94 protein-coding genes, 1 tRNA gene and 1 pseudogene (1 of these 96 running past the window's edge) are annotated in these 115,343 nt (G+C 72.2%); 40 read left to right on the top strand and 56 right to left on the bottom strand.

From position 1 onward, the window contains the following. Positions 1-19 precede the first annotated feature (19 nt). The 6 genes from gap to uvrC all read right to left on the bottom strand — a co-directional run bounded on the left by gap (position 20) and on the right by uvrC (position 9,960). Complete coding sequence (gene gap / locus AB0E77_RS04895) at positions 20-1,030, bottom strand: type I glyceraldehyde-3-phosphate dehydrogenase (protein WP_361565562.1); 1,011 nt, start codon at positions 1,028-1,030, stop codon at positions 20-22. Between the two features lie 226 nt (positions 1,031-1,256). Next, positions 1,257-4,211: a M14 family zinc carboxypeptidase gene (locus tag AB0E77_RS04890; protein ID WP_361565559.1), complete on the bottom strand. Its 2,955-nt coding sequence runs from the start codon at positions 4,209-4,211 to the stop codon at positions 1,257-1,259. A gap of 607 nt (positions 4,212-4,818) precedes the next feature. Beyond that, complete coding sequence (gene whiA, locus AB0E77_RS04885; protein ID WP_077798688.1) at positions 4,819-5,808, bottom strand: DNA-binding protein WhiA; 990 nt, start codon at positions 5,806-5,808, stop codon at positions 4,819-4,821. After that, positions 5,799-6,890 carry a uridine diphosphate-N-acetylglucosamine-binding protein YvcK gene (gene yvcK / locus AB0E77_RS04880; RefSeq protein ID WP_361565556.1) on the bottom strand — a complete coding sequence of 364 codons (1,092 nt, stop codon included), beginning with the start codon at positions 6,888-6,890 and terminating at the stop codon, positions 5,799-5,801. The genes whiA and yvcK overlap by 10 nt, the downstream gene beginning before the upstream one ends. Next, positions 6,887-7,906, bottom strand: a complete 1,020-nt coding sequence (rapZ, locus tag AB0E77_RS04875; RefSeq protein WP_361565553.1) for an RNase adapter RapZ — start codon at positions 7,904-7,906, stop codon at positions 6,887-6,889. The genes yvcK and rapZ overlap by 4 nt, the downstream gene beginning before the upstream one ends. Then, positions 7,903-9,960: an excinuclease ABC subunit UvrC gene (uvrC, locus tag AB0E77_RS04870; protein ID WP_361565551.1), complete on the bottom strand. Its 2,058-nt coding sequence runs from the start codon at positions 9,958-9,960 to the stop codon at positions 7,903-7,905. Before uvrC ends, rapZ begins: the two co-directional genes overlap by 4 nt. A 375-nt stretch (positions 9,961-10,335) precedes the next feature. On the opposite strand from uvrC, the gene AB0E77_RS04865 reads away from it, so the two are divergent. Continuing rightward, positions 10,336-11,316: a hypothetical protein gene (locus tag AB0E77_RS04865; RefSeq protein WP_361565548.1), complete on the top strand. Its 981-nt coding sequence runs from the start codon at positions 10,336-10,338 to the stop codon at positions 11,314-11,316. Between the two features lie 24 nt (positions 11,317-11,340). Here the strand turns inward: AB0E77_RS04865 and AB0E77_RS04860 are convergent, their stop codons facing one another. Further along, positions 11,341-11,763 carry a Rieske (2Fe-2S) protein gene (locus AB0E77_RS04860; RefSeq protein ID WP_361565546.1) on the bottom strand — a complete coding sequence of 141 codons (423 nt, stop codon included), beginning with the start codon at positions 11,761-11,763 and terminating at the stop codon, positions 11,341-11,343. Between the two features lie 228 nt (positions 11,764-11,991). Here AB0E77_RS04860 and AB0E77_RS04855 point away from each other — a divergent pair, with 228 nt between their 5' ends. Both AB0E77_RS04855 and AB0E77_RS04850 read left to right on the top strand, forming a co-directional pair. Then, positions 11,992-13,053 (top strand): LacI family DNA-binding transcriptional regulator, encoded by a 1,062-nt coding sequence (locus AB0E77_RS04855; RefSeq protein ID WP_361565544.1) that lies wholly within the window; start codon positions 11,992-11,994, stop codon positions 13,051-13,053. Beyond that, on the top strand, positions 13,050-13,958 hold the full coding sequence (locus AB0E77_RS04850; protein ID WP_361565541.1) for a carbohydrate kinase: 909 nt from the start codon (positions 13,050-13,052) through the stop codon (positions 13,956-13,958). The genes AB0E77_RS04855 and AB0E77_RS04850 overlap by 4 nt, the downstream gene beginning before the upstream one ends. A gap of 221 nt (positions 13,959-14,179) precedes the next feature. Here the strand turns inward: AB0E77_RS04850 and uvrA are convergent, their stop codons facing one another. Continuing rightward, a complete protein-coding gene (gene uvrA, locus AB0E77_RS04845; RefSeq protein ID WP_361565538.1) occupies positions 14,180-17,215 on the bottom strand; it encodes an excinuclease ABC subunit UvrA in 3,036 nt (1,011 codons plus the stop codon). A gap of 223 nt (positions 17,216-17,438) precedes the next feature. Between uvrA and AB0E77_RS04840 the strand changes: the two genes are divergently transcribed. After that, on the top strand, positions 17,439-18,125 hold the full coding sequence (locus AB0E77_RS04840) for a maleylpyruvate isomerase family mycothiol-dependent enzyme (protein WP_361565535.1): 687 nt from the start codon (positions 17,439-17,441) through the stop codon (positions 18,123-18,125). Positions 18,126-18,201: 76 nt separating this feature from the next. Beyond that, positions 18,202-18,858 (top strand): MBL fold metallo-hydrolase, encoded by a 657-nt coding sequence (locus AB0E77_RS04835; protein ID WP_361565532.1) that lies wholly within the window; start codon positions 18,202-18,204, stop codon positions 18,856-18,858. 192 nt (positions 18,859-19,050) lie between these two features. Here the strand turns inward: AB0E77_RS04835 and aroQ are convergent, their stop codons facing one another. The 7 genes from aroQ to AB0E77_RS04800 form a co-directional block, all read right to left on the bottom strand. Continuing rightward, positions 19,051-19,524 carry a type II 3-dehydroquinate dehydratase gene (gene aroQ / locus AB0E77_RS04830; RefSeq protein WP_361565529.1) on the bottom strand — a complete coding sequence of 158 codons (474 nt, stop codon included), beginning with the start codon at positions 19,522-19,524 and terminating at the stop codon, positions 19,051-19,053. Between the two features lie 119 nt (positions 19,525-19,643). After that, on the bottom strand, positions 19,644-20,744 hold the full coding sequence (locus tag AB0E77_RS04825) for an ionic transporter y4hA (RefSeq protein WP_361565526.1): 1,101 nt from the start codon (positions 20,742-20,744) through the stop codon (positions 19,644-19,646). 153 nt (positions 20,745-20,897) lie between these two features. Further along, on the bottom strand, positions 20,898-21,887 hold the full coding sequence (locus AB0E77_RS04820; RefSeq protein ID WP_361565523.1) for a TerC family protein: 990 nt from the start codon (positions 21,885-21,887) through the stop codon (positions 20,898-20,900). Between the two features lie 284 nt (positions 21,888-22,171). Continuing rightward, entirely contained in the window at positions 22,172-24,139 is a 1,968-nt protein-coding gene (locus AB0E77_RS04815; RefSeq protein WP_361565520.1) for a TerD family protein, read from the bottom strand. Positions 24,140-24,230: 91 nt separating this feature from the next. Further along, on the bottom strand, positions 24,231-24,809 hold the full coding sequence (locus tag AB0E77_RS04810) for a TerD family protein (protein ID WP_225635961.1): 579 nt from the start codon (positions 24,807-24,809) through the stop codon (positions 24,231-24,233). A 142-nt stretch (positions 24,810-24,951) separates the two neighbouring features. Continuing rightward, positions 24,952-27,090 (bottom strand): excinuclease ABC subunit UvrB, encoded by a 2,139-nt coding sequence (gene uvrB, locus AB0E77_RS04805; protein ID WP_361565517.1) that lies wholly within the window; start codon positions 27,088-27,090, stop codon positions 24,952-24,954. A gap of 40 nt (positions 27,091-27,130) precedes the next feature. Then, entirely contained in the window at positions 27,131-28,009 is an 879-nt protein-coding gene (locus tag AB0E77_RS04800; protein ID WP_361565514.1) for an MHYT domain-containing protein, read from the bottom strand. A 278-nt stretch (positions 28,010-28,287) separates the two neighbouring features. Here AB0E77_RS04800 and AB0E77_RS04795 point away from each other — a divergent pair, with 278 nt between their 5' ends. The 4 genes from AB0E77_RS04795 (at position 28,288) to AB0E77_RS04780 (ending at position 31,804) form a co-directional block, all read left to right on the top strand. After that, positions 28,288-29,163, top strand: coding sequence for a glycerophosphodiester phosphodiesterase family protein (locus AB0E77_RS04795; protein WP_361565511.1), 876 nt, complete (start codon positions 28,288-28,290; stop codon positions 29,161-29,163). 123 nt (positions 29,164-29,286) lie between these two features. Then, complete coding sequence (locus AB0E77_RS04790) at positions 29,287-29,841, top strand: methylated-DNA--[protein]-cysteine S-methyltransferase (RefSeq protein WP_361565509.1); 555 nt, start codon at positions 29,287-29,289, stop codon at positions 29,839-29,841. Between the two features lie 137 nt (positions 29,842-29,978). Next, complete coding sequence (locus AB0E77_RS04785) at positions 29,979-30,884, top strand: pseudouridine-5'-phosphate glycosidase (protein WP_361565630.1); 906 nt, start codon at positions 29,979-29,981, stop codon at positions 30,882-30,884. After that, a complete protein-coding gene (locus AB0E77_RS04780; protein ID WP_361565507.1) occupies positions 30,881-31,804 on the top strand; it encodes a sugar kinase in 924 nt (307 codons plus the stop codon). Before AB0E77_RS04785 ends, AB0E77_RS04780 begins: the two co-directional genes overlap by 4 nt. A gap of 40 nt (positions 31,805-31,844) precedes the next feature. Here AB0E77_RS04780 and AB0E77_RS04775 read toward each other — a convergent pair whose 3' ends face one another. Beyond that, complete coding sequence (locus tag AB0E77_RS04775) at positions 31,845-32,639, bottom strand: methyltransferase domain-containing protein (protein WP_361565504.1); 795 nt, start codon at positions 32,637-32,639, stop codon at positions 31,845-31,847. Positions 32,640-32,895: 256 nt separating this feature from the next. Between AB0E77_RS04775 and AB0E77_RS04770 the strand changes: the two genes are divergently transcribed. After that, positions 32,896-34,023: a magnesium and cobalt transport protein CorA gene (locus AB0E77_RS04770; protein WP_361565502.1), complete on the top strand. Its 1,128-nt coding sequence runs from the start codon at positions 32,896-32,898 to the stop codon at positions 34,021-34,023. A 34-nt stretch (positions 34,024-34,057) separates the two neighbouring features. On the opposite strand, the gene AB0E77_RS04765 is transcribed toward AB0E77_RS04770, so the two are convergent. Continuing rightward, entirely contained in the window at positions 34,058-34,690 is a 633-nt protein-coding gene (locus AB0E77_RS04765) for a uridine kinase (protein ID WP_361565499.1), read from the bottom strand. Positions 34,691-34,865: 175 nt separating this feature from the next. Here AB0E77_RS04765 and AB0E77_RS04760 point away from each other — a divergent pair, with 175 nt between their 5' ends. Together AB0E77_RS04760 and AB0E77_RS04755 are read left to right on the top strand one after the other, a co-directional pair. Next, on the top strand, positions 34,866-35,345 hold the full coding sequence (locus AB0E77_RS04760; RefSeq protein WP_361565496.1) for an anthrone oxygenase family protein: 480 nt from the start codon (positions 34,866-34,868) through the stop codon (positions 35,343-35,345). 180 nt (positions 35,346-35,525) lie between these two features. Continuing rightward, positions 35,526-37,016 carry a glutamate synthase subunit beta gene (locus AB0E77_RS04755; RefSeq protein ID WP_361565493.1) on the top strand — a complete coding sequence of 497 codons (1,491 nt, stop codon included), beginning with the start codon at positions 35,526-35,528 and terminating at the stop codon, positions 37,014-37,016. Between the two features lie 114 nt (positions 37,017-37,130). Here the strand turns inward: AB0E77_RS04755 and AB0E77_RS04750 are convergent. The 3 genes and pseudogenes from AB0E77_RS04750 to AB0E77_RS04740 form a co-directional block, all read right to left on the bottom strand. Further along, positions 37,131-37,283 (bottom strand): annotated as a pseudogene (locus tag AB0E77_RS04750) (SAM-dependent methyltransferase); the annotation flags it as partial. A gap of 98 nt (positions 37,284-37,381) precedes the next feature. Further along, a complete protein-coding gene (locus AB0E77_RS04745) occupies positions 37,382-37,657 on the bottom strand; it encodes a DUF397 domain-containing protein (protein WP_161168324.1) in 276 nt (91 codons plus the stop codon). Next, positions 37,658-38,518 (bottom strand): helix-turn-helix transcriptional regulator, encoded by an 861-nt coding sequence (locus tag AB0E77_RS04740; protein WP_361565491.1) that lies wholly within the window; start codon positions 38,516-38,518, stop codon positions 37,658-37,660. A 293-nt stretch (positions 38,519-38,811) separates the two neighbouring features. On the opposite strand from AB0E77_RS04740, the gene AB0E77_RS04735 reads away from it, so the two are divergent. Further along, a complete protein-coding gene (locus AB0E77_RS04735; protein WP_361565488.1) occupies positions 38,812-39,453 on the top strand; it encodes an ATP-binding protein in 642 nt (213 codons plus the stop codon). Beyond that, complete coding sequence (locus AB0E77_RS04730) at positions 39,450-39,884, top strand: hypothetical protein (protein WP_361565627.1); 435 nt, start codon at positions 39,450-39,452, stop codon at positions 39,882-39,884. Before AB0E77_RS04735 ends, AB0E77_RS04730 begins: the two co-directional genes overlap by 4 nt. A gap of 19 nt (positions 39,885-39,903) precedes the next feature. Here AB0E77_RS04730 and AB0E77_RS04725 read toward each other — a convergent pair whose 3' ends face one another. The 6 genes from AB0E77_RS04725 to AB0E77_RS04700 all read right to left on the bottom strand — a co-directional run bounded on the left by AB0E77_RS04725 (position 39,904) and on the right by AB0E77_RS04700 (position 45,751). Then, entirely contained in the window at positions 39,904-40,089 is a 186-nt protein-coding gene (locus tag AB0E77_RS04725) for a hypothetical protein (RefSeq protein ID WP_361565485.1), read from the bottom strand. Positions 40,090-40,265: 176 nt separating this feature from the next. Further along, positions 40,266-40,955, bottom strand: coding sequence for a DUF899 domain-containing protein (locus AB0E77_RS04720; RefSeq protein WP_361565483.1), 690 nt, complete (start codon positions 40,953-40,955; stop codon positions 40,266-40,268). Positions 40,956-41,070: 115 nt separating this feature from the next. Further along, complete coding sequence (locus AB0E77_RS04715; RefSeq protein WP_361565481.1) at positions 41,071-42,954, bottom strand: FUSC family protein; 1,884 nt, start codon at positions 42,952-42,954, stop codon at positions 41,071-41,073. Between the two features lie 262 nt (positions 42,955-43,216). Next, entirely contained in the window at positions 43,217-43,993 is a 777-nt protein-coding gene (locus AB0E77_RS04710) for a nucleotidyltransferase domain-containing protein (RefSeq protein ID WP_361565478.1), read from the bottom strand. 28 nt (positions 43,994-44,021) lie between these two features. Next, on the bottom strand, positions 44,022-44,987 hold the full coding sequence (pip, locus tag AB0E77_RS04705) for a prolyl aminopeptidase (protein ID WP_361565625.1): 966 nt from the start codon (positions 44,985-44,987) through the stop codon (positions 44,022-44,024). Positions 44,988-45,028: 41 nt separating this feature from the next. Next, positions 45,029-45,751 (bottom strand): uracil-DNA glycosylase, encoded by a 723-nt coding sequence (locus AB0E77_RS04700; protein WP_361565475.1) that lies wholly within the window; start codon positions 45,749-45,751, stop codon positions 45,029-45,031. A 145-nt stretch (positions 45,752-45,896) separates the two neighbouring features. Here AB0E77_RS04700 and AB0E77_RS04695 point away from each other — a divergent pair, with 145 nt between their 5' ends. Further along, positions 45,897-46,427, top strand: a complete 531-nt coding sequence (locus AB0E77_RS04695) for an RNA-binding S4 domain-containing protein (RefSeq protein WP_361565472.1) — start codon at positions 45,897-45,899, stop codon at positions 46,425-46,427. Positions 46,428-46,468: 41 nt separating this feature from the next. Here the strand turns inward: AB0E77_RS04695 and AB0E77_RS04690 are convergent, their stop codons facing one another. Next, complete coding sequence (locus tag AB0E77_RS04690; protein ID WP_361565470.1) at positions 46,469-47,155, bottom strand: class I SAM-dependent methyltransferase; 687 nt, start codon at positions 47,153-47,155, stop codon at positions 46,469-46,471. A gap of 162 nt (positions 47,156-47,317) precedes the next feature. Between AB0E77_RS04690 and AB0E77_RS04685 the strand changes: the two genes are divergently transcribed. Continuing rightward, positions 47,318-47,638, top strand: coding sequence for a DUF6343 family protein (locus tag AB0E77_RS04685; RefSeq protein ID WP_361565467.1), 321 nt, complete (start codon positions 47,318-47,320; stop codon positions 47,636-47,638). A 6-nt stretch (positions 47,639-47,644) separates the two neighbouring features. Here AB0E77_RS04685 and AB0E77_RS04680 read toward each other — a convergent pair whose 3' ends face one another. The 4 genes from AB0E77_RS04680 to rpsA all read right to left on the bottom strand — a co-directional run bounded on the left by AB0E77_RS04680 (position 47,645) and on the right by rpsA (position 51,372). Then, positions 47,645-48,025, bottom strand: a complete 381-nt coding sequence (locus AB0E77_RS04680) for a tetratricopeptide repeat protein (protein WP_361565464.1) — start codon at positions 48,023-48,025, stop codon at positions 47,645-47,647. A 49-nt stretch (positions 48,026-48,074) separates the two neighbouring features. Next, entirely contained in the window at positions 48,075-48,683 is a 609-nt protein-coding gene (gene coaE / locus AB0E77_RS04675) for a dephospho-CoA kinase (protein WP_361565461.1), read from the bottom strand. Between the two features lie 70 nt (positions 48,684-48,753). Further along, positions 48,754-49,692, bottom strand: a complete 939-nt coding sequence (locus tag AB0E77_RS04670; RefSeq protein ID WP_361565459.1) for a PAC2 family protein — start codon at positions 49,690-49,692, stop codon at positions 48,754-48,756. 180 nt (positions 49,693-49,872) lie between these two features. Beyond that, positions 49,873-51,372 carry a 30S ribosomal protein S1 gene (gene rpsA / locus AB0E77_RS04665; protein WP_225634200.1) on the bottom strand — a complete coding sequence of 500 codons (1,500 nt, stop codon included), beginning with the start codon at positions 51,370-51,372 and terminating at the stop codon, positions 49,873-49,875. A 226-nt stretch (positions 51,373-51,598) separates the two neighbouring features. On the opposite strand from rpsA, the gene AB0E77_RS04660 reads away from it, so the two are divergent. Together AB0E77_RS04660 and hrpB are read left to right on the top strand one after the other, a co-directional pair. Beyond that, on the top strand, positions 51,599-52,570 hold the full coding sequence (locus tag AB0E77_RS04660) for a class I SAM-dependent methyltransferase (RefSeq protein WP_361565457.1): 972 nt from the start codon (positions 51,599-51,601) through the stop codon (positions 52,568-52,570). A gap of 61 nt (positions 52,571-52,631) precedes the next feature. Next, the gene (gene hrpB / locus AB0E77_RS04655) at positions 52,632-55,181 is read left to right on the top strand and encodes an ATP-dependent helicase HrpB (protein ID WP_361565455.1); all 2,550 of its coding nucleotides are present in this window, start codon (positions 52,632-52,634) and stop codon (positions 55,179-55,181) included. Positions 55,182-55,296: 115 nt separating this feature from the next. Here hrpB and AB0E77_RS04650 read toward each other — a convergent pair whose 3' ends face one another. Beyond that, the gene (locus AB0E77_RS04650) at positions 55,297-57,120 is read right to left on the bottom strand and encodes a lytic transglycosylase domain-containing protein (RefSeq protein WP_361565453.1); all 1,824 of its coding nucleotides are present in this window, start codon (positions 57,118-57,120) and stop codon (positions 55,297-55,299) included. A 248-nt stretch (positions 57,121-57,368) separates the two neighbouring features. Here AB0E77_RS04650 and AB0E77_RS04645 point away from each other — a divergent pair, with 248 nt between their 5' ends. Then, on the top strand, positions 57,369-58,223 hold the full coding sequence (locus AB0E77_RS04645) for a DUF4184 family protein (protein ID WP_361565450.1): 855 nt from the start codon (positions 57,369-57,371) through the stop codon (positions 58,221-58,223). On the opposite strand, the gene AB0E77_RS04640 is transcribed toward AB0E77_RS04645, so the two are convergent. Together AB0E77_RS04640 and polA are read right to left on the bottom strand one after the other, a co-directional pair. Then, positions 58,144-58,557, bottom strand: coding sequence for a hypothetical protein (locus AB0E77_RS04640; protein ID WP_361565448.1), 414 nt, complete (start codon positions 58,555-58,557; stop codon positions 58,144-58,146). The two genes, AB0E77_RS04645 and AB0E77_RS04640, sit on opposite strands and share 80 nt — an antisense overlap. 403 nt (positions 58,558-58,960) lie before the next feature. Next, the gene (gene polA / locus AB0E77_RS04635) at positions 58,961-61,687 is read right to left on the bottom strand and encodes a DNA polymerase I (RefSeq protein ID WP_361565445.1); all 2,727 of its coding nucleotides are present in this window, start codon (positions 61,685-61,687) and stop codon (positions 58,961-58,963) included. A 459-nt stretch (positions 61,688-62,146) separates the two neighbouring features. Here polA and AB0E77_RS04630 point away from each other — a divergent pair, with 459 nt between their 5' ends. From AB0E77_RS04630 to AB0E77_RS04595, 8 genes are all read left to right on the top strand, one after another. After that, positions 62,147-64,426, top strand: a complete 2,280-nt coding sequence (locus AB0E77_RS04630; protein ID WP_361565443.1) for an FdhF/YdeP family oxidoreductase — start codon at positions 62,147-62,149, stop codon at positions 64,424-64,426. 65 nt (positions 64,427-64,491) lie between these two features. Beyond that, positions 64,492-64,980, top strand: a complete 489-nt coding sequence (locus AB0E77_RS04625; protein ID WP_361565441.1) for a hotdog fold thioesterase — start codon at positions 64,492-64,494, stop codon at positions 64,978-64,980. Positions 64,981-65,216: 236 nt separating this feature from the next. Next, a complete protein-coding gene (locus AB0E77_RS04620; protein WP_361565438.1) occupies positions 65,217-65,846 on the top strand; it encodes a Tat pathway signal sequence domain protein in 630 nt (209 codons plus the stop codon). A 287-nt stretch (positions 65,847-66,133) separates the two neighbouring features. Beyond that, entirely contained in the window at positions 66,134-67,375 is a 1,242-nt protein-coding gene (locus tag AB0E77_RS04615) for a branched-chain amino acid ABC transporter substrate-binding protein (RefSeq protein ID WP_361565435.1), read from the top strand. Positions 67,376-67,494: 119 nt separating this feature from the next. Then, positions 67,495-68,427 carry a branched-chain amino acid ABC transporter permease gene (locus AB0E77_RS04610; protein WP_361565432.1) on the top strand — a complete coding sequence of 311 codons (933 nt, stop codon included), beginning with the start codon at positions 67,495-67,497 and terminating at the stop codon, positions 68,425-68,427. Positions 68,428-68,432: 5 nt separating this feature from the next. Beyond that, positions 68,433-70,259, top strand: a complete 1,827-nt coding sequence (locus tag AB0E77_RS04605; protein WP_361565429.1) for a branched-chain amino acid ABC transporter permease — start codon at positions 68,433-68,435, stop codon at positions 70,257-70,259. Positions 70,260-70,264: 5 nt separating this feature from the next. After that, positions 70,265-71,182 (top strand): ABC transporter ATP-binding protein, encoded by a 918-nt coding sequence (locus AB0E77_RS04600; protein WP_361565427.1) that lies wholly within the window; start codon positions 70,265-70,267, stop codon positions 71,180-71,182. Continuing rightward, positions 71,179-71,895 (top strand): ABC transporter ATP-binding protein, encoded by a 717-nt coding sequence (locus AB0E77_RS04595; RefSeq protein ID WP_361565424.1) that lies wholly within the window; start codon positions 71,179-71,181, stop codon positions 71,893-71,895. Before AB0E77_RS04600 ends, AB0E77_RS04595 begins: the two co-directional genes overlap by 4 nt. Before the next feature lie 166 nt (positions 71,896-72,061). Here AB0E77_RS04595 and AB0E77_RS04590 read toward each other — a convergent pair whose 3' ends face one another. The 5 genes from AB0E77_RS04590 to AB0E77_RS04570 all read right to left on the bottom strand — a co-directional run bounded on the left by AB0E77_RS04590 (position 72,062) and on the right by AB0E77_RS04570 (position 79,196). Beyond that, a complete protein-coding gene (locus AB0E77_RS04590; RefSeq protein ID WP_361565421.1) occupies positions 72,062-72,619 on the bottom strand; it encodes a hypothetical protein in 558 nt (185 codons plus the stop codon). After that, positions 72,616-77,322: a putative T7SS-secreted protein gene (locus AB0E77_RS04585; RefSeq protein ID WP_361565419.1), complete on the bottom strand. Its 4,707-nt coding sequence runs from the start codon at positions 77,320-77,322 to the stop codon at positions 72,616-72,618. The genes AB0E77_RS04590 and AB0E77_RS04585 overlap by 4 nt, the downstream gene beginning before the upstream one ends. A 2-nt stretch (positions 77,323-77,324) precedes the next feature. After that, positions 77,325-77,981 (bottom strand): hypothetical protein, encoded by a 657-nt coding sequence (locus AB0E77_RS04580; protein WP_361565417.1) that lies wholly within the window; start codon positions 77,979-77,981, stop codon positions 77,325-77,327. Continuing rightward, positions 77,978-78,385 (bottom strand): hypothetical protein, encoded by a 408-nt coding sequence (locus AB0E77_RS04575; protein WP_361565415.1) that lies wholly within the window; start codon positions 78,383-78,385, stop codon positions 77,978-77,980. The genes AB0E77_RS04580 and AB0E77_RS04575 overlap by 4 nt, the downstream gene beginning before the upstream one ends. Before the next feature lie 154 nt (positions 78,386-78,539). Then, positions 78,540-79,196, bottom strand: a complete 657-nt coding sequence (locus AB0E77_RS04570) for a response regulator (RefSeq protein WP_361565412.1) — start codon at positions 79,194-79,196, stop codon at positions 78,540-78,542. 102 nt (positions 79,197-79,298) lie between these two features. Here AB0E77_RS04570 and AB0E77_RS04565 point away from each other — a divergent pair. Together AB0E77_RS04565 and AB0E77_RS04560 are read left to right on the top strand one after the other, a co-directional pair. Beyond that, positions 79,299-79,372, top strand: a tRNA-Leu gene (locus tag AB0E77_RS04565). A gap of 105 nt (positions 79,373-79,477) precedes the next feature. After that, positions 79,478-80,233 carry a helix-turn-helix domain-containing protein gene (locus AB0E77_RS04560; RefSeq protein ID WP_361565409.1) on the top strand — a complete coding sequence of 252 codons (756 nt, stop codon included), beginning with the start codon at positions 79,478-79,480 and terminating at the stop codon, positions 80,231-80,233. A 6-nt stretch (positions 80,234-80,239) separates the two neighbouring features. On the opposite strand, the gene pyk is transcribed toward AB0E77_RS04560, so the two are convergent. Then, a complete protein-coding gene (pyk, locus tag AB0E77_RS04555; RefSeq protein WP_361565406.1) occupies positions 80,240-81,676 on the bottom strand; it encodes a pyruvate kinase in 1,437 nt (478 codons plus the stop codon). Between the two features lie 213 nt (positions 81,677-81,889). Here pyk and AB0E77_RS04550 point away from each other — a divergent pair, with 213 nt between their 5' ends. After that, positions 81,890-83,698, top strand: a complete 1,809-nt coding sequence (locus tag AB0E77_RS04550; protein WP_361565403.1) for a 5'-nucleotidase C-terminal domain-containing protein — start codon at positions 81,890-81,892, stop codon at positions 83,696-83,698. A 22-nt stretch (positions 83,699-83,720) separates the two neighbouring features. On the opposite strand, the gene AB0E77_RS04545 is transcribed toward AB0E77_RS04550, so the two are convergent. The 3 genes from AB0E77_RS04545 to AB0E77_RS04535 form a co-directional block, all read right to left on the bottom strand. After that, positions 83,721-85,118, bottom strand: coding sequence for a SidA/IucD/PvdA family monooxygenase (locus AB0E77_RS04545; RefSeq protein WP_361565400.1), 1,398 nt, complete (start codon positions 85,116-85,118; stop codon positions 83,721-83,723). A 180-nt stretch (positions 85,119-85,298) separates the two neighbouring features. Beyond that, a complete protein-coding gene (gene pepN / locus AB0E77_RS04540; protein ID WP_361565398.1) occupies positions 85,299-87,797 on the bottom strand; it encodes an aminopeptidase N in 2,499 nt (832 codons plus the stop codon). Between the two features lie 281 nt (positions 87,798-88,078). Then, entirely contained in the window at positions 88,079-88,417 is a 339-nt protein-coding gene (locus tag AB0E77_RS04535; protein ID WP_361565395.1) for a chorismate mutase, read from the bottom strand. Between the two features lie 120 nt (positions 88,418-88,537). Between AB0E77_RS04535 and AB0E77_RS04530 the strand changes: the two genes are divergently transcribed. The 4 genes from AB0E77_RS04530 to AB0E77_RS04515 all read left to right on the top strand — a co-directional run bounded on the left by AB0E77_RS04530 (position 88,538) and on the right by AB0E77_RS04515 (position 92,036). After that, complete coding sequence (locus AB0E77_RS04530; RefSeq protein ID WP_361565392.1) at positions 88,538-89,431, top strand: hypothetical protein; 894 nt, start codon at positions 88,538-88,540, stop codon at positions 89,429-89,431. A 37-nt stretch (positions 89,432-89,468) separates the two neighbouring features. After that, a complete protein-coding gene (locus tag AB0E77_RS04525; protein WP_361565389.1) occupies positions 89,469-90,107 on the top strand; it encodes an SIMPL domain-containing protein in 639 nt (212 codons plus the stop codon). Positions 90,108-90,207: 100 nt separating this feature from the next. Then, complete coding sequence (locus AB0E77_RS04520) at positions 90,208-91,137, top strand: rhomboid family intramembrane serine protease (protein WP_361565386.1); 930 nt, start codon at positions 90,208-90,210, stop codon at positions 91,135-91,137. Then, on the top strand, positions 91,134-92,036 hold the full coding sequence (locus AB0E77_RS04515) for a chitosanase (protein WP_361565383.1): 903 nt from the start codon (positions 91,134-91,136) through the stop codon (positions 92,034-92,036). The genes AB0E77_RS04520 and AB0E77_RS04515 overlap by 4 nt, the downstream gene beginning before the upstream one ends. 111 nt (positions 92,037-92,147) lie before the next feature. Here AB0E77_RS04515 and AB0E77_RS04510 read toward each other — a convergent pair whose 3' ends face one another. The 3 genes from AB0E77_RS04510 to AB0E77_RS04500 form a co-directional block, all read right to left on the bottom strand. Next, positions 92,148-93,611: a glutamate synthase subunit beta gene (locus tag AB0E77_RS04510; RefSeq protein WP_361565380.1), complete on the bottom strand. Its 1,464-nt coding sequence runs from the start codon at positions 93,609-93,611 to the stop codon at positions 92,148-92,150. Beyond that, on the bottom strand, positions 93,604-98,142 hold the full coding sequence (gltB, locus tag AB0E77_RS04505; RefSeq protein ID WP_361565378.1) for a glutamate synthase large subunit: 4,539 nt from the start codon (positions 98,140-98,142) through the stop codon (positions 93,604-93,606). Before gltB ends, AB0E77_RS04510 begins: the two co-directional genes overlap by 8 nt. A 431-nt stretch (positions 98,143-98,573) precedes the next feature. Next, positions 98,574-99,305 (bottom strand): VIT1/CCC1 transporter family protein, encoded by a 732-nt coding sequence (locus AB0E77_RS04500; RefSeq protein ID WP_361565375.1) that lies wholly within the window; start codon positions 99,303-99,305, stop codon positions 98,574-98,576. A 259-nt stretch (positions 99,306-99,564) separates the two neighbouring features. On the opposite strand from AB0E77_RS04500, the gene AB0E77_RS04495 reads away from it, so the two are divergent. The 6 genes from AB0E77_RS04495 to AB0E77_RS04470 all read left to right on the top strand — a co-directional run bounded on the left by AB0E77_RS04495 (position 99,565) and on the right by AB0E77_RS04470 (position 106,669). Further along, the gene (locus tag AB0E77_RS04495; RefSeq protein ID WP_361565373.1) at positions 99,565-100,749 is read left to right on the top strand and encodes an ADP-ribosylglycohydrolase family protein; all 1,185 of its coding nucleotides are present in this window, start codon (positions 99,565-99,567) and stop codon (positions 100,747-100,749) included. Positions 100,750-100,973: 224 nt separating this feature from the next. Further along, the gene (locus AB0E77_RS04490; protein ID WP_361565622.1) at positions 100,974-102,098 is read left to right on the top strand and encodes an ADP-ribosylglycohydrolase family protein; all 1,125 of its coding nucleotides are present in this window, start codon (positions 100,974-100,976) and stop codon (positions 102,096-102,098) included. Continuing rightward, positions 102,095-103,270, top strand: coding sequence for an ADP-ribosylglycohydrolase family protein (locus AB0E77_RS04485; RefSeq protein WP_361565370.1), 1,176 nt, complete (start codon positions 102,095-102,097; stop codon positions 103,268-103,270). Before AB0E77_RS04490 ends, AB0E77_RS04485 begins: the two co-directional genes overlap by 4 nt. Further along, positions 103,258-104,640 carry an ADP-ribosylglycohydrolase family protein gene (locus AB0E77_RS04480; protein ID WP_361565367.1) on the top strand — a complete coding sequence of 461 codons (1,383 nt, stop codon included), beginning with the start codon at positions 103,258-103,260 and terminating at the stop codon, positions 104,638-104,640. The genes AB0E77_RS04485 and AB0E77_RS04480 overlap by 13 nt, the downstream gene beginning before the upstream one ends. Next, the gene (locus AB0E77_RS04475; protein WP_361565364.1) at positions 104,622-105,848 is read left to right on the top strand and encodes a CoA transferase; all 1,227 of its coding nucleotides are present in this window, start codon (positions 104,622-104,624) and stop codon (positions 105,846-105,848) included. The genes AB0E77_RS04480 and AB0E77_RS04475 overlap by 19 nt, the downstream gene beginning before the upstream one ends. Then, a complete protein-coding gene (locus AB0E77_RS04470) occupies positions 105,845-106,669 on the top strand; it encodes a CoA ester lyase (RefSeq protein WP_361565362.1) in 825 nt (274 codons plus the stop codon). Before AB0E77_RS04475 ends, AB0E77_RS04470 begins: the two co-directional genes overlap by 4 nt. Before the next feature lie 58 nt (positions 106,670-106,727). Here the strand turns inward: AB0E77_RS04470 and lgt are convergent, their stop codons facing one another. From lgt to hisI, 10 genes are all read right to left on the bottom strand, one after another. Beyond that, the gene (gene lgt / locus AB0E77_RS04465; RefSeq protein ID WP_361565359.1) at positions 106,728-107,705 is read right to left on the bottom strand and encodes a prolipoprotein diacylglyceryl transferase; all 978 of its coding nucleotides are present in this window, start codon (positions 107,703-107,705) and stop codon (positions 106,728-106,730) included. An 85-nt stretch (positions 107,706-107,790) separates the two neighbouring features. Further along, on the bottom strand, positions 107,791-108,564 hold the full coding sequence (locus AB0E77_RS04460) for a thioredoxin domain-containing protein (protein WP_361565357.1): 774 nt from the start codon (positions 108,562-108,564) through the stop codon (positions 107,791-107,793). An 87-nt stretch (positions 108,565-108,651) separates the two neighbouring features. Next, positions 108,652-109,467 carry a tryptophan synthase subunit alpha gene (gene trpA / locus AB0E77_RS04455; RefSeq protein WP_361565355.1) on the bottom strand — a complete coding sequence of 272 codons (816 nt, stop codon included), beginning with the start codon at positions 109,465-109,467 and terminating at the stop codon, positions 108,652-108,654. Beyond that, complete coding sequence (trpB, locus tag AB0E77_RS04450; RefSeq protein WP_361565352.1) at positions 109,464-110,747, bottom strand: tryptophan synthase subunit beta; 1,284 nt, start codon at positions 110,745-110,747, stop codon at positions 109,464-109,466. Before trpB ends, trpA begins: the two co-directional genes overlap by 4 nt. Positions 110,748-111,045: 298 nt before the next feature. Then, on the bottom strand, positions 111,046-111,855 hold the full coding sequence (gene trpC / locus AB0E77_RS04445) for an indole-3-glycerol phosphate synthase TrpC (protein ID WP_361565349.1): 810 nt from the start codon (positions 111,853-111,855) through the stop codon (positions 111,046-111,048). Between the two features lie 117 nt (positions 111,856-111,972). After that, complete coding sequence (locus AB0E77_RS04440) at positions 111,973-112,353, bottom strand: DUF2752 domain-containing protein (RefSeq protein ID WP_361565619.1); 381 nt, start codon at positions 112,351-112,353, stop codon at positions 111,973-111,975. A gap of 178 nt (positions 112,354-112,531) precedes the next feature. Continuing rightward, positions 112,532-112,783 (bottom strand): HGxxPAAW family protein, encoded by a 252-nt coding sequence (locus AB0E77_RS04435; protein ID WP_361565347.1) that lies wholly within the window; start codon positions 112,781-112,783, stop codon positions 112,532-112,534. A gap of 188 nt (positions 112,784-112,971) precedes the next feature. After that, a complete protein-coding gene (locus AB0E77_RS04430) occupies positions 112,972-113,613 on the bottom strand; it encodes a TIGR02234 family membrane protein (RefSeq protein ID WP_361565344.1) in 642 nt (213 codons plus the stop codon). A 62-nt stretch (positions 113,614-113,675) separates the two neighbouring features. Next, positions 113,676-115,196 (bottom strand): anthranilate synthase component I, encoded by a 1,521-nt coding sequence (locus AB0E77_RS04425; RefSeq protein ID WP_361565616.1) that lies wholly within the window; start codon positions 115,194-115,196, stop codon positions 113,676-113,678. Between the two features lie 29 nt (positions 115,197-115,225). Then, on the bottom strand, positions 115,226-115,343 hold the end of the coding sequence (gene hisI / locus AB0E77_RS04420; RefSeq protein ID WP_361565341.1) for a phosphoribosyl-AMP cyclohydrolase. Its footprint extends 284 nt past the window's final position; 118 of the gene's 402 nt are visible here — the last part of the coding sequence; the start codon falls outside the window, past its right edge; its stop codon occupies positions 115,226-115,228.

Below are 115,343 nucleotides of genomic sequence, written 5' to 3'. Positions count from 1 at the left end.
CCTGCCGGGACTGAGTCGATCAGAGCTGGTTGCCGACGAAGACCGTGAGGTCGACGAGGCGGTTCGAGTAGCCCCACTCGTTGTCGTACCAGCCGAGGATCTTCACCGACTTGCCCTCCTGGACCATGGTCAGGGAGGAGTCGAAGGTGCAGGAGGCCGGGTCGCCGACGATGTCCGAGGAGACGATCGCGTCCTCGGTGTAGAACAGGATGCCCTTGAGGTCGCCGTCGTCGGCGGCCTTCTTGAACGCGGCGTTGACCTCGTCCTTGGTGACCTCGCGCTGGAGTTCCACGACCAGGTCGGTGGCCGAGCCGGTCGGGACCGGGACACGCATCGCGATGCCGTCGAGCTTGCCCTTGAGCTGCGGCAGGACCAGCGCGGTGGCCTTGGCGGCGCCCGTGGTGGTCGGGATGATGTTCTCCGCGGCGGCACGGGCGCGGCGCAGGTCCTTGTGCGGGAAGTCCAGGATGCGCTGGTCGTTCGTGTACGCGTGGACCGTCGTCATCAGGCCCTTGACGATGCCGAAGTTCTCGTCGAGGACCTTGGCCATCGGCGCCACACAGTTGGTGGTGCAGGAGGCGTTGGAGATGACGTGGTGCTTCGCCGGGTCGTACTTGTCCTGGTTGACGCCCATCACGATGGTGATGTCCTCGTCCTTGGCCGGAGCCGAGATGAGGACCTTCTTCGCGCCGCCGGCGATGTGCTTCTCCGCATCCGCCTTCTTCGTGAAGATGCCGGTCGACTCGATCACGATGTCGACGCCCAGCTCACCCCACGGGATGTCGGCCGGGTTGCGCTCGGAGAGGACCTTGATGGTCTTGCCACCGACGGTGATGGTGTCCTCGGTGTGCGCGACCTCCTGCTTGAGGCGCCCGAGGATGGTGTCGTACTTCAGCAGGTGGGCGGTGGTCGCGGTGTCACCCAGGTCGTTGACAGCCACGATCTCGATGTCTGCACCCTGCTCCAGCAGCGCGCGGAAGTAGTTACGACCGATGCGGCCAAAGCCGTTGATGCCTACGCGGATCGTCACGAACCGATCTCCTCGTTGGTACGCCGGCCCGATGTGCCGGCGAGCTGTATTTGGGATGTCCCCGACCACCTCCGACCCTACCTCTCCGAGGCGGCCGGGGTGACATCGAGACGCCCCATACCCGGCACGGCGGTCCGTACCCGCCAGTAGGGGTACGGACCGCCCGGACTTCGGGGACCGATCACCCGATTTCGCTACACGGTGTCAGTTCCCAGGAGCCGCGTCGTCACTCGTCCAGGGCACGCAGTGCCTGCCGGACGAGCGCGGCCCGGTCGGCCGGCGCGGTGAGGTGCTCCAGGCCGAAGCCCAGCAGCACGGTGTCGTCCGTGGTGACCGCCCCGTAGGTCTGGAACAGGGTGCCGGTGCGGGTCCAGTCCTTCAGGACGGCGGGGCTGCCGGCGGGCGGTCCGGAGACCCGCCAGGCGCCGAGCGAGGACTCGAAGCCCTCGGTGCCGGTCGCCGTGCCGCCGACGACCAGCGAGGCCTCGTCGGCGAGGACGCCGCGTCCGCCGCTGCCGGGGTCGGTGACGTAGGCGACCGACAGCTCGACGGACTTCCCGGCGTAGGCGCTCAGGTCGAACTCGACCTGCCGCCAGCCGCCGGAGGAGCCGGTGAGGCTGGTCCACTGCCCGGTCGTGCCGGTCGCGGTGCAGCCGTCGTCGGACAGGGTCAGGTAGTGCGCCAGCCAGGGGTGGTCGCTCAGGTAGAAGCCGGCCTCGCACTCGGTGGGCACGGCGGTGCCGGTGGCGCCGCCGGCCTCGGGGAGCGTGGTCCAGTCGTCGGCGCCGGTGACGTGGGCCTCGACCAGGGCGTGGTCGTAGCCGCGCTCGGTGTCCCACAGCAGCTGGGTGCGCAGCGTGGGACGGTCGGCGGCGGTGACACCGGTGAGGTCGACGGTGCGGGTGAGGCGCTTGTAGGCGTCGTCGGTGTGGACGGCGGCGGCCATCCAGGCTCCCGCGTAGGGCCCGTACGGGTTGACGGTCCCGGCGAACCTCCCGGCGCCCGCGCTCGCGAACTGGGGATAGGTGGCGGGATCCAGCTCGTCCGAGGTCACGCTGTAGGTGCCGGCGGTGTCCAGCGGGTTGCCCGGGGCGGCGCCGAGCGCGCCGGTGGTCCCGGCGAGCTTGCCCGAGCCGGTGAACCCGGTGGCGCCGGAGGTCGACGTGCGGGTGTAGGCGCCCAGGTAGTACTGACTGAAGTCGTCGGACGGGGTGCCGTCGCCGAGGTCGACGCTGCCGCCCGCGCGCTCGCCCGCCTCGATCAGCCGGCCGCCCTCGTTGAGGAAGGCGCGCAGCTGGAGCTGGGTGGCGTTGCCCGGGACCGCCGCGCCGGTGTAGTGGACGACGGTGTCGAAGTGGCCGAGGACGCCGAGCGCGTCGGGCGCGCCCTGGGTGGCGACGTCCCACACGGCGGCCCGCTTGCCGCTCGCCTTGAGCGCGTCCACGTACGTCTGCGCCTGCGTGGCCTTCGCGCCCTCCTCGGCGACGACGAGTACGTCCGCGCGGGGCCGCTCGGCGACCGTGTACGTGAAGTGCTCGCTGGAGACCTTCCTGCCCTGGCGCGTCTCGCCGGTGAACCAGACCTCGACCTTGTCGCCCGGGGCTCCGTCCTTGACCTCGGCCCGGTACTCGTCGAAGTACAGGTTGTCGTCACCGCCGTACGTCTCGCCGCCCTTCCAGGGCTTCAGCGCCATGTCGAGGACACGGCCGCCGTTGACGCGGTACTTCAGCTCCTTGTCGCGCACCGCCTTGCGGACGACGACCGAGACCTCCTGGTCGGCGCCGCGCGAGTACGACGTGGCGAAGGGGGCCGGGGTGAAGTCGGCGGCGTCCAGGCCGACCGAGGAGGACGGCCGGTCCGGGTGGGCGGCGGTCTCGGCGACGGAGAGCGCGAAGGGGATGTTCTTCGCGAACTCCTGCTGGATCAGCTTCTCGTCGTCGGGGAAGTTGAAGCCCGACCGGCAGTCCCGGGCGTTCCACTGGTCGTCGGGGTCTGCGTCGGAGGCCGTCTGGCAGGTCGACATCTCCGGGGTGAACATCGCCATGCCGTTGACGTTGGCCGCGTGGCCGTCCGCCTCGCCGTTGGTGGTGTAGAGCTCCGAGGAGACCTGCGGGTGGTAGCCGGGGATCGCGGAGTTGTCCGGCGTGCCGGCGAGCGCCTTGTAGAGGACGTCGTCGGGGGTGTTCGTGGCCACCTGCCAGCCGACCCCGTAGAGGAGGAGTTCGGCGGCGGAGTGGTAGTTGATGCCGTACGTGAAGCCGATCCGTTTCTGGAAGGCGTCCAGCGCCTTGGTCTCCGGCTCGGAGGCCGGGCTCGCGCCGCGGTAGGTCTCGCTGGTGGGGTTGGGGGACGAACCCTCGTCGTCGTAGCCCCACTTGTAGGCGAAGTTGCGGTTGAGGTCGACGCCGTCGCCGGTGCTGATGACGCCGTCGCCGTTGACGTCGCGCAGGTTCTTGCGCCACAGGCGGTTGGCGGGGTCCTGGAACGTGTAGTCGTAGCCGTCCGGGTTGGCCGACAGGACGAACCACAGTTCGGTGGAGTCGACGATCTTCCGGACCCGCCGGTCCTTCGTGTAGTTGTCCAGATAGTGGTGCATGAGCCGCCGGGTCATCTCCGGGGTGATCCACTCACGCGCGTGCTGGTTGGACATGTAGAGGACGGCGGGCCTGGAGCCGTCCTTCGACTTCTTGGCGTTCTTGGTGAGCTTGAGCGCCAGGATGTCCTGGCCCCGGACCGTCTTGCCGATGGAGACGACCTTGGTGAGGCCGGGGTTCTGCTGGGCGGTGCGGAGGATCTCCTCCCGGAGGCCGCCGCTGCCGCTGTACGGGCGGAAGACACCGTCGGCCGCGGCCTCGGCACGCTCAGCGCTCCGGGCGGAGAGGGTGTGCTCGGTGAGGTCGACGCCCTTCTTCTCCAGCGTCTCGGCCTGTCTGCCGGTGAGGTAGACCTCCACGGTGGCCGTCCCCTGGTCGGGAACCTGCTCGCCGAGTTCGTGGCCGTCCTGGCCGGCGGCCAGCAGCAGGGGTACCTGCTCCTGGGTGACCTCGGCGCGGAAGACCTTCACTTCGTCCGCGTCCGGGGTTCCCGGAGCCGCGGGTCGTGCCTGGGCGATGGGTGCGAAGCTCGCTCCGCCGATCAGGAGCGCGCCGACGGCGAGGATCGATCTCGCTCTTCGTCTCATGAACCCCCCTAGCGTGGGTCCGCCACAGCAGCGAACAGATGCCAGGCTCATGACACCTCATGATCGAGTCAAGAGCGCGGGAAGGACACGCGGCGGGCGGTGACGGTCACCCAAGTGGACGCCTGCATGGGGTGGTTGGGGCTTGGGATGACGGGGGGACAGGGGTGCACGCGTGAGGGCAGCGGCGCGTGCGTGCGGCGCCTGCCCGGGGGGCAGGTCGGGGGTGGGGGCCGGGAGCGGGGTGCGGGCCGGGGGGCGGGGTGCGGGCCGGGGGCGGGGTGCCGGCCGGGGGCGGGGTGCGGCCGGGAGCGGGGTGCGGGCCCTTCTCGACGAGGGCCGTGCCGTTGGGCACCTGCGCACCGTGCAGGTCCTGGTCGCCCTCGCCGCCGCCCACCCCGGCCCGGCCCCGGCCCCGGCCCCGGCCGTACGCCGGGCCGCCTTCCAGGTGCACACTGCGGGGCGGCTGAACCGGGCTTCCGGCGAGCTGCCGGCGGGCGCCGGCCCGGATGCGCCGGTGCCGATGCCGATGCCGATGCCGGTGCCGATGCCGGTGCCGATGCCGGTGCTGGTGCCGGTGCCGGTATGCCGGCCCGCGGGCCGGTCTCCGTCAGCCGACGAGGTTGTCGGCCAGCTCCTCGCCGAGGTTGGCCTCGGTGCCCGGGATTCCGAGGTCCGAGGCCCGCTTGTCGGCCATGGCCAGCAGGCGGCGGATACGGCCGGCGACCGCGTCCTTGGTCAGCGGCGGGTCGGCGAGGGCGCCCAGCTCCTCCAGGGAGGCCTGCTTGTGCTCCATGCGCAGCCGGCCGGCGGCGGCGAGGTGCTCGGGCACGTCGTCGGCGAGGATCTCCAGGGCCCGCTGGACCCGGGCACCGGCGGCGACGGCCGCGCGGGCCGAGCGGCGCAGGTTGGCGTCGTCGAAGTTGGCGAGGCGGTTGGCGGTGGCCCGCACCTCGCGGCGCATCCGCCGCTCCTCCCAGGCCAGCACCGACTCGTGGGCGCCGAGCCGGGTGAGCAGCGCGCCGATCGCGTCGCCGTCACGCACGACGACCCGGTCCACGCCGCGCACCTCGCGGGCCTTGGCGGCGATCGACAGTCGGCGGGCGGCGCCGACCAGGGCGAGCGCGGCCTCCGGGCCCGGGCAGGTCACCTCCAGGGAGGAGGAGCGGCCGGGCTCGGTGAGCGAGCCGTGCGCCAGGAAGGCCCCGCGCCAGGCGGCCTCGGCGTCGCAGGTGGCCCCCGAGACCACCTGCGGCGGCAGGCCGCGGATCGGCCGGCCCCGGCCGTCCACCAGGCCGGTCTGCCGGGCCAGCTGGTCACCGCCCGCGACCACCCGTACGACGTAGCGCGAGCCGCGGCGCAGCCCGCCCGGCGCCATCACGATCAGCTCGGAGCTGTGCCCGAAGATCTCGAGGATGTCCCGCTTGAGCCGGCGGGCCGCCATCGCGGTGTCCAGCTCCGCCTCGATCACGATGCGCCCGCTCACCAGGTGGAGGCCGCCGGCGAACCGCAGCACGGCGGAGACCTCCGCCTTCCTGCAGCAGGTCCGGGTGACGGGGAGCCGGGAGATCTCATCCTTCACCGCTGCCGTCATCGCCATGGGCCGATCCTTCCATGCATCCGAAAAATACGGTCGTACGCGGCGGCCAGCAGCTCCGGGTCGTGCCTCGGGGTCCCGTCGGTCCGGGCGACCGGAGCGAGTTCGACCGCGGCGCCGAACCGTTTCGCGGCGTCGGCGAGCGAGTCACGGTCGGGCACGGCGGCCTCGTCGGCCAGCACCACGTCCAGGGCGAGTTTAGGGGCGTGTCGTCCCAAAACCTCCAAATGACGCTGCGGGGAGAAGCCCTCGGTTTCTCCGGGCTGCGGAGCGAGGTTCAAGGAGAGCACCCGGCGCGCCTTCGTCGCGGCCAGCGCGTCCAGCAGGTCGGGCACGAGCAGGTGCGGAATGACCGAGGAGAACCAGGAGCCGGGACCGAGCACCACCCAGTCCGCGTCCAGGACGGCCTCGACCGCCTCGGGGACGGCGGGCGGATCGTTCGGCACCAGGTGCACGGACTGCACCTCGCCCGGGGTGAGGGCGACGGTGGCCTGGCCCCGTACGGTGTCGACCGCGTCCGGCCGCTCCGGGTCGTGGCCCCTGACCAGGGCCTGGAGCTCCAGCGGGACGGCGGACATAGGCAGCACGCGCCCGTGCGCGCCGAGCAGCTTGCCGACCAGGTCGAGGGCCTGGACATGGTCGCCGAGCTGCTCCCACAGGGCGACGATCAGCAGATTGCCGACCGCGTGTTCGTGCAGGTCACCCTGGGACTGGAAGCGGTGCTGGATGACGCGGGCCCAGGTCTGGCCCCAGTCGTCGTCGCCGCACAGCGCGGCCAGCGCCTTGCGCAGGTCACCGGGCGGCAGGACGCCCAGCTCGTCGCGGAGCCGCCCGCTGGAGCCGCCGTCGTCGGCCACGGTGACGACGGCGGTCAGGTCGCCGGTGATCCGGCGCAGTGCGGCGAGCGATGCGGACAGGCCCATGCCGCCGCCGAGGGCGACGACCTTGGGCTGGGCGCCCCGGCGGCGCGGCTTGCCGCCGCGCGCCTGCTCGGGCCGGGCGGCGCGGGCGTCGGCGGGTCTGCCGCCGCGTCCCTCGGGCACCACCCGGCGCAGCCTGCTCAGCCGCGGAGTACGTCCTGTCATTCCCGTCCCATGTCCCGGTGGACGACCACCGTCTCCACGCCCTCGGCGGCGAGCCGGGCGGCGAGCTTCTCCGACATGGCCACGGACCGGTGCTTGCCGCCGGTGCACCCGACGGCGACGGTCACATAGCGCTTGCCCTCACGACGGTAGCCCGCGGCGATCAGCTGGAGCAGCTCGGCATAGCGGTCGAGGAACTCCTTGGCCCCGGGCTGGTTGAGGACGTACGACGACACCTCCTCGTTCAGGCCGGTGAAGGGGCGCAGCTCCGGGACCCAGTGCGGGTTGGGCAGGAAGCGCATGTCCACGACCAGGTCGGCGTCGACCGGCAGGCCGTACTTGAAGCCGAAGGACATGACGGTGGCCCGCAGCTCGGGCTCCTCCTCGCCGGCGAACTGGGCGTCCATCTTGGCGCGCAGCTCGTGCACGTTGAGGCTGGAGGTGTCGATCACCAGGTCGGCGTCGCCGCGCAGCTCGCGCAGCAGCTCGCGCTCCGCGGCGATGCCGTCGACGATGCGGCCGTCGCCCTGGAGGGGGTGCGGGCGGCGCACCGACTCGAAGCGGCGCACCAGGGCCTCTTCGGAGGACTCCAGGAAGACGATCCGCCGGGTGACGCCGCGTGCGTCCAGGTCGGCGAGGGACTCACGCAGATTGTCGAAGAACCGCCGGCCGCGGACGTCTACGACGACCGCGATCCGCGCGACGTTGCCCTGCGATCGGGCGCCCAGCTCCACCATGGTGGGGATCAGCGCGGGCGGCAGGTTGTCGACGACGAACCAGCCCAGGTCCTCCAGGCACTTGGCGGCCGTCGAGCGGCCGGCGCCGGACATGCCGGAGATGATCACCAGCTCGGGGATGGCCGCCTCGTGCGCCCCGGCTGTTTCCTTGCCCGTACTCACCTGTGCTCCGTCGTCCTGGCGTCCGTCGGGCCGGGCCGTCTGCGGCCCCGCTTCCCCGCCGGCCGTCGTGGCCTGGGTCTGTTCTCGGCCCGTTGCGGGCTGTGTGCCGTGCTCGGTCATCTCTCCTGCCCCCGTCGTTCGTCCGGGGTGCCCGCGGACACGGGCTCCCCCGGGGCATCCTCCGTCGTCCCGGGTGCCCCGTCGTCCTCTTCCATGATCTCTCCGGTCGCCGTGTTCACGGCGGGTGCGGCCGGGGTCGCCCGGGCGAGGGCCACGGCGACCGTCTCGGCCGTCTTGCGGCCTATGCCGGGCACCTCGCAGATCTGGTCGATCGTCGCCGACCGGAGCTTCTTCACCGAACCGAAGTGCTTGATCAGCGCCTGCTTGCGGGTCTCCCCCAGGCCCGGCACGTCGTCCAGAGGGCTCGACCGGAAGCGCTTGGCACGCTTGGTGCGCTGGTAGGTGATCGCGAAGCGGTGGGCCTCGTCGCGGACCCGCTGGAGCAGATACAGGCCCTCGCTGGTGCGGGGCAGCACGACCGGGTCGTCCTCGCGGGGCAGCCAGACCTCCTCCAGGCGCTTGGCGAGGCCGCACACGGCGATGTCGTCGATGCCGAGCTCGTCCAGGGCCCGCTGGGCCGCCGCGACCTGCGGCTGCCCGCCGTCGACGACGACGAGCTGGGGCGGGTAGGCGAAGCGCTTGGGACGGCCGTCCTCGTCCTTGAGCTGCTCCCCGTCCAGGACGTCGTCGCCGTCCGCCCACTCGCCGGTCCGCTCCTTCTCGGCGAGATAGCGCCGGAAGCGGCGGGTGATCACCTCGTGCATGGAACGGACGTCGTCCTGTCCCTCGAAGCCCTTGATCTGGAACCGGCGGTATTCGCTCTTCCGGGCCAGTCCGTCCTCGAAGACCACCATGGAGGCCACCACGTCGTCTCCCTGGAGGTGGGAGATGTCGTAGCACTCGATCCGCAGGGGCGCGCTGTCCAGGCCGAGGGCGTCGGCGATCTCCTCCAGGGCGCGCGAGCGCGTGGTCAGGTCGGAGGCGCGCTTGGTCTTGTGCAGCACGAGCGCCTGCTGGGCGTTGCGCTGGACGGTCTCCATGAGCGCCTTCTTGTCGCCGCGCTGCGGAATGCGCAGCGACACGCCCGAGCCGCGGCGGTCGGTGAGCCACTGCTGCACCGGCTCGACGGGGTCGGGCAGGGCCGGGACCAGGACCTCCTTGGGGACGGCGTCGCCCCGCTCCTCCCCGTAGAGCTGCTGGAGGGCGTGCTCGACGAGGGCGCCTGTGGTGATGTCCTCCACCTTGTCGGTGACCCAGCCGCGCTGCCCGCGCACGCGTCCGCCGCGCACGTGGAAGATCTGGACGGCCGCCTCCAGCTCGTCCTCGGCGACGGCGATCAGGTCGGCGTCGGTCGCGTCGGCGAGCACGACCGCGCTCTTCTCCATGGCCTTCTTCAGGGCGCCGATGTCGTCGCGCAGGCGGGCCGCGCGCTCGTACTCCATGTCCTCGGCCGCCTCGGCCATCTGCCTCTCCAGGCGGCGCAGATAGGTGCCCGTGCGGCCGGCCATGAAGTCGCAGAACTCGTCGGCCAGGTCCCGGTGGTCCTCGGGGGTGATCCGGCCGACGCAGGGCGCGGAGCACTTGCCGATGTACCCGAGCAGGCAGGGGCGGCCGGTGCGGGCGGCGTTCTTGAAGACACCGGCCGAGCAGGTGCGCACGGGGAAGACGCGCAGCAGGAGGTCGACCGTGTCGCGGATGGCCCAGGCGTGCCCGTAGGGCCCGAAGTAGCGCACGCCCTTCTTCTTGTGGCCGCGCATCACCTGCACGCGCGGGAACTGCTCGTTCATCGTCACCGCGAGGTAGGGGTAGCTCTTGTCGTCGCGGTACTTGACGTTGAACCGGGGGTCGTACTCCTTGATCCAGGAGTACTCCAGCTGCAGGGCCTCGACCTCCGTGGACACCACCGTCCACTCCACGGACGCCGCGGTGGTGACCATGGTGCGGGTGCGGGGGTGCAGGTTCGCCAGGTCCTGGAAGTAGTTCGCCAGGCGCTGGCGCAGGCTCTTCGCCTTTCCGACGTAGATCACCCGGCGGTGCTCGTCGCGGAACCTGTACACCCCCGGGGAGTCCGGGATCTCTCCCGGCCTGGGGCGGTAGCTGGAGGGGTCGGCCATGACTCACACCCTACTGGCGGGGACCGACACTCCGGCGAGGCTGTGGACGACGGGCGCGAGGCCCTGTGGACAACCGGCGACGGAGCTCCGCGGCGGGCTGCCGGGTGCCCCTGCGGGGACCGTCCGGGGCCGGTCGGTCACGCGTGGTGCCCCTCGGAGAGGCGGCCGGTGTGTTCTCGGCCAGGAGTGTGGCGCGGTCCGGCTTCAGGTGTTGTCGGGACTAGGTCAACACGCTTCAATGCGGGGGAACTCGGGGCCCTGAAGGGCGGCGTACGGAGGTGACCTCTCCCCTGCGCCGCGACAGGGGGCGGGCCCCGCGGAGCCGCGCCGAACGGTCCGACCAGCCGTTGTGAACATTCACAGAAAGGCCCCTGCATGCCGCACGCCACTCAGCACGCGGACGCCGACATCGCGGACGTCGTCACCGCGGGCGCCGACACCGCGGAACTCGACTCGGCCCTGCGCGGCGGCCCCTTCCACGTCGCCCTGCGCGCCGCGATCGCCGCTCGCGGACTGCCGCTGCAGCGCGTCCAGCACCATCTGTCGCGGCACGGCGTGACGGTGGGCGTGACGAGCCTGAGCTACTGGCAGCAGGGCGCCCGGCGTCCGCAGCGCCCGGAGTCCCTGCGGGCCGTGCGGGCGCTGGAGGAGATACTCCAGCTGCCGGAGGAGTCGCTGATCCGCCTGCTCGCCGAGTCCGACGGGCAGGCGTCGGCGCACCGGCCCGCGGTGCGCTCCTACCGGGCCCGTGTGGAGGCGTCGGGCGTCCTGGACCGGCTGCTGGGCGAACTCGGCCGCCCCTCCGCGGACGACGGGCTGCACACCCTCGGCCACCACGAACGAGTCCGGGTCGGGGCCCGGCGCGAACTGGCGGGGCGCGAGTCGCACCGCATCGTCCGCGCCCACCGGGACGGCGTCGACCGCTTCGTCGCCGTGCACCACGGCGATCCGGGGTGCGCTCCGGCGCGGATGGCCGTCCACGCGCTCGAGAACTGCCGTACGGGGCGGGTCCGCGCCGACCAGGACACCGGGGTGCTGGTGACGGAGCTGCTCTTCGACACCCGTTTGCGGGCCGGGGACACCTATCTCTTCCGGTACGGCGTCGAGGACGGCACCGCGGGCGTCTCGCACGAGTACGTCCGCGCGTTCGGCACGGCCGGCGGGCAGTACGCCCTCGAGGTGGGCTTCGACCCTGCGGCCCCGCCGGCGCGCTGTCGGCGGTTCACCCAGCACTCGGCGGCGGCACCGCGCGGCGGCGTGCGGGAGCTGGCCATGAGCGGGCCGCACCACTCGGTGCACCTCGTGGAGGCGCGGGTGCGGCCGGGCATGCTGGGGATCGGCTGGGACTGGGAGTGAGCGGCTGCGCCGGCTCGTGGGCGGTCAGGCCCCGGGGCTCGCGACGATCCGCCCCTGCTGCACGTCGACCCGCAGTTCCATGAGCGCCACGGTCGCCGGGGCGTGCAGCACCTCGCCGGTGCGGGCGTCGAACTCGCTGCCGTGGCAGGGGCAGACGAGTTTGGTGCCCTCCAGTTCCTTGATGGGGCACCCCGCGTGCGTGCAGATCGTGCTGTAGGCCTTCAGCGAACCGTCCTCCGCCCGGCTCACCACCACGTTCTGGTCCCGGTAGAGCTTGGCGGCGCCCTTGGCGACGTCGCTGTCCGCCCCGAGCTCCACCGGCGCGGTCGGCTGTGCGGCCGCGCCGTCGTCCCCCGGTGAGCAGGCGGCCAGACCGAGCCCGGCGACGGGCGTGAGGGCCGCCGAGCGCAGGACGGTGCGACGGCTCGGGACGGGGCGGCCGGACATGGGGATCTCCACTGGTCGGGGGCGTGCAAGGCGCACGATATCGGGCACCGCCCGGCGTCCGCCCAGGTGGGTCTCCGTGAGCGGGGCGCTCCCCGCTCACGGAGCACTGACGGCTCACTCATCGACGTAAACGCTTGCGCAAGCGTTTACGTCTGCCCTCGGACGGGATACGCTCCCCCGCAGCACGACGGGAGTACGACGGATACGGGCGAAAGGGGGCGCGCTCCGGTGGCAACCATGGCCGATGTCGCGCGGCACGCCGGGGTCTCCGTGGCGACGGTCTCGCACGTGCTCAACGACACCCGTCCCGTGCTGGCGCACACCCGCCAGGCGGTGCTGGACGCCGTCGAGGAGCTCGGTTACACACCGAACACCCTCGCCCGGTCCCTGGTGACCTCCCGGACCCGTTCCCTCGGGCTCGCGGTGTCGGCGATCAGCAACCCCTACTTCACGGAGATCCTCCAGGGCGTCGAGGCCGAGGCCCTCGGACACGGCTACAGCCTGCTCATCGCCGACCCGCACGACGACCCCGGCCACGAGCTCGAGGTCGTGCGGCTGCTGCACGAGCGGCGCGTGGACGGCATGATCGTCGCGCCGTCCGCCGAACCGGGCGCCCTCGTCCGCTACCTGGCCCGCCACCGCGTCCCCGCCGTCTTCCTCGACCGGGTCGTCGACGCGCCGGAGGACGGTGGTCCCCGCTTCGACCAGGTGTGCGCGGAGAGCGCCGGTCCAACGGCCGGGCTCGTCGGCCATCTCGCCGGGCTCGGCCACCGGCGGATCGGCCTGGTCGCGGGCCGCCCGGGGTTCAGCACGACGCGCGAGCGGATCACCGGGTACCGGGAGGGCCTCACCGCCGCCGGACTGCCGTACGACGAGCGGCTGGTGGTGCACGGCGACTCGGGCGCGTCCGGCGGCGAACGGGCCACGGCGGCCCTGCTGTCCCTCGCGGCACCGCCCACCGCGCTGGTCACCGCCAACAACGCGATGACCATCGGCGCGCTGCGCGCCCTGCGGGACCGGGGTCTGTCCGTGCCCGGCGATCTCGCACTGTGCTGCTTCGACGACTTCCCCTGGGCGGACCTGTTCGCTCCACGCCTGACCGCCGTCGCGCAGCCCAGCAAGGACGTCGGCGCCCAGGCCGTCCGCCTGCTGCTGGAGCGGCTCGCCGCACCCGACCGGCCGGCGCGGACCGTACGGCTGCCCTGCGCCTTCGTCCACCGCACCTCCTGCGGCTGCCCCGAGCAGCCACGGCACGTCCTGGAACCGGACCACGAAAGGACCCTCCCGTGATCGTCGTCGCCGGTGAGGCACTGATCGACCTGGTACCGCAGGGCACGGGCGCCCTCGCCGCGCTGCGCCCGGCGCTCGGCGGCGGCCCGTACAACACCGCCGTCGCGCTGGGCCGCCTCGGCTCCCCCGCCGCCTTCTGCTCGCGGGTGTCGTACGACGCCTTCGGCGATGCGCTGCTGGACCGGCTGCGCGGGACCGGCGTGGACGTGTCGCCGGTGCAGCGCGGGGCCGAGCCTACGACGCTGGCCGTGGCCACGGTCGGCGCGGAGGGTTCGGCCGCGTACTCCTTCTACGTGGAGGGCACCGCCGACCGGCTGTTCACGGTGCCGTCCGCGCTGCCGCCGGGCACCCGGGCGGTGTCCTTCGGCACCTGTTCGCTGGTCCTGGAGCCGGGGGCGAGCGCATACGAGGAACTGCTGCACGAGACGGCGTCGCGGGGCGTGTTCACGGCCCTCGACCCGAACATCCGGGCCGGGCTGATCCCGGACGCGGACGCCTACCGGGCGCGGTTCAAGAGCTGGCTGCCGTCGGTGTCACTGCTGAAGCTCTCCGCGGAGGACGCCGAGTGGCTCGGCGGCACGCCCCGCGAGTGGCTGGCCGCCGGTCCGGCCGCGGTGGTGATCACCCGTGGCGGGGAGGGGCTGACGGCGTTCACCCGCGACGGGGGTGAGTACGCGGTGCCGGGCGAGCGGGTCGAGGTGGTGGACACCATCGGCGCGGGCGACACGGTGAACGCGGCGCTGCTGCACGGCCTCGCGATCCGGGACGCGCTCGACGAGAACGCGCTGGCCGCGCTGGGGCCGGACGGCTGGGCGGGCCTGCTGGGCTTCGCCGCCCGCGCGGCGGCGGTCACCTGTTCCCGCGCGGGCGCGGAACCTCCGTACGCCCATGAGCTGGGCCTCTGACGCACGCCCCCGCGGTGGGCCCTGACGGTCCGCCGGTCTCGGCCCGTCCGCCGGTCTCGGCCGGCCGGTCGCTCTCGGCCGGCCGGTCGGTCTCGGCCGGCCGGTCGGTCTCGGCCGGCCGGTCGGTCTCGGCCGGCCGGTCGGTCTCGGCCGGTCGGAAATGGCGCGTTCTGGTGCCGGGCGGGCGTCCCGCATGGTGCTTCGGGCGCCCGCCCGGCCGGTCACGCCTTGCTCGTCCGCGTCGTCTTCTTCGCGGCGGGCTTGGTGGCCTTGGCCGTCTTCGCGGCGGTCTTGGCCGGGGTCTTCGCCGTGGTGGCGGCGACCTTCTTGGTGGCCGTCTTCCTGGTGCCGGCCTTGGCCGCCACCGTCTTCGCCGCCCTGCGCGTGGCCTGCGCCGGGATCGCGTCGCTGACCCGGTCCGCGCCGAGGATGTCCCTGAGGAACTTGCCGGTGTGGCTGGCCGGCACCCCGGCGATCTGCTCCGGCGTGCCCTCGGCGACCACCAGGCCACCGCCGGCACCGCCCTCGGGGCCCATGTCGACGACCCAGTCGGCCGTCTTGATCACGTCGAGGTTGTGCTCGATGACGATGACCGTGTTGCCCTTGTCGACCAGGCCGGACAGGACGGTCAGCAGCTTGCTGATGTCCTCGAAGTGCAGACCGGTGGTCGGCTCGTCCAGCACGTAGACCGTGCGGCCGGTGGAGCGGCGCTGCAGCTCGCTGGCGAGCTTCACGCGCTGTGCCTCACCCCCGGACAGGGTGGTCGCGGACTGGCCGAGCCGGACGTAGCCGAGGCCGACGTCCTTGAGGGTCTTCATGTGCCGGGCGATCGCGGGAACCGCCTCGAAGAAGTCGGTCGCCTCCTCGATCGGCATGTTCAGGACGTCGGCGATGGACTTGCCCTTGTAGTGGACCTCCAGGGTCTCCCGGTTGTAACGGGCGCCGTGGCAGACCTCGCACGGGACGTAGACGTCCGGGAGGAAGTTCATCTCGATCTTGATCGTGCCGTCGCCCGCGCAGTTCTCGCAGCGGCCGCCCTTGACGTTGAAGGAGAACCGGCCGGGCATGTAGCCGCGGACCTTGGCCTCGGTCGTCTCGGCGAACAGCTTGCGGATGTGGTCGAAGACGCCGGTGTACGTCGCCGGGTTGGACCGCGGGGTGCGGCCGATGGGCGACTGGTCGACGTGGACGACCTTGTCGACGAGGTCGTCGCCGTCCACCCGCGTGTGCCGCCCGGGCACATTGCGGGCACCGTTCAGTTCCCGCGCGAGGTGGGTGTAGAGGATGTCGTTGACGAGCGTCGACTTGCCCGAACCGGAGACGCCGGTCACCGCGGTGAAGACGCCCAGCGGGAAGGACACGTCGATGTCCTGCAGGTTGTTCTCGCGGGCACCGTGCACGGTGAGCCGGCGGGACGGGTCGTGCGGGCGCCGCACGTCGGGCAGCGGGATGGCCTTCTTGCCCGACAGGTACAGACCGGTCTGCGACTCGGCGTTGTCGAGCAGCTCCTTCACGGAGCCGCTGTGCACCACCTTGCCGCCGTGCTCACCGGCGCCGGGGCCGATGTCGACGATCCAGTCGGCGACCTTGATGGTGTCCTCGTCGTGCTCGACGACGATGAGCGTGTTGCCCATGTCGCGGAGCCGGACGAGGGTCTCGATCAGCCGGTGGTTGTCACGCTGGTGCAGGCCGATGGACGGCTCGTCGAGGACGTACAGCACGCCGACGAGTCCGGAGCCGATCTGGGTGGCCAGGCGGATGCGCTGGGCCTCGCCGCCGGAGAGCGTGCCGGCCGCGCGGTTCAGCGAGAGGTAGTCCAGGCCGACGTCGACCAGGAAGCGCAGCCGCTCGTTGACCTCCTTGAGCACGCGCTCGGCGATCTTCTTGTCGCGGGCGCTGAGCTTCAGCTCGCCCAGGAAGTCGGCGCAGTCGCTGATGGACATCGCCGAGACCTCGGCGATCGACTTGCCCATGACGGTGACCGCGAGGACGAGCGGCTTCAGGCGGGTGCCCTCGCAGGTGGGGCAGGGCACCTCGCGCATGTAGCCCTCGAAGCGCTCGCGACTGGCGTCGCTCTCGGACTCGCTGTGCCGGCGCTTGACGAAGGGGACGGCACCCTCGAAGGCCGTGGTGTACCGGCGCTCGCGGCCGTACCGGTTGCGGTAGCGGACCTCGACCTGGGTCTTGTGGCCGTTCAGCAGGGCCTTGCGGGCGCGCAGCGGCAGGCCCGCGAAGGGGATGTCCGTGCGGAAGCCCAGCGCGTCCGCGAGGGCACCGATCAGGCGGCCGAAGTAGTCCTTGGTGTGCCCGTGAGACCAGGGGTGGATGGCGCCCTCGTCCAGGGATTTGTCCGGGTCGGGGACGATCAGTTCCGGGTCGACCTCCATGCGGGTGCCGATGCCCGAGCAGTCGGGGCAGGCGCCGAAGGGCGAGTTGAAGGAGAAGGAGCGAGGTTCCAGCTCCTCGAAGGACAGGTCGTCGTACGGGCAGTACAGGTGCTCCGAGTACATGCGCTCGCGCTCGGGGTCGTCCTCGGGGAGGTCGACGAAGTCGAGCACGACCATGCCGCCGGACAGGCCGAGCGCGGTCTCGACGGAGTCGGTGAGACGCCGCTTGGCGGAGTCCTTGACGGTGAGGCGGTCGACGACCACCTCGATGGTGTGCTTCTCCTGCTTCTTCAGCGTGGGCGGCTGGGAGAGCTGGACGGTCTCGCCGTCCACCCGCGCGCGGGAGTAGCCCTTGGTCTGGAGGTCGGCGAAGAGGTCGACGAACTCGCCCTTGCGCTCGCGCACCAGCGGCGACAGCACCTGGAAGCGGCTGCCCTCCGGCAGCTCCAGCACCTTGTCGACGATGGCCTGCGGCGACTGGCGCGAGATGGGCCGGCCGCACTCGGGACAGTGCGGCTTGCCGATGCGGGCGAAGAGCAGGCGCAGGTAGTCGTAGACCTCGGTGATGGTGCCGACCGTGGAGCGCGGGTTGCGCGAGGTCGACTTCTGGTCGATGGAGACCGCCGGGGAGAGGCCCTCGATGAAGTCGACGTCCGGCTTGTCCATCTGGCCGAGGAACTGCCGGGCGTACGAGGAGAGCGACTCCACGTAGCGCCGCTGGCCCTCGGCGAAGATCGTGTCGAAGGCCAGGGAGGACTTGCCCGACCCGGACAGGCCCGTGAAGACGATGAGCGAGTCGCGAGGCAGGTCGAGCGAGACGTTCTTCAGATTGTGCTCGCGCGCGCCACGGACGATGAGACGGTCGGCCACGCCGGTCCGCACCTTTCTTGAGAGAAGTGACAGGGGCGGGGCCCCCGTCTTTCTCAGACTAGGGGGAGCCACTGACAACGCCGGTCGGATTCACCGGTTGTCAACAAACCCCGACTTCCCAGCATGCCCGACGCCGCACCCGACCATATAGCACGTGCATTCGATTTACGCGGGTCGTCAGCCACCTTCACCCGAAGGTGTGGCGCGGTCTAGGGTCAGCGGCATGAATGATCACGCGCGTGACCTGGCGTCTGTACGTGACGCCACCGAGCGGCTGCTGACCGCTGTCGGCAAACTGGACAACGCGGGCGTGACGGACCAGTCACGGCTTCCCGGCTGGACCCGCGGCCATGTCCTCGCCCACCTCGCCCGCAACGCGGACGCCCTCGTCAACGTTCTCGAGGGCCGCCCCATGTACGTCTCCGCCGAGGCCCGGGACGCCGACATCGAGCACGACGCCGGGCGCCCCCTGGACGCGCAGCTCGCGGACCTGCGCGAGAGCGCGGCCCGCTTCCAGGAGGCGGGCGCCGCCCCCGCCGACTGGTCGCGTACGGTCACGCTGCGCAACGGGATCACCGACTCGGCGTCCCGGGTGCCCTTCCGGCGCTGGGCCGAGGTGGATCTGCACCACGTGGACCTCGGGATCGGCTACGAGCTGGAGGACCTTCCGGCCGAGTTCACCGAGCGGGAGATCGCCTTTCTGGCGGCCCGTTTCACCGGCCACCCGGACGTGCCGCCCACCCGTCTCTCGGACGGCACGCGCGCGTGGCGCACGGGCCGCGAGGCGGGAGGTCGGGAGGTCACCGTCACCGGGGCGCCCGCCGACCTGCTGGGCTGGCTCGCCGGGCGCCGCGAGGGTTCCGCGCTGACCGTGGACGGGGGCGCGCTTCCGGCGCTGCCGCCGCTGTAGCCCGGGGCGGCGGTCGCGGACCGGGTCCCCTCGGGGCGGACGGCCCGCGACCGCCTCCCGGCGCTAGGCTGCGGTCATGACCTACAGCGGAGAGGTGCGGGTCGGCGGCCCCGCCCAGGTGCACGAGCTCAAGGACCTGATGATCACCAAGGTCGCGGTCGGCCCGATGGACAACAACGCCTATCTGCTGCGCTGCCGGGCCACCGACGAGCAGCTGCTGATCGACGCCGCGAACGACGCGCACACCCTGCTCGGCACGATCGGTGACGACGGCATCGCCTCCGTCGTCACCACCCACCGGCACGGCGACCACTGGCAGGCGCTCGCCGAGGTCGTCGCGGCCACCGGTGCCCGTACCCACGCGGGCCGGTACGACGCCGAGGCCATCCCCGTGCCCACCGACGTCCTGGTCGACGACGGCGACACCATCCGGGTGGGGCAGGTGGAACTCACCGCGCGCCACGTCGTCGGGCACACCCCGGGCTCGATCGTCCTCGTCTACGACGACCCGCACGGGCATCCGCACGTGTTCACCGGGGACTGCCTCTTCCCCGGCGGTGTGGGCAACACCTTCAAGGACCCGGAGGCGTTCGCGAGCCTGATCCACGATGTCGAGACCAAGGTCTTCGGCGTCCTCCCGGACGAGACGTGGGTCTACCCGGGACACGGCGACGACACCTCGCTGGGCGCGGAGCGCCCGCACCTGCCGGAGTGGCACGCGCGCGGGTGGTGAGCCGGCGTACGCGTCTCATGTGTGCGCGTGCGCGCCCCGTGTGATCCGTTCACCAGCGGTGCCCCGCTGCGCGCACTGTCGGCGCGCGGGGCGGCGCGGTCGACTGGTGGCGGCCCCGCGCAGGACGACGGTTCCTGGGCGGTGCGGGCCGCCGGTCCTTCATCCCGCCCTCGGCCGGCGGCCCCGGCTCCCTCAGGTGCCGGCGCGTCCCGTTCCCGCCAGCGCCGCGACCCGCTCCACGCCGAACGCGTACCCCTGCACACCGCATCCGGCGATGACTCCGTCGGCGCGCTGCGAGACGTAGGAGTGGTGCCGGAAGGACTCACGCTGGTGGATGTTGGAGATGTGGACCTCCACCACCGGCAGTCCGTCGCAGGTGTTGAGCGCGTCCAGGATCGCGACGGAGGTGTGCGAGTAGGCGGCGGGGTTGATCACGATCCCGCAGTGGTTCAGCCGGGCCTCGTGGATCCAGTCGACCAGTTCGCCCTCGTGGTTGGACTGGCGGAAGTCCACCGTGCCGCCGTGTGCCGCGGCGGCCTTGACACACAGGGCCTCGACGTCGGCCAGGGTGTCGGAGCCGTAGATCTCCGGCTGACGCTGGCCGAGCAGGTTCAGGTTGGGCCCGTTGAGGATCATGATCGGTGCGTTGGCCAGGGTGCGGGGCACGGTTTCCCTCCGGTCCGTTCGAGGTGCGGCGGTCCGTGGCCGACCGCGCTCGCACCGGTCTATCACGGTGCCTCGGCGGCCCGGCGGGCCGTCTCGTCGCGCACGGAGGGGCACGTCCGCTAAGGATTGACGGCGAGTTCCAGGTACGCGGCGAACAGCACCAGGTGGACGCCTCCCTGCAGGGGTGTGGCTCGTCCCGGCACGACCGTCAGGGAGGCCACCACCACGGTCAGCGCGAGCAGCACCATGTGGGTGGGGCCGAGGCCGAGGACCAGCGGCCCGGAGAGCCAGACGGAGGCCAGGGCGACCGCCGGGATGGTCAGCCCGATGCTGGCCATCGCGGAGCCGAGCGCGAGGTTCAGGCTGGTCTGCACCCGGTCCCGGCGGGCGGTGCGCAGGGCGGCGATGGTCTCGGGGAGGAGGACCAGCAGGGCGATGATCACCCCGACCACGGCGTGATGGAGTCCCGCGGCCTGCACCCCGTCCTCGATGGTGGGCGACACCCCTTTCGCCAGCCCGACCACGCCGATCAGAGCCATGCCCAGCAGCCCGAGGCTCATCAGCGCGACGCGGGCCGACGGTGCGTTCGCGTGGTCCTCGACGGTGATCACCTCGCCCTGCCGGGTGATCGGCAGGAAGTAGTCGCGGTGGCGCACGGTCAGGGTCGTGATGAACAACCCGTAGAGGATCAGCGAGGACAGCGCCGCGAAGGTCAGCTGGACGGTGGAGAACTCCGGGCCCGGTGCGCTGGTCGTGAAGGTCGGCAGCACCAGGCTTAGCGTGGCCAGGGTCGCCACCGTGGCGAGGGCGGCGCCGGTGCCCTCCGGGTTGAACACCGCGGTGCCGTGGCGCAGGGAGGCGACGAGAAGGCTGAGCCCCACGACGCCGTTGCAGGTGATCATCACGGCCGCGAAGACGGTGTCCCTGGCGAGGGTCGCGCTCTTGTCGCCGCCGTCCGCCATGAGGGTCACGATGAGGGCGACCTCGATGACGGTGACCGCGATGGCGAGGACGAGGGAGCCGAAGGGCTCGCCGACCCGGTGGGCGACCACCTCGGCATGGTGCACGGCGGCCAGGACGGACAGCGCCAGGACGATGGTCAGCAACGCCACGACCACGCCGGGCAGGTCACGCCCCCAGGTGAGGGCCAGCAACAGGACCGCGACCACGGGCGTGACGTTCGTCCACTGTGCGAGGAGCACCCTGGGCCGAGTGATCATGCAGCGATCGTCGCAGAGGCGAACGGACCCCGCACGCCCTCTCACACGGACGGTCACCCGGCCACGACCACGACGCCGGGAGCGGCGATCGGCTCTGCGCCGCTCGCCGCTCCCGGGAGGGACCCGCGCGCCCGACGGGTGGCCGGACGCGGGTCAGGCCTCGATGTCCTGCTTCTCCGCGTCTCGCGCAGCCGCCGCTTCCGTCTGCTTCCGGGAGGCGCGGAGGCTGGTGATCGTGGTGATGACGAGGACTGCGCAGATCACGCCGAGCGAGACCGGGATGCTGATCTCGGGAACGTGGACCCCGGACTCGTGCAGGGCGTGCAGCACCAGCTTCACGCCGATGAAGCCCAGGATCACCGACAGGCCGTACGAGAGGTGGACCAGCTTCTTCAGCAGGCCGCCGATGAGGAAGTACAGCTGCCGCAGACCCATCAGGGCGAACGCGTTGGCCGTGAACACGATGTACGGGTCCTGGGTCAGGCCGAAGATCGCCGGGATGGAGTCGAGGGCGAAGAGGACGTCGGTGGTGCCGATCGCGAGCATCACGACCAGCATCGGGGTCATGATGCGCTTGCCGTTCTCCTCGATCCACAGCTTGGTGCCGTGGTACCGGTCGGCGACGCCGAAGCGGCGCTCGGCTGCCTTGAGCAGCTTGTTCTCCTCGAACTCCTCGTCCTGCTCCTCGGCCCGGGCCTCCTGGATGAGCTTCCAGGCGGTCCAGATCAGGAAGGCGCCGAAGAGGTAGAACACCCACGAGAAGCTGGCGAGGATCGCGGCACCGGCGGCGATGAAGACGGCCCTGAGGAGCAGGGCTATGAGGACACCGATGAGGAGCACGCGCTGCTGGTACTGCGAGGGCACCGCGAACTTCGCCATGATCAGGACGAAGACGAAGAGGTTGTCGACGCTCAGGGACTTCTCGGTGATGAAGCCCGCGAAGAACTCACCGGCGGGCTGGCCGCCGCCGAAGAGGAAGAGCCCGAGTCCGAAGAGACCCGCCAGCGCGATCCAGACACCCGTCCAGATCCCGGCTTCCTTGATCGACACGTCGTGGGGCTTGCGGCCGATGAAGAAATCGACCGCGATGAGGGCTCCGAGGCCCACGATGGTCAGGACCCACAGGGTCACGGAAACTTCCACTTACGCCTCCGGCAGTACGTCACACGGCAGATGTCAGCGTCGTCGCTGCCGGAGGTCTCTTCCACCCCGGGCGTCCGGTGCGCGATGCGCGTCCGGGGCCCACGGGCCGACGCCCCGGGATCTGGCCTGATCCGTATTGACGGGTACGCCGCAGTTGGCAGGGAGTACTCCCCTCCGTACGGAAAACAGTACCCAACCACCAAGGAAAGGTAAAGAAGAAAGTAAAGAATAAGGCAAAAACCCAGCTCAGCTGGGCTTTGCGAGTGCTTGGTGCAGGCTTCGGCTCAGCGGTTCCACGCGTGCCGGGCGGCCGCGACCCGGGTCAGCACCTGCTCGAGCACCTGACTGCCGGGCGGCACGAGCGGGGGCTCGTACGTCCAGGCGTGGCCGACCCAGGGATCGGCCAGGTGGTCGTCGGCCACCGGGGTCAGTCGCAGCAGCGAGCGCCACAGCGGGTCGAGCAGCGGTCCGTAGCCCGCGGACTCCTCGCGGTCGGCGACCAGCATCAGATGGACACCGACGGCCGGACCCTCGTCCGCGAGGTAGCGCAACTGGTTCACGGCCCGGTCGTCGAAGCCGTGCGGGAAGTCGTTGACGACGAGGAGTTGCTGGGACGTGTCGAGACCGGGGGGCAGCGCGTCGGCGGCACCGCCGCGCAGCGCCATCTGCACCAGGTCGACGCGCTGGGTGAGCCGGGCGAGCACGTCCGCCGTCCCCGCGGCGCCCAGGGCCGGCGGGGCGGCGAGCACTCCGGTCCGCACGAGCGGTGCCAGGGCCTGCGTCCCCGCTCCCGCCGGGTCGATGACGTGGACGGTGAACTCGCCCGCCGGGTAGACAGCAAGCAGCCGGGCCGCGTGCGCGACCGCGCTCTCCAGGGCCAGGCGGCTCGTCTCGTGGGAATCGGCGAAGGAACCGTCGAGCGAGCCGGAACGCCCGCTGTCGATCCACAGGCCGCGCTCCAGCGGCAGCCTGACGAGCATCGGTATGCGTATCCGGTCGGCCTCGGGCAGACGGAGGTCGCCCAGGCGTACCGCCATCGGGATCTCCATGGGCACGCGGTAGGCGTGCCAGACGGGGTTGTCCCAGCGTGCGTATGCCGCGGGCAGGGCGGGCTCGACGACGTCCGCCTCGGCGGCGAGCTGGGCGAGATCCCGGTCGAGGGCCTCCCTGGCCTGCGCCACGAGCTGGGCGTGCCGGGCGCGAGCGGCCTCTCGCGCGGCGTCACCCTGTCCGCCGATCCGGCTGCGCGGGTCGGACAGGGCCTGATCGATCTCCTTGTCCATGCGGGACTCGGCGAAGTCGACGGCGCTGCGGTACGCGGCCGTGGTGCGGGCGAGGTCCTCGAACATGCCCCACACCTGGTTGTACAGCCGCTCGTCCATCGACCAGCCGGTGGCGTCGCCCGCGACGGGCTGTGCGGGCTGCCCGGGTGCGGCGGGGGGCGGGGCCGGCGCGGGTGCGGGCGGCGCCGCGTGCTGCCGGCGCGGGTGGCTGTAGTCGATCGGGCCACCGGGTGACTGGGGGCCGCCCGTGCCCTGGGGGTCGTACGGGGACGCCGCGGGTACGGGGCCGGGGGTGCCCTGGGGCGCCGTCTGAGGTGTGACCGCTCCGTGGTCCGGACCGGGCGCCGGGGCGGAGTGCTGCCGGGCGCGGTCGCCGTCCGTCGGGTGCGGCGAGGGGGCGGGCACCGCACGGGCCAGGCCGCCGGCCACCGCCTCCTGGACCAGGCCGGCGAGCTGGTGGGCCCCCGACAGGCCCTGGTCGGTGAAGAGTTCGGCGAGACCACCGGCGTAGCCCTGACCGACGGCCCGCACCTTCCAGGCGTCCTGCCGGCGGTAGAGCTCCAGCGCGACGACGGCCGACTCGGCCTGCAGGCCGGTGATGGTGTAGCTGGCGACCTCGGTGCCGTCGAGGCCGGTGACGGCGACGAAGGGGGCGGCGACGGCACCGAAGCGGGAGGGGCCCGCCGCGTCGGCCGCTGCCAGGGCGAGCAGCACACTGACCCGGTGCACGGCGTCCGGAACGGCGTCCAGGTCGACCGCGAGCCGGTGGTCGGCGGCCGCCTGCCGGGAGACCTCGAGGCCGGGCAGTGCCGGCGCGCCCGGATGGGCCACCCACTCGGTCCCGTGGACCGTGCCGTTCTCGTCGCCGAGCGTCGCCGCGGCCACCACCGGCGTGCCGGCCGAGACCCGGATCTCCAGACGGGCCTGGGGAAGCGGGTGGTTCTGCCCCCGCACCAGCTCGGCCGTCATCGCCTTTCCCCCTGTGTCACTCGTGCACTACTGGTGATGTGTACCGGACCGCCCGCCCGTCCCCGACGGAACGGGCGGGCGGTGTACCGCGCTACAGGACCGGCAGGATCGCCGGCATCAGGTCCTGGAAGGTGCGGCCGTTGGCCGGGGAGCCGAGGGCGGTCATCGACCAGCCCTGTCCCACGCGGTGCACCTTGGCCATGATCTGGGCGGTGAAGGCGCCGCCGCCGGCCAGCGTGTAGCGGGCGAGCTCCTGGCCGTTGGTCTCGTCCACCAGGCGGCAGAACGCGTTCTGCACCTCCTGGAACGTCTGGCCCGTGAAGGAGTTCACGGTGAAGACGATCTGGTCGATGTGGACCGGGACGCGCTGCAGGTCGACGAGGATCGCCTCGTCGTCGCCGCCCTGGCCGACACCGCCGACGAGGTTGTCCCCGGTGTGGCGCACGGAGCCGTCGTCGCTCACCAGGTGTCGGAAGAAGACGACGTCGACCGGCTGCTTGTCCGCGAACAGGACGGCGGAGGCGTCGAGGTCGATCTCCCGGGTTCGCGAGCCGAACAGGCCGCGCCGGGGAGCCGCCTGCCAGCCGAGACCCATACGGACCGACGTCAGGCTGCCGCCGTCGTTCTTCTGCAGACTGATGGCCTGACCCTTGGTCATGTTGACGGTCACGCGCTGATTCCCCTCTACGAACTGTCCCCTGTTGCCGCGGCGCCCGCGGTTGACCAGAACCCTACGCAGAGCCACTGACAGTGCCGTACCCAGGTCCGCACTTTGTGTCGGTCTTGCAACACACCGCGTGCCCGACGGGCCGTCAGGCCAGTCCCGCCTCCTTCATCTGGCGCAGTTCCTTCTTCATCTCGGAGACCTCGTCACGCAGTCGGGCGGCGATCTCGAACTGGAGGTCCGCGGCGGCGGCCCGCATGCGGGCGGTGAGGTCCTCGATCTGTTCGGCGAGCTCGGCCGCGGGACGGTCGGTGGGCACCGTCTCCGCCTTCTTGCCCCTGGCCGCCTTGGCGCCGGCCGCCGCCTTGCCGCCGAGGGCGGGCACGGGTGCCTTGGCGCCCTTGCCGTCCTTCGACTGGCGGTAGCCCGAGCCGAGGAGCTGCTCGGTGTCGACGTCCTCGCGGGCGATCTGCGCGACGATGTCGTTGATCTTCTTGCGGAGGGGCTGCGGATCGATGCCGTTGGCCGTGTTGTAGGCGATCTGCTTCTCCCGGCGGCGGTTGGTCTCGTCGATGGCCTTCTCCATCGCCGGGGTGATCTTGTCGGCGTACATGTGGACCTGGCCGGAGACATTGCGCGCCGCGCGGCCGATGGTCTGGATCAGGGAGGTGCCGGAGCGCAGGAAGCCCTCCTTGTCGGCGTCGAGGATGGCCACCAGGGAGACCTCGGGCAGGTCGAGGCCCTCGCGCAGGAGGTTGATGCCGACCAGGACGTCGTACTCGCCGGCGCGCAGCTCGCGCAGCAGTTCCACTCGGCGCAGCGTGTCGACGTCGCTGTGCAGATAGCGGACCTGGATGCCGAGCTCCAGGAAGTAGTCGGTGAGGTCCTCGGCCATCTTCTTGGTGAGCGTGGTGACGAGGACGCGCTCGTCCTTCTCGGTCCGCTTGCGGATCTCGTGCACCAGGTCGTCGATCTGGCCCTCGGTGGGCTTGACGACCACCTCCGGGTCGACGAGACCGGTGGGGCGGATGATCTGCTCGACGGCGCCGTCCGAGCGGGAGAGCTCGTAGGTGCCGGGGGTCGCCGACAGGTACACGGTCTGGCCGATGCGCTCCTGGAACTCCTCCCACTTCAGCGGGCGGTTGTCGAGTGCGGAGGGCAGCCGGAAACCGTGGTCGACCAGGGTCCGCTTGCGGGAGGCGTCGCCCTCGTACATGGCGCCGATCTGCGGCACGGTGACGTGTGACTCGTCGATGACGAGCAGGAAGTCGTCCGGGAAGTAGTCCAGGAGGGTGTTGGGCGGGGAGCCGGGCGAGCGGCCGTCGAAGTGCATCGAGTAGTTCTCGACGCCCGAGCAGCTGCCGATCTGGCGGAGCATCTCGAGGTCGTACGTCGTGCGCATCCGCAGCCGCTGGGCCTCCAGGAGCTTGCCCTGCTTCTCCAGCTCGCCCAGGCGCTCGGCCAGCTCCTTCTCGATGTCGTTGACCGCGCGCTCCATGCGCTCGGGGCCCGCGACGTAGTGGGAGGCCGGGAAGACGTACAGCTGCTGGTCGTCGCTGATGATCTCGCCGGTGACCGGATGGAGCGTGGACAGGGCCTCGATCTCGTCGCCGAACATCTCGATGCGGACGGCGAGCTCCTCGTAGACCGGGAAGATCTCGATGGTGTCGCCGCGCACGCGGAAGGTGCCGCGGGCGAAGGCCATGTCGTTGCGCGTGTACTGGATGTCGACGAAGCGGCGCAGCAGCTCGTCGCGGTCGTGCTCGTCGCCGACGCGCAGCGGGACCATGCGGTCCACGTACTCCTGCGGGGTGCCGAGGCCGTAGATGCAGGAGACGGAGGCGACCACGACCACGTCGCGGCGGGTGAGCAGCGAGTTGGTCGCGGAGTGTCGCAGGCGCTCCACCTCCTCGTTGATCGAGGAGTCCTTCTCGATGTAGGTGTCCGACTGCGGGACGTAGGCCTCGGGCTGGTAGTAGTCGTAGTACGAGACGAAGTACTCGACGGCGTTGTTGGGCAGGAGCTCGCGGAACTCGTTCGCCAGCTGGGCGGCCAGGGTCTTGTTCGGCGCCATCACGAGGGTGGGGCGCTGGAGCTTCTCGATCATCCACGCGGTGGTGGCGGACTTTCCGGTGCCGGTCGCGCCGAGCAGCACGACGTCCTTCTCGCCTGCTTCGATGCGCCGGGCGAGGTCGGCGATGGCCGTGGGCTGGTCGCCGCTCGGCTGGTAGGGGCTGACGACCTCGAAGGGCGCCACCGTGCGTTCGATCTGGGAAACGGGCCGCATGGGTTCCACCGTACGACCCCCCACTGACAACCGGTCGGGATCAGTGGTTCTGCGGGGTCCGGGGGCGCCGTCGGGCGAGGGGGCGGCGCATGTGGTGCGGGGACTGGTGCACCGGGCGGCGCGCCCTCGGCACGCGCTCGCCGTGGGCGGGAACACCCGGCTTGTGCTCGACGGGCACTCCGGCCGGCCGCCCCAGGACCATGAGCGGGTCGAACAGCACCACGACGGCGGCGAGGAGGAGGAAGGCGAGGGGGCCGATCAGCATGGGGGCGAGCAGCTCGGCCGGCGCTCCGCCCGAGGCGGGGTCGGTGGTGCCGTGCACGTGGACGTCGAGCGCGGCCATGCCGGTGTAGTGCATACCCGTGACGGCGAGGCCCATCACCAGGCTCGCGCCCAGACTCCAGAGGAATCCCCGGACCTGCCCGGCCGCCCACAGGGCGGCGGTGGCGGCGGCCATCGCTATGACGACGGACGCGGCCACGGTGAACGTGTTGTACTCCAGCTGCCCGTCCAGCCGCATACCGGCCATTCCCAAATAGTGCATCGAGGCGATGCCCAGCCCGGTGATCGTGCCCCCGGTGAACAGGGCCGTTCCCCGCGCGCCCCGGTGGCCGACGATGAAGATCCCCACGCCCACCATGACGACGGCGACGGCCAGGCTCGCGAACGTCATCGCCCAGTCGTAGCGGATCGGCGTGTGCTCGATCGTGAACCCCATCATCGCGACGAAGTGCATGGTCCATATGCCGGAGCCGATCGCCGCCGAGCCGAGGGCGAGCCAGGCCGGCCGCCACGACCGGGTGACCTGCATCGACCTGGTGGTGCAGCGCAGGCCCAGGGCCCCGCCCAGGCAGGCCATGAGATAGGCCACCAGCGGTGTGACGAGTCCGTAACTGAATCCGTCGACCGTGCCTTGCATGTGCGGCTGCCCTTCCGCCCTTTTACGTCCCGGAATGCCCGGATGTGCGCCCTTCCCAGGACCGTACAAACGGTCAGGGCCGAGGCAGAGAGTATGACTCCCACCGGAATGGTCGAACGATTCTCCGGCAAAGAATCACGGCCTTGCCTCAGTTGTGCGGCCCCGGTGTGCGGAGTTGAGCAACTCCATTCAGCCCGTGGCCATTCTGCGCCCATCTCTCGTTGACTCCCTGCTGTCACAGTGGTGCTGTCCGTGAACACTCGACGCGAGGAGTACGCATGTACGTGCGCGCAGTTGCCGTCCTGACCACCGCGCTCGTGGGGGTCGTCCTCACGGCCACCGGTTCTCACGCAGACACCGCAGACACCGCGGACGGTGGCGGCGCACCGACGGTCGTCGCCCACCGGGGCGCCTCCGCCTACGCGCCGGAGAACACGCTGGCGGCCGTCGACAAGGCGGCCGAGCTGGGCATCCGCTGGGTGGAGAACGACGTCCAGCGCACGAAGGACGGCGAGCTCGTCGTCCTGCACGACGAGAGCCTGCAGCGCACCACCGACGTCGAGGAGGTCTTCCCGGACCGCGCGCCGTGGAAGGTGAAGGACTTCACCGCCGCCGAGATCGCCCGTCTGGACGCGGGGAGCTGGTTCGGCGCGCAGTACGCGGGCGCGCGCGTGCCGACGCTGGAGCAGTACGTGCACCGCGTGGAGCGCCACCACCAGAAGCTGCTGCTGGAGCTCAAGAGCCCGGCTCTCTACCCCGGGATCGAGCGGCAGACTCTCAAGGTCCTCGCCAACGAGGGCTGGCTGGACCGGCGGCACGTGGCCGGCCGGCTGATCGTGCAGAGCTTCGACGCGGACAGCATCCGGACGGTCCACGAGCTCAAGCCTGCCGTCAAGACCGGCTTCCTGGGCACCCCGGCCGTGGCGGACCTGCCCGAGTACGCGAAGTTCACCGACCAGATCAACCCGTCCTACGGCACGATCTCGCAGAGCTACGTCGGCGCCGTCCACGGCTTCACCGGACCGCACGGCCGGACCATGGAGGTCTACACCTGGACGGTGGACGACGCGGACAACGCCCGGCGGGTCGCCGGGTACGAGGTGGACGGCATCATCACCAACAAGCCCGACGTGGTCCGGGACGCCGTCTCCTAGAAGGCGCGGACCTCACCGGTAGGAATCGCGGACCCTCCGGCCGGTGATCCGGCGACGTCCGGGGCGCGGGCGCCCGGCGTCCGCGCCCGGGGCGTTGTCGGTGGCGGGTCGTACGGTGGGCGCATGGACAGCCATGGGCAGTACGAGCAGCAGGTCGTGTGGACCGTGGCCGGCACCGGCATCGGCCCGCTGCTGCTGGCCGCGACCGGCGACGGTCTGGTCAACGTCGTGTTCCACGCCACGGACGCCGTGCGCGACCGGGCGCTGGAGCGGCTCGAGTCCCGGCTGGGCGCCCGGCCCGTCGAGGCACCCGGCTTCCCGCTGCTGGCCGAGGCGGTACGGCAGCTGGAGGCCTACTTCGCGGGCGAGCGGCACGACTTCGACCTGCCACTGGACTGGTCGCTCATATCGGGCTTCAACCGCCAGGTGCTGCGGGAGCTGGCGTCGGGTGTGCCCTACGGCTCGGTCGTCGGCTACGGCGATCTCGCCGGGCGGGTGGGCCAGCCCGGTGCCGCCCAGGCCGTGGGCATGGCGATGGGGGCCAATCCGCTGCCGGTCGTCGTGCCCTGTCACCGGGTCGTGGAGAGCGACGGCGGCATCGGCGGGTTCGGCGGCGGCGTGGACACCAAGCGGCGGCTGCTCGCGCTGGAAGGCGTGCTGCCCGAGCCGCTGTTCTGACCCGGGTCCCGCTCCGTGGTTCCGGCCCGGCCCCGCTCCATGGTTCGGACCGGGCCCCGCTCCGTGGTTTGACCCGGTCTCCCGACCGCCAGAGATGAGGGAGAACCGGACCGGCGGACAGGGGAGGCAGGCGCGTGATGCTGGTGGTGTCGGAAGAGGTGCGGGCGGCACTCGACGCGGGCCGCCCCGTGGTGGCCCTGGAGTCCACGATCATCGCGCACGGGTTGCCGCGACCGCGCAATCTGCTGGTGGCACGTGAGCTGGAGGAGGCCGTGCGGCAGGAGGGCGGCGTACCGGCGACGATCGCCGTCCTGGACGGCCGGCCGCACATCGGCCTGGACAAGCAGCAGCTGGAGCGGGTCGCGAACGAGGACGGCATCCGCAAGCTGGGCCACCGTGATCTGCCGCTCGCACTGGCCGCCGGGACGAGCGGGGCGACCACCGTGTCGGCGACCGCTCTGCTGGCCGCCCGCGCAGGGGTGCGCGTCTTCGCGACCGGCGGGCTCGGCGGCGTGCACCGGCAGTGGACCGTGACCCAGGACGAGTCGGCCGACCTCGGTCTGCTGGCGCGCATCCGGATCACGGTCGTGTGCGCGGGCGTGAAGTCCATCCTCGACGTGCCCGCGACCCTGCAGCGGCTGGAGACGCTGGGCGTCGCGGTGGCCGGGTACGGAACGGACCGCTTCCCCGGCTTCTATCTGTCCGACTCGGGGCATCCGGTGGACTGGACGCTGCGCACCCCGGAGCAGGTGGCGGCGGTGATGCGGGCGCAGGACGCGCTCGGCGGCCCGGAGTCGGCGCTCGTCGTCGCCAACCCCGTCCCCCGGGAGGAGCAGCTCGATCCCGCACTGCACGCGCGGGTGCTCGCCGACGCGCTGCGCGCGTGCGAGGCGGAGGGGATCGCGGGCCAGGCGGTCACCCCGTTCCTGCTGGACTACCTGGTACGGCACACCGACGGCGCATCGCTGAGCGCCAACCTCGCGGCGGTGCGGGGCAACGTGCGGTTGGCGGCACGCGTCGCGGCAGCGTGGACCGGGGCGTGACCACCGCAGCGGACGGCGCGCTGCTGGTCGTCGGGGACGTCGTCACCGACGTCGTCGCCCGGCACCGGGGGCCGCTGGCCACCGGCACGGACACGGCCGCCTCGATCCGGCGGCTGCCGGGCGGGGCGGGGGCCAACGTGGCCTGCTGGGCCGCGCACGAGGGGTGCGGGGAGGTACGGCTGCTGGGGCGGGTCGGCGCGGACGCGGACGCCTGGCACGAGCGGGAGCTGCGGGCGCACGGGGTCCGGCCCCTGCTGGTCGTCGACCGGTCGGCGCCGACGGGGACGGTGATCTGCCTGGTCGACACGGGCGCCTCGGCCGAGCGGACGTTCCTGACGCACAGTGGGGCGTCGCTGCGCCTGGAGCCCGACGACTGGTCGGACACACTGCTCGACGGGGTCGCGCGGCTGCACCTGTCGGGTTACCTCCTCTTCTCGGAGCGGAGCCGCGCCCTGGTGGAGGTCGCGCTGGCCGCGGCCCGCGGGCTCGGTGTTCCGGTGAGCCTGGATCCCGCGTCGGCGGGCTTCCTGGCGGACCTGGGTGTCGACCGTTTCCTGGGTCTGGTGGAGGGGGTCGACGTCCTGCTGCCCAGCCGTGACGAGGCGTGTCTGCTCACCGGGCTGCCCGACGCCGCGGAGGCCGCGGCCAAGCTGAGCCGGTACGTTCCGCTGGTGATCGCCAAGCAGGGCGCCCAGGGGGCGCTGGTGGCCCGGTCCGGTGCCGTGTGCGCGCGTGTCCCGGCCGTCCCGGCGTCCGCGCGGGACAGTACGGGCGCCGGCGACGCCTTCACGGGCGCGTTCCTCGCCGCGCTGGTCGCGGGCGCGACGCCCGAGGAGGCGGCGACTGCGGGGTGCCGGGCGGGAGCCGTGGCGGTCGGTCGGGTGGGCGGGAGACCTCCGCGTGCCGGGGGCGACGGCTGACCGCGGGGCGGGCAGCGGGCGGTGTCGTGAGCGTCCCGGGCTACGCCTTGCGTCCCCACGCCGAGATCATCGGCGCCGTCGCCAGGTCCATGCTGCCGGAGGCCACGTTGGCGAGGTGCCGGTCGATGTCCTCGTCCGTGGCCACGCCGGCGGCGACCAGTTGATCTCGGATCTGGCGGACCGTCGCGGACTCGAGTGCGGAGCACGCGGGCGAGGTGACCGGGAAGTAGGCGTCGGCCTCCACGCGGCGCAGGCCGCTCTCCCGCAGCAGGCGCGGCAGCCTGCGGCCGTAGGACAGGTCGGCGCCGCGCCGGGAGAGCAGTTCGCGGAAACCCTGCCGCAGCCGGTTCGCCAGCTGCTGCTCGGGGCCGTGCTCGTCGGGGCAGAGCAGGGGCTGCAGCGCGGGGTCGGCGTCCTCGACGAGCAGACGGCCGCCCGGCCGCAGGGCCCGCACCATGGACCGCAACGCCCGTTCCCGGTCCGGGACATGGACGAGGACGAGGCGGGCGTGCACCAGGTCGAAGTCCTCCCCCGGGGGCTCGTCCGCGGCCACGTCGTGGACGCGGACCTCGACCGGCGGGCGGCCTGCCGGGGCGACGCGCGACGTGTCGATGTCGGTGGCGACCACCTTGCCGGTCGGCCCCACCTTCCGGGCCAGCCAGGACACCACGGACGTACCGCCGGCGCCGGCCTCCCAGCAACGCCAGCCGGGGCCGACGCCGAGCGCCTCGAGGTGCCGGAACGTCGTGGGGTCGAAGAGGGCGGCGAAGGCGTCGAAGCGTTCCCCCGCCTCGGACTGTCGGTTGTCGAGGAGGTATCCGTCGGTTCGCGTCATGCCTCGATCATCCCAGTTGCCCGGCTTGCCGGAAGCGGGCGACGCTCCGGCGCGACGGGCTCCCGGCGCCGCGGGACGCGTGCGCCAGGGACGTCCACAGGCGGGACGTTTCCACAGACGGGAGGTTTTCCACAGGCGGGGCCAGAGCGGAATCTCCCGTTTCCACAGGCTCGTACGCAGCTCACGGGAAGCTGGCAGACTGGCGCGCCACGGCGCACGGAGCGCGACGCGAGGGGACCCACGCGAGGAGATCGGGATGTCGATGGCGGGCAATCTGCGGAAGGTGACGACTCTCGGCACGGTCGGCGGCCTGCGCAGAGTGGCGAGGCTGGCCCGGCGGCGCCCGCGCGTCGATCTGAGCCACCCGGCCCGCTCCCCGCTGGGCTCCTCGGTGGTGAACTGCGTGACCTACCGGGGCGGTGTCCGCACTCCCGCGGACGACGAGCCGGTCGACGCCGTGCGGCGGATGCGTGAGCACGGCGACGGTTTCCTGTGGCTGGGTCTGCACGAGCCGACGGCACGGGAGTTCGCGGGGATCGCGGAGCTCTTCCATCTGCATCCGCTGGCGGTCGAGGACGCGATCGAGGCCCACCAGCGCCCGAAGGTGGAACGGTACGGCGACACGCTCTTCGCCGTGTTCAAGACGGTCTGCTACGTCGAGCACGAGGAACTCACGGCCACCAGCGAGGTGGTGAACACCGGGGAGATCATGGTGTTCGTCGGCGAGGACTTCGTGATCACCGTGCGCCACGGCCGGCACGGCTCGCTGGGCCCGCTGCGCGAGGGGCTCGAGACCGATCCCGGACAGCTGGCCAAGGGACCGTCGGCGGTGCTGCACGCGATCGCCGACCATGTGGTGGACGACTTCCTGACCGTCATCGAGGCGGTCCAGGCGGACATCGACCAGGTCGAGACCGACGTGTTCGCGGAGACCGGTGCGCGCGTCGACCCGGGCCGGATCTACCAGCTCAAGCGGGAACTCCTGGAGCTGAAGCGGGCCGTTGTGCCGCTCGGCCGCCCGCTGGAGGAGCTGGCCACCAGGCCGTCCCGGGTGGTCGACCCGGAGATACAGGCCTACTTCCGTGACGTGGCCGACCATCTGCTGCGGGCCACGGAGCAGATCGCCGCGTTCGACGAACTCCTCAACTCCATTCTGCAGGCGCATCTCGCGCAGGTGACGGTCGCGCAGAACGAGGACATGCGGAAGATCACGGCCTGGGCGGCGATCGTCGCCGTGCCCACGATGGTCTGCGGGGTGTACGGGATGAACTTCGAGCACATGCCGGAGCTGGGCTGGCGGTACGGCTACGGCCTGGTGCTGGGCGTCATATCCGTCGCGTGCCTGGTGCTGTACCGGGGGTTCCGGCGCAACGGCTGGCTCTGAAGAAGCCTCGGTGGGCCGGGCGGATTCCGTCCGGTCAGCCGTTCCACGCCGGGTGCCGTGGGTCGTCGGCGCGCACCAGGACGTCGGCGGTTCCGGCCGGGTCGGCCTCCTCGGCGTAGCGGTCGAAGGCGGGGAGGGTCCAGTGCTCGGCCTCGGGGGTCCGGCGGCGCAGGGCGCCCGAGCCGAGGACGAGGTGGACGCTGAGGTCGAAGGGGAACCAGTGGCGCAGCAGAAAGGGCCCGTGGAGCAGCAGTACGCCGCCCGCCGGGAGGTGGACGTAGGGGCTGCGGGTGGCCCGGTCGGTCACCGGGTCCCACAGGTCGGGGAGCACCCGTCCGTCACCGCCGGGGCCGAGGCGATCGAAGACCTCGCGCCACAGGGCTCCGGTGTCGTGCCAGCCGTTGTAGTACGCCTCGACGTCCTGCCGTCCGTATTCCAGGCGGAGGGAGGCGGGGCGCAGGAAGCCCTCCGTCCCGATGACGAGGGAGGGGCGGCCGCGCACGCGCAGCGCCTCGGCGATCCGTTCGGCGAGGTCGCCGGGGCGGGCGGCGGGCGCTCCGTCGAGGGCGACGCGCGGCCAGGGGCTGCCGTCGGCCGGCGCCACGTCGAGCAGGCGCTCGGCGAGCCGGTCGCCGAGCCGGTCCCAGGTGATCGCTTCCAGTCGCACGTGCCCATGATGCGCCGTCGGCCGTCCCGCACGCGTGGGGGCCCGTCCGGACGCCCGCGTGCGGTTCCGTGCCGCTCGGCCATGGTCACCGGGCCCGTACGGGAGTTGACTGGGGGTGATCGACGGCAGTGGGTGCCGCAGGGGCGCCGGTCCGAGGGGTGGGAGTGGACGCGACATGATCGATGGGCCGTACTTCGTGCTGGTGGTGCTGGGCGCGCTCGGGACCGGCCTGGCGGGCGGGGTCTTCTGCGCCTTCTCGACGTTCGTCATGCGGGGTCTCGCCGCGTTGCCGCCCGCGCAGGGCGTCGCGGCGATGAACGCGGTCAACACGGCCGCGGTGCGCCCGGCGTTCATGCTCGTGTTCCTCGGGACGACGGTGCTCTGCGCGGTGATCGCGGTGGTGACGTTCGTGCTGTGGCCGGACGAGGGAGCGGTGGAGCTGCTGCTGGGCAGCGCGTTGTATCTGGCCGGGTCGTTCGGGGTCACCGCGGCGGCGAACGTGCCGCGCAACGCGGCGCTGGCGCGGCTGGAGCCGGGCTCGGCGGAGGCGGCCGGCCGCTGGCCCGCGTACGTGCGCGAGTGGACCGCGTGGAACCACGTCCGCACGGGTGCCTCGGCCGCGGCGTCGGTGGCGTACGTGCTGGCCCTCGCCTGAGCGACGCGACCGCGCCGGACCTGCGGCGGCCACGCGCGACACCGGCCGGACGGGGGTGCGGGAACGCCGGCGAGTGGGCGCGGTCCGGTGCTCTGCGGGCGCCCGCGGCCGGACGTACCGTGGGGGAAGAGCGTTGCCCGGCGACGCCCGGCCTGCAGCCCCCAGGCAAGGAAGACGGCCATGGCCGACCCCAAGGGATTCCTGACCACGCCCCGCGAGGAGTGGCCCCGCAGGCCCGTGGGGGAACGGGTGCGGGACTGGGACGAGGTGTACGTTCCGGGCGCACTGCTCCCCCTCATCGGTCCGCAGGCCGACCGGTGCATGGACTGCGGTGTGCCCTTCTGCCACGAGGCCTGTCCGCTCGGCAACCTGATCCCGGACTGGAACGACCTGGTCTCGCGCGCGGACTGGCGGGCGGCGAGCGACCGGCTGCACGCCACGAACAACTTCCCCGAGTTCACCGGCCGGTTGTGCCCGGCACCGTGCGAGTCCGGGTGTGTGCTCGCCATCAACCAGCCGGCGGTCACCATCAAGAACGTCGAGTGCGCCATCGCCGACCGGGCCTGGGAGGAGGGCTTCACGCCACCGCGCCCGCCGGACCGGCTGTCGGGGCGTACGGTGGCGGTGATCGGGTCGGGCCCCGCCGGACTCGCGGCCGCCCAGCAGCTGACCCGGGCCGGGCACACGGTCGCCGTCTACGAGCGGGACGACCGGATCGGCGGGCTCATGCGGTACGGCATCCCCGCGTTCAAGATGGAGAAGCGCCATCTGGAGCGCCGTATCGACCAGATGCGGGCCGAGGGGACGAGGTTCCGTACGTCGACGGCGGTCGGGCGGGACGCAGACGCCGCGGAGCTGCGGGCCCGCTACGACGCGCTCGTGATCGCCACCGGGGCGACCGCCTGGCGCGAACTGCCCGTTCCGGGCCGGGAGCTGGCCGGGGTGCACCAGGCGATGGAGTACCTGCCGCTGGCCAACCGCGTGTGCGAGGGAGACCTGGCGGCCTCTCCGCTGTCCGCCGCGGGCAAGCACGTCGTCATCGTCGGCGGCGGCGACACCGGTGCGGACTGCCTGGGCACGGCGGTGCGGGAGGGGGCCGAGTCCGTGACCCAGCTGGACATCTACGCCCAGCCGGGCACGGCACGTGACGAGGAGGCCGAGCCCTGGCCGACGTATCCGAAGCTCTACCGGCTGTCGGCCGCGCACGAGGAGGCGCGGCAGTTGCGGTCGGCGCCGGCGGCCGAAGCGGACGCGCGGCTGTTCGCGGCGTCCACGCTCCGCCTCGACGGCGACGCGCGGGGGCACGTGCGCGCGCTGCGCCTGGTCGGGGTGGACGCGGGGCGCCGTCCGCTGCCCGGTACCGAGCGGACGCTCCCCGCCGACCTGGTACTGCTCGCCCTGGGTTTCCTCGGCCCCGACCGGACGGACGGACTGGTGGACGGGCTCGGGCTGGAGCTGGAGCCCCGGGGCACGATCGCCCGCGGCCGGGACTTCGCGACCAACGTCCCCGGGGTCTTCGCCGCCGGGGACGCTGCCCGCGGGCAGTCGCTCATCGTGTGGGCGATCGCCGAGGGGCGGGCGGTGGCGGCCGCCGTCGACCGCCACCTGTCGGGCGGCAGTACACGGCTTCCGGCGCCGATCGGCCCCTACGACCGTCCGATGACGGCCTGACCCGTGACCGGCCCCCGCTCCCTCCGCGGACGGGCCGGTCCGCGGTCACGGCTCGCCGGCCACCGCCCCGCAGCCCGGGATGACCCCGTCGTCCTGCCCGGGAAGCGGCTCGCCCAGCTCGGGGTCGGGGGCGAGCATCCGCCGGCCCGTCTCCTCGTCGGGCGGGTAGTTGTCCTTGCCGCCGAGATATCAGTCGTACATCCGCGCGGGGTGCGGTCTGCTCGTGTCGGTGCCGGTGTGGTGCTGCCCGGTCTTGGCGCGCTCCAAGGGGTGAAGTTCTCGCAGCGATCGGTGATCGACTCAGTGCCAAACAGCTCGGGAAGAAACATCAGCTTAGGAAGAACCATCAACAACGGTGCGTGGCGTCAGGACAGCAGGAAGTCCGCCTCTCCCGCCTTCGCTCCCTCGATGAAGGCCGTCATCTCGGCGGAGGTGTAGATCAGTGCCGGTCCGTCGGGGTCGGTGGACTGCCGCACGGCGATACGGCCGTCGGCGAGTTTCATCGCCTCCAGGCAGTTGCCGCCGTTGCCGCCGCTCCACGGTTTGTGCCAGCCCTCGCTGCCCAGTTCGCGGGCGGGCATGCCGTTGTAGATCCGCTCGGCGCGGCCGCGTGGCGATGGCTGGGACTTGATGCGGTTCATTCACAGCTCCTTGCGGAGATCCCGGAGGATCTCCTTCGTGCGATGTGCCGTGGCGGCCTGGGCCGCCATGCGGTCCATGACCTCGAGGTGGGTCGCCACCTCGGCGCGCGCGTCGAGGTAGACGGCGCCGGTCAGGTACTCGCTGTAGACCATGTCCGGGAGTTCCGGCACGGCGAATCGGAACAGCACGAAGGGCCCGTACGTGCCGGGGTGCGGCCCGTTCGCGAACGGTGCGATCTGCAGCGTCACGTTGGGCAGCTTCGTGGCGTCGAGCAGCCTGTCGATCTGGCCGCGCATCACCTCCGGGCCGCCGACCCGGCGGCGCAGCGCGGTCTCGTCCATGACGACCCACAGCCGGGGCGCGTCCTCACGGGTGAGCAGCTCCTGGCGTTGCATGCGCAGCGCGACATGGCGCTCGATGTCGTCCGGCCGGGTCTGGCCGATGGCGCCCGAGCGCAGGACCCCGCGCGCGTAGTCCTCGGTCTGCAGCAGCCCGGGGACGAAGTGGGGCTCGTAGGAACGGATCAGCGCGGCCGCGCCCTCCAGGCTGACGTACATGGAGAACCAGCCCGGGAGGATGTCGTGGAAGCGCTGCCACCACCCGGGCTTGTTGGCGTCCTCGGCCAGCTGGACGAAGAGCTCCGCCTCCTCGTCCCCGACTCCGTAGGCCTTCAGCAGCAGCTGGAGGTACGGGATCTTGAGGGCGACCTCGGCCATCTCCATGCGGCGGACCGTCGCCGGTGCCACGCGCAGGACACGGGCGGCTTCCTCCCGCTTGAGCCCCGCGCGCTCGCGCAGGTCGAGCAGGCGCCGGCCGAGGACGACCTGGCCGACCGTCGGCGCGGACCGCGGCTCGCTCACCGCCCACCTCCACGAAGAGTCCTGAACCGTCCCGTGATCCGGTGATCCCCGAATCCGGTGATCCCGCGGTCATCGACGAGCCGGCCGCGTTGCACGCGGACAGCCCGGCGGCGCCATTCGAAGACCTGTTCGAAAATCTGGCGGGATCCGAAGCCCGGCCGGACCTTCGGCGGTCTGAAGTGGCGCCGCTCGACGTGCTGTTGCGAAGCAGTGTGCCACGGCCGTCCAGACCGTCACACAGCACTCTGCAATTTTCAGAGTGACACTTGCCAAGTGTTCACGGCGGGGCGATAGTGGCAAGCGTGATTCCGTCCGCGCCCTTAGGAACAGATGCCGTCGCGGCCCCCCTGGGCCTCGGCGCCGCCATGGGAGCCGGCCCTGCTGGGGCCGCCGCTGCCGAGCGCCGCTTCCGTTTCGAGCTGGCCGCACACCCAGGCTCTCCGGCGCAGGCCAGACGCCTGACCCGAGCCCGGCTGAACGGCTGGTCGGTGTGCGAGGACACCTGCGACACCGCGGCCCTGGTGGTCTCCGAGCTGGTGACCAACGCGATCGTGCACACCGCCAGCCGGAACATCGTGTGCGAGCTGCACGACGGCGACGACCTCGTGCGCATAGCCGTCCGCGACGAGGGCTGCGCGCCCGGCCAGCCGCACCCGGCGGAGGGGCAGCGACCCGACGACGAGCACGGCCGCGGGCTTCTCCTCGTCGACGCCCTGTGCGACGCCTGGGGCGCCCACGAGCACGGCCCCGGGCTGCTGGTCTGGGCCGAGCTGCCGCGCAAGGCCGACGCGCCGCGCGACCCGTCCGAGCCCCGCAACGACCTGGGGTGGGGCGCCCGCCCGAAGCCCGGCCCCGCCGACGGCACCGGCGACGACGGCGAGGCGGAGGGACACCACCGGGAATCACGGCGCGGAACGGGGACCGCATGGCTATGAGGGCTCCGTCCGGCACCCGCCCGCTCGGCCTGGACACCCTGGTCCGTCTGCGGCGTGCGCTGCGCGAGCCCGGAACTCCCCGGCGGCTGCCCGTGCCGGAGGGCATGACGGCCCCGCTGGGCTGTGACGCGGTGGCGGTACCCGCACACTTCGGCCCCCTGGTCATGCCCCGCCTGCCCCGTGTGGGGTGCGTCTACGCCGACGAGGCGCACTGGTGGTGGATCGTCCCGTCCGACTCCGACTACGCACTGGAGTGGCCCGCCCCGGCGCGGTACGCCACCGGCGCGGTCGTCCCCGACGCCCCGGGCGTGCCCGGCCTGATACACCGGCCCGACGGCACGGTCCCCTACACCCCGCCGATCCCGCTCTACCTGGCGCTGTGCCGCCTGACCGGCACGACGCCGACATGGTCGCGCCCGGTGAGCGCGTAGCCGCCGGCGCGCTCCGTCGTCACGCCGCCGCGTCTCCGGCGGTCTCCGTGCTGCGGACGACGACCAGGAACATGTCCGTGGCGAGGTCCATGACGACCTCGGCGGGCAGGCCCTCCAGACGCCGCGCATGAGCGAACTCCTCCGCCGGCCAGGAGCCCCGCGGCCCGCCGGCGGGAAAGCGCTCGAGCACCGTTCGCCCGTTCACCCCGCACCTCCATGTAGCGCTGTACTCGTTGACTCAAACGCCAACCATGGAGTGAACGGCTCGAGAAATGGCGGTACTGAGACCAAGTTGACACTTGTTCACCGCAAAGTGTGAGCGCCGTCTCAGCTGTTCGGGTCCGACCGCTACACCGCGTGTCAGCCCTGGTACGCGTGGTGTCAGTCCTCGTACTCGTCGTGGTACCGGACTCCCGCACTGCCCGCGGGCGCCCCGAGAGCCGATGCGCGGCCCTCCGGCCGCTCCCACTCCTCCCGCCGGCCGAGCGCGGTCAGGTCGAGGAGGCTGGTGGTCGAGCCGAGCCCGTCGAGACCGCGCTCGTACGTCGAGTAGGTGTGGAAGACCCGGTCGCGGTCCCGCAGGAAGCAGCTGAGCCCAGGCCGCTCGCTGAGCTCCCCCTCGTGTTCGAGGGTCACCTCGAAGTCGGTGTTGAAGTCGCTGACGTACGACGAGTACCAGGGCAGCGTCCAGCCCATCCGCGCCTTGAACGGCAGGATCTTCGGGTACGGGGCCCGGGAGACGGCCGCGAACGACGTGCCGCGTGCGCGCAGGTGCGCGAGGTGCCCGATCTGGTCGAGGAACGCCGAGCAGCTGCGGCAGCCGGCGTCCCACTCGGGGGCGAACATGAAGTGGTAGACGATGAGCTGGTCGCGGCCCTCGAAGAGGTCGAGGAGGGTGGCCTTTCCGTCGCCGCCCTCGAAGACGTACTCCTTGTCGATCTCCACCATGGGCAGTCCGCGTCGCTCGGCGTTGAGTGCGTCCCGGGCGCGGGTGGCCGCTTTCTCCTGGACCAGCAAGGCCTCGCGCGCCGCGCGCCAGTCCTCGCGCGAGACGATCTCGGGAAGCGACATGGGCTCCAGCTCCTCCTGTACAACGGTCCGTCGGGGGTGCTGACCGGTGGGGGACGCGGAACTCATCGCGGCGCGGCAAGATTTTTTTCCGGATGTGCGCAGACGTGCGGGCCGGCTACCCGGCGAGCGGCAGCTCCGGCAGTCGCAGTCCCGCGCGTTCGCGCCGCTCCGTCAGCTCGTCCCGCAGCGCTGCGAGCCGCTCGGTGTGCCGGGGCGTGAGGCGGCCGCTGTCGTCGAGGTGCACGGCGCACGCGGTGGTGGTGTCGACGAGCCGTTCCAGCACGGCGGCGACCTCGTCGGCGCCCGCGGAGTGCCGGGCGAGCGCGGGCAGCTCGGCGGCGGCCAGCGCGACGGCGGTACGGGCCTCGGCGAGGGTGCGGTAGGCCTCGCGGCGCAGCCTCCACCGGGCGGCGCGGTCGTCGGACTCGCTCAGTACGTGGGCGAGATAGGCGTGCGCGGCGCCGCCCGCCGACTCGAGCCGCGCACGGACCGTGCCGCCACGCTGTCCCGGCATCGGCAGATGCCCGACGACCAGCACGATCGCGCACGCCAGGAGGGTCTCCCCGATGCGGCTGAGCGCGGCCTGTGGTTCGCCTCCGGTCATGACCAGTGCGAGGACGAGGACGGTGACGACGGCGGTCTGCGCGGCGAAGTGCCGTGCGGCGACGGGCACGAGGGCGCCGCTGACGGCGACGAGCGCGACGAGTCCTTCCGGCCGGGGCAGCACGGCGGCGAACCCGGCGAAGACGAGCGCCCCGAGCACGGTCCCGGCCGCCCGGCACAGCACCCGGGACGCGAGCGGTCCGAGGTCGGGCTTGACCAGGAAGACGGCGGTGGCGGGCAGCCAGTACCAGTGCTGGTGCGAGCCGTACCAGTGCCCGTGGCGCAGGACCTGGGCGACGGCGACGGCGGCTCCGAAGCACAGGCCGACGCGCAGCCCGTACTCCCGGCCGCCGGCGCCCAGGACGGTGCGGGCCACGGAGGCGAGGGGCCGGCTGCGGGTGTGCAGGTCCCGGCCGCTGCCCCGGTCGAAGGCCTCCGCGGCGTGCAGGAGGGCGTCGTCGAGGGCGCGCAGGGCGGGTTCGCTGCGTGCGGGGGCGGGCAGCGGCCCGGTGTGGGTGTTGCCGCGGACGGCCGCCGCGAGTCGCCGTGGGCCCTCGGCGGCCCGTGCGGGCACGGGGTGCTCCGCCCAGGCGAGCGCGGTCGCGGCCTCGCCGAGGGGCAGCGCGGCGGCGTACTGGGCGTGCAGTCGGCGTTCGGCCGCGGAGGAGGCGTGGCGTCGCAGCCGGGGTCCGGCGAGCGCGTCCTGCGCGTGGTCGAGGGCGGCGGTGAGCGCGGCCCGGCGTGCACCGGCGTGTTGGGTGCCGGCGGCCTCCAGCAGCGCGGCGACGGCGTCGTACACGTCGGCGACGGCCGCGCGCTCCCCGTCGAAGCGGAAGCCGAGGCGCACCTCTTTGGTGAGGGAGCCGGGCGTGGGCAGGAGCAGCCGCAGGGTGAGCAGCCATCCGGCGCCGGCGAGGAAGGCGAGGGCACTCTGCCACCCGGGGTCGGGCAGCGGCATGCCGGCCCCCACGGCGGTGGTCACCAGCAGCTGCGTCCCGGTTCCGGACGCGACCGTGCCGGCGGCGCTGATGCCCCCGGCCACCAGCCCGAGCCCGGTCAGCGCCAGGGTCAGCGGGACGGGGCCGAGGTGCTGTCCCGCGTACGTGCCGGCCAGCAGCCCGGCCGTTCCGGCGAGCGCGGGCACACCGATCCGCCTGACGGACGTGCGCCGACTGCCCGGCCGGTCGTTGATGCCGGCGAGCATGGCGGCGATGGCGGCGACGACGCCGAGGGACGTCCGCCCGGCGAGCAGGGCGGCGAGCAGCAACGGCCCGCCGGCCAGCGCACCCCGCGTCACCGCGCTCCAGGGCACGGGCCCGCGCTCGGCACTCAGGGCATGGGCGAGCCAGGGCGGAAGCGCGAAGAGGGCGGTGCGGGCGGTGCGGGGCACGGGCACGGGACGCGGGGCTCCTGTCGGCGGTCGAGGGCGGGGGTGAGCCTTCGGGCGACGGTGGCCGGGCTGTGACGTGTGCGGTCAAGGGTACGGGTCGTCTTTGATGGGCCGGAAACGGGCGTATTTCGGGGAGGTGACGGGGCCGGCCACGCGGGCGGTCGTCTCCTGGCCGGCGGAGGCGGTCTTCTCCTGTCCTGGCAGAGGCGCTCTTCTCCAGCCCTGGCGGAGGCGGTCTCCAGTCCTGGCGGGGCGGTCTTTCTCCTTCCTAACCGTGCCGGGCCGCGTCCATGGCAGCGCGGAGCAGCTCCTCGGCCCGCGTGAGCGCCTCCGTCAGGGACCGCGGGTCCGCCGTCGGACGCGTCAGGAGTGCGTCGATCCCGCCCAGCCCCGCCCGCTCGACGAGTCGCTTCTCGTTGGTGACCCACTGTCCGCGTGCCGCCAGCACCGCGTGGGCCGTCTGGGTGGCGGCGAGGGCGATCGCGCCGGCGACCTGGGTCAGCGCTCCCTTGGGGGCGTGGCCGGCCTTCGCGTAGTCGAGGCCGGCCATGGCGGTGCCGTACCAGCGCTCGGGGGCGGTGGCGCGGAGGGCGTCCGGGTAGGCGGGGCGGGGCAGTTCTCCGCGCAGCACCTCGTTGACGGCGAGCTCCGCGACCACCAGGTACGTCGGGATGCCCGCCAGGTGGAACATCAGCGGCTCCACACGGAAGCGGCCAGCCTCCGCTTCCGCCGTCTCGCGCTCGACCACGTCGAGGTCACGGTAGTGCACGTCGACCCGGCGCTCGTCGATCGTCAGCCAGGCGCCGCCGTTGAAGACGCCGCCGCCCCACTCTCCGATGCCGGAGACCTCCCCGGGCCAGCCCAGGGCGCGGAGATCGTCCGGGTCGAAGGCACCCCGGTAGTAGACGGCCAGGTCCCAGTCGCTGTCGGGCCGATGGGTGCCCTGGGCCCGGGATCCGCCGAGGGCGACGGCCCGGACCGTGGGCAGGGCGGCGAGCCGGTCGGCGGTCGTGCCGAGGAATTCCTGGTCCGTGAGGGAGGGCACTGCGACGGGCTCCTGAGGCGGGGTGTGGTCAGGGACGGGAGCGGGCGTACTTGTCGGTCGCCGCCACCAGTGCGATGTCGCCGTCGGCTCCGGCGTCGTGTCCCGCCTCGTCGACGACCACCAGTTCGCTGTCCGGCCAGGCGTGGTGGAGCCGCCAGACGATGCCGAGGAGGTTGCCGAAGTCGAGGCTGCCCTGCACCAGGGTGCCGGGGATGCCCTTGAGCAGGTGCGCGTCCCGCAGGACCACGCCCTCGTCGTTGCCCTCGCCGAGGAAGTGGTCGTTGCCCCAGTAGTGCGTGACGGTACGGGCGAAGCCCAGGCGGAACACGGGGTCCCGGAAACGTTCGACCGAGCCCGGCGGCGCGGGGATGATCGCCGTCTCCCAGTCGGTCCAGGCCCGCGCGGCGCGCTCCCGGACGTCCGGGTCGGGGGACTCCAGGAGCCGGTTGTAGGCGGTGGCGAGATTGCCGCCGCGTTCGCCGGCGGGCAGCTCCGCGAGGAACCGCTCGTGGGCCTCCGGGAAGATGCCGCCCAAACCGCGGGTGAGCAGGTCCACTTCGGGGTTCGAGCCGGTCGCGACTCCGGTCAGCACGAGTTCGGAGACGACGCCGGGATGGGTCTGCGCGTACCGCAGGCCCAGGATCGACCCCCACGACACGCCCCACACCAGCCACCGCTCGATGCCCAGGTGGGCGCGCAGCCGTTCCAGGTCCGCCATGACGTGGGTGGTGGTGTTCACGCTCATGTCGGTGGTGTGGTCGCTCGCGGGCGGCACCGACCGTCCGGCGCCCCGCTGGTCGAGCAGCACGATCCGGTAGGCGTCCGGGTCGAAGTAGCGTCTGAGGCCGGGGGTCGCCCGGGACCCGGGCCCGCCGTGCAGCACCACCGCGGGCTTGCCGTGCGGGTTGCCGCAGGTCTCCCAGTAGATGCGGTTGCCGTCCCCCACGTCGAGCATGCCGTGGTCGTACGGTTCGATCTCCGGATACCTGCCCATCGTGCCCATCGGAGCACCGTAACGCCGGGCGCCCCGGCCGTTCATCTCCTTTGTCTTGTGGGCAGCCCCGCCGCCCCTGCCGCGGTGCGCAGTACGTCGCGGAGCATCTCGGGGGTGAGCCGGCCGGTGAAGGTGTTGCGCTGGCTCACGTGGAAGCAGCCGAAGAGGTCCAGGTCGGGGCCGTCGGGGGCGTGCAGCGTGACCTTGGCCCCGTGGGCGAAGGCGGGGCGGGGCCGGGGCACTGTCCAGCCAGCCCGGTCGAACGCGGGCAGCGCGGCCTGCCAGCCGAAGGCGCCGAGGACGACCACGGCGCGCAGCGTCGGCCGCAGCAGCTCCAGCTCCTGGACGAGCCAGGGGCGGCAGGTGTCGCGCTCCGTGGGCGTGGGCTTGTTGGCGGGCGGTGCGCAGTGCACCGGCGAGGTGACGCGCACGCCGCGCAGCTCCAGACCGTCGTCGGCGCAGACCGCGGTGGGCTGGGAGGCGAGGCCGACGTCGTAGAGCGCCTGGTACAGCACGTCGCCGGAGCGGTCGCCGGTGAACATCCGGCCGGTGCGGTTGCCGCCGTGGGCCGCGGGGGCGAGCCCGACGATCAGCAGGCGCGCGTCCTGAGGGCCGAAGCCGGGCACCGGGCGGCCCCAGTACGTCCAGTCGGCGAAGGCCGCCCGCTTCGTACGGGCCACCTCCTCCCGCCAGGCGACCAGCCGCGGGCAGGCCCGGCATCCCGCGATCCGCTGATCGAGTCCGGCGAGGCCACTGGTGTCCATGTCCCCCACCGTAAGACCCCGGGGCGCCCGGAACGCGGCTCGGCGACGGCCGTGGCCGGGCCGGCCGGCACGGGATCCGCCGCCGCCCTTCCCCTCCCCGCATATCCGTTCCCCCGTGCCAGGGCCGGGCGGCTAAGGTCGGGGCATGGCTTGCGAGCATCACGAAGGCAGGGACCGCGAGGCGACTGCCGTACCGGACTCCCCCGAGGCGAAGGCCGCCGGCCAGGCGCCGGATCCGAAGACCGCCGCCGCGATCGCCGCCGCCGAGGCCGCCGGGCCGCAGAACGGCGAGAGCGTCCGGGTCGACAGCTGGATCTGGGCCGTGCGCCTGATCAAGACCCGCTCCCTCGGCGCGACCGCCTGCCGTGGCGGCCACGTCCGGGTGAACGGCGAGCGCGTGAAGCCCGCGTACTCCCTGCGAGTCGGCGACGAGGTGCGCCTGCGGCACGAGGGCAGGGAGCGGATCGTCGTCGTGAAGCGGCTGATCCGCAAGCGCGTCGGGGCACCCGTCGCCGCCCAGTGCTACATCGACAACTCCCCGCCGCCTCCGCCCCGTGAGGCCGCCGCCCCGGCCGGCATCCGCGACCGCGGCGCCGGACGCCCGACCAAGCGGGACCGCCGCGAGCTGGAACGTCTGCGCGGCATGGAGGGAACGGGCCGCCCGGACAGCCACTGAACCGCCGGGCCACGGAGACGGGAGGGGTCCCTCCTCCCTCTCTAGCCCTGCCCCGTCGGGACCGCCCGCACCCATGTCCTGTCCTCGGTGAGATACCGGTCCACCCGCAGTCCCGCCTCCGCCAGCGCCTCCTCGAACTGTTCCCGGGTGAGCGGCCGGGCCCGGAAGGTCTGCGTCCAGACGGCGTCCGGGAACTCGTACTCCACGTGGACCGAATTGACGCCGTCCCCGACCGGGTCCGCCGAGACGATCCGGACGGTGAAGCCGCCGGGGTCCGTCCGCTCGCGCGGCACGTCGGTGTGGTAGTCCTCGCCCTCCCGCTGGATCAGTACACAGCCGCCCTCCGCGACATGCCGGGCGCAGGCGCCCAGCAGCCCTCGTCTCACCTCGGCGTCCCCGGTGTGGACGAGGAACGAGGCCAGCATCACCGCGTCGAACCTCTCGCCCAGGTCGAGGTGCTCGATCGGGCCGCATATCGTCCGGGCCCCCCGCACGTGCTCCAGCATCTCGGCGGACTCGTCGACCGCCGTGACGGCGAACCCGCGCTCCAGCAGCGGCCGGGTCACGCGGCCCACCCCGCTGCCCAGCTCCAGGATGTGCGCGCCCGCGGGCACGGCCGCGGCCACGATGTCGGGCTCGGGGCCGACGGGCAGCCGTGAGTAGAGCTCGACCGCGCAGCCGTCCGGGGTGATTGCTCCCGGTCCTGTCCCCTGGTGTCCCTCTCGCATTTTCAGCTCCATGCCAGCCCAACGGACCGCACTCGCACAGCCGTTCCTCCCCGTGCCCGGTTCACCCGACCGAGTGACCGTCCGGCGGTCGCCGCCCCGGCCGGGCGCATTGTCCTGCGCGGCGCCGCGGGAGTACGTTTTGTGACGGGAGTGGTCCTGGCCATGCGTACAGGCAGTGAACCGACGACCGCGCGCAGTGCCCTGCGGGCGCGGTTCTGGCTGTGCGTGTGGGGAGAGGTCTGGGCGATCTTCGGGACGGCCGTCTTCGCCCTCACCGGACGGCCCGGCTGGGCCGCGGCCTTCGGGGTGCTGTGGCTGGTCATCACGGTCGATCTGACCGTGGTGCTGCGGCACATCCGCCAGGGGCCGCACTACCAGCCCGGTCCGGACGTCCCGCCGTACCGCCCGCCGGAGCAGCGCATCCGGAACGGCCCGCCGCCCCGGCCTCCGGGGAGGCCGGGACCGCCGCCGGGCGGCCCGTAGCGCGGATCAGGAGTCGAACCGCGCCTGTTGCAGGTACTCCGGGTTCGGATCCAGGGCGGCCGCCAGCCGGAAGTGGCGTCTGGCCTGGTCGGGGCAGCCCCGGCGTTCGAAGGTGCGGGCCAGCGCGAAGTGCGCGAACGCGTTGTCCGGCTCGCGCTCCAGGACGATCGTGAACTCCAGCTCGGCCGGCCTGAGCTGCGCCGCCGCGAAGAAGGCGCGGGCGCGCAGCAGTCGCGCCGCGGTGCTCTCCGGATGCGCGGCGATGACCTGGTCCAGGAGCTTCACCGCGCCCCGCGGATCACGCGCGGCGAGCAGTTGCTCGGCGGCGCGGAAGTCGATGACGTCCGTCTCCGGAGTGCGTCCGTTCGAACCGCTGGTCTCGGGCACGGCAGAGTCCTTCCCTCGCTGGAAGGGATCAACGCCCGCGCGCAGGCGGCTATTCCGGGGCCGTACGGGCCCTGCGGGCCAGCTCCGCCCACACGTCCTTCACGCGCTGCCGCAGCTCTTCCAGCGGTACGTCGTTGTCGATGACGACGTCGGCGATCTCCCGGCGCTGTTCCCGGGTCGCCTGGGCGGCCATGCGCGCGCGGGCGTCCTGCTCGGTCATGCCGCGCAGCCGCACCAGCCGGTCGAGCTGGGTCGCCGGGTCGGCGTCGACGACGATCACGACGTCGTACAGCGGTGCCAGGCCGTTCTCGGTGAGGAGCGGGACGTCGTGGACGACGACGGCGTCCTCGGCGGCGGCCTGCTCGAGTTCGCGCGAGCGGGCGCCGACCAGGGGGTGCACGATCGCGTTGAGCGCGGCCAGCTTTGCCGGGTCGGCGAACACGATCGCGCCCAGCCTCGGCCGGTCCAGGCCGCCGTCGTCGGCGAGCACCTCCTCGCCGAAGGCTTCCACGACCGCGGCGAGCCCCGGGGTCCCGGGCTCGACGACCTCGCGCGCGATCCGGTCCGCGTCGACCAGTACGGCCCCGCACTCGACGAGCAGCCGTGACACCTCGCTCTTGCCGGCGCCGATCCCACCGGTCAGGCCCACTGTCAGCATGGGCGGAAGCTTAGGGCCTGCCGGTGTCGGCGCCTCGGACGGGGCGCCGACGGACGACGGCCGCCGGAGGTCAGCCCTCGCCCTCCCGCTCGGCCAGGAACCGTTCGAACTCGCGGCCGATCTCGTCCGCCGACGGGATCTCGACCGGCTCGGCGAGCATGTTGCCCCGCGTCTGGGCGCCTGCGGCGGCGTCGTACTGGTGCTCCAGGCCCTGGACGAGCGCGGTGAGCTCCTCGTCGCCCTCCTGGATCTGCCGCTCGATCTCGGTCTGGGTGCGGTGGGCCTCCGTGCGCAGGGAGTGCGCGACACCCGGCAGGACCAGTCCGGTCGCCGCCGTGATCGCCTCCAGGACGGTCAGCGCCGCGTCCGGGTAGGCCGACCGGGCGATGTAGTGCGGCACGTGCGCGGCGACGCCCAGCACCTCGTGGCCGGCCTGCATGAGCCGGTACTCGACGAGCGCCTCCGCGCTGCCGGGGACCTGCGCCTCCTCGAAGGGACTGCGATGGCCCGGGACGAGGTCGGTGCGGTTGCCGTGCGGGGTGATGCCGACGGGCCGGGTGTGCGGGACGCCCATGGGGATGCCGTGGAAGTTGACCGCGAGGCGGACGCCGAGGCGCTCGACGATCTGCGCCACGGCGGCGGCGAAACGCTCCCACTCCACGTCCGGCTCGGGGCCCGACAGCAGCAGGAACGGCGCGCCGGTGGCGTCCTGGACGAGGCGCACCTCGATGGTGGGCTCCTCGTACGCCGTCCAGGTGTCGCGCTTGAAGGTCAGCAGCGGGCGGCGGGCCCGGTAGTCCACGAGCCGGTCGTGATCGAAGCGGGCGACGACCTGGTGGGGCAGTGAGTCGAGCAGTTGGTCGACGATCTGGTCGCCGGTCTCGCCGGCGTCGATGTATCCGTCGAAGTGGTAGAGCATGACCAGCCCGGCCGACTCCTGGGCGAGTGCCGTGTCGACCACGGCCAGGCCCTTCGGCTCCCACGTGTACAAACCCTGCGGATCCAGCACGGTGACCGCTCCCCTCCTCGTGTCCGAACGTCATAACGCCGGTGCGCGGGCGGGCATTCCCGGAGCGGACCGCTGTGATCTTGAGCGGGTGTGATGGTGAGCGTCGCGGAAACGCCGAGGGGCCGTACCTCGAAAGGTACGGCCCCTCAGTGTCAACGGTCAGGCCTCAGCGGCCCGCGATCAGCTCTGGCCGCCGGCCAGCTTCTCGCGGAGCGCGGCGAGGGCCTCGTCCGACGCGAGGGCGCCGGAGTTGTCGCCGCCCTCGGAGGAGTACGAGCCGCCACCGGACGCGGCCGGAGCCGCACCCGCGGTGTCGCCACCCTCGGCAGCGGCCTTCTCGTCCGCCTCGCGGGACTTGATGACCTGCGCCTGGTGCTGCTCGAAGCGCTGCTGCGCCTCGGCGTACTGGGTCTCCCACGCCTCGCGCTGGGTCTCGTAGCCCTCGAGCCAGTCGTTGGTCTCGGGGTCGAAGCCCTCGGGGTAGATGTAGTTGCCCTGGTCGTCGTAGGACGCGGCCATGCCGTACAGGGTCGGGTCGAACTCGACCGCCGACGGGTCGGCACCGAAGGCCTCGTTGGCCTGCTTCAGCGAGAGGCTGATGCGGCGACGCTCGAGGTCGATGTCGATGACCTTGACGAAGATCTCGTCGTTGACCTGGACGACCTGCTCCGGGATCTCCACGTGGCGCTCGGCCAGCTCGGAGATGTGGACCAGACCCTCGATGCCCTCGTCCACGCGGACGAACGCACCGAACGGCACCAGCTTCGTGACCTTGCCGGGCACGACCTGGCCGATCTGGTGGGTGCGGGCGAACTGCTGCCACGGGTCTTCCTGGGTCGCCTTCAGCGACAGGGAGACACGCTCGCGGTCCATGTCGACGTCGAGGACCTCGACGGTGACCTCCTGGCCGACCTCGACAACCTCGGACGGGTGGTCGATGTGCTTCCAGGACAGCTCGGAGACGTGGACCAGACCGTCGACGCCACCCAGGTCCACGAAGGCACCGAAGTTGACGATCGAGGAGACGACGCCGGAACGGACCTGACCCTTCTGGAGGGTGGTGAGGAACGTCTGGCGCACCTCGGACTGGGTCTGCTCCAGCCAGGCGCGGCGGGACAGGACCACGTTGTTGCGGTTCTTGTCCAGCTCGATGATCTTCGCCTCGAGCTCCTTGCCCACGTAGGGCTGGAGGTCGCGGACGCGGCGCATCTCGACCAGGGAGGCCGGGAGGAAGCCGCGGAGGCCGATGTCGAGGATGAGACCACCCTTGACGACCTCGATGACGGTACCGGTAACGATGCCGTCCTCTTCCTTGATCTTCTCGATGGTGCCCCAGGCACGCTCGTACTGGGCGCGCTTCTTCGAGAGGATCAGGCGGCCTTCCTTGTCCTCCTTCTGGAGGACGAGGGCCTCGATCTCGTCACCGACGGCGACGACCTCGTTGGGGTCGACGTCGTGCTTGATCGAGAGCTCGCGGCTCGGGATGACACCTTCGGTCTTGTAACCGATGTCGAGCAGGACCTCGTCCCGGTCGACCTTCACGATGACGCCGTCGACGATGTCGCCGTCGTTGAAGTACTTGATCGTCTCGTCGATCGCGGCGAGGAAGGCTTCCTCGTTACCGATGTCGTTGACCGCAACCTGCGGGGTGGTGGCGGTGGTCTCGGTGCTGCTCGTCATGTGGGAAAGGGCTCCGGTACGGACATTGAAGTCGTAGGTACTGCTTACGCCGGGAGCCCGTTTCGCTCTGATGAAGCCGGACAGCCAAGTAAGCGTCACCGAAATCCAGTGGCGACGCCTCGAGAACCGAGGGGACATACAACAGATGCGAGCGCGACCTGCTACGTCTGAGGTGCGCAGGCCCGCAGCGCAACTTGTAGCATACGGGGGCGGCCGGGCATGGTCAATGCGCGAAGCCGCCCACCCGGGGCGGAACGCCGCATACCCGGCACAAGAGCCGTCTCCCGAGGCCGCACGGAACCCGTCCGTCCCGTGCCCGACGCCCGGGACTGCCTGGCCGGAAGAGCCGCAGACTAGTACGAGGGAGCCGGTCATCCAAGAGCCCGTAACGTCCGAAGCCGCAGAGACCGAACCCGAGGCCACCCGGCGTGCCGCCGGGGTCACGGAGAGCGCCCGCGCCAATCGCGGCTGGTGGGACCGGAACGCGGACGAGTACCAGATCGAGCACGGCACCTTCCTCGGCGACGACCGTTTCGTGTGGTGCCCCGAGGGCCTGGACGAGGTGGAGGCCGAGCTGCTCGGCCCGACGGAGGAGCTGAAGGGCAAGGACGTCCTGGAGATCGGCGCCGGTGCCGCCCAGTGCGCGCGCTGGCTGGCCGGCCAGGGCGCCCGCCCGGTGGCCCTGGACCTCTCCCACCGCCAGCTCCAGCACGCGCTGCGCATCGGCGGGTCGTTCCCGCTGGTCTGCGCCGACGCCGCCGTGCTGCCCTTCGCGGACGGCTCCTTCGACCTGGCGTGCTCGGCGTACGGGGCGCTGCCGTTCGTCGCCGATCCGCGGCTGGTGCTGCGGGAGGTGCGCCGGGTGCTGCGGCCCGGGGGCCGCTTCGTCTTCTCCGTCACGCATCCGCTGCGCTGGGCGTTCCCGGACGAGCCGGGCCCCGAGGGCCTGTCGGTGTCCGCCTCCTACTTCGACCGCACGCCGTACGTCGAGCAGGACGAGGAGGGCGTCGCGGTGTACGTCGAGCACCACAGGACGCTCGGCGACCGGGTCCGGGACGTCGTGACGTCGGGGTTCCGGCTGGTGGACCTGGTGGAGCCGGAGTGGCCGGACTGGAACACCTCGGAGTGGGGCGGCTGGTCCCCGCTGCGCGGGCATCTGATCCCCGGGACGGCGATCTTCGTGTGCGAGCGCGACTGACGGACCGCCGCCGGGCACGCGCGCGTGGAGGGCGCTTTCGCGGGCGTACGACACTGGGGTCGTGATCCGTTACGACGACCTGGACGCACTGCCCGTACGCGGTGCCCTGCCCGCACTGCACGACGCCCTGGAGGGACACGGCACCGCGGTGCTGGTCGCGCCGCCCGGCACCGGCAAGACGACGCTGGTGCCGCTCGCGCTGGCCGGTCTGCTCGGCGAGGGCCCCGCGCGGCGCGTGGTCGTGGCCGAACCCCGGCGGATCGCCGCGCGGGCGGCGGCCCGGCGGATGGCGTGGCTGCTGGGCGAGAAGCCCGGGGCGAGCGTCGGGTACACCGTGCGCGGCGAGCGGGTGGTCGGGCGGCACACACGCGTGGAGGTCGTCACGACCGGTGTGCTGTTGCAGCGGCTCCAGCGGGACCAGGAGCTGACCGGCGTCGACTCGGTGGTGCTGGACGAGTGCCACGAGCGGCATCTCGACGCGGACACCACGGCGGCGTTCCTGTGGGACGTGCGGCAGGCGCTGCGGCCGGAGCTGCGGCTGGTGGCCGCGTCGGCGACGACCGACGCGGAGGGCTGGGCCCGCCTGCTGGGCGGGGCGCCGGTCGTCGAGGCGCACGGCGTGTCGTACCCGGTGGAGGTGGTGTGGGCGCCGCCGGCCCGCCCCGTACGGCCGCCGCACGGGATGCGGGTCGATCCGGCGCTGCTCGCGCACGTGGCGTCGGTGGTGCGCCGCGCGCTGGCCGAGCAGAACGGGGACGTGCTGTGCTTCCTGCCGGGCGTGGGGGAGATCGCCCGCGTGGCGGGGCAGCTGTCCGGGCTCGGTGACGTGGACGTGCTCCAGGTGCACGGACGGGCGCCGGCCGCCGTGCAGGACGCGGTGCTGTCCCCCGGGTCACGGCGCCGGGTGGTGCTGGCGACGTCGGTGGCGGAGTCGTCGCTGACGGTGCCGGGAGTGCGGGTGGTGGTGGACGCGGGGGTGGCCCGGGAGCCGCGGGTGGACCACGGACGCGGGCTGAGCGCGCTGACGACGGTACGGGCGTCGCGGGCGGCGGCACGGCAGCGTGCCGGACGGGCGGGGCGTGAGGCGCCTGGCACGGTGTACCGCTGCTGGGCGGAGGCCGAGGACTCCAGGCTGCCGCGCTTCCCGTCGCCGGAGATCAAAGTGGCCGACCTGACGGCGTTCGCCCTCCAGGCGGCGTGCTGGGGCGACCCGGACGCGTCCGGGCTGGCGCTGCTGGACCCCCCGCCGGACGGAGCGATGGCCGCGGCGCGGTCGGTGCTGACCGCGGTGGGCGCGGTGGACGCGGCCGGGCGGGCCACGGAGCGGGGCGTACGGCTGTCGCGGCTGGGGGTGCATCCCCGCCTGGGGCGGGCCCTGCTCGACGCGGGCGCCTCCGGTGCGGTGGCCGAGGTGGTGGCGTTGCTCAGCGAGGAGCCGCCGCGGGAGTACGGCGACGACCTGGCGTCCGCGCTGCGGGCGGCCCGGCGCGGGGGCGACGCCTACGGGACACGCTGGCGGGCGGAGGTGCGCCGCCTGCGCTCCGCCGCGGGGCAGGCGGGCGCGCGGGGCGACGGGACGGACGGCATCGTGGCGGCCCACGAGGCGTCTGCCGGCGATGCGGAGGACGGGGTGGCCGGGCTCGTGGCCGCGCTGGCGTTTCCCGAGCGGGTGGCCAGGAAGGACGGCGGTTCGTATCTGATGGCGTCCGGGACGCGGGCGGAGCTGCCGGAGGGGTCCGAGCTGCGCGGGGCTCCCTGGATCGCCGTGGCCGTGGCCGACCGGCCGGTGGGCAAGGGGCACGCGCGCGTGCGGCTGGGCGCCGTCGTCGACGAGGCCACGGCGCGGCGCGCGGCCGGCGCCCTGCTGACCGAGCGGGACGAGGTGCACTGGGCCGACGGCGACGTGGTGGCGCGGCGGGTCGAGCGGCTCGGGGCCGTCGAACTGTCGGTGGGCCCTCCGGCCGACGCCGCCCCCGGTCTCGTACGCGACGCACTGCTGGAGGGACTGCGGCGAGAGGGGCTCGGGCTGTTGCGCTGGCCGGACGGGGCGCGGACGCTGCGGCAGCGGCTCGCGTTCCTGCGGCTGCACGTGGGCGAGCCCTGGCCGGACGTCTGCGACGACGCGCTCCACGCGCGCGTGGACGAGTGGCTGGAGCCGGAACTCGGACGGGCCCGGCGGCGGGCCGACCTGGCGCGGATCGACGCGGGGCAGGCACTGGCGCGGTTGCTGCCCTGGGCGTCGGGTGAGGCGGCGCGGCTGGACGAACTCGCCCCGGAGCGGATCACCGTGCCCAGCGGCTCCAGGATCCGGATCGACTACGGCGATCCCGCGCGGCCCGTGCTCGCGGTGAAGGTGCAGGAGATGTTCGGGCTGGAGCGGTCGCCCGAGATCGCCGGGGTGCCGCTGCTCGTGCACCTCCTGTCCCCCGCCGGCCGGCCGGCGGCGGTCACGGCCGACCTGGCCTCCTTCTGGCGGGACGGCTACAAGGGCGTGCGGGCGGAGCTGCGCGGCCGGTATCCGAAGCATCCGTGGCCCGAGGACCCGGCCACGGCGGAGCCGACGCGGCACACGAAGGCGCGGCTCGGGCGGGAGTCCGCCTCCGGTTCGTGACCCTCCCGCCGTCGCACGGAAAGACGGCACACGGCACCCGGCACACGGCGCGGGGCGCGGGGGCGTCCCGCCGCCGCAGCGGTGGGACGCCCCCGGTGTCCGGTCCGGCGGATGTCTACGCGGAGGGCTCGGTCGACGGTTCGGCGGAAGGGCTCGGCGAGGCCTCCGGCGACGACCCGGTGGACGGCTCCGGAGACGGCTCCGGAGACGGCTCCGGCTCGGCCTCCGCCACCTTCAGCTGGACGTCGAGGGTGGCGCCGCCCGCGGTGGTCAGGCGCAGCACGAACGTGCCGGCGGTGCCGTCCGCGTAGAGCTTCGGCAGCGTCAGCAGGCCCTTGGCGTCGGTCGGCAGGCCCGTCAGGGTGCGGACGGCCCTGCCGTCGGCGTCCTTGAAGTAGGGGCCCTTGTCGTTCTCGGCCGGGTCGGTCGCCGACGTGATGAGCGTGGCGGTGACGGCGACCTTGTCCGCGACGGCGCCCTTGTACGTCGCCTTCACCTCGACCCGGTTCGCGAACTCGCCGCCCACGGTGCAAGTGAGCGCCGCGTCACCGGTGCGCGCGAGGGTGTCGGCGGCGCGCTCGGTGACCGTGGCCCGGTGGTCGAGACCGGCGACCGTGCGGCCGACGACGGTGGCCCGGACGGTGAACGCCCCGGTCTTCTCGCCCGCCTGGAGTGCGGGCGCCGTGGCCACGCCACCGCTGCCGGTGACGACGGTGGCGACGTTCTCCCCGCCGGCGAAGGTGGCGTCGGTGTCCCCGAGGATCGTGAAGCGGATGCGGACCTTGGTGACGGCCTCCCCCTTCTCCGTCTCCGCCCGGACGCCGATCCTCTCGGCGAACGTGTCGCCCGCCATGGCGGTGACGCCGGAGGCCCCCGCGTTCTCCAGGTGGTCCACCGTGTCGGTGGGGGTCGGCGGCGTGGTGGGCGGCGTGGTGGGCGGCGGCGTCGGGGTGGGGTTCGGTGAACCGGTGCCGGGCGGCGTGGGCTTGGCGGAGCCGTTCGAGCCGCCCGGGGACGGCGTCGACGTGCCCGGTGTCGACGGCACGGTGGACCGGCCCGGGGTGCCGCCGACGCCCGGCGACGGGCTCGGTCCGGTCACGCCGGAGCCGTCGTCGCTGCGGTCCACCGGCAGCGCGCCGGTGCCGTCCGGGACCTCGTGGGTGCCCTTGCGGTAGTACTCCAGCCAGGTCAGGACCGTGTGCAGGTACTCCTGCGAGTTGTTGTAGCTGAGGATCGCCCGGTTGAGGTCGGCCTGGACGGACAGGTCCCAGCCGTTGCGGCACAGGTAGTGGCCGGCGGCGAGGGCGGCGTCGTAGACGTTGTTGGGGTCCTTCTTGCCGTCGCCGTTGCCGTCGCGGCCCGCCCAGGCCCAGGTGGACGGGATGAACTGCATGGGGCCGACGGCGTTGTCGTAGGCGCTGTTGCCGTCGTAGACGCCGTCGTCGGTGTCCTTGATGAGCGCGAAGCCGTTGCCGTCGAGCTGCGGGCCGATGATGCGGCTGGTGGTGGTGCCGTTCGCGTCGACACGGCCGCCGCTTGCGTGACCGGACTCCACTCTGCCGATGGCGGCGAGGAGTTGCCACGGGACGTTGCAGCCGGGCTTGGCCCGGCGCAGCTCCGACTCGGCCTTCTTGTAGGCGTCGAGGACGGTCGCCGGGATGCCCGCCTCGGCGGGGCCCCGGGAGACGGGGGTGCCGACGGTGGGTGCGGGGCTCGGGCTGTTGAGCGGCGGCAGGTCCGTGTAGTACGGCGAGTTGCCGGTGGCGCTGTCGCCGGAGGGCGCGGAGGGCGAGGGCGTGCTGTCGGCGGTGGTCCGTCTGCCGTTGCCGTCCGCCGTCACGTCGGGAGCCTGGGACGCGGACAGGGCCGCGACCGCGACCGCCGCGACGGTGGTGGTGACCGCAGCCTTGCGGAGCCTCCTGTCGAACTGCGCCGCCATAGAGTGACCCCTCCCGTGGACGCCCGCGCGTCCGTCTCCGTCGTCCGTCTGCCTTCGGCTGTGGTGCTCGCGCCGTACCCGCCCCTGTTGTGACGATCGGCCCGAGCCGAGGGTTGCGCCGCAACTTTCCGAGCCCGACGGCCGTCTGTTCGATCAGTACGGCGCCGCAGGCGACCCTACGACAACTTGCTTTGCGTGGGCACCCGTTCGTGCCCGATATTCACCAGTTGGCCATATGAGGAGCGGCGTTGCCTTTCACCCTCAGTCATGCGGCGGCCGTGCTGCCGGCGGTGCGCGGCGACGGCTCCGGGCGGGGGCGTCTGGTGCCGGCGGTGCTGGTCGCGGGGTCGTTCTCGCCCGACATGACCTATTACGCGGCGAGTCTGGTGTCCGGGGCGATGGAGTTCGGGGACGTGACGCACTCGTTCGCCGGGGTCTTCTCGGTCGACGTGCTCGTCGCCTGGGCGTTGGTGGGGCTGTGGTTGCTGGTCCGTGAGCCCTTGGTGGCCTTGCTGCCACGGGCCCGGCAGGGGCGCGTCGCCGCCCTGCTGCGCTGCGGGGCGCCACGGGCGCGCGTACGGCCGTCCCTGGTCGCGTGGTGGTACGTGTCGGCGGTGCTGGGTGCGCTGACGCACGTGGTGTGGGACGCGTTCACGCATCTCGACCGGTGGGGGATGCGGGTGTTCCCCGTGCTGGGGCGGGAGGTCGCGGGCTCCCCGTTGTACTGGTACGCGCAGTACGGCGGTTCGGCGGTGGCCGCGGTGGTGATCGCCGTGTTCGTGGCGCGGGCGCTCGGCCGGCCCGCCCCGGCCGGGCCGCTGGGGGTTCCCGTGCTGTCGGCGCGGGACCGTTGGCGGGCCGGGGCGGTGCTCGGCGGCTGTGTGCTGGCCGGGGTGGTGCAGCGTACGACCCGGTGGTGGGACCACTGGGGGTCGGTGGCGAAGCCCTGGGAGGTCGTCCCGACCGTGTGTTTCGGGGCGGGGGCGGGGCTGGTGCCGGGGCTGCTGCTGTGCGCCGTGGCGATCAGGGCGTGGCGTCCGGCCCCGGGCCCGGGAAGCCCGGGAGGCGTCGGTACGGAGCCGGGCCGCCGGGTCGCGCGCTGAGGGTGTCGGCGGTCGCGACGAACACGGTGAACGTATGGGCGGGGCGTGACTGCGGCAGCAGGGTGAGGGCGAGCGTGAGGTAGCCGCGCGCCAGGTCGGCCCACAGCCGCCAGGCGGGCGTCTCGCGGGGAGTCGCGGCGGCCGGGTCCCGGCGGTCGAGTCTGCGGCGGAGGTCCGCCGCGGTGCGGCGCAGGGCCGTCGCGAGGGTGGTGGGGGTGCGGCCGGTACTTGCGCCCGGTGCGAAGACCGGGACGGGGAGGAGTGGCACGCGGGCGGGTCGGTCTGTGCTTGCCCGTGCCGGTGTCGTCCGGTGGTGGAGCATGCGTATACCCATGCCCGCATCCTCAGGGGAGACGGGGCGCGGGGGCTTTTCCGCGGGGGCCACCTGAGTGACGGGCCCTCCGGGGGCCGGCGGGGCGACGGGCGGACGCCCGGCCGGCCACCGACGGCGCCGAGGCGCCGGGGCGGTGCGACGGCACCGGGCCGCCGGGGCGGATGCCGACTGCACCGGGCCGCCGGGGCGGGGGCGCCGGGTGCCGGATCGCCGAAGGCGAAGGCGCGGGGCCGACGGCGCGGGGGTGACGGCCTCAGGCCGCCAGTGGACTGCCGGCCCGCCACCACAAGGGTCCCGCACCGCGGTGGCCCGGCAGCGCGGCGTCCGCCGCGGCTCCGGGCCCCGCTGCCCCGCTGCACCGCTGGACCGCTGGACCGCTGGACCGCTGGACCGCCGCCGGAGGCTAGTGCGCTGCCGATTCCCAGTTCGAGCCCGAGCCCACCGAGACGCCCAGGGGGACCCTGAGGTCGACGGCGCTCGCCATTTCGCGGCGGACCAGTTCCTCCGCGGTGGCGCGCTCGCCCGGGGCGATCTCCAGGACGATTTCGTCGTGGACCTGGAGCAGCATGCGGGACGCGAGACCGGCCTCGCGCAGCGCCTTGTCCACATTGAGCATGGCGATCTTGACGATGTCGGCCGCCGTGCCCTGGATCGGCGCGTTCAACGCCATCCGCTCGGCCGCCTCGCGGCGCTGGCGGTTGTCGCTGTTGAGGTCGGGCAGATAGCGGCGGCGACCGAAGAGCGTGGCCGTGTAACCGGTGGCCCTGGCCTCGTCGACGACCCGGCGCAGATAGTCCCGGACCCCGCCGAACCGCTCGAAGTAGGCGTCCATCAGACCCCGGGCCTCGGCCGCCTCGATGTTCAGCTGCTGGGAGAGGCCGAAGGCCGACAGGCCGTACGCCAGGCCGTAGGACATGGCCTTGATCTTGCGGCGCATCTCCGCGTCCACCGCGGACTGCTCGACGGAGAACACCTGCGCGGCGGCCGTGGTGTGCAGGTCCTCGCCGGAGGTGAACGCCTCGATCAGGCCCGCGTCCTCGGACAGGTGGGCCATCACGCGCAGTTCGATCTGGCTGTAGTCCGCGGTCATCAGGGACTCGAAGCCCTCTCCGACGACGAAGCCGCGGCGGATCGCCCGGCCCTCGTCGGTGCGGACCGGGATGTTCTGCAGATTCGGGTCGGTCGAGGAGAGGCGGCCCGTCGCGGCGACCGTCTGGTTGAACGTGGTGTGGATGCGGCCGTCCGCGGCGATCGTCTTGATCAGTCCCTCGACGGTGACGCGCAGCTTGGCCTGCTCACGGTGCCGGAGCATGATCACCGGCAGCTCGTTCTCCGTCTGCGTCGCCAGCCAGGCCAGGGCGTCGGCGTCCGTCGTGTAGCCGGTCTTCGTCTTCTTCGTCTTGGGCAGGTTCAGCTCGCCGAAGAGGACTTCCTGGAGCTGCTTGGGCGAGCCCAGGTTGAACTCGCGTCCGGCCGCCGCGTGGGCCTCCTTCACGGCCTGCTGGACCGCGCCCGCGAACATCTGCTCCATGGCCTGGAGGTGTTCCCGGTCGGCCGCGATGCCGTGCCGCTCCATGCGGGCCAGCAGCTCGGACGTCGGCAGTTCCATGTCGCGCAGCAGATCCGCGGCGCCGACCTCCTCCAGGCGGCTTGTGAAGACCTCGCCCAGGTCGAGGATGGCGCGGGCCTGCACCATGAGCGCCTCGGCCTCGGCGGCCTCGTCCGCGCCGAAGGCCAGCTGTCCGTCGGCCGCGGCGGCGGGGGCCAGCTCGCGGTGCAGATACTCCAGGGAGAGCGCGTCCAGGTCGAAGGAGCGGCGGCCGGGCTTGACCAGGTACGCGGCGAGCGCGGTGTCCATGCCCACGCCGGCGACGCGCCAGCCGTGCTCGGCGAAGACGCGCATGGCGCCCTTGGCGTTGTGGAAGACCTTCGGCCGGTCCGGGTCGGCGAGCCAGGCCGTGAACGCCGCCTCGTCGGCCTCGTCGGTCTCCGTCGGGTCGAACCACGCGGCCTTGCCGTCGGACGCGGCGAGCGCGACCTCGGCGACCGAGCCGGTGCCCAGCGCCCAGGTGTCGACCGTGGCGACGCCGAGGGGCTGGTCGCCGTGCTCGGCGAGCCAGCCGGCCACCTCGCCCGTGCCCAGCACCGTGCCGTCCAGCTCCACGCCGTCCGCCACGACCGGCGTCGCCTCGGCCTCCTCGGCCCCGGGGTCGACGGCGAACAGACGCTCGCGCAGGGACGGGTTGCGGATCTCCAGGGTGTCCAGGATCATCGCGACGCCCTTGCGGTCGTACGCCGGCCGCTCCAGGTCGGTGACCGTCTTCGGCAGCGCGACCCGCCGCTCCAGCTCGGTGAGCCGGCGGTTGAGCTTCACGGACTCCAGGTGGTCGCGCAGATTCTGCCCGGCCTTGCCCTTGACCTCGTCGACGCGCTCGACCAGCTCCGCGAAGGACCCGAACTGGTTGATCCACTTCGCGGCCGTCTTCTCGCCGACGCCGGGGATGCCCGGCAGGTTGTCCGACGGGTCGCCGCGCAGGGCCGCGAAGTCGGGGTACTGGGCGGGCGTCAGCCCGTACTTCTCGACGACCTTCTCCGGGGTGAACCGGGTGAGCTCGGAGACGCCCTTGGTCGGATACAGCACCGTGGTGTGCTCGCTGACCAGCTGGAACGAGTCCCGGTCGCCGGTGACGATGAGCACCTCGAAGCCCTCGGCCTCGGCCTGCGTGGCGAGCGTGGCGATGACGTCGTCCGCCTCGAAGCCCTCGACGGCGAAGCGGGTCACGTGCATCGCGTCGAGCAGCTCGCCGATCAGCTCGACCTGGCCCTTGAACTCGTCCGGGGTCTTGGAGCGGTTCGCCTTGTACTCCGTGAACTCCTCGGAGCGCCAGGTCTTGCGGGAGACGTCGAACGCCACCGCGAAGTGCGTGGGCGCCTCGTCACGCAGCGTGTTGGCCAGCATCGACGCGAAACCGTAGATCGCGTTGGTCGGCTGGCCCGTCGCGGTCGTGAAGTTCTCCGCGGGCAGCGCGAAGAACGCGCGGTACGCCAGCGAGTGCCCGTCCATGAGCATCAGGCGCGGGCGGCTGCCGCCGGGTGTGCTGTCGGTCTTCTTCGATGCTGTCTCTGCCACGCCCCCGATCCTGCCACGTGGCACTGACAGCCGGTCCCGTCGTCACCGTCGCCACGCTCCCGTCGTCACCGTCGGCACGGTCCTGTCATGGGCGTCGGTACGGGTCCGGCGCGTACCCGGCCAGAGGTCCAGCGCGTACCCGGCCAGAGGTCCAGCGCGTACCCGGCCAGAGGTCCGGCGCATTACCCGGGCACGGCTCCAGCGCGTACCCGGCCAGAGGTCCGGCGCATACCCGGCCAGGGGTCCGGCGCATACCCGGCCAGGGGTCCGGCGCATACCCGGCCAGGGGTCCGGCGCGTACCCGTTCGGGCCTCGCCCGCGGGACGCGCCCGCCCGGCCCGTCCCCTCCATCGCCGCAACCACCGCTCGCGGACTGCCGGTCGCCCGCCCTGTCTCGCTGTCACAGGGGCGTGCGAGGATCGGAGACATACCTCACACCTGCATGCGAAGGAGCGCGCGATGGCCACGAAGCCGCCCAAGGGTGATCCGGTTCAGGACGCGCCGCAGGTCACCGGGCCCCGGCACGCGGCGGCGGGCATGACGGCGATCGGTCACTCCCTGCGTGTCGCGCAGCGGCAGATGGGTGTGCGGCGGACGGCGCTGACGCTGCTGAGCGTCAACCAGAAGGACGGCTTCGACTGCCCGGGCTGCGCCTGGCCGGAGCCGGACCACCGGCACGCGGCGGAGTTCTGCGAGAACGGCGCGAAGGCCGTGGCCGAGGAGGCCACCCTGCGCCGGGTCACCCCGGAGTTCTTCGCCGCCCACTCCGTGGCCGACCTCGCGACCCGCAGCGGCTACTGGCTCGGCCAGCAGGGCCGGCTCACGCATCCCGTGTATCTCCCGGAGGGCGGCGAGCACTACGAGCCGGTCACCTGGGAGCGGGCCTTCGACATCGTCGCGGAGGAGATCGCCGCCCTGGACTCGCCCGACGAGGCCGTCTTCTACACCTCGGGGCGCACCAGCAACGAGGCGGCGTTCCTCTACCAGCTCTTCGCGCGCGAGCTGGGCACCAACAACCTGCCGGACTGCTCCAACATGTGCCACGAGTCGTCCGGTTCGGCCCTGTCGGAGACGATCGGCATCGGCAAGGGCAGCGTCCTGCTGGATGACCTGTACAAGTCGGACCTGATCATCGTGGCCGGCCAGAACCCGGGCACCAACCACCCGCGCATGCTCTCGGCCCTGGAGAAGGCCAAGGCGAACGGGGCGAAGATCATCAGCGTCAATCCGCTGCCCGAGGCGGGCCTGGAGCGCTTCAAGAATCCGCAGACGCCGAAGGGGCTCACCACCGGCGCCGCGCTCACCGACCTCTTCCTCCAGATCCGCCTCGGCGGCGACCAGGCCCTCTTCCGGCTCCTCAACAAGCTGATCCTGGAGACCGAGGGCGCGGTCGACGAGGCGTTCGTGCGGGAACACACGCACGGCTTCGAGGAGTTCGCCGAGGCGGCGCGGGCCGCCGGCTGGGACGAGACGCTCGCGGCGACGGGGCTCACGCGCGCGGAGATCGAGGAGACGCTGCGTCTGGTCCTCGCCTCGCGGCGCACCATCGTGTGCTGGGCGATGGGCCTGACCCAGCACAAGCACTCGGTGCCCACCATCCGCGAGGTGGTGAACTTCCTCCTGCTGCGCGGCAACATCGGCCGCCCGGGCGCGGGTGTCTGCCCGGTGCGCGGCCACTCCAACGTGCAGGGCGACCGCACGATGGGCATCTTCGAACGCCCCGCGCCCGCGTTCCTGGACGCCCTGGAGAAGGAGTTCGGCTTCGCCCCGCCCCGCGAACACGGCTACGACGTCGTACGGGCCATCCGCGCGCTGCGCGACGGCGAGGCGAAGGTCTTCTTCGCCATGGGCGGCAACTTCGTCTCGGCCTCTCCCGACACGGAGGTCACCGAGGCGGCGATGCGCAGCGCCCGCCTCACCGTGCACGTGTCGACGAAACTGAACCGCTCGCACGCCGTCACGGGGGCACGAGCCCTGATCCTGCCGACGCTGGGCCGTACCGAGCGCGATCTCCAGGAGGGCGGCGAGCAGTTCGTCACCGTCGAGGACTCGATGGGCTTGGTGCACGCCTCACGCGGACGCCTCGAGCCCGCGAGCCGGCATCTGCTGTCCGAGCCGGCCATCGTGTGCCGGCTGGCGCGCCGGGTGCTCGGCGAGGACAGCAGGGTGCCCTGGGAGGAGTTCGAGAAGGACTACGCGACGATCCGCGACCGCATCGCCCGGGTGATCCCCGGGTTCGAGGATTTCAACGCGCGCGTGGCGCGGCCGGGCGGCTTCGCCCTCCCCCACGCGCCGCGCGACGAGCGCCGCTTCCCGACGGCCACCGGCAAGGCCAACTTCACCGCCGCGCCCGTCGAGTACCCCGAGCTGCCCGAGGGCCGGCTGCTGCTGCAGACGTTGCGCTCGCACGACCAGTACAACACCACGATCTACGGCCTGGACGACCGCTACCGCGGCATCAGGAACGGCCGCCGGGTGGTCCTCGTCCACCCCGAGGACGCCGAGAGGCTGAAGGTACGGGACGGCTCGTACGTCGACCTCGTCGGCGAGTGGGCGGACGGCGTGGAGCGCCGGGCGCCGGGCTTCCGCGTCGTGCACTACCCGACGGCCCGGGGCTGTGCCGCGGCCTACTACCCGGAGACCAACGTCCTGGTGCCGCTGGACGCCACCGCGGACACCAGCAACACCCCGGCCAGCAAGTCGGTCGTCGTGCGTCTGGAACAATCGACGACCGACTGAGCGTTCGCTCAGGCGCGCCGACAGGCGGATCGACCCGACGGATCGCAATGAACGGAGCCAGGCCCATGGGCGAGCAGCAGCAGGTGCAGTTCCCGCAGGAGATCATCGACGAGTACGCCGCCCTGGGCATCGACCTCCCCGTACTGTTCTCCGCGGGCCACCTGGGGGAGCGGATGGGCGTCCGGATCCTGGAGGCGGCGCCGGAGCGGGTCGTCGGCACCATGCCGGTGGAGGGCAACACCCAGCCGTACGGGCTGCTGCACGGCGGCGCCTCGGCGGTGCTGGCCGAGACGCTGGGGTCGGTGGGCTCGATGCTCCACGGCGGCCACTCCAAGATCGCCGTCGGTGTCGACCTGAACTGCACCCACCACCGCGGGGTCCGCTCCGGCCTGGTGACCGGCGTGGCCACGCCCGTGCACCGGGGCCGGTCGACGGCGACGTACGAGATCGTGATCACCGACGAGCAGGAGCGGCGGGTGTGCACCGCCCGCCTGACCTGCCTGCTGCGCGACGCTGCCCCCGGCAGCGCCGTCCAGGCGGGCACGGCGGGCTGAACCCCCGGCGACGGCGTCATTGCCCCCGCCGTCCCCGCGCCTTAGCGTCGGGGCATGGAGCGGGGAGGAGTCCCTCGGCCGGATGCCGCCACGGGCGGCGTCCGGCGTGACGCCACGGTCGCCGTGCGGCCCGTATGCCCGGGTCGAGTCGTCGGCGCCATGCGTGACGTGACCGGCCGTCAGGCTTCAGCCCGGCGCGCCGGAAGCCACTGCGGCGCCGGCAAGGGCCGACGGCCGTGAGCGGCACCGGGCCCGTCGAGCCGGGCGAGGGCACCCACGCATGGGCACCCCCGCAATCCCGCCACCCCGCCCGGCGTCCCGGACGCCTGCGCCGGCACCTGGACCCGCGTCACGAGCGCCGCCGCCGGGCGGTCCACGCGGCGGTCGCGGCCCTCGTCGTCCTGGCGGGCGGCGTCTGGCTGTACGCCGGCCGCCCGCGGGAGCACCCCGCTCCCCCGCCGCCACCCCCGCCCTTCCCCTCGCAGGCGGTCGACCTCGTCTATCTGGACCCGGTGGCCGCCCCCGGCAACGCCCCGACCAGCGATTTCAGCTTCGCGGTGCTGTTGAGCGTGCACTCCGGACCACCCGTCACGGTGACCCGGGTGGCCCAGCCCTACGCCGGACTTTCGGCGACCTCGACCCCCGCGGCACCTTTCCAGACAAAGTCGCATTCCGCCCTCAAGATCATCGTCACTCTGCGGGTGACGGAATGCGAAAAAGCACCACGGAACCCCGGACTCCCTTTCCTGGATGTAACGCTGCGTAATACGCGCGCAATAGAGGAGCACAGTTTCATCCTCGGCCCGCGCTATGCGCAGCACCTCTCCGAGGCCCTCCAGGTCGCCTGTGGCAACGATTCCCGGTAATCACCAAAACGCCTTACACGCCTGAACCCGCCGGGCCGGTCCTGCGGGTTCTCACCATGTGGACAGAGCAAATCGGCCTGAATTCCGCCCTTCTTCCCCGCCAGCACCGCTCTGCATTACCGCGTGTCATAACAAGAGCGTCACAGCATGAGTCAGACCCTCCTCCACGTTCCCCACACACGCTTAGAGTCACGGCCAGTCACCGCGCCGTCGGATTGTCACTTCGGCCCAGCGCTCGACTCGGCCGTCTCCACGGGGAAACGGCTGTGCCAGGGAAAGGACTGATCGTGCGTCAACGTTCGCTCATCGCCATCACCGCCGCTCTGGCGGCGGGAGCGCTCACCCTCACCGCCTGCGGTTCGCGCGACGACGACGGCGGCTCCGACTCCGGGAACGGCGGCAGCGGTGGCGGCACCACCGTCGTCATCGGTGTCGACGCCCCGCTGACCGGCGACCTGTCCGCGCTCGGGCTCGGTATCAAGAACTCGGTGGACCTCGCGGCCAAGACCGCCAACAAGCAGAAGACCGTCGAGGGCATCACCTTCAAGGTCGAGGCCCTCGACGACCAGGGCCAGCCCTCCGTGGGCCAGCAGAACGCGACCAAGTTCGTCGCCGACAAGGACGTCCTCGGCGTCGTCGGCCCGCTGAACTCCTCCGTCGGCGAGTCGATGCAGAAGGTCTTCGACACGGCCAAGCTGGTCGAGGTCTCCCCGGCCAACACCAACCCGTCGCTCACCCAGGGCGTGGACTGGCAGACCAAGAAGGTCCGGACCTACAAGTCGTACTTCCGCACCGCGACCACGGACGCCGTCCAGGGCCCGTTCGCCGCGCAGTACGTCTACAACGACTCCAAGAAGAAGAAGGTCTTCGTCATCGACGACAAGAAGACCTACGGCGCCGGCCTCGCCGGCACCTTCACCGAGGAGTTCAAGCAGCTCGGCGGCCAGGTGGTCGGCACCGAGCACATCAACCCGGACACCAAGGACTTCAACGCGGTCGCCACCAAGGTCAAGAACTCCGGCGCCGACGTCGTCTACTACGGCGGCGAATACCCGCAGGCCGGTCCGCTGAGCAAGCAGATCAAGGAAGCCGGCGCCAAGATCCCGGTGGTCGGCGGTGACGGCATCTACAGCGCCGACTTCATCAAGCTCGCCGGCGCCAGCGGCACCGGTGACCTCGCGACCTCCGTCGGCGCCCCGGTCGAGGAACTCCCCTCCGCCAAGGAGTTCGTCGCCAACTACAAGGCCGAGGGTTACAAGGAGGCCTACGAGGCCTACGGCGGCTACTCCTACGACTCCGCCTGGGCGATCATCGAGGCCGTCAAGAAGGTCGTCGCCGACAACGGCGGAAAGCTCCCCGACGACGCCCGCGCCAAGGTCGTGGACGCCATGCAGAACGTCTCCTTCGACGGTGTGACCGGCAAGGTCTCCTTCGACGAGTTCGGTGACGCCACCAACAAGCAGCTCACCGTGTACGCCGTCGAGAACGGTGCGTGGAAGGCCGTGAAGTCCGGCACCTACACCGGCTGACCCACCCCGCACCACACCACTGCCCACGAGCCGCGCGGGGCGCTGTTCCACAGGCGCCCCGCGCGGACTCGCATCCGGGCCACATCCGTCGAACATCCGAAAGTCTCGGAGGACATGCGGTGAACGAACTGCCGCAGCAGCTGGTCAACGGCCTGCTACTGGGATCCATGTACGGGCTGATCGCCATCGGCTACACAATGGTCTACGGCATTGTCCAGCTCATCAACTTCGCCCACGGTGAGATCTTCATGGTCGGCGCCTTCGGGGCGCTCACGGTCCACCTGTACATCCTGCCCGACGGCACCAGCATGTGGATCGCGCTGCCGCTGATGCTGATCGGCGCCATGGTGGTCTCCGTCGCCGTCGCGATCGGGGCGGAACGGTTCGCCTACCGCCCGCTGCGCGGCGCTCCCCGCCTCGCGCCGCTGATCACCGCCATCGGCCTCTCCCTCGCCCTCCAGCAGGCGGTGTGGGCGCTGTACCCGAACGCCAAGTCGAAGCTCCCCTTCCCGCAGATCGAGGGCGGCCCCTTCCACATCGGCAGCGCCACCATCCAGACCGGCGACATCTTCCTGCTCATCGCCGCTCCCGTCAGCATGGCGATCCTCGCCTTCTTCGTGATGCGCACCCGCACCGGCCGGGGCATGCAGGCGACCGCGCAGGACCCGGACACGGCCAAGCTGATGGGCATCAACACGGACCGCATCATCGTGGTCGCGTTCGCCCTCGGCGCCGTCTTCGCCGCCGTCGGAGCCGTCGCCAACGGCCTCAAGTACGGCCAGATCGACTTCAAGATGGGCTTCATCCTCGGTCTGAAGGCCTTCACCGCGGCGGTGCTGGGCGGTATCGGCAACATCTACGGCGCCATGATCGGCGGCGTCGTCCTCGGCGTCGCCGAGACCCTGGCCACCGCCTACATCGCCGACATCCCCGGCCTGGACAAGTTCGGCAGCCAGTCCTGGGCCGACGTCTGGGCGTTCATCCTCCTCATCCTCGTGCTGCTGTTCAGGCCGCAGGGCCTGCTCGGCGAACGCGTTGCGGACAGGGCGTGACACCGATGACCACACAGACCACCGCTTCGAAGACCCCGGACACCCCCACCACGGGTGCGCCCGCCGGCCTCATCGGGATACCCCCGCACGTCGGACGTGCCCTCGCCACCGGCGGCGGCGTCCTCAGCGTCCTGTCCACCTTCCTCGCCTGGACCTGGACCGCCGCCTTCCCCGGCGACCTCACCGTCTACGGCTACCCGGGCGGCCTCCAGGTCCTGGTGCTGATCGGCGGCGCCCTCACCGCCCTCCTCGGCCTCGCCTCGTACGGCGTCAAGGGCCTGGGCTGGCTCGCCCCCGCGGGCGCCGACGCGGCCGTCAAGCTCGCCGCGCTCGCGACCTTCGTCACCGCCTGGTACACGGTCATCGCGATCAGCGCGCAGCTCGGCGGCGTGGTGAACCTGGAGCCCGGCGGCTACGTCGTCGCGGCCGCCACCCTGATCGCGCTGCTCGGCTCGCTCGCCCTGCCGTTCGAGCGCCCCGCACCGGACCCGATCGACCCGGACGACACCGGCTGGGAGCAGTTCAAGCACTCCGCCGCCCAGAACTGGCAGACCGTCAGGGCCGCCTTCGCCTCCGGCGCCCCGCGCCCGGTGCGCGCGCTGCCCTCGTACGCCGAGATCCTGATCATCGTCGCCGTCCTCGCCGTCGCCCTGCTCGTGTTCACGTACGGCATCGGCACCGAGTACGACGAGCTGTTCGTCGGCTTCCTGATCATGTCCGGTCTCGGTTTCGCGGCGCTCAACAAGTCGGGCCTGATCGCCCACGTCACACAGATCACCGCCCGGCACCAGAACATCACCGTCTGCGGCGCCTTCGTCGCGGCGGCCTGCTTCCCCTTCACCCAGACCGACGACCAGTACGCCACTCTCGGCGTCTACATCCTCATCTTCGCCACGGTCGCCCTGGGCCTGAACATCGTCGTCGGCCTCGCCGGCCTGCTCGACCTCGGCTACGTCGCCTTCCTCGGCGTCGGCGCCTACGCGGCCGCGCTGGTCTCCGGCTCGCCCAGCTCGCCCTTCGGCGTGCACTTCCCCTTCTGGGCGGCCGTGCTCGTCGGTGCCGTCGCCTCCCTGGTCTTCGGCGTCCTCATCGGCGCCCCGACCCTGCGGCTGCGCGGCGACTACCTCGCCATCGTCACCCTGGGCTTCGGTGAGATCTTCCGGATCGCGGCCAACAACACGGACGGCACCTCGGGCCCGGACCTCACCAACGGCTCCAACGGCGTCTCGTCCATCCCGGACCTGAAGATCCTCGGCTGGGACCTCGGCGTCCAGCACGACATCGCCGGCTTCACCATCGGCCGGTTCGCCAACTACTTCTTCCTGATGCTCCTCATCACGGCCGTCGTCGTCCTCGTCTTCCGGCGCAGCGGCGACTCCCGCATCGGCCGCGCCTGGGTCGCCATCCGCGAGGACGAGACCGCCGCGCTCGCCATGGGCATCAACGGCTTCCGCGTCAAGCTCGTCGCGTTCGCCGTCGGCGCCACCCTCGCCGGCCTCGCGGGCACCGTGCAGGCGCACGTCACCTACACCGTCACCCCCGAGCAGTACCTCTTCGCCGGCACCACCCCGCCCAACTCCGCCTTCCTGCTCGCCGCGGTCGTGCTCGGCGGCATGGGCACCATCGCCGGTCCGCTCATCGGCGCCGCACTGCTCTTCCTGATTCCCAACAAGCTCCAGTTCCTCGGCGACTACCAGCTCCTCGCCTTCGGACTCGCACTCGTGCTGCTGATGCGCTTCCGCCCCGAGGGCCTCATCCCCAACCGGCGCCGCCAGCTGGAGTTCCACGAAGAGGCCGACGCGCCCACAGTCCTGAGCAAGACAGGGGCCTGACCACCATGACCACCGACACCACCACCAAGGACACCACCCCGGGCGCCCCCGCCCCCGGCACCCCCGTCCTCGACGCACGCGGCGTCACCATGCGCTTCGGCGGCCTGACCGCCGTCCGCGGCGTCGACCTCACCGTCAACAGCGGCGAGATCGTCGGTCTCATCGGCCCCAACGGCGCCGGCAAGACCACCTTCTTCAACTGTCTGACCGGCCTGTACATCCCGACCGAGGGCGAGGTCCGCTACAAGGACAAGGTCCTGCCGCCCAAGTCCTTCAAGGTCACCGCCGCCGGCATCGCCCGCACCTTCCAGAACATCCGGCTGTTCTCCAACATGACGGTCCTGGAGAATGTCCTCGTGGGCCGCCACACCCGCACCAAGGAAGGCTTCTGGTCGGCCGTCCTGCGCGGCCCCGGCTTCCACAAGGCGGAGGCCAAGTCCCGCGAACGCGCCCTGGAGCTGCTGGAGTTCGTCGGCCTCGCCGACAAGGCCGAGCACCTCGCCCGCAACCTCCCCTACGGCGAGCAGCGCAAGCTGGAGATCGCCCGCGCCCTCGCCAGCGAACCGGGCCTGCTGCTCCTGGACGAGCCCACGGCCGGCATGAACCCCCAGGAGACCCGGGCCACCGAGGAACTCGTCTTCGCCATCCGCGACAAGGGCATCGCCGTCCTCGTCATCGAGCACGACATGCGCTTCATCTTCAACCTGTGCGACCGCGTCGCCGTCCTCGTCCAGGGCGAGAAGCTCGTCGAGGGCGACAGCGCCACCGTCCAGGGCGACGAACGCGTCGTCGCCGCCTACCTCGGCGAGCCCCTCGAGAACGACCCCGGCGCGGCGGAAGCCGCCGAGGTGGAGGCCGCCGAGGAGGCCGCGCAGGCCGACACCACCACGGACACCTCGGCCGGCAAGGAGAACGACCGATGACCGCACTGCTCGAGGTCGAGGACCTCCGCGTCGCCTACGGCAAGATCGAGGCCGTCAAGGGCATCTCGTTCAAGGTCGACGCGGGCGAGGTGGTCACCCTCATCGGCACCAACGGCGCCGGCAAGACCACCACCCTGCGCACCCTGTCCGGGCTCCTCAAGCCGGTCGGCGGCCAGATCAAGTTCGGCGGCAAGTCCCTCAAGAAGGTCCCCGCCCACCAGATCGTCTCCCTCGGGCTCGCCCACTCCCCCGAGGGCCGGCACATCTTCCCCCGCATGTCGATCGAGGACAACCTCCGCCTCGGCGCGTTCCTCCGCGACGACAAGCCGGGCATCGAGAAGGACATCCAGCGCGCCTACGACCTGTTCCCGATCCTCGGCGAACGGCGCAAGCAGGCCGCGGGCACCCTCTCCGGCGGTGAGCAGCAGATGCTCGCCATGGGGCGCGCCCTCATGTCCCAGCCGAAGCTGCTCATGCTGGACGAGCCCTCCATGGGTCTGTCCCCGATCATGATGCAGAAGATCATGTCGACCATCGCCGAGCTGAAGGCCCAGGGCACCACCATCCTGCTCGTCGAGCAGAACGCCCAGGCCGCGCTGTCCCTGGCGGACCACGGCCACGTCATGGAGGTCGGCAACATCGTCCTGTCCGGCACCGGCCAGGACCTCCTCCACGACGAGTCGGTCCGCAAGGCGTACCTCGGCGAGGACTGAGCCGGCACCGCACGACCCGAGAAGACCGCCACCGCATCGAGGTGGCGGTCTTCCCGCATCCGCGAACGTCACCGCCTCGACGAACTCCCGGACAGCGTCCCGGACCTCCCGGCTCTCGGCACCGGCCTCGTCCGGCACCCTGCCGGGACTCCCGCCCCCGGGGCCACTACGGCATGTGCCCTTCCTCGAGCACCTCTTCGGCCTCCTCCAGCGCCTCGGCCGCCGCCTTGCGCAGCTCACCCTCGAGCGTCGCGGCGGCGGATCGCAGGAAGTCGGCCACCTCGCCGGAGGAGTCGGCGAGCTGGGGGATCAGATAGCAGACCTCGCGGAAGTACTCGGCGTCCGACCCGTCCGCGTGCCCCAGCAGCTGGGGCAACGCCGCGAGGATCTCGCTCCTGCAGTACTCCGTGACGTCGACGGACCCGTCCTCCAGCCCGGCGCGCACACCGGCGTTCCGGGCGTTCAGGATCGACTCGAGGAGGCTGACCGCCTGCGGCGTGAGCGGCGTGCCCGAGCGGGCCAGGCGCGTCAGCGCGTCGACGCAGGGCGCGGCGGCGCTGTACAGATGCCCCTGGTTGGCGACCTCGCAGTACAGCAGCCGGCCGGCGCGGGACCGCTCGTCGGCGTCCGGCCCGACGAGGCGCTCGAGCTGCGCCGGAAGCTCGGCCGCCGGAACGCTCAGGCTCTCCAGGGAATCCCAGTCCCAGGTCCGCGAAAAGATCACTGCAGGTCACTCTCCCACGTCGTTCCCGGTGCGAACTGCTCACGCAGCGTGCGGCCTTCGCACCGCACACACACCGCTTCCGGCACCCGTTTCAGAGGCCTCAGAGGCACGCTGTAGATGATATCTTCCGGCTTCGCACCCTTACGGACGAGTTCGTCGCGGACCAGATCCTCCGCACAGAAGTCACCGGCCCCGGTCTTCTTCAGGCCCACCGCGACCTCGCCGGTACGCACATCGACACCAGCCGACCCCATGGCGTACTCCCGGATCTTGCTCCGGGACATCGTCTCGTGCATCTCGTCCAGCTTGTCGGAGAGCGCCTGGTTGGCCTTCTGCGACGCCTCGTCGTAGTTGAGCCGCCGAGGATACGGCGAGAGCCCGAGCGGGTCCCCGGCGCTGTACGGGTTGTCGACGTACGTCACCGGGTTCGGCGCCGGATCGATCCCCAGCGGATCGGGGGCCGTGTACCGCCCGGTCTCCGGGTCGTAGTGACGGAAGAGGTTGTAGTGCAGCCCTGTCTCGGGGTCGTAGTACTGACCCGGGAAACGCAGCGGGGTGTAGGCCGTGCTGGACCGCGCCCAGGCGGTGGTGCCCCACAGCGTGCTGCGGGTGCGCCAGACGATCTCGCCGGACTCGTCGATCAGTTCGGTCGGGGAGCCGATCAGATCGGTGGCGATGGCGAAGAAGCGCCGGTCGACCTCCTCCTGCCGGGCGTCCGGCGTCAGGATGCGTTCCGTCTGGGCGATGGGCACGAGTCCGCGGTGGTCCCAGGTGAGGACGACCGGGTTCGGCAGGTCCTCGGCGACCGTGGTCTGTTCGCACAGGGTCATGCCGTCCCAGCTGAACCGGACCTCCTCGGCCACCGTTCCACCGTCGGCCGCCAGCCGCTGTTTGGCGGTGCGCCGGCCCAGCGGGTCGTAGCGGTAGCGCCACCGCGTACCGTCCGGGGTGGTCACCGCGGCGAGGCGGTCCTCGGCGTCCCACTCGTAGCGCCAGGTGTCGGGCCTGCGCGACAGACGGGTCTTCTGACGGAGCACGACCCGGCCGAGGGCGTCGTGCTCGAAACGGACGTTGCCGGCCCGGGCGATCGTCGTGCCCGAGTAGGCGCGTGGGCCGGTGGCCTCGTGACCCGGGTGCGAGGAGGGCCAGGACGCCTCGGTCTGGTTGCCGGACGCGTCATAGGCGTACCGCTCGGTCCAGCCCCGCGCATGTACGGCCGTGACCCTGCCGAGCGGGTCGAGGTCGAAGGTACGGGTGCCCGACAGCCGGTCCTCGACCGAGGTGAGATGACCGTCGGCGCGATAGGCGTAGACCCGGCTGTTGAGGACGCGGTCACCGGTCGTGAGGTGCTGGGCCGCCAGCCGCCCGGCCTCGTCCCAGGCCGAGGAGAGGGAGAGGAAGCCCCCGAAGACACGCTCCAGTTCCCGCCCGGCCGCGTCGTGGGCGAACGAGATCTCCTGCGCCCCGGCCCTCACCCGCTCCGGACGCCCGGCGGCGTCATAGGCGTACGTGGTGACCTGGCCGCTCGGCGTGACCCGGCGCACCCGCCGGCCGGCGGCGTCGTAGGAGAGGTCCACGGCCCTGCCGTCGACGAGTTCCGTCTTCAGCAGGCCACGCCGGTCGTAGCGGCGGACCAGCTCGCCGTCCGGACCCGACGCCTGGACCAGGCGCCCGGCACGGTCGTGAAGGTAGGAGCAGACCCGTCCCCCGGCGTCCTTACGGACCATCCGCCCGCATTCGTCGTACGCGTACGCGATGGTGCCGCCGACGTGGTCGGCGCGGGTGACGAGCTGCCCCGCGGCGTCCAGACCGTAGGCGACCGTGCGTCCGTCGAAGTCCGTCTCGGACACCAGCCGCCCGGCGGCGTCGTACTCATAACTCCAGGTCAGCCCCTGCGGTGCGGTCACCCGGGTCAGGCGCAGCGCGGCGTCGTGCGCGAACTCGTAGCGGGCGCCGTCCGGTCCGGTGCGCGCCGCGAGCAGGTCGAAATGGGTGTACTCGAACCGGGACACACCGCCGGCCGGATCGGTCCGGGACAGGCAGTTGCCCTCGCCGTCGTACGTCCACGACTCGCTGGAACCATCCGGTCCGGTGCGGGACGCGAGCAGACCGTCGGGAGTCCACGAGAGGCGGGTGACGCCGCCGGCCGGGTCCGTGACCCGCACCTCCCGGCCGAACGCGTCCCGTTCGATCCGAGTGACACCACCGGCCGGATCGGTGATCTCCACAGGGCGCCCGGCGGCGTCGCACCGCACGGTCGTCGTGGCACCCAGCGGGTCGGTGACGGAGACCAGACGGCCCGCCTCGTCGTGGACGAGGCGTGTGGTGTTCCCGGCCGGGTCGGTGACAGCGGTCCGGTTGCCCCGCTCGTCGAACTCCTGCGTCCACCGCGCCCCGTCCGGCCCGCGAAGCTCCGTCGGCAGACCCAACGCCCCGCGCACAGCCCGCAGTTCACCACCGTCGGGCTGCGTCACAGTCACCGGCCGGCCGGCATCGTCGTACGCGAAGGCGGTCGTCCGGCCGAGCGGATCCGTACGGGACGACAGGTTGCCGCGGGCGTCGTAGGCGTGGCGGGTGGTGTTCCCCAGCGGATCGGTGGTGGCGATCACCCGGCAACGGCCGTCGATGCGCTGCCGCGTCACCGCACCGTCCGCGGTGGTCAACGTCGTCGTGCGGTGACCGGTCTCCGGGTCCGGTTCCGTGTACGTCAGCGTGATCTTGACGTGCCCCGCCTCGCCGCCCTCGGCGACCACACGGTCACGGTCGTCGTACGTGTAGTCGTACCGGCTCCCGTTGGAGTCGATCCAGGCGGTGACGCGACGGCGCTCGTCGTAGACGAACCTGGTCGTGGCCCCGGACGGCTTGGTGACCTCGGTCAGGTTGCCGTCCTCGTAGCCGTACGACATCAGAGGGTGCACCGTGCCGTCCTGCCCCACCAGGGACAGCCCCGTGATCCGGCCGTCCGCGCACGTCACCCGCACCTCGTGCCCCGCCGAGTGGACCAGCGCCAGCGGCAGACCGCCCTCGGAGCGGTCGATGTCGACGGAGTGACCGTTGCGTTCGGTGATGCGGGACAGCCAGCAGGTGGCGTCACCGCCCGGCTCCGTACCCGCCGGGGCGGGGAAGCGGCGCACCACGCCGCTCTCGGGATCGGTGACCGTGTAGTCGCCGCCGGTGTCCCGCGCCAGCACCGTCCGCGCCGTGCCCGACTGCGGGCGGGTCGGCGCACCGGGCACGGGGTGGGGGTACGTGATCAGCAGGCCGTCGGCCGTCACGTGGACGACGCCCACCGGGTCGACCAGCAGGCGCTCGTCGACCGTGGAGGACCACGACAGGCCCAGGAACCTGCCCGACGTCAGCCCCGACTCCGTACGCCGCGTGAACGCCAGCGGCAGGATGCCCGGGATCACGACGTCCGTCTGCGGCAGGAACATCCGCCCCGACGCCAGGTCCACCGGGTCCGTGTCGTCCGTGACACGCTCACCGTCGACACGGTTGTGCGTCCCGTCCGGCGCGTCGTCCACCAGCCGCCGCAGCCGCGCCGCGTCCGCCGCCTCCTCGGCGACCCGCACGCCCTTGACCGCCGCACCGCCACCCCCGGTCGCCGCCGTCAACGCGAGATCCGGGATCAGCCGGCCGAACCCCTCCGCCGGGTCCTTCATGAAGTCGGTGACCATCTGCTTGCCCGTACCGACCGGGTCGTTGGCCGCCACCACCAGCCCCGCCGCCAGACTGTTCAGCGACGTCGCGTACTCCGCCGGATGCGTGATGTTGTACGGATCCGTCGGATTGACGCTGCGGACGAAGTTCACGATCCCCGCGGTGCCCTTGATGATCCCGCCGCCGACGTGATCACCGATGATCTGCGCCTCCTGCAGACCACCGGCGAGCTGATCCGCGTACGACGGCTTCTCCGGCGCCTTGTCACGCGCCGCACGCACCGCGCTGCGCGCCGTCTCCGCGGCGGTGTTGCGCTGCTTGCGCGCCTCCGCCAGCAGGTCCTGCGCCTCCTGCATCAGCTTCTTGCCGGGATCCTCGAAGGTCTGCGCCGGACGCGGCGGCAGCGTCGACGGGTCCCGCTTGTCCGCATCCTGCGCGTTGTACCGCTCGACGGCCTTGTTGTAGTCGTCGACCTTCTTGCGGTGGGCGTCCGCCGCCTCCTCGGATGCCTTGGTGCCCTCCTTCCACTTGTCGATCGCGGTCTGCGCCTGCCCCTGCGCCCACTCCACCGTGCCCGCGAACGCCTCCAGCGCGCCGGCCGCCTCCTCGCACGCGTCGGCGCCCTTGAACCACTTCGGCGGCTGGTTCCCCACCACCTTCCGCAGCGTCTCGGCCGCCTTGCCCTTCAACTCCGCGGAATCCAGCCCCTTCAGACCGTCACCCACGCTGTCGAACGACGACTGGAACCCCCGCAGCCGCTCAGCGGTCGACCGGATCTTCGACGCACTGCCGTAGATCAGCTTCGTCTTGTCCTCGGTCTGCCCGAGATCCATCTCGTCGACCTCGGCACCCATCCGGTTCGCCACCGAACGGGACTGCTCCCGCACCCAGTCCGCACCGGACTCCCAACCGACGTCCTCCAGCCGGTCCGCCGTCCAGTTACCGGCGTCCTCGACCCGGTTGCCGACCCACTCGACACCGTCCTCGACGGCGTTCTCCACCGAGTCCGGAGTGATGTCACTGATGAAACCGCCGATACCCACGCTCAGCTCCCCCCGGACTCACCCTGCTGCGCCTGCTGCTGCGCCCGCTCCTCCGGCGACGGACCGAACGCGTCGTCCAGGGCCTGGTCGAACTGCTCGTCCGAGATCCCGAGCGCCCGGTTCATCAGGTCCGCCCGGAGCCCGCCCTCGCCCTCGGTCAGCACCGTGCGGCCGGTGTCCTTCCAGGTCTGCGAGATGTCCTGCCCCGCCTGCTGGAACGACTCCGGACTCCAGTCCGGATCCAGATAGTCCGGCGTGAACACATCGCCCCAGCCCTGCTGGGTGATCTCCTCCTCCGACGCGTGCGGATTACCGCCCATCACCGAGTTCACCCCGATCTTCAGCGCGCCCTCGACATACTGGTCGTGCTCCCACTGCGTGCCCGCCGCCAGGCCCAGCCGGTTGGCGATCTCGCTCGCGTCGTGGACCAGGGCCCGCACACCCCACTCCCAGCGCTCGCAGAAATCCTCGAAGTCCGTCGACAGACCGTGGTGCCCGGCCTCCATGCCGGTCATCGCCAGCTCGGAGAAGCCCTTGCCCATCACCGAGCCCGTGGTGTCACCGATCTCACCGAGCTGGTCGATCGTGCCGCCAAGACCCTTGGTGAACTTCGCGACCGCCGCCTTGTCGAACTGCAGGTCGGGACCGTCCCCGCTCACGCCCGCACCCCCTCACCCGCGTCCACGGCCACCCCGTCCGGCACGATGCCCACGACCGGCGGGAAGAACATCGACCCGTCCTCCGTCGCGATGTCCACCGCCAGCCCCGCCGGCTCACCCAGCGACGGCACGACCTCGTCGACGATGCGGGCACCCAACAGCACGGCGTACTCCACGGGCCGGCCACCCGGCGCGTGCAGCAGGGCGAACCGCGCCAGCGCGGCCTCGTCGGTGAACGCGCACACCCACCGCACCCCACCCGAACGCACACTCCACAGACCGCCGTCGGCCAGCGGAACCAGCAACGTCGCTCTCCGCATCTCGCCCACCAGCGCCCGCGGATCACCGACCCCCGCCCGCCGCTCGGCGATACGCCCGGCGAGCACCGTCCCTGCCTGCTCCACGGCTCCTCCCCCGTTCCCCGGCGCCTGGCGGCACCCTAGAACAGGACGCCACCCGACGGACGGACGGTTCTGTGGAGGGACCGTGCGGACAACACGACGAGGCCCGCGCCCCCTGCCGCACAGGGAACACGGGCCACTCGAGCGTGCTCGGGCGTCAGCCCTTGGCCGCCTTCTTCTCCTCGGCGTCCTGGATGACCGCCTCGGCCACCTGCTGCATCGACATCCGCCGGTCCATCGACGTCTTCTGGATCCACCGGAACGCCGCCGGCTCCGTCAGCCCGTACTGCGTCTGCAGCACCGACTTCGCCCTGTCCACCAGCTTCCGCGTCTCCAGCCGCTGCGAGAGGTCCGCGACCTCCTTCTCCAGCTCCTTCAGCTCCGTGAACCGCGAGACGGCCATCTCGATCGCCGGAACGACGTCGCTCTTGCTGAACGGCTTCACCAGATACGCCATCGCCCCGGCGTCCCGCGCCCGCTCCACGAGGTCGCGCTGCGAGAACGCCGTCAGCATCAGCACCGGCGCGATGCTCTCCTCGGCGATCTTCTCGGCCGCGGAGATGCCGTCCAGCTTGGGCATCTTCACATCGAGGATCACGAGATCGGGCCGGTGCTCCCGGGCCAGCTCCACGGCCTGCTCCCCGTCACCGGCCTCACCGACGACGGAGTACCCCTCCTCCTCCAGCATCTCTTTGAGATCCAGCCGGATGAGCGCCTCGTCCTCGGCGATGACGACACGGGTCGTCAGCGGAGGCACGTGCGACTTGTCGTCTTCGGGCACGTCAGCGGGCTGGGGCGACTCGGGGGCGGTCACGTGGGGCTCCTCGTTCGGGGCAGGGATACTGCTGACAAGAGCCTACCTAGCTGCGGTATGGTGGACAGGCAGCGGGTCGGATGAAATCTTCGATTCGCAGGAGCTCCGGTAGTCCAATCGGTAGAGACGATACCCTCAAAAGGTATTCAGTGTGGGTTCGAATCCCACCCGGGGCACTTTTCCTCACTTTCAAAGGTCGCATTTCGAAGCGGATGTCCACGTTCCCGTGAACATCCGCTTTTCGCTGCTCACAACCACGGTCAGCGACGCAGAGTGGCCTCATGTACGACGTCAGCACACGCAAGCGAGCATTGGCATTGGTGGCACAAGGGCGCAGCCTCAACTCGGTGAGCCGAGAAACGGACATTTCACGCTCTGCAATCCGCTCCTGGCAGGATCGCCTGGCGCCCTTGCCCCGCATCGCACCCCAAGACCCGGGGCCGCCTGCCGATAACGAGGCGTACGCCTACCTCCTGGGTCTCTATCTCGGAGACGGATGCATCAGCGCCCACCCACGCAGTGGCTATTACCTCAGGATCGCATGTGCGGACGCATGGCCGGGATTGATCCAGGAGTGCGCGGATGCCATCGTCAAGGTGCGCCCCGCCGTCCGCGTGTACCACGCCCAGAAGCAGGGATGCGTGGCCGTGACCAGCTACTCCCAGCACTGGCCGACCATTTTTCCCCAGCACGGCCCAGGCAGGAAGCACGAGCGCGAGATCGCCCTGGCGCCCTGGCAACAGGCGATCGTCGACGCTCACCCCTGGGAGTTCATCCGTGGGCTGATCCATTCCGACGGCTGTCGCATCACCAACTGGACGACCCGGCTGGTCGGTGGTGAACGCAAGCGCTACGAATACCCTCGGTACTTCTTCACCAACACGTCGACCGACATCATCCGGCTCCTCACCGCCGCCCTCGACCGGGTGGGCGTCGAGTGGAAGACGCTCAACCAGAACCGCGCCGCCGTGACGATCTCCGTCGCCCGCAAAGCCTCCGTCGCCCTCATGGACGCCCACATCGGGCCCAAGTACTGACACGCCTTACCGGGGACTGTCGTCCTCGCCGATGTGGTGGACGCGGACGAGGTTGGTGGTGCCCGAGACCCCGGGCGGGGAGCCGGCCGTGATGATCACCACGTCGCCCTTCCGGCAGCGGCCGTACTCCGTGAGGAGTTCGTCGACCTGGTCGACCATCGCGTCCGTGGAGTCCACGTGCGGGCCCAGGAAGGTCTCCACGCCCCAGGTCAGGTTGAGCTGGGAGCGGGTCGCCGGTTCCGGGGTGAAGGCGAGGAGCGGGATGGGTGAGCGGTAGCGGGAGAGGCGGCGGGCGGTGTCGCCCGACTGGGTGAAGGCGACCAGGTACTTCGCGCCGAGGAAGTCGCCGATCTCCGCGGCCGCGCGGGCGACGGCGCCGCCCTGGGTGCGGGGCTTGTTGCGGTCGGTCAGCGGCGGCAGGCCCTTGGCGAGGATGTCCTCCTCAGCCGCCTCGACGATGCGGGCCATGGTGCGCACGGTGTCGGTCGCGTGCTTGCCGACGCTGGTCTCGCCGGAGAGCATCACGGCGTCCGTGCCGTCGATGACGGCGTTGGCGACGTCGGAGGCCTCGGCGCGGGTCGGGCGGGCGTTGTCGATCATGGAGTCGAGCATCTGTGTGGCGACGATGACCGGCTTGGCGTTGCGCTTCGCCAGCTTGATCGCGCGCTTCTGGACGATCGGCACCTGCTCGAGGGGCATCTCGACGCCGAGGTCGCCCCGGGCGACCATGATGCCGTCGAAGGCGGCGACGATGTCCTCGATGTTCTCGACGGCCTGGGGCTTCTCGACCTTGGCGATGACGGGGAGGCGGCGGCCCTCCTCGTCCATGATGCGGTGGACGTCGAGGATGTCGCGGCCGCTGCGGACGAAGGAGAGGGCGACGACGTCGAAGCCGGCGTGCAGGGCCCAGCGCAGGTCGTCCTCGTCCTTCTTGGAGAGGGCGGGGACGGAGACGGCGACGCCTGGGAGGTTGAGGCCCTTGTGGTCGGAGACCATGCCGCCCTCGACGACGGTGGTGCGTACGCGGGGGCCGTCGACGTCGGTGACCTCGAGGCAGACCTTGCCGTCGTCGACGAGGATGCGTTCGCCGGGGGTGACGTCGTCGGCGAGGCCGGCGTAGGTGGTGCCGCAGGTGTGGCGGTCGCCGGCGACGCCTTCCTCGACGGTGATGGTGAAGGCGTCCCCGCGTTCAAGGAGTACGGGGCCTTCGGCGAAGTGGCCGAGCCGGATCTTCGGGCCCTGAAGGTCGGCGAGGGTGCCGACGCTGTGGCCGGTCTCGTCGGAGGCCTTGCGGACCCGGTGGTAGCGCTCTTCGTGCTCGGCGTGGGTGCCGTGACTGAAATTGAAGCGGGCGACGTCCATTCCTGCGTCGACCAGGCTCTTGATCTGGTCGTACGAATCGGTGGCGGGCCCAAGTGTGCAGACGATCTTTGCTCGGCGCATGGGTCGAGCCTATGACCTACCGCCGGGTAGGGAATTGGCCACACATGACGACTCAACAACCTCTGAGTAAAGGGTCATTGACAAGTGTTGAATTGTGCAGGGGCTCGCTCCGATGAGCGTGAAATCCGCTTCTCACTCTTGACATGAGCCCTGCTCACGACGGAATCTACGCGCGTTGTTGATGATGTGTCGGGTCACCGAGGAGAACCAGCCATGCCGTTGAACCGCCGGAAGTTCCTGAGCAGGTCCGCCGTGACGGGGGCGGGGGTGGCGCTGGCCGGCGCGGTGGCGGCTCCGGCGGCCGAGGCGTCGCCCTCCGCGCACCGGGGCCACAAGAAGCCGAAGCGGTACGCGCTGACGGTGCTCGGCACGACCGACCTGCACGGGCACGTCTTCAACTGGGACTACTTCAAGGACGCGGAGTACACGGACGCCGCGGGCAACGCCCAGGGCCTGGCCCGGATCTCGACACTGGTGAACCGGATCCGCGAGGAGCGGGGCCGGGACAACACGCTGCTGCTGGACGCGGGCGACACCATCCAGGGCACGCCGCTGACGTACTACTACGCGAAGGTGGACCCGATCACCGCCAAGGGCGGCCCGGTGCACCCGATGGCGCAGGCGATGAACGCGATCGGCTATGACGCGGTGGCGCTCGGCAACCACGAGTTCAACTACGGCATCGAGACGCTGCGCAAGTTCGAGGAGCAGTGCGACTTCCCGCTGCTGGGCGCGAACGCGGTGGACGCCAAGACGCTGAAGCCGGCCTTCCCGCCGTACTTCATGAAGACGTTCCGGGTGAAGGGCGCGCCGCCGGTGAAGGTGGCGGTGCTGGGGCTGACCAACCCGGGGATCGCGATCTGGGACAAGGCGTACGTGCAGGGGAAGCTGGCGTTCCCGGGTCTGGAGGAGCAGGCGGCGAAGTGGGTGCCGAAGCTGCGGTCGATGGGCGCGGACGTGGTGGTCGTCTCGGCGCACTCCGGCTCCTCGGGTACGTCCTCGTACGGTGATCAGGTGCCGTACGTGGAGAACGCGGCGGCGAATGTGGCGCGGCAGGTGCCGGGCATCGACGCGATCCTCGTGGGCCACGCGCACGTGGAGATCCCGGAGCTGAAGGTCGTCAACGAGAAGACGGGGAAGACGGTCGTGCTGTCGGAGCCGCTGTGCTTCGCCGAGCGGCTGACCGTGTTCGACGTCGATCTGTTCTTCGAGCGGGGCCGGTGGCACGTCGAGTCGGTGCGGGCGTCGCTGCGTGACTCCGGCACGGTGGAGGACGATCCGCGGATCGGCAGGCTGCTGGCGGACGAGCACGCGAAGGTCGTGGCGTACGTCAACCAGGTCGTCGGGACGGCCACGGAGACGCTGACGACGGTGGAGGCGCGGTACAAGGACGCGCCGATCATCGATCTGATCACCAAGGTGCAGGAGGACGTCGTCCGCCAGGCGCTGGCGGGCACGGAGTACGCGTCGCTGCCGGTGCTGGCGCAGGCGTCGCCGTTCTCGCGGACCTCGGAGATCCCGGCCGGCGACGTGACGATCCGGGACCTGTCGAGTCTGTACGTGTACGACAACACGCTGGTGGCGAAGCTGATGACGGGGGCGCAGCTGCGGGCGTACCTGGAGTTCTCGGCGGAGTACTTCGTGCAGACGGCGGCGGGTGCGCCGGTGGACGTGGAGAAGCTGACGAACGCGAACGGCCGCCCGGACTACAACTACGACTACGTGTCGGGGCTGACGTACGAGATCGACATCGCGCAGGCGGCCGGTTCGCGGATCAGGAACCTGGCCTACCAGGGTGCTCCGCTGGACGACGCGCGGCAGTTCGTGCTGGCGGTGAACAACTACCGGGCCAACGGCGGCGGCGCGTTCCCGCACGTGGCGTCGGCGAAGGAGCTGTGGTCGGAGTCGACGGAGATCCGTACGCGGATCGCCGAGTGGGTGACGGCGAAGGGTGTGCTGGACCCGAAGGACTTCGCGTCGGTGGACTGGTCGTTGACGCGGGACGGCACGCCGGTGTTCTGATGCGCTGAGGGTGTGCGCGGCCTCAGATCCCGTCCGCCAGTGGGGTGAGTTCCCGGTACTGGCGTGCGGTCGGGATCTGGGGCCGTCGTGTGTGCAGGCCGAAGGTGGTGAATGCGGTCCTGGCCGGCAGGGGGTAGGGCTCCTGGCCGGTGAGGTCGTTGAGGATGGTGGCGCTGCGCCAGGCGGCGAGGCCGAGGTCGGGTGCGCCGACGCCGTGGGTGTGGGTCTCGGCGTTCTGGACGTAGACGCGGCCGGTGACGCGGGGGTCGAGGACGAGGCGGAAGCGTTCGTCGATGCGGGGGCGTTCGCGGTTGTCGCGGCGCATGTAGGGGTCGAGGCCGGCGAGGATGCGGTCGAGGGGGCGTTCGCGGTAGCCGGTGGCGAGGACCACGGCGCCGGTGGTGAGGCGGGAGCGGGTGTTCTGCCGGGTGTGTTCCAGGTGGAGTTCGATCCGGCCGGCGGCGAGGCGGCCGGCGGTGCGGACGCGGACGCCGGGGGTGAGGACGGTGTCGGGCCAGCCGCCGTCGAGGGTGCGGCGGTAGAGCTCGTCGTGGATGTCGGCGCTGGTGTCGGCGTCGATGCCTTTGTGGAGCTGCCACTGGGCGGCGACGAGCCGGTCGCGGACGGCTTCGGGCAGGCTGTGGAAGTAGCGGGTGTGGTCGGGGGTGAAGTGCTCCAGGCCGAGCTTGGAGTACTCCATGGGGGCGAAGGCCTCGGTGCGGCCGAGCCAGTGGAGGCGTTCGCGGCCGGCGGGACGGTGGCGGAGCAGGTCGAGGAAGATCTCCGCGCCGGACTGGCCGGTGCCGATGACGGTGATGTGTTCGGCGGCGAGGAGTGTGTCGCGGTGGGCCAGGTAGTCGGCGGAGTGGACGACGGGTACGCCGGGGGCGTCGACGAGGGGCCGCAGCGGGTCGGGGACGTGGGGTTCGGTGCCGATGCCGAGGACGATGTTGCGGGTGTGGGTGCGGCCGAGGGCCTCGGCTTCTCCGTCGGTGTCGAGTCGGGTGTGGTCGACCTCGAAGAGCCGGCGTTCGGGGTTCCAGCGCACGGCGTCGACCTGGTGGTGGAAGCGGAGGGCGGGGAGGTGTTCGGCGACCCAGCGGCAGTAGGCGTCGTACTCGGCTCGCTGGATGTGGAAACGCTCGGTGAAGTAGAAGGGGAAGAGGCGTTCGCGGGCGCGTAGGTGGTTGAGGAAGGTCCAGGGGCTGGCGGGATCGACCAGGGTGACGAGGTCGGCGAGGAAGGGGACCTGGATGCGGGTGCCGTCGATGAGCTGGCCGGGGTGCCAGTGGAAGGCGGGGCGCTGGTCGTAGAAGACGGCGTCCAGTGCGGTGAGGGGGTCGGCGAGGGCGGCGAGGGAGAGGTTGAAGGGGCCGATGCCGATGCCGACGAGGTCGCGGGGGGTGTCGGGGGTGTTCATCGCGGGGGGTGTCCTTCCACGGAGAGGGCGCGGGGACGGCGATTACAGGGTGGCCGCGTGGATGTGTCCGCGCCCGGAAAGCCCGGGGATCAGAACCCGAAAGGGGGTACTTCCGTGGAGGTGGGTGTGGCGGTGCGGCCGGCCTCCGCGTGGTCCGGGGGCCGGCCGGGTGCCGGGGGGTCAGCCGGTCTGGCTGTCGCGTACGCGCAGGGCGCGGGCGAGGTCGTCGAGCTGGTCGACGAGCTTGCGGCGCAGGGCGGGGATCGGGTCGGCGTCGGTGAGGCACTCCTGGCCGAGGCGCAGGGTGCCGGCGTCGACGGCGTGCACGGGGAAGGCCCAGCGGCCGGCGGCCTCGGCGATGGCGGGGCCGCGGCGGGCGGCGACGGCGACGGCCTCGGCGTAGTAGCGGGGGACGTAGCCGGCGACGAGGTCGGCCTGTTCGGGCTGCCAGAAGCCGCGGGCGGTGGCGGTGAACAGGTAGTTCGAGAGGTCGTCGGTGGTGAACATGGCCTCCCAGGCGCGGCTCTTGGCCTCGGCGTCGGGCAGTGCGGCGCGGCAGCGGGCGGCGCCTTCCTGGCCGGTGGCACTGGGGTCGCGTTCGAGTTCGGCGGCGATGGCGGGCTCGTCGACGGCGCCGAGGACGGCGAGTCGGGTGAGGATGCGCCAGCGCAGCTCGGGGTCGAGTTCGGGGCCGCCGGGGACGGTGCCGTCGGCGAGCCAGGCGGCGATGGTGTCGGGGTGGGCCGCGGCGTCGATGTAGTGGCGTACGGCGATCAGGCGCAGGCCGGGGTGGTCGCCGTCCTCGGTGCGGCGGATGAGGTCGCGGCACAGGTCGGAGAGGGTGGCGAGGGCGGCGGGGCGCTGCTCGGGGGTGAGGTAGCGGTCGGCGACCTGGGCGGCGGCGAAGGCGAGGACGCCCGAGACGAGGGCGAGGTCGGTCTCGTGCGGGAGGTGGGTGCGGGCGGTGTCGAGGTAGGCGCCGGCGGGGAGGTCGCCGTCGCGGACGGCGTCGCGCAGGGCGTTCCAGACGACGGCGCGGGTGAGGGGGTCGGGGAGGCCGGAGAGGCCCTCGCGCAGGGCCTTGAAGGACTCGGTGTCGAAGCGGATCTTGGCGTAGCTCAGGTCGCCGTCGTTCAGGACGATCAGGGCGGGAAGCTTGCCGATGGGCCGCGGTTCGCTCTGGGGTACGTCGAGGTCGACGCGTTCGCGCAGGGTGAGGCGGCCCTCGTCGGTGAGGTCCCGGTCGTAGAGGCCGACGGCGATGCGGTGGGGGCGGGTGCCGTCGCGGCCGACGGTGAGCGCGCGGTCGCCGTTGTCGCCGGTGAGGTGCGGGGTGAGGGTGTCGACGCCGGTGGTGCGCAGCCAGGCGTCGGCCCAGGCGTGGACGTCGCGTTCGGTGGCGGAGGCGAGGGAGTCGATGAAGTCGGCGAGGGTGGCGTTGGCGAACTTGTGCCGGTCGAAGTGGGTGTTGATGCCGGCGAGGAAGTCCTTCTCGCCGAGCCAGGTGACGAGCTGGCGCAGGGCGGAGGCGCCCTTGGCGTAGGAGATGCCGTCGAAGTTGAGGAGTGCGGAGGCGGTGTCGTCGACGTTCTCGGGGGCGACGGGGTGGGTGGAGGGGCGCTGGTCGGCGTCGTAGCCCCAGGGCTTGCGGGTGACGCCGAAGTCGGTCCAGGTGCCGGTGAAGCGGGTGGCCTCGGCGCAGGTCTGGTAGCCCATGTACTCGGCGAAGGACTCGTTCAGCCAGATGTCGTCCCACCACTTGAGGGTGACGAGGTCGCCGAACCACATGTGGGCCATCTCGTGGGCGATGACCATGGCGCGGGTCTGGCGTTCGGTGTCGGTGACGGCGGAGCGGAAGACGAACTCGTCGCGGAAGGTGACCAGGCCAGGGTTCTCCATGGCGCCCGCGTTGAACTCGGGGACGAACGCCTGGTCGTAGGAGTCGAAGGGGTAGGGCTCCGTGAACTTCTCGTGGTAGCGGTCGAAGCAGGCCCGGGTGACGTCGAGGATCTCGTCGGTGTCGGCGTCGAGGTGGGGGGCGAGCGAGCGGCGGCAGTGGATGCCGAAGGGCAGGCCGCGGTGTTCGGTGCGCACGGAGTGCCAGGGGCCGGCGGCGACGGCGACGAGGTAGGTGGAGATCAGCGGGGTGGTGGCGGCCTTCCAGCGGCCGTCCCCGGTGTGCTCGGTGATGCCGTTGGCGAGGACGGTCCACCCCTCGGGGGCGGTGACGGTGAGGTCGAAGACGGCCTTGAGGTCGGGCTGGTCGAAGGCGGCGAAGACGCGCTGCACGTCGTCCATGAACAGCTGGGTGTAGACGTAGGTCTCGTCGTCGGCGGGGTCGGTGAAGCGGTGCATGCCCTCGCCGGTGCGGGAGTAGCGCATGGCCGCGTCGACGCGGAGTTCGTGCTCGCCGGGGGCGAGGTTCTTCAGCGGCAGGCGGTTCTCGTCCAGGGTGTCCGGGTCGAGGGGCTGTCCGTCGAGGGTGACGCTGCGCAGCTCGGCGGGCTTGACCTCGACGAAGGTGTCCGTGGTGCCCGTCTCGGCGCGGACGGTGAACCGGATGACGGTGCGGGAGTCGAAGGTCTCGTCGCCACGGGTCAGATCGAGGTCGATCGCGTAGTGGTGGACGTCGAGGAGCTGGGCACGGGTCTGCGCTTCGTCGCGCGTCAGTACGGACATGCACGACATGCTGCCTGATGCGGTGGGCGGGGCACAGGGGCGGATCGGTACGCGGGGTTTGTCCGGTCCGCGCCGGGGTGTGTACGGGGCGGGGGTGGGCGCCGGCTGCGAGGCGCCCGGGGGGTGTGGGCCGCGGGTGGGGCGCGTGGCCCGGCGCTGGCGGGGTGCCTCCCCCGGAGGGGGACCCCCAGCGCCCACCCGTGCCGCCGTGGGGGTACCTCCCGGGCCGTTCAGGCACTGGGGGAGGCACGACTGCCCGCAGCTGCCGCGGCGGTCCGACGTCAGTCGGTCCCGTTGTCCGTGTCCTCCGCGATGCGCTCGTGGTGGTGGATGACCTCCGCGATGATGAAGTTGAGGAACTTCTCCGCGAACGCCGGGTCGAGTTTGGCGCTCTCGGCGAGGGCCCGCAGGCGGGCGATCTGCTTGGCCTCGCGGGCGGGGTCGGCGGGCGGCAGCTGGTGGCGGGCCTTGAGGTGGCCGACCTGCTGGGTGCATTTGAAGCGCTCGGCGAGCATGTGGACGACGGCCGCGTCGATGTTGTCGATGCTGTCCCGCAGCCGGGCGAGCTCCTCGCGGACGGCCTGGTCGGCGGCACCGGTACCGGTGTTGCTGGTGGTCATGGCCGATCACCCTACGGGCGGCCCGCCGGGCGCCGCACACCGTCTCATGCCGTGGGCGGCGCGGCGCCCCGGCGCGGCTCGTACAGTGGACGCAGGCTGAGGCGTCTTGGGGGTACGGGCGTGGCGAACGGCGGTCCGGTCGAGCACGGCTACCCGCATCTGGAGACGGTGCGGGCCGCCGTCACGGCACTGTACAAGCGCCTGTCGTACGACACCGTCCAGACCTTCTCGGCCAGTGTGGCCCCGGCGGACGTGGCGTTCTGCGACACGGACGACCTGTATCTGGGGGCGCAGCGGGTGGCGCGCGAGCTGGTGCGTCACTACCGGCTGCCGGACGCCCGGATGATCATCTCCTTCCGGGAGATGACGCATGCCGCCAGTGTCGAGCTGGCGGCGGGTCCGGAGTACTTCGTGGAGCTGAACGACCGGTTCCGCACGCATCGGCGGGACATCGGCGCGGCCCTGGCGCACGAGGTGATGCATGTGTATCTGCATCGTCTGGACCTCTCCTTCCCGGGGACGCGGGACAACGAGATCCTCACGGACACGGCGGCGGCGTATCTGGGCGCGGGGTGGCTGCTGCTGGACGCGTACCGGGAGGACGCGGTGTCGTCGCAGAAGCTGGGGTATCTGACGCCGGAGGAGTTCGGGTATGTGCTCGCCAAGCGGGCGCTGCTGTTCGGGGAGGACCCGGAGGTGTGGTTCACCAGTCCGCAGGCCTGCACGGCGTACGCCAAGGGGATGGCGCGGGCCCGCCGGGACGAGCAGCAGCCGCCGCTGACGGGGGCGGGGTGGGCGGGGCGCCGGCGCTATGCCCGGGACCGGCGGCACGCGCTGGACCCGCATACCGCTCCGGTGACGGACGCCCCGTACGCGTTCCTGCCCGATGCGCGGGGGCCGTTGCGGGTGGCGTTCCCCTGTCCGACGTGCCACCAGCGGATCAGGGTGCCGGTGCGGGGGCGGGTGCGGGCACGGTGCGGGCTGTGTCGGACGGTGCTGGAGTGCGACACGTAGGCGGACGGCGGCGGACGGCGGCTGCTTCAATGCCCGCATGACGGAGACGATCAGGGAGCCCTGGGGGCTCAGTGTTTTCGGTGCGGGCAGTGTGCGGGTGGAACCGCAGCTGGTGCGGGTGCGGTTGGCGGTGGATGTGCTGACGCCGTCGCCGGATCGTTCCTTCGAGGAGGCGGGGGCGGCGGTGGCGCGGCTGCGGGAGGTGCTGCGCCGGCACGGGGTGGCGGACACCGCGGTCTCCGGTTCCCGGCTCCGGCTCAGCTCGGAGTACAGCGGCTACAACGGGGAGCGCACCCTGCTCGGTTACCGCTGCCAGGCGTCGTACACGGTGGAGTCCGAGGCGCTGGACGGCCTTCAGCGGCTGCTCGTGGAGGCGGTCGACGCGGGCGCGCACGGGATCGAGCGGGTGGAGTTCGACGTGCACGACAAGGCGGCGCTGCGCGACGAGGCCCGGCGCCGGGCCGTGGCCGCCGCCCGCCGGAAGGCCGAGGTGTACGCGGAGGCGGCGGACGTGCGGCTGGGTCCGGTGGTGCACATCCAGGACGTGGACGCCGAGTCGGCGGTGCAGCGGTACCGCGGCCACGGCGCCGGGGGCGGCGCCTCGGCCGGTGATCTGGCGCCGGGAACGGTGGAGGTCTCGGCGGCCGTGGTGCTGGGCTATTCGCTCAGGCGCTGAGCCGTACGGACCCCGCCTCTCAGGGGCGGCACAGTGTTTCGATATTTTGTTCGCCGCCGTCCCCACCGGCTCACCGTCCGTCCGTCCCGAGGAGCCGGCCGTGGATTCCGAGTCCACCGTCACGACCTGCTACCGCCATCCCGCGGTGGAGTGTCATGTCCGCTGCACCCGCTGCGAGCGCCGCATCTGCCCCGACTGTATGCACGAGGCGGCGGTGGGCCACCACTGTCCGGAGTGCCTGAAGGAGGGCGCGCGGTCGGTGCGGCAGGCGCGGACGATCGTCGGCGGCCGGGTCTCGGCGACGCCCCTCGTGACGTATGTGCTGATCGGGCTGAACGTCCTCGCGTATCTGGCGGAAGTGGTGCGGCCCGCGATCGTGGACCGGTTCTCCATGGTCGGTGCGCGGCTCGTCGGGCCGGACGGGGGCCACTACGTCTACCAGAGCGTGTTCCCGGAGGGCTTCCGCGCCGAGGGCGTCGTCGCCGGTGAGTGGGAGCGCATGCTCACCGGCGCCTTCCTCCACCTGGAGCCCACCGAGGGCACGTTCGGCGTCCTGCACATCGTGATGAACATGGCCGCGCTGTGGCAGCTGGGCCGGGTGGTGGAACCGATGCTCGGCCGGGTCCGGTACGCCGTCCTGTATCTGCTGTCGGCGCTCGGCGGTTCCGTCCTCGAGCTGCTCCTCGCCGACCCCGCCCAGCCCTCGGTCGGTGCGTCGGGCGCGGTCTTCGGTCTCGGGGCCGCGTACTACGTCCTGGCGCGGCGGCTGGGCGCGGACACGGCGCCCGTCAACCGTTTCATGGCGTTCCTGCTGCTGTGGCTGCTGATCTCGGCGGGGCTCACCTCGTGGCAGGGCCATCTGGGCGGGCTGCTGGCGGGTGCGGTGGTGGCCGTGGGCCTCGCGTACGCGCCCCGGGACGGGCGCCGGACGCTGGTGCAGGCGGGCGCGTGTGCGGGTCTGGTGGTGCTGCTCGCGGTGGCGGCGGCGGTCAAGGTGTCGGAATTGTCAGGCGGAGGTATTCCCCAGTGAAACGTGCCGGTGTGCTGCTCCTCGCGGCCGTCCCCGTGGTCGCCACGGGGGTGTACTTCCTCATGCCGACGGACGGGGCCGACGCCCCGGTGGTTCCGCCCACGGCCACCACCCAGTCCTCCCGCGAGGACGCCAAGGACCGGGCCGAGCAGGAGCGGGAGGCGGACGACGAGCTGATAGCCGACCTGCCGCCGGGGCTCGCGGCCCCGGCGAAGAAGGAGCTGGCCCAGCAGCTGGTGTCCAGCGCCGAGAACTCGACCACGAACTGGCGCAGCGCCTACGGCAGCATCAGCGACCCCGGGCAGGGCGACGGCTACACGGCGGGGATCATCGGTTTCTGCACCGGCACCCACGATCTGCTCACCCTGGTCGAGCACTACACCGAGGACCACCCGGACAACGGCCTGGCGCAGTATCTGCCGGCGCTGCGCGCGGTCGACGGCACGGACTCGCACGAGGGCCTCGACCCCGGCTTCACGGCCGCGTGGGAGGCGGAGGCGAAGCTGCCCGCGTTCCGCAAGGCGCAGGAGGAGGAGCGCGACCGGGTCTACTTCCAGCCGTCGGTGCGGCTGGCCAAGCTGGACGGGCTCGGCACGCTGGGCCAGTTCGTGTACTTCGACGCGATGGTCTTCCACGGCCCCGACAGCGACGCGGACGGCTTCTACAGCCTGCGCGAGCGCGCGATGAGGAAGGCGAAGACGCCGGCCGAGGGCGGCTCCGAGAAGGCGTACCTGGACGCGTTCCTCGACATCCGGCACGAGGCGATGCTGGCCAAGCGGCCGGGCATCGACACCTCCCGCGTGGACACGGCCCAGCGCCGGTTCCTGGCGGCCGGGAACATGGACCTGAAGACGCCACTGGTGTGGGAGATGTACGGCGACACCTACAAGCTGCCCTGAGCACGCGGCAGCCGAGCATGCGACGGCGCCTGCCCGTTCGTCCGGTCGGGGACAGGGCAGGCGCCGTCAGTGTTCCGCACGCCTTTGTGCGGGACGACTGTGTGGTCGCCGTCAGACCGCCAGTGCGCGGTCGGTCGGGCGGATCGGGGCCGGCAGGTCGCTGGCCCCGGTCAGGAAGCGGTCCGCGCCGCGCGCGGCGGAGCGGCCCTCGGCGATCGCCCAGACGATGAGCGACTGGCCGCGGCCGGCGTCACCGGCGACGAACACACCCGGCACATTGGTCTGGAAGTCGGCGTCCCGGGCGATGTTACCGCGTTCGTCGAGCTCCAGGCCGAACTGGTCGACGAGGCCGTTCTCCCGGTCCGTGCCGGTGAAGCCCATGGCGAGGGTGACCAGCTGGGCGGGGATCTTGCGCTCGGTGCCCGGCTTCGGGGTCAGCTTGCCCTCGACGAACTCGACCTCGCTCATGTGCAGCCACTGGACGTTGCCGTCCTCGTCGCCCTCGAAGTGGGTCGTGGAGACCGCGTAGACGCGCTCGCCGCCCTCCTCGTGGGCGCTGGTGACCTTGTAGAGCATCGGGAAGGTCGGCCAGGGCTGGGTGACCGGGTTCCGCTCCTCGCCCGGCCGGGGCATGATCTCCAGCTGGGTGACGGATGCCGCGCCCTGGCGGTGGGCGGTGCCCACGCAGTCGGCGCCGGTGTCGCCGCCGCCGATGACGACGACGTGCTTGCCCTCGGCGGAGATGGGTGCGGTGACGTAGTCGCCCTCCTGGACCTTGTTGGCCAGGGGGAGGTACTCCATCGCCTGGTGGATGCCCTTGAGTTCGCGGCCGGGCACAGGCAGGTCGCGGGCGGTGGTGGCGCCCGCGGCGATGACGACGGCGTCGTAGCGCTTCTTCAGGTCGGTCGCCTTGAGGTCGCGGCCGATCTCGACGCCGGTGCGGAAGCGGGTGCCCTCCGCGCGCATCTGCTCTATGCGGCGGTTGATGTGCCGCTTCTCCATCTTGAACTCGGGGATGCCGTAGCGCAGCAGGCCGCCGATGCGGTCCGCGCGCTCGTACACGGCGACGGTGTGGCCGGCCCGGGTCAGCTGCTGGGCGGCGGCCAGGCCCGCGGGGCCCGAGCCGATGACGGCGACGGTCTTGCCGGACAGGCGCTCGGGGATCTGCGGGGCGACGTCCCCGGTCTCCCACGCCTTGTCGATGATGGAGACCTCGACGTTCTTGATGGTGACCGGCGGCTGGTTGATGCCGAGCACGCACGCGGACTCGCACGGCGCCGGGCACAGGCGGCCGGTGAACTCCGGGAAGTTGTTGGTGGCGTGCAGGCGCTCCTGCGCCGCCGACCAGTCCTCGCGGTAGGCGTAGTCGTTCCACTCGGGGATCAGGTTCCCGAGCGGACAGCCGTTGTGGCAGAACGGGATGCCGCAGTCCATGCACCGGCTGGCCTGCTTGCTGATGATCGGCAGCAGGGAGCCGGGGACGTAGACCTCGTTCCAGTCCTTGACGCGCTCCTGGACGGGCCGGGTCTTGGCGACCTCGCGGCCGTGGTTCAGGAAGCCCTTGGGATCAGCCATTGGTCGCCGCCTCCATCATCTTCTCGGTGATCTCGGTCTCGGAGAGACCGGCTCGCTCGGCGGCGTCCTTGGCGGCGAGCACTGCCTTGTACGTACGGGGGATGATCTTGCTGAAGCGCTCCACGGCGGCCAGCCAGTCGGCGAGCAGCTTCTCGGCGACCGTGGACCCGGTCTCCTCGGCGTGGCGGCGCACCACGTCGTGCAGCCACTCCTTGTCCGTGTCGTCCAGGGCCTCGACGGCGTCGAGGTTGCCGACGTTGACGTTGTCCCGGTCGAGGTCGATCACGTAGGCGACGCCGCCGGACATGCCGGCCGCGAAGTTGCGCCCGGTCTCGCCGAGGACGACCGCGTGGCCGCCGGTCATGTACTCGCAGCCGTGGTCGCCCACGCCCTCGGAGACGACCAGCGCGCCGGAGTTGCGGACGCAGAAGCGCTCGCCGACCTTGCCGCGCAGGAACATCTCTCCGCCGGTGGCGCCGTAGCCGATGGTGTTGCCGGCGATGGTGGAGTACTCGGCGAGGTGGTCGGCGCCCCGGTCGGGGCGGACGACGATACGGCCGCCGGAGAGGCCCTTGCCGACGTAGTCGTTGGCGTCGCCCTCCAGGCGCAGCGTGATGCCGCGCGGGACGAAGGCGCCGAAGGACTGGCCGGCGGAGCCGGTGAAGGTGATGTCGACGGTGTCGTCGGGCAGGCCCGCGCCGCCGAACTTCTTCGTCACCTCGTGGCCGAGCATGGTGCCGACCGTGCGGTTGATGTTGCGGATGGCGACCTGGGCGCGCACCGGCGCGGCGTCGGTGGCGTCCGTGGCACCGAGCGCGTCCGAGGCGAGCTTGATCAGCTCGTTGTCCAGGGCCTTCTCGAGGCCGTGGTCCTGGCCGACGGCCTGGTGGCGCACGGCGCCCTCGGGCAGCTCGGGCACGTGGAAGAGCGGGGCCAGGTCCAGGCCCTGCGCCTTCCAGTGGTTCACGGCGCGGGTGACGTCGAGGGTCTCGGCGTGGCCGACGGCCTCCTCGATGGAGCGGAAGCCCAGCTCGGCGAGGATCTCGCGGACCTCTTCGGCGATGAACTTGAAGAAGTTCACGACGTACTCGGCCTTGCCGGAGAACCGGTCGCGCAGCACCGGGTTCTGGGTGGCGATGCCGACCGGGCAGGTGTCCAGGTGGCAGACGCGCATCATGACGCAGCCGGAGACGACCAGCGGCGCGGTCGCGAAGCCGAACTCCTCGGCGCCGAGCAGCGCGGCGATGACGACGTCGCGGCCGGTCTTGAGCTGGCCGTCGGTCTGGACGACGATGCGGTCGCGCAGGCCGTTGAGCAGCAGGGTCTGCTGGGTCTCGGCGAGGCCGAGCTCCCAGGGGCCGCCCGCGTGCTTGAGCGAGGTCAGCGGCGAGGCGCCCGTGCCGCCGTCGTGGCCGGAGATCAGCACGACGTCCGCGTGGGCCTTGGAGACGCCCGCGGCGACGGTGCCGACGCCGACCTCGGAGACCAGCTTGACGTGGATGCGCGCCTGGGGGTTGGCGTTCTTCAGGTCGTGGATGAGCTGGGCGAGGTCCTCGATGGAGTAGATGTCGTGGTGCGGCGGCGGGGAGATGAGGCCCACGCCGGGCGTCGAGTGACGCGTCTTGGCGACCCACGGGTAGACCTTGTGGCCGGGCAGCTGGCCGCCCTCACCGGGCTTGGCGCCCTGGGCCATCTTGATCTGGATGTCGTCCGCGTTGACCAGGTACTCGCTGGTGACGCCGAAGCGGCCGGAGGCGACCTGCTTGATCGAGGAGCGGCGCGCCGGGTCGTACAGGCGCTCCGGGTCCTCGCCGCCCTCACCGGTGTTGGACTTGCCGCCCAGCTGGTTCATGGCGATGGCGAGCGTCTCGTGCGCCTCCTGGGAGATGGAGCCGTACGACATGGCGCCGGTGGAGAAGCGCTTGACGATCTCGGAGACGGGCTCGACCTCGTCGACGGAGATCGGCTGCCGGTCGCTCTTGAAGCCGAACAGGCCGCGCAGCGTCATCAGCCGCTCGGACTGCTCGTTCACGCGCTCGGTGTACTTCTTGAAGATCTCGTACTTGCCCGCGCGGGTGGAGTGCTGGAGGCGGAAGACCGTCTCCGGGTCGAACAGGTGGGGCTCGCCCTCGCGGCGCCACTGGTACTCGCCGCCGATCTCCAGCGCCCGGTGCGCGGGCGCGATGCCGCTGGCCGGGTAGGCCTTGGCGTGGCGGGCGGCGACCTCCTTGGCGACGACGTCGATGCCGACGCCGCCGATCTTGGTGGCGGTGCCGTTGAAGTACTTCTCCACGAAGGCCTCGTCGAGACCGACGGCCTCGAAGACCTGGGCGCCGCGGTAGGAGGCGACGGTGGAGATGCCCATCTTCGACATGACCTTGAGGACGCCCTTGCCGAGGGCGTAGATCAGGTTGCGGATGGCCTGCTCGGGCTCGGCACCCGGCAGGAAGGTTCCGGCGCGGACCAGGTCCTCGACGGACTCCATCGCCAGGTACGGGTTGACGGCGGCGGCGCCGTAGCCGATGAGCAGCGCGACGTGGTGGACCTCGCGGACGTCGCCGGCCTCGACCAGCAGGCCCACCTGGGTGCGCTGCTTGGTGCGGATGAGGTGGTGGTGGACGGCCGCGGTGAGCAGCAGCGACGGGATCGGGGCGTGCTCGGCGTCCGAGTGGCGGTCGGAGAGGACGATCAGCCGGGCGCCGTTCTCGATGGCGGCGTCGGCCTCGGCGCAGATCTCCTCTATGCGCGCGGCCAGCGCGTCGCCGCCGCCGTGCACCCGGTACAGACCGGAGAGGGTCGCGGCCTTGAAGCCGGGCATGTCGCCGTCGGCGTTGATGTGGATGAGCTTGGCCAGCTCGTCGTTGTCGATGACCGGGAAGGGCAGCAGGACGCTGCGGCAGGAGGCGGCCGTCGGGTCCAGCAGGTTGCCCTGGGGGCCGAGCGAGGAGCGCAGGGAGGTGACCAGTTCCTCGCGGATCGCGTCCAGCGGCGGGTTGGTGACCTGGGCGAAGAGCTGCGTGAAGTAGTCGAAGAGCAGCCGGGGGCGCTCGGACAGCGCGGCGATCGGCGAGTCGGTGCCCATGGAGCCGATCGGCTCGGCGCCGGCCTTGGCCATCGGCGCGAGGATGACGCGCAGCTCCTCCTCGGTGTACCCGAAGGTCTGCTGGCGGCGGGTGACCGAGGCGTGGGTGTGCACGATGTGCTCGCGCTCGGGCAGGTCGGACAGCTCGATCTCGCCGGCTTCGACCCATTCGGCGTACGGCTGCTCCGCCGCGAGGGCGGCCTTGATCTCGTCGTCCTCGATGATGCGGTGCTCGGCGGTGTCCACGAGGAACATGCGGCCGGGCTGGAGGCGGCCCTTGCGGACGACCTTGGCCGGGTCGATGTCGAGGACGCCGACCTCGGAGCCGAGGACGACGAGGCCGTCGTCGGTGACCCAGTAGCGGCCGGGACGCAGGCCGTTGCGGTCGAGGACCGCGCCGACCTGGGTGCCGTCGGTGAAGGTGACGCAGGCGGGGCCGTCCCAGGGCTCCATCATCGTGGAGTGGAACTGGTAGAAGGCGCGCCGGTCCGGGTCCATGGAGTCGTGGTTCTCCCACGCCTCCGGGATCATCATCAGCACGGAGTGCGGCAGCGAGCGCCCGCCGAGGTGCAGCAGCTCCAGGACCTCGTCGAAGGATGCGGAGTCCGAGGCGTCCGGCGTACAGATCGGGAAGAGCCGCTCCAGGTCCGAGGAGGAGCCGAAGACGTCGGAGACGAGCTGGGACTCGCGGGCGACCATCCAGTTGCGGTTGCCCTTGACCGTGTTGATCTCGCCGTTGTGCGCGACGAAGCGGTACGGGTGGGCGAGCGGCCACGACGGGAAGGTGTTCGTGGAGAACCGGGAGTGCACGAGCGCGATCGCGGACGCGAAGCGGCGGTCGGACAGGTCCGGGAAGAAGGGCTCCAGCTGGCCGGTGGTCAGCATGCCCTTGTAGACGATGGTCCGCGCGGACAGCGACGGGAAGTAGACGCCCACCTCGCGCTCGGCGCGCTTGCGCAGCGCGAAGGCGCGGCGGTCGAGGGCGATGCCCTGGGAGACCCCGTCGGTCACGAAGATCTGACGGAAGGCCGGCATGGTCGAACGGGCGGTGGCGCCGAGCAGCTGCGGGGCGACGGGGACCTCGCGCCAGCCGAGGACGGTGAGGCCCTCCTCGGCGGCGATCGTCTCGATCCGCGCGGCGGCGTCCTCGGTGCCGTCGACCGGCAGAAAGGCGATGCCGACGGCGTACGCCCCGGCCTCGGGCAGTTCGAATCCGGCCACCTCGCGGAAGAAGGCGTCCGGCACCTGGGAGAGGATGCCCGCACCGTCGCCCGAGTCGGGCTCGGAGCCGGTGGCGCCGCGGTGCTCGAGGTTGCGCAGCACGGTGAGTGCCTGGTCGACCAGGGTGTGGGACGCCTCGCCCGTGAGGGTGGCGACGAAGCCGACGCCGCAGGCGTCGTGCTCGTTGCGGGGGTCGTACATACCCTGCGCAGCAGGGCGAGCATCCATGAAGGACCAGTTCTGGCCATTCGCGGAATGCTGGGACGGCTGGCGCGGCGTACGCATCGGCTCTCCCGTCGTCGTCAGGTGGCATGGGGCAAAGTGCCGAGGGACGACGTTGGCCCTCTGCTGGAGTGCAAAATTTGATGCAGGTTACATGATGGAGCGGTTCTCGTTGACCGGGATAATCCGTTCCACCATGCGGACATCGCAGGGGTCCGGACAGGGGTATCCGGTCCCGGCGACGGAAGCTGTGGGGACCGGAGCGGACAGGTCGGTGTCCGTCGGTCCAGGGGGCGGAGGGGGCGTCGTCGCCCACCCCGCGCGTGCACGGCAGGCGTCGTTGCCCACAGCGCTTACGGCTCATGCCCGGTGGTCACGCACTCGAAACCAGCGAGTAACGACTACTTATGCGGCCTGACGCATAAGTTCGAGCCGGGCTATCCTACGGCCGTTCCGAACAGGCCGCCCAGGACGTACGTCACACCGGCCGCCGCACCGCCCAGCGCGAGCTGCCGCAGCCCGCTGAACCACCAGCTGCGCGCCGTCACCCTGGCCACCACCGCGCCGCACAGGAACAGGCCGGCCAGCGCCAGCAGCACGGCGGGCCACAGCGCACTGGCGCCGAGCAGGAAGGGCAGGACGGGCAGCAGGGCGCCGACGGCGAACGAACCGAAGGACGACACGGCCGCGACCAGCGGCGACGGCAGGTCGCCGGGGTCGATGCCCAGCTCCTCGCGGGCATGGATCTCCAGGGCCTGCTCCGGGTCGCGGGACAGCTGCCGGGCGACCTCGCGGGCGAGCTCCGGCTCGACGCCCCGCGCCTCGTAGAGGGCGGCCAGCTCGGCCTCCTCGTCCTTCGGGAACCTCTTCAGCTCCCGGCGCTCGACGGCCAGCTCGGCCTCGACGAGCTCGCGCTGCGAGGCGACGGAGGTGTACTCGCCGGCCGCCATGGAGAAGGCGCCGGCGGCGAGGCCCGCGAGACCGCTGAGCACGACGGTCTGCTGACCGGCCGCACCGCCGGCGACGCCGGTGATCAGGGCGAGGTTGGAGACCAGCCCGTCCATCGCGCCGAAGACGGCGGGGCGCAGCCAGCCGCCGTTCACGTCGCGGTGTGTGTGGTTGTCACGATGCGCCACATGCAGCGCCGCCTCGGTCTCGATGATGGCCACGGATGATCCCCCACGAATCTGTTTGGACGGGTTCTACTTTTCGACAACGCCAAATGTACGGCGGTCATTTCCGTCTCGCCAGCAAGGAAAGGCTGGGCTTACCTGCACTTTTACGCTCGGACGCTCATCCGTGATCATGCTCGCCCATATGTCGACCGGGTGACGCTGGGGCGTGTGAGGCTGCGCCGCGAGCCGCACCGGGGACAGTTCCGCAAAGGGCTGTGCGCCTCTTCGGGCGCCGCCTGAGAGGAGAGGCCGCATGGCATCCACCGCCTGCATTCCCTCGGTCCCCGCCCCGGGGGACGCCGCCGGGCTCCGCGAACGGGCGCGCGGCGCACTGCTCGGTCTGGCCGTCGGGGACGCCCTCGGGGCACCGGCGGAGAACCTGAAGCCCTCCGAGATCCGCGCCCGCTGGGGCCGCATCACGGGATACGTGGCGGAGCGGCCGTCCGGCACGGACGACACGGAGTACGCGATCTTCTCGGGGCTGCTGCTGGCCCGGCACGGCTCTGCCCTCACCCCGGCCCATGTGGAGGCGGCCTGGCACGAGTGGATCGCGGACCGGGAGGAGGGGCCCTTCCGGGGTGCGGGCTTCAGCGAGCGCGGCACGCTGGAGAACCTGCGCCGCGGGCTGGCCGCCCCCGTCTCCGCCCAGCACCGCCACGCCTGGAGCGACGGACTGGCCATGCGGGCCGCACCGCACGGCGTCTTCGCGGCCGGCCGTCCCGCCGAGGCGGCCCGGCTGGTGGCGATCGACGGCTCGGTCAGCCACGACGGCGAGGGCATCTACGGTGGCCAGGCGGTGGCCGCGGGGGTCGCGGCGGCGATGACGGGGGCGCCGGCCGTCGCGGTGGTGGCCTCGGCGCTGGCGGTGGTGCCGGACGACTCCTGGACGGCCCGCTGTCTGCGCCGCGCGATGACGGCGGCCCACCTCGGCGAACGCGCGGTGCGCTCCGCGGTGGTCATCGGCGGTTACCCCTGGACGGACCTCGCCCCCGAGGCGGTCGCCCTCGCCTTCGGGGCCTTCGCGGCGGCCGACGGGGACTTCACGGACGCGGTGCTGACGGCCGTGAACATGGGCCGCGACGCGGACACCACGGCGGCGGTGGCGGGCGCGCTGGCCGGGGCGAGCCGGGGCCTCTCGGCCATCCCGCCCGAGTGGGCCGCGGCCATCGGCCCGGCGCGCGGCACCTGCCTGCCGGCGATGAGCGGCCACCACGTACTGGACATCGCGGACCTCCTGGTACCGGCCGCGCGCCCGCCGGACAGCGGGGCCGCCGCCCCACCCGCACGAGTCGACGCGGGCCCTCCGGAGCGCGCCGCCACCGGCCGGCCCACCCGGGGCGACCCCGCCGAGCGGCCGTCACGAGGGGGCGGCACGGACCGGCGCACGGGGAGCGGCGCCGCCGGCGAGCACGCCGGCGCGGTGGGGGTGTGGCCGTGACCCGCTCCCGTTCGGCCGGCGAGGAACCGGCCACCACGGCGTACGTCGCCACCTCGGACGATGTGGACCAGCCCACCGCCGGCAGCCCGCACCGCCCCGAACCCCAGGCCCTCACCACGGCCGCCGGCACCGGCCGGACCAGCCCTCCAGCGCCCACCCGTCCCGGCGCGCCGCGGCCGGCCCCGCCCGCCCCCGAACGCACCGGCCCGGCGGCGCCCGCCGATCTGCGGCGGGTCGAGGGGCTGCTGCTCGGGCTCGCCGCCGGGGACGCGGCGGGGTGGCCCGCCGCCCGGCACCGGGCGGCGCGGATGCCCGAGTGGACGCGGCGTCTCACCCGCGAGCTGGACACGTTCGCCGAGCAGAACGCGACCACCACCCTCCCCGTCCCCATCGCGCTGAACCAGAACCCGGAGCCCCTGCGCCTCGGCCCGTCGGACGACGCCGAGTGGGCGGCGTTCGCGGCGGAGGCCCTGCTGCGCGCCGGGGACGACGGCGCGCTCGGCGACCTGAGCCGGGAGCGCCGGACCCGCGCCGCGATCGACCTCACCTGGAACGCCGCCGCCAGCGAGGTCGCCGCCGCGGCGGACCGCGCCCCCGAGGTCGAGTCGGCGGTGCTGCCGCTGCGCGCCCGCATCTCGGTGCGGGCCGGTCTCGGCAACCTCGCCACCGGCCTGCGCCCGCCCGCCACCGGCCACGACAACCCGCACTACTTCGACGACGCCGCCTGCGTCCGGGCCTGCGTCCTCGCCGTCGCCCACCCCGGCGCCCCGCGCCTCGCCGCCGACCTCGCCGAGTTCGACGCCCGCTACACCCAGGACGGCGACGGCGTGCACGGCGCCCGGGCCATGGCGGCGGCACTGGCCTGTGCCCTCGGCGGCGGCGACGTGGGGGCCTGCGTGGACGCCGCGCTGGCCGAACTCCCCGAGGAGACCGAGATCGGCCGCAACGCCCGGCAGGCGCTCGCCCTCACCACCGAGGCGGAGAGCGCGTTCGCCCTGGTGCCGCTGCTGGAGCACCAGATCGTCGACCACGTCTACAGCTACGGCGTCGCCGCCGCCGAGACCGTCCCGGTCGCCCTCGCCCTGGCCCGGGCCGCCCGGGGCCGGATCGCCGAGGCCGTGCCGGCGGCGGCCTGCCTCTCCCGGGTAGCCGACTCCGCCCCCGCCCTGGCGGGCGCCCTCACCGGCGCGCTGGGCGGCGGCGCCTCGATCCCCGCGCCCTGGCGCGAGGCCTGCCGCACACTGCCGGGCTGTGTGCTGCCCCGGCTCACCGGCACGGACCTGGTGGAACTCGCCGGGCTCCTGCACGCCACGCAACGGCCCCGACCCGAAGGAGGACGCACACCATGACAGCCCGCACCTCGCAGCACGGCACGGCGAGCCTGGAGGAACGCGTCACCGGCGCCCTCGTCGGCGCGGCCGTCGGCGACGCGCTCGGCGGCCCGGTCGAGGGCTACTCCCCCGAGCAGATCCTCGAACGCCACGGCGGCCGGATCCACGGCGTCGTCGGCCCCTGGAACGGCGACGCCTGGCGCACCGCCCGCCCCATCGCGCCGTACCACAAGGGCGACGGCCACGTCACCGACGACACCCTGATGACCCACGCGCTGGTCCGGGTCTACGCCACGGTCCGCGGCCATCTCGACGCCTACGCGGTCGCCGAGCACCTGGTCCCGGACCTGATGACGCACCCGCGCTGGATCCCGGAGCTGGAGGCGGAGGCGCTCCCGCTCCAGCGGATCTTCCTCGCGGAGAAGTGGCTGGTGGCCAGGATCCACTACGGCCACGTCGACCCGCGCGAGGCCGGCACCGGCAACATCGTCAACTGCGGCGCGGCGATGTACATGGCCCCGGTCGGCCTGGTCAACGCCGCCGCTCCGGCTGCCGCCTACGCCGAGGCGCTGGACGTCGCGGGCGCCCACCAGTCGTCGTACGGCCGTGAGGCGGCCGGGGTCTTCGCGGCGGCCGTCGCCGCGGCCTGCGCTCCCGGCGCCACCCCGGACACGGTGCTGTCGGCTTGTCTCTCCCTGGCGAAGGACGGCACCCGGGCGGCGATCGAGGCGGTCGGCGAGGTGGCCTCGCGGTACTCGGAGTTCGAGCCGGCGCTCGCGCCGCTGCGGGAGGCGGTCGCGCCGTACGACACGGTCGGGCCCGACTACCGGCGCCCCTCCCTCGGCGCCCGTCGCCCGTCCCGGCTGCACGCGATCGAGGAGCTCCCGGTCGCGCTGGGCATGCTGCTGGTGTCCGGCGGCGACTACCGTCACGCGGTGCTCGGCGCGGTCAACTACGGCCGCGACTGCGACTCCATCGCCACCATGGCGGGCGCGCTGGCCGGGGCGCTGGGCTCCCCCGTCCCCGAGGACTGGGCGAAGACGGTCGCGGAGGCGAGCCGCCTGGACCTGTGGGAGCCGGCGACGACACTGACCGAGGTGGCCCGTGAGGTCTTCGCGCGGGACGTCGAGCGGCGCCGCGCCCACGAGCGGGCGTTCACCGCGATCGGAGGCGCGGGATGCTCCGACTGACCTGGGTCCAGCCGGAGGACCTGATCGGCCACGAACTCCGCCAGGCCGCGCTGGACGGCCGGGACGCGTCGGCGGTCGCCGCCCGCTGGCGCGCGGCGGGCGGCCGCGACGCCCCCGACCGGGCGGGCGCGTCCCCCGAGCCGGCCTCCCCGGCCCTGCGTCTGCTGGCGGAGGAGCTGCTGGACGAGTTGGCCGCCCTGCCGAGTGCCTCGGCGGCCGACGAACCGACGGAGCTGGACGCCGTCAGGGCCAGGTGCCCGCGGTGGCCCGCGCCGCGCGCCACCGCGCCCCCGGCCGCGTACACCGAGCGCCTGGAGGCCGCCTGGCTGGGCCGGGCCGCCGGCTGCCTGCTCGGCAAGCCCGTCGAGAAGCTCCCCCTGACCGGCATCCGCCGCCTCGCACAGGCCGCCGGGAACTGGCCGCCGGCCTCGTACTTCACGGCCCGCGGCGTCCCCGACGAGGTGCTCGCCGCACATCCCTGGAACCGCCGCTCCGCGGCCACCTCCCTCGCCGAGAACATCGACGGCATGCCCGAGGACGACGACCTCAACTTCCCTCTCCTGGGCCTCCTGCTCCTCCGGCGCCACGGCCGCGCCTTCACCACCGCCGACGTCGCCCGCGTCTGGCTCGACGAGCTGCCCGCCGGCCGTGTCTTCACCGCCGAGCGCGTCGCCTACCGCAATCTGCTCGCCGGCCTCGAACCTCCGGCCACGGCAAGCCACCGCAATCCCTTCCGCGAGTGGATCGGCGCCCTGATCCGCGCCGACGTGCACGGCTGGACCCACCCCGGCGACCCGGCCGGCGCCGCAGCGCAGGCGCATCGCGACGCGGTCCTCACCCACACCGCGAGCGGCGTCCACGCGGCGATGTTCGCGGCGGCCGTGATCGCCGACGCCGCCACCGGCACCCACGACGTCCACGCCTGCCTGCGCACCGGCCTCTCGGTCGTCCCGCCCGGCTCGCGCCTCGCCGGGGCCGTCCGCCACGCCGTCCGGCTCGCCGGGACGTACGACGACTTCGACACGGTCGTGGACGAGCTGCACGCCACCCACTCCCCCGCCCACCACTGGGTCCACGCCGTCCCCAACACCGCGCTGATCGCCGCCGCCCTCACCCACGCGGACGGCGACTTCGCCGGCTCGGTCTGCCGGGCCGTGTCGGGGGGCTGGGACACCGACTCCAACGGAGCCACCGCCGGCAGCGTCGCCGGCCTGCTCGCCGGTTCCCCGGCCGCCCTGCCCGAGCAGTGGACGGCGCCGCTGAAGAACCGCCTGGCCACGTCGGTGGGCGACTTCGACGGCATCGGCTTCGACACCCTCGCCCACCTCACCCACACGGAGGCCACCCGCTCATGCCCCGGCCCGTCGTGACTCCCCCCGCGCCCCTGCCCGTGCCGGCCCCCCTGGCGGGCCTGCGCGTCCTCGATCTCGCCACCCTCTTCGCGGGCCCGCTCGCCGCCACCCTGCTCGGCGACTTCGGCGCCGACGTCGTCAAGGTCGAGCACCCCACCCGCCCCGACCCCTCCCGGGGTCACGGCCCGTCGAAGGACGGCATCGGCCTGTGGTGGAAGCTGCTGGGCCGCAACAAACGCACCCTCACCCTCGACCTGTCCAAGCCCGGCGGCCGGACCACCCTGCTCCGCCTCGCGGCGACCGCTGACGTGATCATCGAGAACTTCCGCCCGGGCACCCTGGAGAAGTGGGATCTGGGCTGGGACGAGCTGTCCGCGGTCAATCCGCGCCTGGTCCTCGCCCGGGTCACGGCCTTCGGTCAGTTCGGCCCCTATGCGCGCCGCCCCGGCTTCGGCACCCTCGCCGAGGCCATGAGCGGCTTCGCGGCGATGACCGGCGAGCCGGACGCCCCGCCGACCCTGCCTCCGTTCGGGCTGGCCGACTCGATCGCCGCGCTGGCGACCGCGTACGCCGTGATGACGGCCCTGTCCGCCCGTGACCTCACCGGCGAGGGCCAGGTCGTGGACATGGCGATCATCGAGCCCATCCTGACCGTGCTGGGCCCGCAGCCGATCTGGTACGACCAGCTCGGCCACGTCCAGCCGCGCACCGGGAACCGCTCCCAGAACAACGCCCCACGCAACACGTACCGCACCGCCGACGGCACCTGGGTCGCGGTCTCCACCTCCGCGCAGTCGGTCGCCGAACGCGTGATGCATCTGGTGGGCCGCCCGGAGCTGATCGACGAGCCGTGGTTCGCGACGGGCGCCGACCGGGCCCGGCACGCGGACGTGCTGGACGCGGCGGTCGGCGACTGGATCGCCCGGCACACCCGTGCCGACGTGCTCGCCGCCTTCGAGAAGGCGGAGGCGGCCGTCGCCCCGGTACAGGACGTGCGGGACGTGATGGCGGACCCTCAGTACCAGGCCCTCGACACGGTCACCACGGTCGACGATCCCGAGCTGGGGCCGCTGCGCATGCAGAACGTGCTGTTCCGGCTCTCCGTCACCCCCGGCGCGATCCGCTGGGCCGGCCGGCCGCACGGCGCGGACACCGAGGAGGTGCTGACCGAGCTGGGGCTGACCCAGGCGGACGTGAAGGAGCTGCGCGAGGCGGGTGTCGTATGACGGCCCCCGCACTGACCTGGCTGTACGCCCCCGGGGACCGGCCCCGGGTGGTCGCCAAGGCGCTGGCCGCCGGGGCCGACGTGGTGGTGATCGACCTGGAGGACGCGGTCGCCCCCGACCGCAAGGAGTACGCCCGCGCCTGCACCGCCGAGCTGCTCACCGACCCGCAGCCGGTGCCGGTGCACGTGCGGGTGAACGCCCTGGACGGACCGCTGGCCGCCGCGGACCTGGCGGCGGTGGCCGCGCTGCCGGGGCTGGCCGGGCTGCGGCTGCCCAAGGTGACGTCCCCGGGGCAGATCGCCGCCGTCGCCGAGGCGACCGGCGGGCCGCCGCTGTACGCGCTGCTGGAGACGGCCCTGGGAGTGGAACGGGCGTACGCGATCGCCGCCGCCCACCCGTCGCTGCGCGGCATCGCCCTCGGCGAGGCGGATCTCAGCGCCGACCTCGGCGTACGGGGTGACGCGGGCCTGGACTGGTCGCGGGCCCGCGTGGTGGTGGCCGCGCGGGCGGCGGGGCTGGCGCCGCCGTCGCAGACGGTGCATCCGGACACCCGGGACCTGGAGGGTCTCGCGGCGTCCTGCGCGCACGGCCGTGCCCTGGGTTTCCTCGGCCGCGCCGCGATCCACCCGCGTCAGCTGCCGATCATCGAGCGGGCCTACCTGCCGACCGAGCGGGAGCTGGAGGAGGCGGAGACCATCGTCAAGGCGGCCACCGCGCAGCCGGGGGCCCAGGCGCTGCCGGACGGGCGGTTCATCGACGCGGCGGTGGTGGCGACGGCCCGCCGGACGCTGTCCCTGGCCCGGCGTCCCGTCCTCGCCTGAGACACGCCGAGGGCGCCCGGATCCTCCCCGGGCGCCCTCGGTGACGTACGGCGGGCCGTCAGCCCTTGCTGGCCGAGTCGGCGCCGTTCTTCACGTCCTTCACGGCGTCCTCGCCGTCCTTGCCCTCCTCGGAAGGCCCGGCAGCCTCGGTGCCCTTGGCGTCCTCGGGAGTCCCGGCATCCTTCTTCGCGTCGTCCCCGGCGTCCGTGCCGGAGTCCTCGGCACCCGGCTCCACCACGGCCTCCCGGCCCGGCCGCAGCCGCGCCGAGACCACCATGTAGACGACGGCGAGCAGGAACACGAAGAGCGCGGTCCAGTTGTTCAGCCTGAGGCCCAGGATGTGATGGGCGTCGTCGACGCGCATGTACTCGATCCAGAAGCGGCCGGCGCAGTACGCGGCGACGTACAGCGCGAACGCCCGGCCGTGGCCGAGCTTGAAGCGGCGGTCGGCCCAGATGACGAGCAGCGCGACGCCGATGCACCACAGCGACTCGTACAGGAACGTCGGGTGGTACGTGCCCGGCACCCGCCCGTCGGCCGAGGAGGTGATCTTCAGCGCCCAGGGCAGGTCGGTGGGCCGTCCGTACAGCTCCTGGTTGAACCAGTTGCCCCAGCGGCCCAGCGCCTGGGCGAGGGCGATGCCGGGGGCGACGGCGTCGGCGTACGCGGGCATCGGGATGCCCCGGCGCCGGGCGCCGATCCAGGCGCCGAGCGCGCCGAGCGCGATCGCGCCCCAGATGCCGAGGCCGCCCTCCCAGATCTTGAAGGCGTCCACCCAGTCGCGGCCCTCGCTGAAGTACAGCTCGTAGTCCGTGATCACGTGGTAGAGCCGGCCGCCGATCAGGCCGAAGGGAACGGCCCAGACCGCGATGTCGGCCACCGTGCCGGCCCGCCCGCCCCGGGCGATCCAGCGCTTGTTGCCGAGCCAGACGGCAACGAAGACGCCGATGATGATGCAGAACGCATAGCCGCGCAGCGGGATGGGACCGAGGTGCAGCACCCCGCGCGACGGGCTGGGAATGAAGGCAAGTTCCATGGCAGGGTCGACGCTACCGTGTGGGACGGGTGCCGCGTCGACCAGCCCGGCTACGGGTCCGTAACGGGCGGGTGCCCGCGGCGGCCTATCGGTCGGCGTCCTGGACGAGCTGCTTCAGCTTGGCCGGGGTCATCGAGTCCTCCTTGTAGATGTTCCTGCCGTCCAGCAGCACGGTCGGCGTGCCGCTGAAGCCGCCGGCGAGGAAGGCCTTGTTGGACTTCTCGACCCAGCTGTCGTGCGTGCCGTCCTTCACACACTTCTGGAAGGCGGGGGTGTCCAGGCCGTCCACCTTGCCGGCCAGCCCGATCAGCTTGCCGTTGTCGGCGAAGGCGTCGTCGGTCTCCTCGGGCTGGTTGTCGTAGAGCACGTCGTGGTACGCCGGGAACTTGCCGGCGTCCTGGGCGCAGGCCGCGGCGTTGGCCGCCTTGCGGGAGCCGCTGCCGCCCATGTTGCCGTCGATGATCGTCGCCAGGTGGTACTCGACCTTGAGCTGTCCGGCGGCGGTGAGCTCGTGGATGGTGTCGCGGTACGCCAGCTCGAAGGCCTTGCAGGCCGGGCAGCGGAAGTCCTCCCAGACGGTGAGCGTCGACTTGGCGCTCTCCTTGCCGACGGGGATGGCGAGGCTGTCCTTGCCCAAGGCTCCCGAGGGGGCCACGACCGGGCCGGCCGACTCGCTTCCGTCGTCCTTCCCCGCGTTCGCGGCGACCACGCCGATCACCGCGGCCAGGCCCAGCACGCAGACCACGGACGCGCCCACGATCAGCGCGCGCCGGCGCTTGTCCCTGGACTTCTGCTTCTCGCGCTGGGCCGCCAGCTTCTCGCGGGCGGTGCGCTTTCCGTCTCGGTTCTTCTCGCTCACACCCCGCAGAACGAACCGGGGAGGCGCACAGCGCCTCCCCGGTCGCAGGTCCACCCGTACGGGGGACCCTCTGTCACATGCCTGCCGTCACGCCCGGCCGCGCACGCCCTTCGCGAGGTCGGCGGCGAGCGCGCGGACGCCCTCCAGGCCGGCCGCGTCGTCGGGGGCGTCCAGCATCCGCTTGACGAAGGCGGAGCCGACGATCACGCCGTCGGCGAAGCCGGCCACCTCGGCGGCCTGCGCGGCGTTGGAGACGCCGAGGCCGACGCAGACCGGGGTGTCGGTGGTGGCGCGGGTGCGCCGCACCAGCTCCTCGGCCTGCGCGCCGACCGACTCGCGGGTCCCGGTGACGCCCATGAGGGAGGCGGCGTAGACGAAGCCGCTGCCGGCCGCGGTGATCTCGGCCAGCCGTGCGTCCTTGCTGCTGGGCGCGACCACGAAGACGGTGGCGAGCCCGTGCTTGTCGGCGTGCTCCCGCCACAGCGCGGACTCCTGCACGGGCAGGTCGGGCAGGATGCACCCGGCGCCGCCCGCCTCGGCCAGCTCGGCGGTGAAGCGCTCGACCCCGTAGCGGTCGATGGGGTTCCAGTACGTCATGACGAGGATCGGCTTGCCGGTGGCCTCGTGCGCCTCGCGGACCGTGCGCATCACGTCGGCGATCTTCACGCCGCCGCGCAGGGCGATGTCGTCGGCGGTCTGGATGACCGGGCCGTCGAGCACCGGGTCGCTGTGGGGCAGGCCCACCTCGACGACGTCGGCGCCGCCGTCGAGCGCGGCCTTCACCGCCGCGATTCCGCCGTCCACGGTCGGAAAGCCGGCCGGCAGGTAGGCGATGAGGGCGGCACGGCCCTCGGCCTTCGCCGCGGCGAGGGTGTCGTTCAGCAGCCGCACGTTCCCGCTCACTTGGCGTCCCCCTCGATCTCGGCGGTGCCGGAGGCGTCCTCGGCGACCTCGGCGTCGGTGTCGTACAGCCCGAAGTAGCGGGCGGCGGTGTCCATGTCCTTGTCGCCGCGGCCGGACAGGTTGACCACGATCAGCCCGTCCTTGCCCAGTTCCCTGCCGACCTCGATGGCGCCGGCCAGCGCGTGGGCGGACTCGATGGCCGGGATGATGCCCTCGGTGCGCGACAGCAGACGCAGGGCCTGCATGGCGGCGTCGTCGGTGACCGCGCGGTACTCGCCGCGGCCGGAGTCCTTGAGGTAGGCGTGCTCGGGCCCGATGCCCGGGTAGTCCAGGCCGGCCGAGATCGAGTAGGGCTCGGTGATCTGACCCTCGTCGTCCTGCAGGACGTAGGAGCGGGAGCCGTGCAGGATGCCGGGCTCGCCCGCGGTCAGGGTGGCCGCGTGCTCGCCGGTCTCGATGCCGTGTCCCGCGGGCTCGCAGCCGATGAGGCGGACGTCCGGGTCGGGGATGAAGGCGTGGAAGAGGCCGATGGCGTTGGAGCCGCCGCCGACGCAGGCGACCGCCGCGTCGGGGAGGCGTCCCGCCTGCTCCAGGATCTGGCGGCGGGCCTCGACGCCGATGACGCGGTGGAAGTCGCGGACCATCGCCGGGAAGGGGTGGGGGCCGGCGACCGTGCCGAACAGGTAGTGGGTGCGGTCGACGTTGGCGACCCAGTCGCGGAACGCCTCGTTGATGGCGTCCTTGAGGGTGCGGCTGCCGGACTTCACCGCGATGACCTCGGCGCCGAGCATGCGCATGCGGGCCACGTTGAGGGCCTGGCGCCGGGTGTCGATCTCGCCCATGTAGATGGTGCAGTCGAGGCCGAACAGCGCGCAAGCCGTGGCCGTCGCCACGCCGTGCTGGCCCGCGCCGGTCTCGGCGATCACGCGGGTCTTGCCCATCCGCTTGGTGAGCAGGGCCTGGCCGAGCACGTTGTTGATCTTGTGCGAGCCGGTGTGGTTGAGGTCCTCGCGCTTGAGGAAGATCCGCGCTCCGCCGGCGTGCTCGGCGAAGCGGGGGACCTCCGTGAGGGAGGACGGGCGGCCGGTGTAGTGGACGAGGAGGTCGTCCAGCTCTTTGGCGAACTCCGGGTCGGACTTGGCCTTGTCGTACTCGACGGCGACCTCGTCGACCGCGGCGACGAGGGCCTCCGGGATGAACTTGCCGCCGAAGGCGCCGAAGTAGCCCTCGGCGGAGGGGACTTGACCCTCCGGGTCGGGGATGAAGAAGGTGCTGGGCATGCGTGTACCTCACGGTGAGTGTCTGGTGGTGACTGATCGCCGTGGGGGCGGGGACCTATCTGTCGGCCGCGGGCCGTGTGTGGTTGCTCGCGCAGCTCCCCGCGCCCCTTGCGGGGCGCCGGTGCCATCGCATGCCGTTCACCTGTCCCGGCTCGTCCCCGATGACATACCTCACCCGGCGGCCGTGGACCCGGCGGGCGGGCGCGCGGCAGCCTCGGGGCCGGCAGCCGCGCGCGAGGCGGGCGTACCGGTCCACGGGGGTCATGGTGCGAGTCATCGGGGTCAGCCTAGCGGGGGGTCAGCCGCGGCCGTGGCGGAGTGCCGGGTGTTCGCCCGCGGCGACCAGGTCGGAGACGGCGGTCTTCGGGTCGCGGCCGGTGACCAGGGACTCGCCGACCAGGACGGCGTCGGCGCCCTCGTTGGCGTAGGCGATGAGGTCGTGCGGGCCGCGGACGCCGGACTCGGCGACCTTGACGATGTGCGCGGGGATCTCCGGGGCGACCCGCTCGAAGGTGCCGCGGTCGACCTCGAGGGTCTTCAGGTTGCGCGCGTTGACGCCGATGACCTTGGCGCCCGCGTCCACCGCACGCTCGACCTCGTCCTCGTCGTGCACCTCGACCAGCGGGGTGAGTCCGATGGACTCGGCGCGCTCGATCAGCGACTCCAGGGCCGGCTGGTCGAGGGCCGCGACGATCAGCAGCACGAGGTCGGCGCCGTGCGCCCGGGCCTCCCACAGTTGGTACGACGTGACGATGAAGTCCTTGCGCAGCACGGGGATGTCCACGCGCGCGCGGACGGAGTCCAGGTCGGCCAGCGAGCCGCCGAAGCGGCGCTGCTCGGTGAGGACGGAGATGACGGCCGCGCCGCCCGCCTCGTAGTCCGCGGCGAGTCCGGCCGGGTCGGCGATGGCGGCCAGCGCGCCCTTGGAGGGGCTGGAGCGCTTCACCTCGCAGATGACCTTGACGCCGTCGCCCCGCAGGGCGCTCACACCGTCCTTGGCGGGGCGAGCCTTGGCCGCGCGCTCCTTGAGCTCGTCGAGGCTGACGCGCGCCTGCCGTTCCGCGAGGTCGGCACGGACTCCGTCGATGATCTCGTCGAGCACACTCACGCGAGCGGCCCCCTTTCAGACGGCGAAACCGATGGTCACTCCGATGGTATCCGCAGCGGGGCGGCCGTCCCGCATCCGGTCGACGCCGGTCCCACTACCTGGACGTTCACCGCATGATCAAGGGTGGAGCCAGCCGCCGAACGGCAGGTTCCGGACAACGGTGAAGACCAGCAGCAACGTGCCCAGGGTCCACAGGTGCACCGGGCCCAGGTCGAGTCTGACGGGGCGGCCGCGCACCGTGCGGACCACCCAGACGGTCCACAGCACGGCGAAGCCCAGATAGCCGAGTACGGCCGGCGCGTTGGCGTGCAGCGCGGTGAGCACGTCTCCGTGGACGAACGCGTGGGCGCTGCGCAGGCCCCCGCAGCCGGGGCAGTAGAGGCCGGTGAGGCGGAGCAGGGGGCAGACGGGGTAGTGGCCGGGCTCGTTGGGGTCCACGCTTCCCACGTAGGCGAAGGCGCCCACGACCGCCGCCAGCACCCCGGCCGGCACGGCCATGCGGGCGGTCACGGCCCGTGCGTCCGTGGCGGGCAGGGGCCTCGTCGGGGCCGGTGTGCGGCTGTCGGCGTCCACGCCCCGCATTCTGCCCGGCACGGGCCGTACACGCACGTGAGGGGCGGTCCCGGCACCAGGTGCCGGTCCACCCCTCAGGGAGTACTGCGCGACCGCGGACGGGTCAGCCCTTGGCGCCGGCCGGCGCCCGGTTGTCGGCGACCTGGTGCACCGGGTGGCTCTCCTTCGGCTGGCCGAGGCCCATCGAGCGCATGATGAAGCCCACGACGCCGCCGAGGAGCACGACCGCCATGCCGACCCAGAAGCCCACCGGCTGGGCCGCCACCATGAACACGCCCGCGATGCAGAAACCGATGAAGGTGATGATGACACCCGCCCAGGCGGCCGGGGTGTGACCGTGGCTGCTGCCCGCCATTGCTTGCTCCTCGTTGCTGTGTACGTGTCTGAGCTGGACGCTCGCGCCCATTGTCCCGCACGGGCGCGCGCGCCGTGACCGGGGGTGCGCTCCACGCGCGCGTGGCGTGCGAGCCGGACGCCCCGGTGGTGCGTGGCGCGGGTACGAGTGCCCCCGCCCGCGCGGCCGAACCGCGTGGTCGGGCCGGGTCAGGCGCCCGTCGGGTCCTCGCCCCGGTCCAGGGCCTTCCACAGGTCCTCGGGGCGGTCGGGGTCCACGGTCCGGGCGGTGCGGCGCGGACGGGGGGTGCCGTCGCGTTCGTAGCGGCCGGACATGGCGGGCCACAGCTTGCCGTAGCGCAGGGCGAGCAGCCCGGCCAGCAGGATCAGCACGCCGCCGGCGGCCGCGACGTAGGGCCAGGCGGTGTGGGAGAGGGCGTCCACGGTGGCCGAGGTGTCGCCGGCCGCCTTGGCGGCCTTCTCGTCCAGCGCGGAGCTGTCGGAGGCGCCGGCCAGGGCCGCGGCGACGGTGCCCGCGCCGCTCAGCGCGAGCACGGCGGCCACGGCGAAGCGGCCGGTGCGGCGGACGGCGAAGACGGCGACGAGCGCGGCGAGGCCCACTATCGCGAGGGCCGCGGGGACGCCCGTGACGTCGCTGCCCTTGGCGGTCAGGGGGAACGCGCCGCCGGCCACGGTCGCGGTGCCCTCCGACCAGTCCTGCCGGGTGGCGAGCAGGGCGACGGCCGCGCCGAGCGCGCCGCACAGCAGGGCGGCGGCGAGGCTCCGGCGGCCGGCCCGGGCGGGTCCTGCGGCGGGGGTGCGGGGGTGAGGAACAGCTGTCACGTACTCCACTATCGCCCGAACCCCGGGCGAACCGTCACCCGGGGTTCGGAATCCGTGGCGTGAGAAGGGCCCTATCGCCCCAGTCGGTTGGCCGTGTGCACCGCGCGGAGCACCGCCGCCGCCTTGTTGCGGCACTCGGTGTCCTCGGCGACGGGGTCGGAGTCGGCGACGATCCCGGCGCCCGCCTGCACATACGCGGTGCCGTCGCGCAGCAGTGCGGTGCGGATGGCGATGGCGGTGTCGGAGTCGCCCGCGAAGTCGAGGTAGCCGACGCAGCCGCCGTACAGGCCGCGGCGGGAGGGTTCGAGTTCGTCGATGATCTGCAGGGCGCGCGGCTTGGGGGCGCCGGAGAGGGTGCCGGCCGGGAAGCAGGCGGTGAGGACGTCGAAGGCGGTGCGGCCCTCGGCGACCCGTCCGGTGACCGTCGAGACGATGTGCATGACGTGCGAGTAGCGCTCGACGGACATGAAGTCGACGACCTCGACGGAGCCGGGTTCGCAGACGCGTCCGAGGTCGTTGCGGCCGAGGTCGACCAGCATCAGGTGCTCGGCGCGCTCCTTGGGGTCGGCGAGCAGTTCCTCGGCCAGGGCCTGGTCCTCCTGCGGGGTGGCGCCGCGGGGCCGGGTGCCGGCGATGGGGTGGACCATGGCCCGCCCGTCCTCGACCTTGACGAGCGCCTCGGGGGACGAGCCGACGACGTCGAAGCCGTCGAGGCGCAGCAGGTACATGTACGGGGACGGGTTGGTGGCCCGCAGCACCCGGTACACGTCCAGGGCGCTCGCCGTGCACGGTGTCTCGAAGCGCTGGGAGGGGACGACCTGGAAGGCCTCGCCCGCGCGGATGCGCTCCTTGATGTCCTCGACGGCGTCCTGGAAGTCGGGGCCGCCCCACAGCGCGGTGTACTCGGGCAGCTCGGAGGGCGGCAGCGCGGCGGGAGGCTGGGCCACCGCGCGGGTGAGGTCGGCCTCCATGGCGTCCAGGCGGGCGATCGCGTCGGCGTAGGCCTCGTCGACGCCGGTCTCCAGGTCGTTGTGGTTGATCGCGTTGGCGATCAGCAGGACCGAGCCCTCCCAGTGGTCCATGACGGCGAGGTCGCTGGTGAGCAGCATCGTCAGCTCGGGGAGCCTCAGGTCGTCGCGCTCCCCCGGGCCGACCTTCTCCAGGCGGCGGACGATGTCGTAGCCGAGGTAGCCGACCATGCCGCCTGTGAAGGGCGGCAGGCCCAGGTCGTGGGCGAGGTCGCGGGGGGTGTGCAGGGCCTCGACCGTGGCGCGCAGGGCGGCGAGCGGGTCGCCGTCGGTGGGGACGCCGACGGGCGGGGTGCCCTGCCAGTGGGCCCGGCCGTCCCTCTCGGTGAGCGTGGCGGCGCTGCGGACGCCGACGAAGGAGTACCGGGACCAGGACCGGCCTCCCCCAGTGCTGAACGCCTGGGAGGTACCCCCATCCGCGGACTCCAGCAGGAACGTCCCGGGGCGCTCGGCGGCGAGCTTGCGGTAGAGGGCGACCGGGGTGTCGCCGTCGGCGAGGAGCTTGCGGCTGACCGGGATCACCCGGCGGTCGGCGGCCAGCTTGCGGAAGGTGTCGAGGTCCATGGCGTCCTTGTCGTCCATGTGGGCAGACCCTACTGAGCCGCGCCGGGCGCCTCGGCACCCGTGCCGTCCGCGAGCAGGACGTCGGCGTCGAAGCAGGTGCGGGCGCCGGTGTGGCAGGCGGCGCCGACCTGGTCGACCTTGACCAGG

The sequence above is a fragment of the Streptomyces sp. NPDC032940 genome (assembly GCF_040636935.1).
Lineage (GTDB): Bacteria > Actinomycetota > Actinomycetes > Streptomycetales > Streptomycetaceae > Streptomyces.
The sequence above is the reverse complement of the archived record's forward strand: the minus strand, read 5'-3'. Positions and strand labels throughout refer to the sequence as shown.

Bases quoted from the DNA above. Each gene is read 5' to 3' on its own strand.
- AB0E77_RS04890 (WP_361565559.1), bottom strand. From the start codon at position 4,211: ATGAGACGAAGAGCGAGATCGATCCTCGCCGTCGGCGCGCTCCTGATC.
- whiA (WP_077798688.1), bottom strand. From the start codon at position 5,808: ATGGCGATGACGGCAGCGGTGAAGGATGAGATCTCCCGGCTCCCCGTC.
- yvcK (WP_361565556.1), bottom strand. From the start codon at position 6,890: ATGACAGGACGTACTCCGCGGCTGAGCAGGCTGCGCCGGGTGGTGCCC.
- rapZ (WP_361565553.1), bottom strand. From the start codon at position 7,906: ATGACCGAGCACGGCACACAGCCCGCAACGGGCCGAGAACAGACCCAG.
- uvrC (WP_361565551.1), bottom strand. From the start codon at position 9,960: ATGGCCGACCCCTCCAGCTACCGCCCCAGGCCGGGAGAGATCCCGGAC.
- AB0E77_RS04865 (WP_361565548.1), top strand. From the start codon at position 10,336: ATGCCGCACGCCACTCAGCACGCGGACGCCGACATCGCGGACGTCGTC.
- AB0E77_RS04860 (WP_361565546.1), bottom strand. From the start codon at position 11,763: ATGTCCGGCCGCCCCGTCCCGAGCCGTCGCACCGTCCTGCGCTCGGCG.
- AB0E77_RS04840 (WP_361565535.1), top strand. From the start codon at position 17,439: ATGAATGATCACGCGCGTGACCTGGCGTCTGTACGTGACGCCACCGAG.
- AB0E77_RS04835 (WP_361565532.1), top strand. From the start codon at position 18,202: ATGACCTACAGCGGAGAGGTGCGGGTCGGCGGCCCCGCCCAGGTGCAC.
- AB0E77_RS04825 (WP_361565526.1), bottom strand. From the start codon at position 20,744: ATGATCACTCGGCCCAGGGTGCTCCTCGCACAGTGGACGAACGTCACG.
- AB0E77_RS04815 (WP_361565520.1), bottom strand. From the start codon at position 24,139: ATGACGGCCGAGCTGGTGCGGGGGCAGAACCACCCGCTTCCCCAGGCC.
- uvrB (WP_361565517.1), bottom strand. From the start codon at position 27,090: ATGCGGCCCGTTTCCCAGATCGAACGCACGGTGGCGCCCTTCGAGGTC.
- AB0E77_RS04800 (WP_361565514.1), bottom strand. From the start codon at position 28,009: ATGCAAGGCACGGTCGACGGATTCAGTTACGGACTCGTCACACCGCTG.
- AB0E77_RS04795 (WP_361565511.1), top strand. From the start codon at position 28,288: ATGTACGTGCGCGCAGTTGCCGTCCTGACCACCGCGCTCGTGGGGGTC.
- AB0E77_RS04790 (WP_361565509.1), top strand. From the start codon at position 29,287: ATGGACAGCCATGGGCAGTACGAGCAGCAGGTCGTGTGGACCGTGGCC.
- AB0E77_RS04785 (WP_361565630.1), top strand. From the start codon at position 29,979: ATGCTGGTGGTGTCGGAAGAGGTGCGGGCGGCACTCGACGCGGGCCGC.
- AB0E77_RS04775 (WP_361565504.1), bottom strand. From the start codon at position 32,639: ATGACGCGAACCGACGGATACCTCCTCGACAACCGACAGTCCGAGGCG.
- AB0E77_RS04770 (WP_361565502.1), top strand. From the start codon at position 32,896: ATGTCGATGGCGGGCAATCTGCGGAAGGTGACGACTCTCGGCACGGTC.
- AB0E77_RS04760 (WP_361565496.1), top strand. From the start codon at position 34,866: ATGATCGATGGGCCGTACTTCGTGCTGGTGGTGCTGGGCGCGCTCGGG.
- AB0E77_RS04755 (WP_361565493.1), top strand. From the start codon at position 35,526: ATGGCCGACCCCAAGGGATTCCTGACCACGCCCCGCGAGGAGTGGCCC.
- AB0E77_RS04745 (WP_161168324.1), bottom strand. From the start codon at position 37,657: ATGAACCGCATCAAGTCCCAGCCATCGCCACGCGGCCGCGCCGAGCGG.
- AB0E77_RS04730 (WP_361565627.1), top strand. From the start codon at position 39,450: ATGAGGGCTCCGTCCGGCACCCGCCCGCTCGGCCTGGACACCCTGGTC.
- AB0E77_RS04720 (WP_361565483.1), bottom strand. From the start codon at position 40,955: ATGTCGCTTCCCGAGATCGTCTCGCGCGAGGACTGGCGCGCGGCGCGC.
- pip (WP_361565625.1), bottom strand. From the start codon at position 44,987: ATGGGCAGGTATCCGGAGATCGAACCGTACGACCACGGCATGCTCGAC.
- AB0E77_RS04700 (WP_361565475.1), bottom strand. From the start codon at position 45,751: ATGGACACCAGTGGCCTCGCCGGACTCGATCAGCGGATCGCGGGATGC.
- AB0E77_RS04695 (WP_361565472.1), top strand. From the start codon at position 45,897: ATGGCTTGCGAGCATCACGAAGGCAGGGACCGCGAGGCGACTGCCGTA.
- AB0E77_RS04690 (WP_361565470.1), bottom strand. From the start codon at position 47,155: ATGCGAGAGGGACACCAGGGGACAGGACCGGGAGCAATCACCCCGGAC.
- AB0E77_RS04685 (WP_361565467.1), top strand. From the start codon at position 47,318: ATGCGTACAGGCAGTGAACCGACGACCGCGCGCAGTGCCCTGCGGGCG.
- coaE (WP_361565461.1), bottom strand. From the start codon at position 48,683: ATGCTGACAGTGGGCCTGACCGGTGGGATCGGCGCCGGCAAGAGCGAG.
- rpsA (WP_225634200.1), bottom strand. From the start codon at position 51,372: ATGACGAGCAGCACCGAGACCACCGCCACCACCCCGCAGGTTGCGGTC.
- AB0E77_RS04660 (WP_361565457.1), top strand. From the start codon at position 51,599: ATGCGCGAAGCCGCCCACCCGGGGCGGAACGCCGCATACCCGGCACAA.
- AB0E77_RS04650 (WP_361565453.1), bottom strand. From the start codon at position 57,120: ATGGCGGCGCAGTTCGACAGGAGGCTCCGCAAGGCTGCGGTCACCACC.
- AB0E77_RS04640 (WP_361565448.1), bottom strand. From the start codon at position 58,557: ATGGGTATACGCATGCTCCACCACCGGACGACACCGGCACGGGCAAGC.
- AB0E77_RS04630 (WP_361565443.1), top strand. From the start codon at position 62,147: ATGGCCACGAAGCCGCCCAAGGGTGATCCGGTTCAGGACGCGCCGCAG.
- AB0E77_RS04625 (WP_361565441.1), top strand. From the start codon at position 64,492: ATGGGCGAGCAGCAGCAGGTGCAGTTCCCGCAGGAGATCATCGACGAG.
- AB0E77_RS04605 (WP_361565429.1), top strand. From the start codon at position 68,433: ATGACCACACAGACCACCGCTTCGAAGACCCCGGACACCCCCACCACG.
- AB0E77_RS04600 (WP_361565427.1), top strand. From the start codon at position 70,265: ATGACCACCGACACCACCACCAAGGACACCACCCCGGGCGCCCCCGCC.
- AB0E77_RS04595 (WP_361565424.1), top strand. From the start codon at position 71,179: ATGACCGCACTGCTCGAGGTCGAGGACCTCCGCGTCGCCTACGGCAAG.
- AB0E77_RS04560 (WP_361565409.1), top strand. From the start codon at position 79,478: ATGTACGACGTCAGCACACGCAAGCGAGCATTGGCATTGGTGGCACAA.
- pyk (WP_361565406.1), bottom strand. From the start codon at position 81,676: ATGCGCCGAGCAAAGATCGTCTGCACACTTGGGCCCGCCACCGATTCG.
- AB0E77_RS04550 (WP_361565403.1), top strand. From the start codon at position 81,890: ATGCCGTTGAACCGCCGGAAGTTCCTGAGCAGGTCCGCCGTGACGGGG.
- AB0E77_RS04545 (WP_361565400.1), bottom strand. From the start codon at position 85,118: ATGAACACCCCCGACACCCCCCGCGACCTCGTCGGCATCGGCATCGGC.
- pepN (WP_361565398.1), bottom strand. From the start codon at position 87,797: ATGTCCGTACTGACGCGCGACGAAGCGCAGACCCGTGCCCAGCTCCTC.
- AB0E77_RS04535 (WP_361565395.1), bottom strand. From the start codon at position 88,417: ATGACCACCAGCAACACCGGTACCGGTGCCGCCGACCAGGCCGTCCGC.
- AB0E77_RS04525 (WP_361565389.1), top strand. From the start codon at position 89,469: ATGACGGAGACGATCAGGGAGCCCTGGGGGCTCAGTGTTTTCGGTGCG.
- AB0E77_RS04510 (WP_361565380.1), bottom strand. From the start codon at position 93,611: ATGGCTGATCCCAAGGGCTTCCTGAACCACGGCCGCGAGGTCGCCAAG.
- gltB (WP_361565378.1), bottom strand. From the start codon at position 98,142: ATGGATGCTCGCCCTGCTGCGCAGGGTATGTACGACCCCCGCAACGAG.
- AB0E77_RS04495 (WP_361565373.1), top strand. From the start codon at position 99,565: ATGGCATCCACCGCCTGCATTCCCTCGGTCCCCGCCCCGGGGGACGCC.
- AB0E77_RS04485 (WP_361565370.1), top strand. From the start codon at position 102,095: ATGACAGCCCGCACCTCGCAGCACGGCACGGCGAGCCTGGAGGAACGC.
- AB0E77_RS04480 (WP_361565367.1), top strand. From the start codon at position 103,258: ATGCTCCGACTGACCTGGGTCCAGCCGGAGGACCTGATCGGCCACGAA.
- AB0E77_RS04475 (WP_361565364.1), top strand. From the start codon at position 104,622: ATGCCCCGGCCCGTCGTGACTCCCCCCGCGCCCCTGCCCGTGCCGGCC.
- AB0E77_RS04470 (WP_361565362.1), top strand. From the start codon at position 105,845: ATGACGGCCCCCGCACTGACCTGGCTGTACGCCCCCGGGGACCGGCCC.
- lgt (WP_361565359.1), bottom strand. From the start codon at position 107,705: ATGGAACTTGCCTTCATTCCCAGCCCGTCGCGCGGGGTGCTGCACCTC.
- trpB (WP_361565352.1), bottom strand. From the start codon at position 110,747: ATGCCCAGCACCTTCTTCATCCCCGACCCGGAGGGTCAAGTCCCCTCC.
- AB0E77_RS04440 (WP_361565619.1), bottom strand. From the start codon at position 112,353: ATGGCCGTGCCGGCCGGGGTGCTGGCGGCGGTCGTGGGCGCCTTCGCC.
- AB0E77_RS04435 (WP_361565347.1), bottom strand. From the start codon at position 112,783: ATGGCGGGCAGCAGCCACGGTCACACCCCGGCCGCCTGGGCGGGTGTC.
- AB0E77_RS04425 (WP_361565616.1), bottom strand. From the start codon at position 115,196: ATGGACCTCGACACCTTCCGCAAGCTGGCCGCCGACCGCCGGGTGATC.